At 62.1% G+C, this 114,775-nt stretch carries 101 protein-coding genes and 1 tRNA gene (2 of these 102 running past the window's edge); 74 read left to right on the top strand and 28 right to left on the bottom strand.

The window, feature by feature from the left end:
• The 3 genes in view from B5T_RS21265 to B5T_RS21255 are tightly spaced (at most 8 nt apart) and all read left to right on the top strand, a layout consistent with a single transcriptional unit that may run on beyond the window.
• A protein-coding gene (locus B5T_RS21265) for an ABC transporter ATP-binding protein (RefSeq protein WP_014996592.1) crosses the window boundary here: on the top strand, positions 1–594 show its 3' portion. Its footprint begins 273 nt before the window's first position; 594 of the gene's 867 nt are visible here — the last part of the coding sequence; its start codon lies beyond the left edge, outside the window; the stop codon is at positions 592–594.
• Entirely contained in the window at positions 591–1,418 is an 828-nt protein-coding gene (locus tag B5T_RS21260; RefSeq protein ID WP_014996591.1) for an ABC transporter permease, read from the top strand. The genes B5T_RS21265 and B5T_RS21260 overlap by 4 nt, the downstream gene beginning before the upstream one ends.
• An 8-nt stretch (positions 1,419–1,426) precedes the next feature.
• A complete protein-coding gene (locus B5T_RS21255) occupies positions 1,427–1,930 on the top strand; it encodes a nitrous oxide reductase accessory protein NosL (RefSeq protein WP_014996590.1) in 504 nt (167 codons plus the stop codon).
• A gap of 9 nt (positions 1,931–1,939) precedes the next feature.
• On the opposite strand, the gene B5T_RS21250 is transcribed toward B5T_RS21255, so the two are convergent.
• From B5T_RS21250 to B5T_RS21240, 3 genes are all read right to left on the bottom strand, one after another.
• Complete coding sequence (locus B5T_RS21250; protein ID WP_014996589.1) at positions 1,940–2,257, bottom strand: c-type cytochrome; 318 nt, start codon at positions 2,255–2,257, stop codon at positions 1,940–1,942.
• Positions 2,258–2,430: 173 nt separating this feature from the next.
• Positions 2,431–3,603, bottom strand: coding sequence for a helix-turn-helix transcriptional regulator (locus tag B5T_RS21245; RefSeq protein WP_014996588.1), 1,173 nt, complete (start codon positions 3,601–3,603; stop codon positions 2,431–2,433).
• Positions 3,604–3,813: 210 nt separating this feature from the next.
• Entirely contained in the window at positions 3,814–5,166 is a 1,353-nt protein-coding gene (locus tag B5T_RS21240) for a deoxyguanosinetriphosphate triphosphohydrolase (protein WP_014996587.1), read from the bottom strand.
• A 178-nt stretch (positions 5,167–5,344) separates the two neighbouring features.
• On the opposite strand from B5T_RS21240, the gene B5T_RS21235 reads away from it, so the two are divergent.
• Positions 5,345–6,019, top strand: a complete 675-nt coding sequence (locus B5T_RS21235) for a type 1 glutamine amidotransferase domain-containing protein (RefSeq protein ID WP_014996586.1) — start codon at positions 5,345–5,347, stop codon at positions 6,017–6,019.
• 54 nt (positions 6,020–6,073) lie between these two features.
• Positions 6,074–6,565 carry a glutathione peroxidase gene (locus tag B5T_RS21230; protein WP_014996585.1) on the top strand — a complete coding sequence of 164 codons (492 nt, stop codon included), beginning with the start codon at positions 6,074–6,076 and terminating at the stop codon, positions 6,563–6,565.
• 200 nt (positions 6,566–6,765) lie between these two features.
• Here the strand turns inward: B5T_RS21230 and B5T_RS21225 are convergent, their stop codons facing one another.
• Both B5T_RS21225 and trhA read right to left on the bottom strand, forming a co-directional pair.
• Complete coding sequence (locus B5T_RS21225; protein ID WP_014996584.1) at positions 6,766–8,796, bottom strand: TonB-dependent receptor family protein; 2,031 nt, start codon at positions 8,794–8,796, stop codon at positions 6,766–6,768.
• Positions 8,797–8,967: 171 nt separating this feature from the next.
• Positions 8,968–9,624 carry a PAQR family membrane homeostasis protein TrhA gene (trhA, locus tag B5T_RS21220; RefSeq protein ID WP_014996583.1) on the bottom strand — a complete coding sequence of 219 codons (657 nt, stop codon included), beginning with the start codon at positions 9,622–9,624 and terminating at the stop codon, positions 8,968–8,970.
• Positions 9,625–9,852: 228 nt separating this feature from the next.
• On the opposite strand from trhA, the gene B5T_RS21215 reads away from it, so the two are divergent.
• From B5T_RS21215 to B5T_RS21185, 7 genes are all read left to right on the top strand, one after another.
• Positions 9,853–11,295 carry a catalase gene (locus B5T_RS21215; protein WP_014996582.1) on the top strand — a complete coding sequence of 481 codons (1,443 nt, stop codon included), beginning with the start codon at positions 9,853–9,855 and terminating at the stop codon, positions 11,293–11,295.
• 269 nt (positions 11,296–11,564) lie between these two features.
• Positions 11,565–12,797 (top strand): efflux RND transporter periplasmic adaptor subunit, encoded by a 1,233-nt coding sequence (locus tag B5T_RS21210; RefSeq protein ID WP_014996581.1) that lies wholly within the window; start codon positions 11,565–11,567, stop codon positions 12,795–12,797.
• Positions 12,794–15,874, top strand: coding sequence for a multidrug efflux RND transporter permease subunit (locus tag B5T_RS21205; RefSeq protein WP_014996580.1), 3,081 nt, complete (start codon positions 12,794–12,796; stop codon positions 15,872–15,874). The genes B5T_RS21210 and B5T_RS21205 overlap by 4 nt, the downstream gene beginning before the upstream one ends.
• Positions 15,871–18,960 (top strand): efflux RND transporter permease subunit, encoded by a 3,090-nt coding sequence (locus B5T_RS21200; RefSeq protein ID WP_014996579.1) that lies wholly within the window; start codon positions 15,871–15,873, stop codon positions 18,958–18,960. The genes B5T_RS21205 and B5T_RS21200 overlap by 4 nt, the downstream gene beginning before the upstream one ends.
• 16 nt (positions 18,961–18,976) lie before the next feature.
• Positions 18,977–20,419 carry an efflux transporter outer membrane subunit gene (locus B5T_RS21195; RefSeq protein WP_014996578.1) on the top strand — a complete coding sequence of 481 codons (1,443 nt, stop codon included), beginning with the start codon at positions 18,977–18,979 and terminating at the stop codon, positions 20,417–20,419.
• A gap of 108 nt (positions 20,420–20,527) precedes the next feature.
• Complete coding sequence (locus B5T_RS21190) at positions 20,528–21,271, top strand: glutathione peroxidase (protein WP_014996577.1); 744 nt, start codon at positions 20,528–20,530, stop codon at positions 21,269–21,271.
• Positions 21,272–21,595: 324 nt separating this feature from the next.
• Positions 21,596–22,459 (top strand): metal-dependent hydrolase, encoded by an 864-nt coding sequence (locus B5T_RS21185; RefSeq protein ID WP_014996576.1) that lies wholly within the window; start codon positions 21,596–21,598, stop codon positions 22,457–22,459.
• 44 nt (positions 22,460–22,503) lie between these two features.
• Here B5T_RS21185 and B5T_RS21180 read toward each other — a convergent pair whose 3' ends face one another.
• The 4 genes from B5T_RS21180 to B5T_RS21165 form a co-directional block, all read right to left on the bottom strand.
• Positions 22,504–23,802, bottom strand: a complete 1,299-nt coding sequence (locus tag B5T_RS21180; protein ID WP_041717821.1) for a serine hydrolase domain-containing protein — start codon at positions 23,800–23,802, stop codon at positions 22,504–22,506.
• A gap of 54 nt (positions 23,803–23,856) precedes the next feature.
• Positions 23,857–24,849 carry a helix-turn-helix transcriptional regulator gene (locus tag B5T_RS21175; RefSeq protein WP_014996574.1) on the bottom strand — a complete coding sequence of 331 codons (993 nt, stop codon included), beginning with the start codon at positions 24,847–24,849 and terminating at the stop codon, positions 23,857–23,859.
• Positions 24,850–24,937: 88 nt separating this feature from the next.
• Entirely contained in the window at positions 24,938–25,756 is an 819-nt protein-coding gene (locus B5T_RS21170) for a mechanosensitive ion channel family protein (RefSeq protein ID WP_014996573.1), read from the bottom strand.
• Positions 25,749–28,448, bottom strand: coding sequence for an AAA family ATPase (locus tag B5T_RS21165; RefSeq protein ID WP_014996572.1), 2,700 nt, complete (start codon positions 28,446–28,448; stop codon positions 25,749–25,751). The genes B5T_RS21170 and B5T_RS21165 overlap by 8 nt, the downstream gene beginning before the upstream one ends.
• 240 nt (positions 28,449–28,688) lie before the next feature.
• On the opposite strand from B5T_RS21165, the gene B5T_RS21160 reads away from it, so the two are divergent.
• The 5 genes from B5T_RS21160 to B5T_RS21140 all read left to right on the top strand — a co-directional run bounded on the left by B5T_RS21160 (position 28,689) and on the right by B5T_RS21140 (position 32,730).
• The gene (locus B5T_RS21160) at positions 28,689–29,093 is read left to right on the top strand and encodes a CBS domain-containing protein (RefSeq protein ID WP_014996571.1); all 405 of its coding nucleotides are present in this window, start codon (positions 28,689–28,691) and stop codon (positions 29,091–29,093) included.
• A gap of 116 nt (positions 29,094–29,209) precedes the next feature.
• Complete coding sequence (locus B5T_RS21155; protein ID WP_014996570.1) at positions 29,210–29,710, top strand: Mpo1 family 2-hydroxy fatty acid dioxygenase; 501 nt, start codon at positions 29,210–29,212, stop codon at positions 29,708–29,710.
• A 62-nt stretch (positions 29,711–29,772) separates the two neighbouring features.
• Complete coding sequence (locus tag B5T_RS21150; RefSeq protein WP_014996569.1) at positions 29,773–30,459, top strand: helix-turn-helix domain-containing protein; 687 nt, start codon at positions 29,773–29,775, stop codon at positions 30,457–30,459.
• A 63-nt stretch (positions 30,460–30,522) separates the two neighbouring features.
• The gene (locus B5T_RS21145) at positions 30,523–31,410 is read left to right on the top strand and encodes a crotonase/enoyl-CoA hydratase family protein (RefSeq protein WP_014996568.1); all 888 of its coding nucleotides are present in this window, start codon (positions 30,523–30,525) and stop codon (positions 31,408–31,410) included.
• Between the two features lie 48 nt (positions 31,411–31,458).
• Positions 31,459–32,730, top strand: a complete 1,272-nt coding sequence (locus B5T_RS21140) for an O-acetylhomoserine aminocarboxypropyltransferase/cysteine synthase family protein (RefSeq protein ID WP_014996567.1) — start codon at positions 31,459–31,461, stop codon at positions 32,728–32,730.
• On the opposite strand, the gene B5T_RS21135 is transcribed toward B5T_RS21140, so the two are convergent.
• Positions 32,727–33,701 carry an AraC family transcriptional regulator gene (locus tag B5T_RS21135; protein WP_014996566.1) on the bottom strand — a complete coding sequence of 325 codons (975 nt, stop codon included), beginning with the start codon at positions 33,699–33,701 and terminating at the stop codon, positions 32,727–32,729. The genes B5T_RS21140 and B5T_RS21135 overlap by 4 nt on opposite strands.
• 101 nt (positions 33,702–33,802) lie before the next feature.
• Between B5T_RS21135 and B5T_RS21130 the strand changes: the two genes are divergently transcribed.
• The 7 genes from B5T_RS21130 (at position 33,803) to B5T_RS21100 (ending at position 40,020) form a co-directional block, all read left to right on the top strand.
• On the top strand, positions 33,803–35,083 hold the full coding sequence (locus B5T_RS21130) for a flavin-containing monooxygenase (protein WP_014996565.1): 1,281 nt from the start codon (positions 33,803–33,805) through the stop codon (positions 35,081–35,083).
• A gap of 21 nt (positions 35,084–35,104) precedes the next feature.
• On the top strand, positions 35,105–36,028 hold the full coding sequence (locus tag B5T_RS21125; RefSeq protein WP_014996564.1) for a bile acid:sodium symporter family protein: 924 nt from the start codon (positions 35,105–35,107) through the stop codon (positions 36,026–36,028).
• Complete coding sequence (locus B5T_RS21120) at positions 36,025–36,960, top strand: SDR family oxidoreductase (protein WP_014996563.1); 936 nt, start codon at positions 36,025–36,027, stop codon at positions 36,958–36,960. The genes B5T_RS21125 and B5T_RS21120 overlap by 4 nt, the downstream gene beginning before the upstream one ends.
• On the top strand, positions 36,957–37,763 hold the full coding sequence (locus B5T_RS21115) for an SDR family NAD(P)-dependent oxidoreductase (protein ID WP_014996562.1): 807 nt from the start codon (positions 36,957–36,959) through the stop codon (positions 37,761–37,763). The genes B5T_RS21120 and B5T_RS21115 overlap by 4 nt, the downstream gene beginning before the upstream one ends.
• A gap of 84 nt (positions 37,764–37,847) precedes the next feature.
• The gene (locus B5T_RS21110) at positions 37,848–38,444 is read left to right on the top strand and encodes a GNAT family N-acetyltransferase (protein ID WP_014996561.1); all 597 of its coding nucleotides are present in this window, start codon (positions 37,848–37,850) and stop codon (positions 38,442–38,444) included.
• A 389-nt stretch (positions 38,445–38,833) separates the two neighbouring features.
• Complete coding sequence (locus tag B5T_RS21105) at positions 38,834–39,406, top strand: cytochrome b (RefSeq protein WP_014996559.1); 573 nt, start codon at positions 38,834–38,836, stop codon at positions 39,404–39,406.
• Positions 39,407–39,423: 17 nt separating this feature from the next.
• Positions 39,424–40,020, top strand: a complete 597-nt coding sequence (locus B5T_RS21100) for a YceI family protein (protein WP_014996558.1) — start codon at positions 39,424–39,426, stop codon at positions 40,018–40,020.
• Between the two features lie 32 nt (positions 40,021–40,052).
• On the opposite strand, the gene B5T_RS21095 is transcribed toward B5T_RS21100, so the two are convergent.
• Complete coding sequence (locus tag B5T_RS21095; protein WP_041717168.1) at positions 40,053–40,694, bottom strand: class I SAM-dependent methyltransferase; 642 nt, start codon at positions 40,692–40,694, stop codon at positions 40,053–40,055.
• On the bottom strand, positions 40,691–41,782 hold the full coding sequence (locus B5T_RS21090) for an alpha/beta fold hydrolase (protein ID WP_014996556.1): 1,092 nt from the start codon (positions 41,780–41,782) through the stop codon (positions 40,691–40,693). Before B5T_RS21090 ends, B5T_RS21095 begins: the two co-directional genes overlap by 4 nt.
• 130 nt (positions 41,783–41,912) lie before the next feature.
• Between B5T_RS21090 and B5T_RS21085 the strand changes: the two genes are divergently transcribed.
• The 10 genes from B5T_RS21085 (at position 41,913) to B5T_RS21040 (ending at position 50,502) form a co-directional block, all read left to right on the top strand.
• A complete protein-coding gene (locus B5T_RS21085) occupies positions 41,913–42,986 on the top strand; it encodes an HlyD family secretion protein (protein WP_014996555.1) in 1,074 nt (357 codons plus the stop codon).
• A gap of 11 nt (positions 42,987–42,997) precedes the next feature.
• Positions 42,998–44,029 carry a DUF2955 domain-containing protein gene (locus tag B5T_RS21080; protein WP_014996554.1) on the top strand — a complete coding sequence of 344 codons (1,032 nt, stop codon included), beginning with the start codon at positions 42,998–43,000 and terminating at the stop codon, positions 44,027–44,029.
• A gap of 113 nt (positions 44,030–44,142) precedes the next feature.
• Positions 44,143–44,451, top strand: coding sequence for a hypothetical protein (locus B5T_RS21075; protein WP_014996553.1), 309 nt, complete (start codon positions 44,143–44,145; stop codon positions 44,449–44,451).
• A 263-nt stretch (positions 44,452–44,714) separates the two neighbouring features.
• Positions 44,715–45,311: a hypothetical protein gene (locus tag B5T_RS21070; RefSeq protein WP_014996552.1), complete on the top strand. Its 597-nt coding sequence runs from the start codon at positions 44,715–44,717 to the stop codon at positions 45,309–45,311.
• A complete protein-coding gene (locus B5T_RS21065) occupies positions 45,308–45,856 on the top strand; it encodes a hypothetical protein (protein WP_014996551.1) in 549 nt (182 codons plus the stop codon). The genes B5T_RS21070 and B5T_RS21065 overlap by 4 nt, the downstream gene beginning before the upstream one ends.
• 98 nt (positions 45,857–45,954) lie before the next feature.
• A complete protein-coding gene (locus tag B5T_RS21060; RefSeq protein ID WP_014996550.1) occupies positions 45,955–46,233 on the top strand; it encodes a hypothetical protein in 279 nt (92 codons plus the stop codon).
• Complete coding sequence (locus B5T_RS21055; RefSeq protein ID WP_014996549.1) at positions 46,230–46,487, top strand: hypothetical protein; 258 nt, start codon at positions 46,230–46,232, stop codon at positions 46,485–46,487. The genes B5T_RS21060 and B5T_RS21055 overlap by 4 nt, the downstream gene beginning before the upstream one ends.
• Complete coding sequence (locus B5T_RS21050) at positions 46,484–48,040, top strand: PepSY-associated TM helix domain-containing protein (RefSeq protein WP_014996548.1); 1,557 nt, start codon at positions 46,484–46,486, stop codon at positions 48,038–48,040. Before B5T_RS21055 ends, B5T_RS21050 begins: the two co-directional genes overlap by 4 nt.
• A gap of 79 nt (positions 48,041–48,119) precedes the next feature.
• Positions 48,120–48,803: a deoxyribonuclease V gene (nfi, locus tag B5T_RS21045; RefSeq protein ID WP_014996547.1), complete on the top strand. Its 684-nt coding sequence runs from the start codon at positions 48,120–48,122 to the stop codon at positions 48,801–48,803.
• Between the two features lie 70 nt (positions 48,804–48,873).
• Positions 48,874–50,502, top strand: a complete 1,629-nt coding sequence (locus tag B5T_RS21040; RefSeq protein WP_014996546.1) for an SMP-30/gluconolactonase/LRE family protein — start codon at positions 48,874–48,876, stop codon at positions 50,500–50,502.
• Positions 50,503–50,568: 66 nt separating this feature from the next.
• Here the strand turns inward: B5T_RS21040 and B5T_RS21035 are convergent, their stop codons facing one another.
• From B5T_RS21035 to B5T_RS21025, 3 genes are all read right to left on the bottom strand, one after another.
• Positions 50,569–51,429, bottom strand: coding sequence for a hypothetical protein (locus B5T_RS21035; RefSeq protein ID WP_014996545.1), 861 nt, complete (start codon positions 51,427–51,429; stop codon positions 50,569–50,571).
• A gap of 287 nt (positions 51,430–51,716) precedes the next feature.
• The gene (locus B5T_RS21030) at positions 51,717–53,102 is read right to left on the bottom strand and encodes a hypothetical protein (RefSeq protein WP_014996544.1); all 1,386 of its coding nucleotides are present in this window, start codon (positions 53,100–53,102) and stop codon (positions 51,717–51,719) included.
• A gap of 737 nt (positions 53,103–53,839) precedes the next feature.
• Positions 53,840–55,219, bottom strand: coding sequence for a hypothetical protein (locus B5T_RS21025; protein WP_014996543.1), 1,380 nt, complete (start codon positions 55,217–55,219; stop codon positions 53,840–53,842).
• Positions 55,220–56,053: 834 nt separating this feature from the next.
• Here B5T_RS21025 and B5T_RS21020 point away from each other — a divergent pair.
• The 4 genes from B5T_RS21020 to B5T_RS21005 all read left to right on the top strand — a co-directional run bounded on the left by B5T_RS21020 (position 56,054) and on the right by B5T_RS21005 (position 60,709).
• Positions 56,054–57,667, top strand: coding sequence for a class I adenylate-forming enzyme family protein (locus B5T_RS21020; protein WP_014996542.1), 1,614 nt, complete (start codon positions 56,054–56,056; stop codon positions 57,665–57,667).
• A 94-nt stretch (positions 57,668–57,761) separates the two neighbouring features.
• Positions 57,762–58,841 carry a TRAP transporter substrate-binding protein DctP gene (dctP, locus tag B5T_RS21015; protein WP_014996541.1) on the top strand — a complete coding sequence of 360 codons (1,080 nt, stop codon included), beginning with the start codon at positions 57,762–57,764 and terminating at the stop codon, positions 58,839–58,841.
• Positions 58,842–58,850: 9 nt separating this feature from the next.
• Entirely contained in the window at positions 58,851–60,161 is a 1,311-nt protein-coding gene (locus tag B5T_RS21010; protein ID WP_014996540.1) for a TRAP transporter large permease, read from the top strand.
• 23 nt (positions 60,162–60,184) lie between these two features.
• Positions 60,185–60,709: a TRAP transporter small permease gene (locus B5T_RS21005; RefSeq protein ID WP_014996539.1), complete on the top strand. Its 525-nt coding sequence runs from the start codon at positions 60,185–60,187 to the stop codon at positions 60,707–60,709.
• A 45-nt stretch (positions 60,710–60,754) separates the two neighbouring features.
• Here B5T_RS21005 and B5T_RS21000 read toward each other — a convergent pair whose 3' ends face one another.
• A complete protein-coding gene (locus B5T_RS21000; RefSeq protein WP_014996538.1) occupies positions 60,755–61,387 on the bottom strand; it encodes a LysE family translocator in 633 nt (210 codons plus the stop codon).
• A 135-nt stretch (positions 61,388–61,522) separates the two neighbouring features.
• Between B5T_RS21000 and B5T_RS20995 the strand changes: the two genes are divergently transcribed.
• The gene (locus B5T_RS20995) at positions 61,523–62,014 is read left to right on the top strand and encodes an Lrp/AsnC family transcriptional regulator (protein WP_014996537.1); all 492 of its coding nucleotides are present in this window, start codon (positions 61,523–61,525) and stop codon (positions 62,012–62,014) included.
• 29 nt (positions 62,015–62,043) lie between these two features.
• Here the strand turns inward: B5T_RS20995 and B5T_RS20990 are convergent, their stop codons facing one another.
• From B5T_RS20990 to B5T_RS20980, 3 genes are read right to left on the bottom strand one after another with little or no spacing between them, the layout of a single operon-like run.
• Positions 62,044–62,730, bottom strand: coding sequence for a nitroreductase (locus tag B5T_RS20990; protein WP_014996536.1), 687 nt, complete (start codon positions 62,728–62,730; stop codon positions 62,044–62,046).
• A 13-nt stretch (positions 62,731–62,743) separates the two neighbouring features.
• A complete protein-coding gene (locus B5T_RS20985; protein WP_014996535.1) occupies positions 62,744–63,625 on the bottom strand; it encodes a crotonase/enoyl-CoA hydratase family protein in 882 nt (293 codons plus the stop codon).
• Between the two features lie 49 nt (positions 63,626–63,674).
• Positions 63,675–64,478 carry an SDR family oxidoreductase gene (locus B5T_RS20980; RefSeq protein WP_014996534.1) on the bottom strand — a complete coding sequence of 268 codons (804 nt, stop codon included), beginning with the start codon at positions 64,476–64,478 and terminating at the stop codon, positions 63,675–63,677.
• 164 nt (positions 64,479–64,642) lie between these two features.
• Here B5T_RS20980 and B5T_RS20975 point away from each other — a divergent pair, with 164 nt between their 5' ends.
• The 10 genes from B5T_RS20975 to B5T_RS20930 all read left to right on the top strand — a co-directional run bounded on the left by B5T_RS20975 (position 64,643) and on the right by B5T_RS20930 (position 74,446).
• Positions 64,643–65,410, top strand: a complete 768-nt coding sequence (locus tag B5T_RS20975) for an enoyl-CoA hydratase/isomerase family protein (RefSeq protein WP_014996533.1) — start codon at positions 64,643–64,645, stop codon at positions 65,408–65,410.
• A 181-nt stretch (positions 65,411–65,591) separates the two neighbouring features.
• A complete protein-coding gene (locus B5T_RS20970; protein ID WP_014996532.1) occupies positions 65,592–66,584 on the top strand; it encodes a phosphotransferase family protein in 993 nt (330 codons plus the stop codon).
• Positions 66,585–66,606: 22 nt separating this feature from the next.
• Positions 66,607–66,978, top strand: coding sequence for a DUF6285 domain-containing protein (locus B5T_RS20965; protein WP_014996531.1), 372 nt, complete (start codon positions 66,607–66,609; stop codon positions 66,976–66,978).
• 64 nt (positions 66,979–67,042) lie between these two features.
• Positions 67,043–68,329 carry an acyl-CoA dehydrogenase family protein gene (locus B5T_RS20960; protein WP_014996530.1) on the top strand — a complete coding sequence of 429 codons (1,287 nt, stop codon included), beginning with the start codon at positions 67,043–67,045 and terminating at the stop codon, positions 68,327–68,329.
• Positions 68,330–68,339: 10 nt separating this feature from the next.
• A complete protein-coding gene (locus B5T_RS20955; protein ID WP_014996529.1) occupies positions 68,340–69,131 on the top strand; it encodes an enoyl-CoA hydratase-related protein in 792 nt (263 codons plus the stop codon).
• A gap of 73 nt (positions 69,132–69,204) precedes the next feature.
• The gene (locus B5T_RS20950) at positions 69,205–70,080 is read left to right on the top strand and encodes a thioesterase superfamily protein (protein WP_014996528.1); all 876 of its coding nucleotides are present in this window, start codon (positions 69,205–69,207) and stop codon (positions 70,078–70,080) included.
• A 136-nt stretch (positions 70,081–70,216) separates the two neighbouring features.
• Positions 70,217–71,347, top strand: a complete 1,131-nt coding sequence (locus B5T_RS20945) for a CaiB/BaiF CoA transferase family protein (protein WP_041717815.1) — start codon at positions 70,217–70,219, stop codon at positions 71,345–71,347.
• A 37-nt stretch (positions 71,348–71,384) separates the two neighbouring features.
• The gene (locus B5T_RS20940) at positions 71,385–72,269 is read left to right on the top strand and encodes an SDR family oxidoreductase (RefSeq protein WP_014996526.1); all 885 of its coding nucleotides are present in this window, start codon (positions 71,385–71,387) and stop codon (positions 72,267–72,269) included.
• A gap of 15 nt (positions 72,270–72,284) precedes the next feature.
• A complete protein-coding gene (locus B5T_RS20935) occupies positions 72,285–73,112 on the top strand; it encodes a crotonase/enoyl-CoA hydratase family protein (protein WP_014996525.1) in 828 nt (275 codons plus the stop codon).
• Positions 73,113–73,159: 47 nt separating this feature from the next.
• Positions 73,160–74,446, top strand: coding sequence for a glycerate kinase type-2 family protein (locus tag B5T_RS20930; RefSeq protein WP_229682907.1), 1,287 nt, complete (start codon positions 73,160–73,162; stop codon positions 74,444–74,446).
• Positions 74,447–74,462: 16 nt separating this feature from the next.
• Here the strand turns inward: B5T_RS20930 and B5T_RS20925 are convergent, their stop codons facing one another.
• Positions 74,463–77,195, bottom strand: a complete 2,733-nt coding sequence (locus B5T_RS20925) for a LuxR C-terminal-related transcriptional regulator (protein WP_014996523.1) — start codon at positions 77,193–77,195, stop codon at positions 74,463–74,465.
• A 499-nt stretch (positions 77,196–77,694) separates the two neighbouring features.
• On the opposite strand from B5T_RS20925, the gene B5T_RS20920 reads away from it, so the two are divergent.
• The 11 genes from B5T_RS20920 (at position 77,695) to B5T_RS20870 (ending at position 91,927) form a co-directional block, all read left to right on the top strand.
• Positions 77,695–78,477, top strand: a complete 783-nt coding sequence (locus B5T_RS20920) for an SDR family NAD(P)-dependent oxidoreductase (RefSeq protein ID WP_014996522.1) — start codon at positions 77,695–77,697, stop codon at positions 78,475–78,477.
• Positions 78,478–78,594: 117 nt separating this feature from the next.
• On the top strand, positions 78,595–79,776 hold the full coding sequence (locus B5T_RS20915; protein ID WP_014996521.1) for an acetyl-CoA C-acetyltransferase: 1,182 nt from the start codon (positions 78,595–78,597) through the stop codon (positions 79,774–79,776).
• Positions 79,777–79,872: 96 nt separating this feature from the next.
• Positions 79,873–81,525: a long-chain-fatty-acid--CoA ligase gene (locus B5T_RS20910; protein WP_014996520.1), complete on the top strand. Its 1,653-nt coding sequence runs from the start codon at positions 79,873–79,875 to the stop codon at positions 81,523–81,525.
• Positions 81,526–81,949: 424 nt separating this feature from the next.
• Positions 81,950–82,528: a TRAP transporter small permease gene (locus B5T_RS20905; RefSeq protein ID WP_014996519.1), complete on the top strand. Its 579-nt coding sequence runs from the start codon at positions 81,950–81,952 to the stop codon at positions 82,526–82,528.
• Positions 82,525–83,832, top strand: a complete 1,308-nt coding sequence (locus tag B5T_RS20900; protein ID WP_014996518.1) for a TRAP transporter large permease — start codon at positions 82,525–82,527, stop codon at positions 83,830–83,832. The genes B5T_RS20905 and B5T_RS20900 overlap by 4 nt, the downstream gene beginning before the upstream one ends.
• A gap of 71 nt (positions 83,833–83,903) precedes the next feature.
• Entirely contained in the window at positions 83,904–85,475 is a 1,572-nt protein-coding gene (locus B5T_RS20895; protein WP_014996517.1) for a fatty acyl-CoA synthetase, read from the top strand.
• A 12-nt stretch (positions 85,476–85,487) separates the two neighbouring features.
• On the top strand, positions 85,488–87,041 hold the full coding sequence (locus B5T_RS20890; RefSeq protein WP_014996516.1) for a long-chain-fatty-acid--CoA ligase: 1,554 nt from the start codon (positions 85,488–85,490) through the stop codon (positions 87,039–87,041).
• A gap of 86 nt (positions 87,042–87,127) precedes the next feature.
• Entirely contained in the window at positions 87,128–88,285 is a 1,158-nt protein-coding gene (locus B5T_RS20885; protein ID WP_014996515.1) for a C4-dicarboxylate TRAP transporter substrate-binding protein, read from the top strand.
• 105 nt (positions 88,286–88,390) lie between these two features.
• Entirely contained in the window at positions 88,391–89,545 is a 1,155-nt protein-coding gene (locus tag B5T_RS20880; RefSeq protein ID WP_014996514.1) for a C4-dicarboxylate TRAP transporter substrate-binding protein, read from the top strand.
• A 47-nt stretch (positions 89,546–89,592) separates the two neighbouring features.
• Positions 89,593–90,798 (top strand): acyl-CoA dehydrogenase family protein, encoded by a 1,206-nt coding sequence (locus B5T_RS20875; RefSeq protein ID WP_014996513.1) that lies wholly within the window; start codon positions 89,593–89,595, stop codon positions 90,796–90,798.
• A gap of 10 nt (positions 90,799–90,808) precedes the next feature.
• Positions 90,809–91,927, top strand: a complete 1,119-nt coding sequence (locus tag B5T_RS20870) for an acyl-CoA dehydrogenase family protein (protein ID WP_014996512.1) — start codon at positions 90,809–90,811, stop codon at positions 91,925–91,927.
• 7 nt (positions 91,928–91,934) lie between these two features.
• Here the strand turns inward: B5T_RS20870 and B5T_RS20865 are convergent, their stop codons facing one another.
• Entirely contained in the window at positions 91,935–92,522 is a 588-nt protein-coding gene (locus B5T_RS20865) for a TetR/AcrR family transcriptional regulator (RefSeq protein ID WP_041717810.1), read from the bottom strand.
• Between the two features lie 212 nt (positions 92,523–92,734).
• Here B5T_RS20865 and B5T_RS20860 point away from each other — a divergent pair, with 212 nt between their 5' ends.
• Positions 92,735–93,577, top strand: coding sequence for a phytanoyl-CoA dioxygenase family protein (locus B5T_RS20860; protein ID WP_014996510.1), 843 nt, complete (start codon positions 92,735–92,737; stop codon positions 93,575–93,577).
• A gap of 384 nt (positions 93,578–93,961) precedes the next feature.
• On the opposite strand, the gene B5T_RS20855 is transcribed toward B5T_RS20860, so the two are convergent.
• A tRNA-Arg gene (locus B5T_RS20855) sits at positions 93,962–94,038 on the bottom strand.
• Between the two features lie 324 nt (positions 94,039–94,362).
• On the opposite strand from B5T_RS20855, the gene B5T_RS20850 reads away from it, so the two are divergent.
• The 4 genes from B5T_RS20850 (at position 94,363) to B5T_RS20835 (ending at position 99,534) form a co-directional block, all read left to right on the top strand.
• The gene (locus tag B5T_RS20850; protein ID WP_014996509.1) at positions 94,363–95,052 is read left to right on the top strand and encodes a response regulator transcription factor; all 690 of its coding nucleotides are present in this window, start codon (positions 94,363–94,365) and stop codon (positions 95,050–95,052) included.
• A 6-nt stretch (positions 95,053–95,058) separates the two neighbouring features.
• Positions 95,059–96,126: a FecR domain-containing protein gene (locus B5T_RS20845; RefSeq protein WP_014996508.1), complete on the top strand. Its 1,068-nt coding sequence runs from the start codon at positions 95,059–95,061 to the stop codon at positions 96,124–96,126.
• A 186-nt stretch (positions 96,127–96,312) separates the two neighbouring features.
• Complete coding sequence (locus tag B5T_RS20840) at positions 96,313–98,907, top strand: CHASE2 domain-containing protein (RefSeq protein WP_014996507.1); 2,595 nt, start codon at positions 96,313–96,315, stop codon at positions 98,905–98,907.
• Between the two features lie 174 nt (positions 98,908–99,081).
• Positions 99,082–99,534, top strand: coding sequence for a c-type cytochrome (locus tag B5T_RS20835; protein ID WP_014996506.1), 453 nt, complete (start codon positions 99,082–99,084; stop codon positions 99,532–99,534).
• 195 nt (positions 99,535–99,729) lie between these two features.
• Here the strand turns inward: B5T_RS20835 and rep are convergent, their stop codons facing one another.
• Positions 99,730–101,751, bottom strand: coding sequence for a DNA helicase Rep (gene rep, locus B5T_RS20830; RefSeq protein WP_014996505.1), 2,022 nt, complete (start codon positions 101,749–101,751; stop codon positions 99,730–99,732).
• 49 nt (positions 101,752–101,800) lie between these two features.
• On the opposite strand from rep, the gene B5T_RS20825 reads away from it, so the two are divergent.
• The 3 genes from B5T_RS20825 (at position 101,801) to B5T_RS20815 (ending at position 104,646) form a co-directional block, all read left to right on the top strand.
• Positions 101,801–102,574, top strand: coding sequence for a pseudouridine synthase (locus B5T_RS20825; RefSeq protein WP_014996504.1), 774 nt, complete (start codon positions 101,801–101,803; stop codon positions 102,572–102,574).
• A gap of 109 nt (positions 102,575–102,683) precedes the next feature.
• Positions 102,684–103,718: an AraC family transcriptional regulator gene (locus B5T_RS20820; RefSeq protein ID WP_014996503.1), complete on the top strand. Its 1,035-nt coding sequence runs from the start codon at positions 102,684–102,686 to the stop codon at positions 103,716–103,718.
• A 181-nt stretch (positions 103,719–103,899) separates the two neighbouring features.
• The gene (locus tag B5T_RS20815) at positions 103,900–104,646 is read left to right on the top strand and encodes an SDR family NAD(P)-dependent oxidoreductase (protein WP_014996502.1); all 747 of its coding nucleotides are present in this window, start codon (positions 103,900–103,902) and stop codon (positions 104,644–104,646) included.
• 2 nt (positions 104,647–104,648) lie between these two features.
• Here the strand turns inward: B5T_RS20815 and B5T_RS20810 are convergent, their stop codons facing one another.
• A complete protein-coding gene (locus B5T_RS20810) occupies positions 104,649–105,449 on the bottom strand; it encodes an AraC family transcriptional regulator (protein WP_014996501.1) in 801 nt (266 codons plus the stop codon).
• A gap of 92 nt (positions 105,450–105,541) precedes the next feature.
• Between B5T_RS20810 and B5T_RS20805 the strand changes: the two genes are divergently transcribed.
• Positions 105,542–106,450: a DMT family transporter gene (locus B5T_RS20805; protein ID WP_014996500.1), complete on the top strand. Its 909-nt coding sequence runs from the start codon at positions 105,542–105,544 to the stop codon at positions 106,448–106,450.
• Here the strand turns inward: B5T_RS20805 and B5T_RS20800 are convergent.
• Together B5T_RS20800 and B5T_RS20795 are read right to left on the bottom strand one after the other, a co-directional pair.
• Complete coding sequence (locus tag B5T_RS20800) at positions 106,422–107,909, bottom strand: YifB family Mg chelatase-like AAA ATPase (RefSeq protein ID WP_014996499.1); 1,488 nt, start codon at positions 107,907–107,909, stop codon at positions 106,422–106,424. The genes B5T_RS20805 and B5T_RS20800 overlap by 29 nt on opposite strands.
• A gap of 104 nt (positions 107,910–108,013) precedes the next feature.
• On the bottom strand, positions 108,014–108,913 hold the full coding sequence (locus B5T_RS20795; RefSeq protein ID WP_014996498.1) for a LysR family transcriptional regulator: 900 nt from the start codon (positions 108,911–108,913) through the stop codon (positions 108,014–108,016).
• Between the two features lie 100 nt (positions 108,914–109,013).
• Between B5T_RS20795 and B5T_RS20790 the strand changes: the two genes are divergently transcribed.
• A complete protein-coding gene (locus B5T_RS20790) occupies positions 109,014–110,924 on the top strand; it encodes an alkyl/aryl-sulfatase (protein WP_014996497.1) in 1,911 nt (636 codons plus the stop codon).
• Positions 110,925–110,927: 3 nt separating this feature from the next.
• Here B5T_RS20790 and B5T_RS20785 read toward each other — a convergent pair whose 3' ends face one another.
• Complete coding sequence (locus tag B5T_RS20785) at positions 110,928–111,185, bottom strand: accessory factor UbiK family protein (protein WP_014996496.1); 258 nt, start codon at positions 111,183–111,185, stop codon at positions 110,928–110,930.
• Positions 111,186–111,494: 309 nt separating this feature from the next.
• On the opposite strand from B5T_RS20785, the gene glnK reads away from it, so the two are divergent.
• Together glnK and B5T_RS20775 are read left to right on the top strand one after the other, a co-directional pair.
• On the top strand, positions 111,495–111,833 hold the full coding sequence (gene glnK, locus B5T_RS20780; protein WP_014996495.1) for a P-II family nitrogen regulator: 339 nt from the start codon (positions 111,495–111,497) through the stop codon (positions 111,831–111,833).
• A gap of 76 nt (positions 111,834–111,909) precedes the next feature.
• Positions 111,910–113,169 (top strand): ammonium transporter, encoded by a 1,260-nt coding sequence (locus B5T_RS20775; RefSeq protein WP_014996494.1) that lies wholly within the window; start codon positions 111,910–111,912, stop codon positions 113,167–113,169.
• A 266-nt stretch (positions 113,170–113,435) separates the two neighbouring features.
• Here B5T_RS20775 and B5T_RS20770 read toward each other — a convergent pair whose 3' ends face one another.
• Positions 113,436–113,690: an IS5/IS1182 family transposase gene (locus B5T_RS20770; RefSeq protein WP_014996493.1), complete on the bottom strand. Its 255-nt coding sequence runs from the start codon at positions 113,688–113,690 to the stop codon at positions 113,436–113,438.
• A 73-nt stretch (positions 113,691–113,763) separates the two neighbouring features.
• Here B5T_RS20770 and B5T_RS20765 point away from each other — a divergent pair, with 73 nt between their 5' ends.
• Both B5T_RS20765 and B5T_RS20760 read left to right on the top strand, forming a co-directional pair.
• Entirely contained in the window at positions 113,764–114,462 is a 699-nt protein-coding gene (locus B5T_RS20765) for a response regulator transcription factor (protein WP_237740375.1), read from the top strand.
• A gap of 8 nt (positions 114,463–114,470) precedes the next feature.
• Positions 114,471–114,775, top strand: partial view of a sensor histidine kinase gene (locus B5T_RS20760; RefSeq protein ID WP_014996491.1) — the start only. 1,084 nt of this gene lie beyond the right edge of the window; 305 of the gene's 1,389 nt are visible here — the first part of the coding sequence; its start codon is at positions 114,471–114,473; its stop codon lies off the right edge, out of view.

Genomic DNA, 114,775 nt, shown 5'->3' with positions numbered 1-114,775 from the left:
CGGGAGACCCTGGCCTATTTCGCCCGTTTGAAGGGCGTGCCGGTGTCCGGCATCGCAGCGCTGCTCGATCAGGTGGGCCTGACGGACGCCGCCGATCGCCGGGTCCGCACCTACTCCAAGGGGATGCGTCAGCGCCTGGGGCTGGCCCAGGCGCTGCTCGGTGAACCCCGCCTTTTGCTGCTGGATGAGCCCACGGTGGGGCTGGATCCCATCGCCACCGCGGACCTGTATGCGCTGATCGACGATCTGCGCCGCCGTGGCACGGCGGTGGTGCTGTGCTCCCATGTGCTGGCCGGGGTGGAGAGCTATATCGATCGCGCCGCCATCTTGTGCCAGGGTCGGCTCAGGGCGCTGGGCAGCCTGCCAGAGTTGCAACGGGAAGCGGGATTGCGCTGGCGTTTGACCAGCCTGCAGGTGGATCCGCAGGGGCGCACCCTCCGATGCGAACGAACCGTGGCGGCGAAGGAAAAAATGGCCTGGTTGCGCGCTCTGTCAGGCCAGCCGGAAACCGTGGACGTGGAGGTGCGGGCGCCGTCCCTGGAGGACCTCTATCGTCATTTTCAGGGCGCCGCCGGGCGGAGGGAGCGAGTGTGACCGTGCTGTGGTTCATTGCCATGAAGGAATTGCGGGACGCCCTGCGCAACCGCTGGCTGCTGGCCATCAGTGTTCTGTTCGCCGTTCTCGCCGTGGGTATCGCTTGGTTTGGCGCCGCTGCCTCGGGCGTGGTGGGATTCACCAATGTGCCGGCCACCATGGCCAGCCTCTCCACTCTGGCTACGCTGCTGATTCCTTTGATCGCGCTGATGCTGGCTTATGACGCCATCGTCGGTGAGGACGAGGCCGGCACTTTGCTGTTGCTGTTGTCCTATCCGCTGAGGCGGGAACAGCTGCTGCTCGGCAAATTCGTCGGACATGGCCTGATTCTGGCCCTGGCCACGGTGGCCGGATTCGGCGCCGCCCTGGTGGCCATTCTGATCGGGGTGGACGGCGTGCCAACGGCGGCGCTGGCGGGCGCGTTCGCGCGTTTCGCGGTGTCGTCGATGATGCTCGGCTGGGTGTTCCTGGCCATGGCCTATGTGCTCAGTTGCCGGGTGCGGGAGAAATCCACCGCTGCCGGACTGGCCCTGGCCGTATGGTTCTTCTTTGTGCTGGTGTTCGACTGGCTGCTGCTGGCGTTGCTGGTGCTCAGCGAGGGGCGTTTCAGTCCGGAGTCTCTGCCCTGGGTGCTGCTGTGCAGCCCCACGGATCTGTATCGGCTCATCAACCTGAGCGGGTTCGACGCCGGCGCGGAGGTGACCGGTGTGCTGGCCCTGGGCCGGGAGTTGCCGGTGCCGGTCTGGGGGCTTTGGGGCGCCTTGGGGTTGTGGATGCTGATGCCGTTGATGCTGGCGCTGGTTCTTTTTCGTCGTCGTGTATGAGGTGCGCTATGGGAAAATGGGGAATCGGGTTGGGTCTGCTGATACTGATGTTGCTGGCGGGCTGTGAGGAGACGTCGCCGGCGGCCCTGGAGCCGGTGCCGTTCCATGCCGATGACGAATGCCATGTCTGCGGCATGATCATCGCCGATTTTCCGGGTCCCAAGGGGGAAGCGGTGTCGCCAAGGCAGGTGCGCCGCTTCTGCTCGGTGGCGGAAATGCTGGGCTGGTGGAGTCAGCCGGAGAATCAGGTGGGAGAAAGCCGTCTCTATGTCCATGATATGGCGCGCGGAGACTGGAACCGGCCGGATGACGATCATCTGATCGACGCGGGTCAGGCCTGGTACGTGATTGGTGGTGACTTGCCGGGAGCGATGGGCGTCACCGTGGCGTCCTTCGCCGAAAAAGCGGCGGCCGAGGATTGGGCCGGACGACACGGCGGTCAGGTGTACCGCTTCGAGGAACTGAAACCCTCGCTATGGCGGCAGCCCGCGTCCAGGGCCGGGCATCATTGAACGGTGGCTTTATTTCTGCTGCAGAATCCATTCGGCCAGGGTTTTGGCTTCCTCATCGGTCACCGCGTTCGGTGGCATTGGAATGGCGCCCCAGATGCCCTGGCTGCCTTCCTGGATGTGTTTTGCCAAAGTGGCGGCGGCGCCGTCCTGACCGGCGTATTTGTTCGCCACATCCTGGTAGGACGGGCCGACCATGGGGCCGTCGATCTTGTGGCAGGCCACGCAGGCCTTGGCTTGATACAGGGTCTCGGCGTCCGCCGCCAGGGCCAGACCAGGACTCAGGGAAGCGGCCGCCAGGGCGGCCAGGGAAAAGGCGATTACTTTCATCGGAGACTCCGTCGCGGGACTGCCAATAGGGATCGGAGTCGATTGTAGGGCCGGTCACGGAAGCGGCCTTGATCTGCATCATGCTTGATCCTCTCGGGTTGGCATCGGCATCAACTAACCGAGGCTTTCCGTGCTTCTGGCCCGCCCGCCTTGCCTTCCCGGGCATGGGCTGATCAAGGCAGGGTGATGGGCGGAGGGGCGGGGCTCAAGGCGGGAGACTTGAGGACGCGGGCGGCCAGTTCGTTTTGCCGGGTCGTACCGGTTTTGCGGAACACGGATTTCAGTTGGCTGCGTGCCGTTTGCACCGAAATGCCCTGGCGGTCGGCGAGATCGGCCAGTGTTCCGCCTTCGGCTATGGCGCGGGCCACCTTGGCCTCCGCGGGTGTGAGCCCAAACAGAGTGGCGACGTGCTCCTCATCCACATGAACAGTCTCCTCGGGCAGATGGAAATGCAGCAGCGCCCGTCCTTCCACGGGGAACAGAATCCGGCCGACTTCCGGTGCCAGTGGACTGAGCAGGCACGCCAGTGGCTGATCGCCGAGACGAGGCGCCAGTAGCAGATCCCCGGCATGCCGCCAATCACGGCCAGCGCTGGTCAGAATGCCGTTGACCGAATGCAGGAAGCGTTGCTGTAGTGGGCGGTGCCTGAACATCAAACGCCCGTTCCGGTAGAGCAGGGCATTTTCATTGGCCAATAGGGCCTCCGCCCGTTGGCAGAGGTAGTCGACACGACCGGCGGGGCCCAACAGGATGAAAGGACGATGTGCCGCCAGCTCGCCGGCAAGGGCGCGGCGGCGAAGCCCGGCGGCTTCAAGATTCAGTTGAATGGCGCGGCGTATATGCGGCACCAGCCCGTTGAACCAGGTGGTATCGACGTGATGGTATGGACCGTGATCACGGGTGCGCTGCACCAACAACTGAACGGTATGGTCCCGGTTCTGATAAACGGTGCCGCAAACCCCGTGGTGGATATCCAGCCCCCGGGCCCAGTCGTTGTAAAACTCGGTCTGGTAGAACCGGTTTTGCCGGCAGGAGAAGTCCAAATAGGTGGAATAGAGCTGTCCCGATGGTTTCTGTTTGAGCTCCGGACGCCAGGGGCAGGCGTTAACGAAGTGATCGACGTACTGCTGGTGAGCGCTGTCGTCGATATTGATCTTCATGCTGGATTGCACTTGTTCCGCGACTCGGTCCAATACCAGTAGACGGGCCGAACGAGAGCGGCTCACGCGTACCAGTTTGTCCAGAAACATGGACCAGTAGTTCTGGTCCATGGGGGTTGCGTACAACACATCCAGGAGTTCATCGTACTGCCGTCCCGAAAAGGGAAGTCGACTTGAGCTTTTCATTTCGACTCTCAATGCCTGCTTGTTTGTGAACTATGTCACAAAATAAAAGATGCAACGAGTAAGCCAAAAATGGCCGTGGGGCATTCCCGCACTGTTGGTTTTTCCGGTGGCGGGGGTCTTCGAGGCGGTTCCACTCACCGATTGAAAAGCCTTTCATAGCCTTGCCGCCGTCGCTCCGTTCCGAGACCTCCCGATTGGGGGAGATCGGGTTCAGTAGCGGGTTTCCGCCATCCCCGAGAACTGCTTGGCCAGATAAGTGGCGTAGTTGTCGGTCATGCCGGAGAGGAAATCCAGCGCCCGCATGATGCACTGATAAATGCGCTCCTGTTCCGGCAGGTTGGGCAGGTCATCGGGGAAGCTGTGACGGCCGATCAGGTCGATGATGCGCTCGTGGCGGTAATTGCGCGCGGTGCCACGGGCGTGGGACAACGCCGCGTCGATCAGGCCGTCGAGCAGGGCGCCCATGACCTCGAAGGCGCCGATTTCCAGTTCGATTTTGCGTGGGTGCTCGAACACCTTGCCGCGGGCCAGTTGCTTGGCGTTCTCCACCACATCGTGTACCACCGGCTCACAATGGTGCAGCAGATCCCCGTCCATGCGCCCTTCCAGCAAGCGCTGGTGATTGGCGATGAAGGCCTCGACGCCGGCCTCGATAAAGCGTTCAATGATCTTGCCCCGCAGCAGCGCCGCCTTACGGCCATCGCGCAGTCCGGAGTGCACCAGGCTGCGTACTTCGGCGGTGTCCGGCAGCGCCGGTTGCAGCAAGGCATAGACCTCGTCCCAGTGCAGCAGATCCATCTCCAGACCGTCCTCCAGATCGATGATGGCGTAGCAGAAATCGTCCGCTGCCTCCATCAGGTAGGCCAGGGGATGGCGGCAATAGCGGTCCGCGTCCAGGGGGCGCAGTCCAGTGGCCTGGCAGACTTCCCGGAACGCCCCGGTCTCGGAGACGAAGGCGCTGTACTTGCCCGGTTTGATGCCGCTTTCGCCGGCCTGGGCGGATAACCAGGGATATTTGAGAAAGGTGGCCAGAGTGGCGTAGGTTAGACGCATGCCATCCTGGTATTGGTGGTACTCGCTTTTGGTGAGAATGCGGAAACCCTGGGCATTGCCTTCGAAGTAAATCAGATCGGATTGTTGGGCGGGGCTGAGCAGTTCCAGATAACGCTGGCCCCGCTCCTGGAACCAGGCTCGGATGGCTCGCTCGCCGGTATGGCCGAACGGCGGGTTGCCGATGTCATGGGCCAGGCACGCGGATTGCACGATGTCGCCAAGGTCGGTGGCGTTGGTGCCCGCCGGCAACAGCTTCAGGCGTTCCAAGCGCTCACCCACCTGGATGCCCAAGGTCCGGCCCACGCACGACACCTCCAGGGAATGGGTGAGACGGTTGTGCACGTGGTCGTTGGTGGCCAGCGGGTGTACCTGGGTCTTGCGGGCCAGGCGCCGGAAGGCGCCGGAAAAGATGATCTTGTCGTGGTCGCGCAGAAAGGCGGTGCGCCCGGTTTCATCCTTGGCGTCGCGGTGTCCCAGGCGCTCCTTGTTGAGCAGGTGTTCCCAATGCATGGTCTGGATGCCATTGAAGAGAGGAGCCGGGCTCCCCAACTGCGTTTACATCGGTGAGGCGGGCCACCGATACCGTTGATGTCATCTTGGTGGACCCGGTGCCGGGGTCAAGCCCCTTTTCGCCCCGGCGGCGGGTTCAAGTCATAAATCCTTTGGGTCGTCAGAGTAAGGAGCAGTGATGAATCTGGACAAACCCCTACTGATGTTGGTGACCAGTGCCGGTCAAATGGGACAAGGGCAACAAACCGGCCTGTGGCTTGAGGAATTTGCTGTGCCCTATGGTCTGTTTCGTGATGCCGGTATCCCGCTGCAGGTGGCCAGCCCGCTCGGCGGCAAGGTGCCGGTGGATCCGCGCTCGGTGCCGGATGACGCCGAGAAGGACGCCTGGCAGGACGCGATCATCGCGTTGCAGGATACCCGGGCTTTGGAGGACATCTGGGAAGACGGCTTCGCCGGCGTCTTCGTGCCCGGCGGCCATGGCGCCATGTTCGATATGCCGGATCATCCCATGGTGGCGCGGGTACTTAACCGTACCTGGGAACAGGGCGGGCTGGTCAGCGCCGTGTGCCATGGCCCGGCGGCGCTGGTGGGCGCCCGCGACGGCGCCGGCAAGCCGTTGGTGGAAGGCCGCGTGGTAAGCTGCTTCAGCAACGAGGAAGAACACGAAGTCGGGCTCGACGACGTCATGCCCTTCCTGCTGGAGAACCGGCTGCGCGAACTGGGCGCGGAAATCAGCAACGGTGACATGTTCAAGCCGCGCGTGGTGGAGGACGGCAACCTGATCACCGGTCAGAACCCGCAGTCCAGCACGGTGGTGGCGGAGGCCATCCTCAAACGATTACTGTCCCGGTAAGCCGGATGGCGGGCACGCCCGCCGCATCGGTCGGGGAACCAAGGAGTAATACAAATGAGTATCTACGACTATAACGCCGTCACCCTGGACGGCGAGGAGCGCTCCCTGGCCGATTTCAAAGGCAAGGTGCTTTTGATCGTCAACACCGCCAGCAAATGCGGTTTTACGCCCCAGTACAAAGGGCTGCAGGCGCTGTATCAACGCTACAAGGATCGCGGCCTGGTGGTGTTGGGCTTTCCCTGTAACCAGTTTGGTCACCAGGAGCCCGGCGATGAAGTGGAGATTGGTGCCTTCTGTGAAAAGAACTACGGCGTCGACTTTCCCATGTTCGCCAAAATCGACGTTAACGGCAGCGATGCTCATCCCCTTTATCGCTACCTCAAATCGGAAGCCCCCGGCCTGCTCGGCAGCGAAGGCATCAAATGGAACTTCACCAAGTTCCTGGTCGACCAAAGCGGCCGTGTGGTACGTCGCTACGCCCCCAAGGATAAACCGGAAGCGTTGGCAGCGGACATTGAGAAGGCCTTAAAAGCAGTTGACAGTTGATAGTGGACAGTTGACAGCGGAAAAACAAAAACAGGTGATCTTGAATCACTGTGGGAAGCTTGCTTGCAAGCGAATATTACTAAGCGCCTGAGCGACACCATTCGCTTGCAAGCAAGCTTCCCACAGCGGCTAAAGATCAGACCGTTCCGCGATCTTTTTCTTTTCGCTGTCAACTGTCCACTATCAACTGTCAACTATCTTCAAAGCTTTATTTCCATCCCCGCCACCCAGGTCCGTCCCGGGCCGGGCTCGAAGTAGCCGCGGCTGGCCAGTGGGCGGTCGCTGTTGGCGTTGATGCGGATGTTGGCGTAGTAGTCCCGGTCCAGCAGGTTATGGGCGGCGAGGTAGGTGGTCAGTTGGTTACCGCCGGCGAGCCGCCAGCGGTGGCCGACCCGGCCGTTGACCAGAGCGTAGCCGCCGACCCGGGTATCGTTGCCGTTCTCCGCGTAGACCGAGCTGATCATCAGGGTTTCCAGACTGGTGAAGGTGCCGCCGCGATAGTCCCGCTGCCATTCCAGGTAGAGCTGGTGTTCAGGCAGTCCCGGCAGACGATGGTCCCGCAGGGATTCGCCGCTTTCCTGGAAACGGCGGAACCGGTAATTGCCATAGGTCCAGGCGGCGCTGATCCGGTTCCAATCGTCCGGGTACCAGCTCAGTCCCAGTTCCACACCATCCCGCCGGGTACGGCCGGCGTTTTCATAGAAGGTGCGGCCGTCCTGCTCGAAAGGCACGATCTCGTCGCGGGTGCGGACGGTGAACAGGGTCAGTTCGTACTGCACGGTGCCGGACAGGTCGCCACGGGCACCGATCTCACCATTCACGGCTTTTTGCGGTTCCAGGTCCGGGTTGAAGCCGCCGCCGTCGGGATTGGCGAATTCGGTGAAGGTGGGGCTCTCGAAGGCGGAGCCGATGTTGGCGAACAATTGATGGCGGGGATGGAGCCGCCAGTTCAATCCGGTGCTGTAACTGCGTTCGGTGAAACGGCGATGGCCGTCGTCGTTGCCGTCCGCCAGAAAGCGGTCGTCGATGGACAGCTGCAATCGGTCCAGACGTCCGCCGAAGGTCCAGGACCAGTACTCATTCAGTGGCAGGGTGGCCTGGGCGAACAGTCCGGCGGCGGTGGCGTTCTGCTGTTCATCGGCGGTGCGGCCCTGGCGCTCGCCGCTGGCACTGACCTGATAACGGTCACGATCATCCTCCTGCCGGTTCACTTCGGCGCCGACCACGTAGTTGAGCTTTCCGGCCTGGCCGGCATGGCGCAGGCCGGTGCCGTAGAATTGCCGCTCATAGCCCAGCTCGCTGCTGCCCGGGAAGGGTAACTGCTGTTCGAAATCGCGGTGGGTGTAGTGTAGATAACCCTGCCAGGCGCCTTGCTTCGTGGGCTGATCCCAGACCCAGCCCAGTCGTTGCTGGCGCACCACCTGGCCGGCGTCGAGCAGGTTGGAGAAGCGAGAGGCCTGATCACCATCCTCGTGCGCCTGGGCCCGGGTCAGGCCGCCGGGATCCTCGGCGGTGGGAATGTCCAGCACGTCCAGCAAGGTGGTGATGCGGCCGCCGTTGGCAAGAGCGTGCCGCCATTTGCCGTTAAGTTGATATTTCTCCACCCGGCTTTGTTGCCGCTGGCCATCGAAGGACAGGGCGGAAACGCCCAACGCGTAGTCATTGTTCTCGTCCCGCTGATACAGCGTGGCGCCGAGCTTGCGGTAGTCGTCGCTACCGCCGGCCACACGCAAGTGCGCCCCGGGAGGCTGGCTGCCGCCGTCGTCGCTGTTCAGCAACAGCACGCCGCCGGCGGCGTTGCCGTACAGGGAAGAGGCCGGGCCACGCAGCACCTCCACTTGCCGCAGCCGGTCCAGGTCAATGGCATCCACCTGGGACTGGCCGTCCGGCAGGGTATAGGGCAGGCCGTCCACACGCAGATGCAAGCCACGCACGCCGAAGGGCGCGCGGGCGCCGAAGCCACGGCTGGAGATGCGCAGGTTCTGGGCGAAATTATAGCGGTTCTGAAAGAACAGGCCGGGGACCCGGTTGAGGGTCTCGTCCAGTTGCAGGTTCGGGCGGCCCTCGCCGTGAGCCTGACTGTCCACCACTGTTACCGCCGCTGGCGTGTCCAGCAGCGCCTGGTTCTGACGGGGCGTGGTCACGGTCACCGTCTCCAGGGGAATCGGCTGGGCGCCTTGGCCAAGGCAGGGTAAAAGCAGCACGGGGGACAGCAGAACCGGATATCGCATGAGCACCTCTTGTTTGAATTATGGAATTAGCCGGTTTCGGCGTCCCGGGTCAATGCAACTTCCGTGCTGTTCCCCCAATACCTATGGATCGGGGGCGGGGAGAGGGGAAAGTGACGCGGATTGAAACGGCCGGGTGTTCACAGTGACTTGTTTCGAGACAGGCTCTTAGAATCAGACCGGCAGAACGCCGTAATACACCGCCAGGAAATGACAAACGCTGCCGCCGACCACGAACAGATGCCAGATGGCGTGGTTGTAGGGCAGGCGATCCGCCAGATAAAACACCACTCCACCGGTGTAGGTGAGGCCGCCAGCCAGCACCAGCCAGAAGCCCACGTCGTTGAGCCGGCCCACCAGTTCGCCGGAGGCGAATAATACCAGCCAGCCCATGACCAGATAGATGGCCACGCGGGCCAGTTTGTAGCGGTTGCCGAACACCAGCTTCAAGGCGATGCCGGCCAGCGCCAGCGACCAGATCACCGCGAACAGCACCCAGCCCACGGTGCCGCGCATGTTGACCAGCAGAAACGGCGTATAAGTGCCGGCGATCAGCGCGAAGATGGCGCAATGATCGAGCATCTTGTAGAACGCTTTGAGGGCGGGGCGGCGGGCACCGTGATAGAGGGTGCTGGCGGTATAGAGCAGAATCAGACTGGCGCCGAAGATGCTGAAGCCGACAATCTTCCAGGGATCGCCAAGCAGGCTGGCGGCCACCACCAGGATCACCGTGCCGACGATACTGAGAGCGGCGCCGATACCGTGGGTGAGACTGTTGAGAAACTCTTCCAGCCGGGAATAGGCGGTCGTGGCCACGGTTGTCGAGGTCATGCGGTTCGGAATCTCATGAACGGGTGAAAACACGCATCATGCGATGATTGCCGGCGGACTGTAAAGGCCGGGCATATTTGTCCGCTATGACATAAAGGCCAATGATCGAAAGGATCTATTGAACTCATGCCGCCTCACTGTTCGTTTTGTCACTCCGTTCGTCGTAACCTCGAAGGGTCATCTTAAACAGGCTCTTAACCCCCCAGGTTGAACCCAAGGAGAGGCATCATGAGTAAGAAGAAGCAGACCCTGACCACCAGCGCTGGGATTCCGGTGGCGGACAATCAGAACAGCTTGACGGCCGGTCCCCGTGGGCCGCTGCTGGTGCAGGACTGGCAGCTGTTCGAAAAGCACGCCCATTTCAACCGCGAGCGGATTCCCGAGCGGGTGGTGCACGCCAAGGGGTCGGCGGCATTTGGCACTTTCAAGGTGACCGGTGACATTACTCAGTACAGCAAGGCAAAGGTGTTCCAGCCCGGTGCCGAAACCGACGTGCTGTTGCGCTTTTCCACCGTGGCCGGTGAGCGTGGCGCCGCCGATGCCGAGCGTGATGTGCGGGGCTTCGCCCTCAAGTTCTACACCGAACAGGGCAACTGGGATCTGGTCGGCAACAATACGCCGGTGTTCTTCGTGCGCGATCCCTATAAATTTCCCGACTTCATTCGCACCCAGAAGCGTGACCCACGCAGTAACCTGCGCTCGGCCACGCATATGTGGGACTTCTGGTCGCTGAGTCCGGAATCCCTGCATCAGGTCACCATCCTGATGTCCGACCGGGGCCTGCCGAAAAGCTACCGGCACATGAACGGCTATGGTTCCCACACCTATAGTTTTATCAACGCGAACAACGAACGGTTCTGGGTGAAGTTCCACTTCAAGACCCAGCAGGGCATTGAATGTCTGACCGATGCCGAGGCCGCGGAGATCGTCGGGGGCGACCGCGAATCCCATCAGCGTGATTTGTTCAACGCCATCGAAAACAAGGACTTCCCGACGTGGCGTGTGTGCGTGCAGATCATGCCGGAAGCGGAGGCGGAGAACACGCCCTACAACCCGTTCGATCTGACCAAGGTATGGCCGCACGGCGACTATCCGCTGATTGAAGTCGGAGAGCTGACCCTGAACCGCAATCCGGAAAACTATTTCGCCGAAGTGGAACAGGCCAGTTTCAGCCCCGCCAATGTGGTGCCGGGGATCAGCCACAGCCCCGACAAGATGCTGCAGTTCCGCATCTTCAGTTACGCCGACGCGCACCGTTACCGGCTTGGTGTTAACTACGAGAGCCTGCCGGTGAACCTGCCGCGCTGTCCGGTGCATGGCTATCACCGTGATGGCCGGATGCGTTTCGATGGCAACGGTGGCGGCAGCGTCAACTATGAGCCGAACAGCTTTGGCGGCCCGGTGGAGGATCCGGCATTCAAGGAGCCGCCGCTGAACATCAGCGGTGACGCCGATCGCTATGACCACCGCGAAGGCAATGACGACTACACCCAGGCCGGCGACCTGTTCCGGCTGATGACACCGGAACAGCAGGAGCGCCTGTTCGGTAACATCGCCCGTGCCATGGACGGGGTGCCGGAAGAGATCGTGCGCCGGCAACTTGAGCACTTCGAGAAAGCCGATCCGGCCTATGCCGCAGGAGTGGCCAAGGCGTTGGGGCTGAGTCGCTGATACGCCGGGTGTCAGCCCATCGCGGTCTGTGAGCGAAGTGGCTGCTCACGGGCCGCGAGGCTTGCCGGCGTCATCGCCTTACATTCCTTACGGAACTGTGCATTAAATGTGGATCCCTTCGGGTGCGGTTGCGCCCGGGGGAAGGCGCTCTCTAGAATGCGAGTCGTTATCATCTGATCGCCCTGCCCGGTGAGGTCTCTGGTGCCCGTGCTCGCCCGAGTGCGGCGTCGGCATCGCCGGCGGATTGACCCTGTGCCGGTGCCGACTCCATGTCCGAAACTCGTTCCGTTCCATTGTCCCGTTCTCGCCTGGCCTGGGCGGTGCTGCTCGTCGTCGTGCTCGGCGGGCTCTGGTATCTGTTATCCCGTTCCAGCTCCACGCCCACCGGGCCGATGCCGCGCAACGCCTGGGAGGGCCCGGTGGCGGTGCGGGTGGTGAATGCCGAAGCCGGTGACCTCAATGTTCAGATCAAGGCCATTGGCACGGTGACGCCGCTGAATACCGTCACCGTGCGCAGCCGGGTGGACGGGGAACTGGCCCGCGTGTTGTTCGAGGAAGGCGCGGAAGTCAGCAAGGGCACCCTGCTGGCGGAGATCGATGCGGATCCGTATCAGGTGCAGCTGGCTCAGGCCCAGGGGCAGTATCAGCAGAACAAGGCGGAACTGGCCGGCGCCGAGCAGGATCTGGCGCTGTACCAAACGCTTTATAAACAAGACTCCATCGCCCGGCAGCAATTGACCCAGCAGCAGGCGCTGGTCAATCAGCTGCGGGGCGCGGTGAAGGCGAATCAGGCGCAAGTCGACGATGCCCGCCTGCAGCTGTCCTGGACCCGTATCGAAGCGCCGATCGACGGCCGGCTCGGCCTGCGCAACGTGGATGCCGGAAACCTGGTGAGCAGCGGCGACACCGATGGGCTGGTGACGATCACCCAGATGCGGCCGATTTCGGTGGTGTTCACGGTGCCGGAGACGCAACTGGATGCGGTGCGCAATGCCTTCGCCACGGGCGCGGCAATGCCGGTTCAGGCACTGGATCGCAATGGCGCCACCCTGCTGGCCAGCGGCCGCCTCACCACCCTGGACAATCGCATTGATACCGCCACCGGAACCCTGCGTTTGCGGGCGGAATTCGCCAACGAGAAAAACGAGCTGTTCCCGAATCAGTTCGTCAATGTGCGCTTGCAACTGCGGACCCTGCCGGACGCGGTGACCATTCCCACCGACGCGGTGCAATACGGCTCTCAAGGCACCTATGTTTATGTGATTGAAGAGCAGAAGGCGCAATTGCGGCCCATTACGCTGGGGCCGGTGGACGGTGACCGTATCGCTGTGAGTGAAGGGCTGGCCGACGGCGAGGCGGTGGTGCTGGAAGGCATGGAAAGGCTGCGTGATGGCCGTGACGTGATCCTGGTGGAAGGCGACAGCCAGCCGGTTGCTCCGGCCGGAGCCGGTGAAGGTGCCGCCGGCGGTCGCCGCGGTGGTGGTCAGGGCGGCCGTCCATGAGTCTGTCCCGGCCGTTCATCCTGCGTCCGGTGGCGACTTCGCTGCTGATGGTGGCGCTGCTGGCGGCGGGGCTGCTGGCCTGGCGGCTGTTGCCGGTGGCGGCGTTGCCGCAGGTGGATTACCCGATCATCCAGGTGTTCACCTTCCAGCCGGGGGCCGGGCCGGATATCACCGCGCGTACCATCACCGCGCCGCTGGAGCGCAGCCTGGGGCAGATCCCGGGGCTCAAACAAATGTCGTCCACCAGTTCCGGTGGGGCGTCGGTCATTACCCTGCAGTTTTCCCTGGAGGTGGATCTGGGGGTGGCCGAACAGGAAGTGCAGGCGGCCTTGAACACCGCCGACAACCTGTTGCCCAGCGACCTGCCGACGCCACCGATTTATCGCAAGGTGAATCCCGCCGATGCACCGATCCTGACTCTGGCGATCACTTCGGACACGCTGCCGTTGCCGGGTGTGTACGATCTGGTGGATACGCGCATGGCGCAAAAGCTGGCGCAGTTGGGCGGTGTCGGTATGGTCAGCCTGGCCGGCGGTCAGCGGCCGGCATTGCGTGTGCGGATCAACCCCATGGCCCTGGCCGCCTATGACCTGGATCTGGAGGACGTGCGCAGCGCCATCGCCGCCACCAATACCAACCAGCCCAAGGGCAGTTTCGATGGCCCGCAACGTTCCACCTTGCTGGACGCCAATGACCAGATTCGTTCGGTGGAGGATTACCGGCAACTGATTCTTACCTGGATCGACGGTGCGCCCCTGCGCCTGGGTGACGTGGCCACCATCATCGACGGCGCCGAGGATCGCTTCCTGGCCGCCTGGGCCGATACCCAACCGGCGGTGTTGCTCAATATCCAGCGCCAGCCCGGCGCCAATGTCATCGACGTGGCCGACAGTGTGCGCGAGTTGCTGCCGCAACTGATCAATACCCTGCCGGCCTCGGTGGACGTGACGGTGCTGACCGACCGCACCCAAAGTATCCGTGCCTCGGTGCGGGATGTGCAGAAGGAACTGGTGTTCGCCATCGCTTTGGTGGTGCTGGTGACCTTCGCCTTCCTGCGCAATGTTCCCGCCACCATCATTCCCAGCGTGGCGGTGCCGCTGTCCCTGGTGGGGACTTTCTCGTTCATGTATCTGGCCGGCTTCTCCATCAACAACCTGTCGCTGATGGCGCTGACCATCGCCACCGGCTTCGTTGTCGATGACGCCATCGTCATGCTCGAAAACATCGCCCGGCACCGCGAACAGGGCGCCTCGAAAATGGAGGCGGCCTTGAAGGGGGCCGGGGAAATCGGTTTTACCCTGGTGTCGCTGACCTTCTCCCTGGTGGCGGTGTTGATTCCCCTGCTGTTCATGGGGGATGTGGTTGGGCGGCTGTTTCACGAGTTCGCGGTGACGCTGGCGGTGGCCATCGTTATCTCCCTGGTGGTGTCGCTGACCCTCACACCGATGATGAGCGCGCGCATGCTCGACAAGCCGCCTGGCCATGACGAGCAGTCGCCGGGGTTGATGAACCGCGTCATTCGCCGCTATGGCCAAGCGCTGGACTGGGTGCTGGAAAGACAGCCCCTGGCCATGTTGGTGATGCTCGGCACCATCGCCCTGACCGCGGTGTTGTACCTGCTGGTGCAAAAAGACTTCTTCCCGGTACAGGACAGCGGCGTGATTCAGGTGGTGACGGAGAGTCCGCAAACCTCATCGTTTGCCCGTATGTCGGAACGGCAGCAAGCGTTGGCGGCGGCGTTGCTGGAAGATCCGGGCGTGGCCAGTCTGTCATCGTTCATCGGCGTCGATGGCACCAACACCACGCTCAACAGCGGCCGCATGCTGATCAACCTGCCGGCCCACGGAGAACGCGACGGCTCCGCCTTCGAAGTGATGGACCGGCTGCGAGAGCGGGCGGAAAAGGTCGAAGGGATCACCGCCTGGTTCCAGCCGGTACAGGAACTGAGCATTGAGGACAGAGTCAGCCGCACGCAGTACCAGTTCACGCTGACCACCCCGGACAGCGCCACCCTCAACGAATGGGTGCCGCTGCTGATCGAGGCGCTGCGGCAGCAACCGGAACTGGCGGATGTGGCCTCGGACCTGCAATACGACGGCCTGCAGGCGTATGTGGATATCGACCGCGATGCCGCGGCGCGCCTGGGTGTCAGTGTCTCCGCCATTGCCGGCGCGCTGCAGAACGCCTTTGCCCAGCGCCAGATCGCCACCTTGTTCACCCAGGCCAATCAGTATCGGGTGATTCTGGAAGTGGGCCCGGAGCACGCCGAGGGCCTGTCCGCGTTACAGACCACTTATGTACCCACCGCCTCCGGCCAGCCGGTGCCGTTGTCCAGTGTGGCCCGCGTCACCCAGCGCCCGGCGGCGTTGCTGATCAATCACCAGGGGCAGTTTCCGGCGGCCACCATCTCCTTCAATCTGGGGCCGGACGCGTCCCTGGGCGGGGCGGTGAAAGCGATCGAACGGGTACAACAGGAGATCGGTCTGCCGACGGAAGTGGAAAGCCGCTTCCAGGGCGCGGCGGAGGCCTTTCGTGCTTCGTTGTCGAATACCTTGTGGTTGATCCTGGCGGCGATTCTGACCATGTATATCGTGCTGGGTATTCTGTACGAGAGCACCATTCACCCGATTACCATTCTTTCCACTCTGCCTTCGGCCACCGTCGGCGCCCTGCTGGCATTGCTGCTCACCGGCCGGGCGCTGGATCTGATCGCGGTGATCGGGGTGGTGTTGCTGATCGGCCTGGTGAAGAAGAACGGCATCATGATGGTGGACTTCGCCCTGGAGGCGCAGCGCAATCAGGGGATGCCGCCGCGGCAGGCGATACATCGCGCCGCCATGTTGCGTTTCCGGCCGATTCTGATGACCACGCTGGCGGCGTTGTTCGGTGCCATTCCGCTGATGCTGGCCAGCGGTTCCGGTGCCGAACTGCGGCAACCGCTGGGCCTGGTGATGGTGGGAGGCTTGCTGGTGAGTCAGGTGCTGACGCTGTTCACCACGCCGGTGGTGTACCTGTTCTTTGACCGGCTGACGCGCCGCCGCTCACTGGTGGCGGACCAGGGCGAGGCGGGTCCGTGAACCCGGCGCGGGCGTTCATTCAACGGCCCATCGCCACTGTCCTGATGGCGGTCGCGGTGGTGCTGTCCGGTCTGCTGGCCTGGCGCCTGTTGCCGGTGGCGCCGTTGCCACAGGTGGATTTCCCTATTATCACGGTTTCCGCCAGCCTGCCGGGGGCCAGCCCGGAAAGCATGGCCGCCACCGTGGCGACCCCGCTGGAGCGCGCGCTGGGCAGTATCGACGGTATCACCTCGATCATCTCGTCGAGTAACCAGGGTGCCACGCAGATCATGCTGCAGTTCGAGCTGGGGCGTGATCTCAATGACGCTGCCCGTGATGTGCAGGCGGCGATCAATGCGGCACGCAGTCAGTTGCCTTCGGGCATGCCGGGCAACCCGCAGTATCGCAAGGTGAACCCGTCCCAGGCGCCGGTAATGGGCCTGGCGTTGTCCTCGCCGAATCTGGCGCCGAGCGAACTGTACGATGCCGCCGCTTCGATCCTGGCGCAGAAGCTGTCGCAAATCAGCGGGGTCGGTGAAGTCAGCGTCAGCGGCGCGTCGCTGCCGGCGGTGAGGGTGCAACTGGATCCCGGGGCGTTGCTGCAGTACGGCATTGCGCTGGATGACGTTCGCAACGCCATCAGCGAAGCCAATGCGTTGCAGCCGCTGGGTCTGGTGGAAAACGACGACCATCGCTGGGAGGTGCGCACCAGCGATCCACTGCGCAAGGCCAGCGCCTATCGCGAACTGGTGATTCGTCACCAGGATGGCGCGGTGGTGCGGTTGGAGGACGTGGCCGAGGTGTCGGATTCGGTGGAGAACCGCTACAGCAGCGGTTTTCACAATGATCACCCGGCGGTGATCATGATGATCAGCCGGCAGCCCGGCGCCAATATCGTCGAAACCATCGACGCCATCCGTGAGACCTTGCCGGGGCTGCGCGCGCTGATGCCGGCGGACAGTGAACTGGCGGTGGTGATGGATCGCTCGCCGGGGATCCGCGCCACCTTGCGTGAAGCGCAAATCACCCTGCTGATCGCGGTGGCTCTGGTGGTGATGGTGGTGTGGCTGTTTCTGGGCAGTGCCCGCACCGCGCTGATCCCCACCGTGGCGATCCCGGTGTCGCTGATCGGCAGCTTCGTGGTCATGTATTTCTACGGTTTCTCGGTCAATAACCTGTCGCTGATGGCGTTGATCATCGCCGCCGGACTGGTGGTGGACGATGCCATCGTGGTGCTGGAAAACATCGAGCGGCATATCGAGAACGGACTGTCGCCATTGCAGGCGGCGATCAAGGGGGCTGGCGAAGTGGGCTTCACGCTGCTGGCGATGAATCTGGCGCTGGTGGTGGTGTTCGTGTCGATCCTGTTCATGGGCGGTATCGTCGAGCGCTTGTTTCGCGAGTTTTCCATTACCCTGGCGGCGGCGATGCTGATTTCCCTGGTGGTGTCGCTGACTCTGACACCAAGCCTGTGCGCGCTTTGGTTGCGGGAAAAAGCCACCGGCGCGCCCTCGGCCCTGGCCCGGCGCAGTGAGGCCGCGTTCCATTCCCTGCAACACGCCTATGCCGTCAGTCTGGACTGGGCGTTGCGTCATCGGCTGCTTACCCTGCTTACCTTGCTGGCGGTGGTGGCGGTCAATGTCTGGCTGTATGTGGCGATCCCGAAAACCACGCTACCGCCGCAGGATACCGGACAAATTCGTGGCTTCGTCCGCGGTGACGACGGTTTTTCATTCCAGTTGATGCAGCCGAAGATCGAAGTGTTCCGGCAATTGATCATGGACGATCCGGCGGTGCAGGACGTCACCGGCACCAGCGGCGGCGACGGCGGCATCACCAATGCCCAGCTCACCATCAACCTCAAGCCGCTGGCGCAGCGGGGGGTGTCGGCTCAAGAGGTGGTCAACCGGCTGCGGGCCAAGGCGCCTCATGTCCCCGGTGGCATGATGTTCCTGATAGTGGATCAGGATATCCGGCTGTCGGGAGGATTCAGTCGCAGTGATTATGAGTTGGTGTTGCGTTCGGATTCTCTGGAGTTGCTGGATATCTGGTCGCGTAAAGCATCGGAAGCGATGCAGAAACTGCCAGAGCTGGTGGACGTGGACTCCGCTGGTGACGAGGAAGCGCAACAGGTGGTGCTCGATATTGATCGTGAAGCGGCGCGGCTGCGCGGCGTTGACATGGCGACGGTGGCATCGGTACTGAACAACTCTTTCTCCCAGCGGCAGGTGGCCACGCTCTACGATGAATTGAACCAGTACCGGGTGGTGATGGAGTTATTGCCGCGCTACACCGAGCAGCCTTCGGTACTGGAACAACTGGAAGTGCTGACCGATGACGGCGCGCGCGTGCCGCTGTCCACCTTCGCCACCTGGGAATACGGGCTGACCAACGATCGCATTCGCCACGATTCCCAGTTTGCCGCCACGGGTGTGGGGTATGCGCTGGCCCCCGGCGTCACGCCGGTACAGGCGGAAGAGGCGATCCAGAAGGCGCTCAACGACATCATGCTGCCGCCGAGCGTGTACGCCGGGCCGGGCTCCGACCGGCCCAATTTCGAAGGCAACCTCAGTCAGCCTTTGCTCATTCTGTCGGTACTGCTGGCGGTGTACATGGTGTTGGGCATGTTGTACGAAAGCACCCTGCACCCGCTCACGATTCTTTCCACTTTGCCCTCCGCCGGTATTGGCGCGTTGCTGGCGCTGCGTATCAGCGATACGCCCTTCAGCCTGATCGCGCTGTTGGGATTGTTCCTGCTGATCGGCATCGTGATGAAGAACGCCATTCTGATGATCGACTTTGCCCTGGAAGCGCAGCGCCGGGATGGCCTGGCGCCGCTGGCGGCGATTCGCCAGGCGGCGTTGTTGCGGTTACGGCCGATTCTGATGACCAACCTGGCCGGTCTGCTCGGCGCGGTGCCGCTGGTACTGGGACTCGGCGAGGGATCGGAGCTGCGCCGGCCGCTTGGCATCACCATCATCGGCGGCTTGGCGTTCAGCCAGCTGTTGACGCTGTACACCACGCCGGTGATCTACCTGTATCTGGAAACACTGCGCCAGCGCACCCTGCGCCGCCGGGCGGGCGGCACCCCCCTGGAGTCGGTATGAAGAGAAGAGGCCCGTAATGAAGCGTTTATCCGCCACTTCCCTGCTGTGTTTGCTGGCCCTCGCCGGTTGCACCCTGGGGCCGGACTATCGCACGCCGGAGAGCGCCATTCCGGCGCAATTCCAATACCAGGACGGTTGGCGAACCATGCCGGAGCAGCCCTGGGTGGCCCAGGGTACCTGGTGGGAAGCTTTTGACGATCCGGTGCTGACCGATCTGATCCGGCGCGCGGATCAGGCCAGCCAGACCCTGGCCCAGGCGGAAGCCCGCTTCCGCGCCGCCGAGGCGCAGTGGCGTCTGGCCCGTGGTGAATACAGTCCGCAGCTGGACGCGTCCGTTAACGGTACCCGTAGCGGCGGCAGCGATACCGACCCCGGCAACCTGTTCAGTGGCCGTCTGGATATCAGCTGGGCGCCGGACCTTTGGGGGCGGGTACGGCGCCAGGTCGAAGCGGAACGTGCCGGTCTGGCCGCCAGCGCCGCCGACATCGCCGCCGCCCGATTGACCCTTCAGGTCGCGGTGGTGCAGGGCTATGTTCGCGTCCGCGCGCTGGATCGCCAGCGCGATATTCTCGAACTGACCATGGCGGCTTACGATCGCTCGGCGGAGCTGACCCGCAACCAGTACAACGCCGGCATCGTGTCCCGGTCCGATGTGATCCAGGCGGAAACCCAGCGCCAGTCCCTGCGCACGCAGCTCTATGATCTGCAACAACAACGCGCCCAGGAAGAAAATGCGCTGGCGGCCTTGCTGGGTGTGGCGCCGGTGTCGTTCAGCATTGCCGCCACCGAGGACCTGCCGCTGTTGCCGGCGCTGCCGGCCGCCCTGCCATCGGTGCTGATCGCGCGCCGCCCGGATGTGGTGGTGGCGGAACGGGGCGTGGCCCAGGCCAACGCGCTGATCGGCGTGGCCCAGACCGCCTGGTTGCCGGATCTCACCTTGAGCGCCTATGGCGCTTTGCAGGATGACACCTTCTCTGGCTTGTTCGATGCGCCGCAACGAATCTGGTCGGTGGGGCCATCGCTGGCGCTGACAGTGTTCGACGGCGGCCGTCGGCGCGCCACCCGCGATATTGCGGTGGCGCAGTACGATGAGCAGGTGGCGAACTACAGACAGACCGTCCTGGACAGTCTGCGCGATGTGGAAGACGCCCTGGCGACGATGCAAATTCTTCGCGAGAAAGCGGAACAACAGGATGAGCTGCTGGCCTTGGCGGAACAGAACGAAAGCGTCATTACCAACCGCTACCGCGCCGGCATGGTGTCTTTCCTGGAGGTGGCCACGGCGCAAAATCTCACTCTGGAAGCGCGCCGCTCGCGCCTGGATATCACCAGCCAGCAATTGCAGGCGGCGGCGGAACTGGCCGCCGCCATAGGTGGCGGTTGGGACCTGGATGACCCGGTGATTCAACGTATAGCCCGTCCTGAACCCCGCGAGCAGGGAGTAAAGAGTGATTCATAGTGAAGGGCTATGGTGAATATAGAGGCAAACGTTTTTATTGATTGTGGCTCTTTCCTTATGCTCCTTGTCTATCAGAGACGTAATGAATGAAAGACGAGGAGAGTGTCCATGTTGAGCAATCGGGAAGGCCAGCGTGTTCCGGAAGTCACCTTCCGCACCCGGGTGGGCAATGAATGGCGGGACGTGACCACCACGGACCTGTTCCAGGGCAAGACGGTGGTGGTATTCGCGTTACCGGGAGCCTTCACGCCGACCTGCTCGTCCACTCACCTGCCGCGTTACAACGAGCTGGCGCCGGTGTTCAAAAGCAACGGCGTGGACGACATTCTGTGTCTGTCCGTCAACGACGCCTTTGTCATGGACGCCTGGGCGGGCGACCAGGCGGCGGAGAACATTCGCTTTATTCCCGATGGCAACGCCGAGTTCACCGAGAAAATGGGCATGCTGGTGGGCAAGAAGGAGCTGGGTTTCGGTTCCCGCAGCTGGCGTTACTCGATGCTGGTGAAGGACGGTGTGATCGACAAAATGTTCATCGAACCGGACCAGCCCGGTGACCCGTTCGAGGTGTCCGACGCCGACACCATGCTGGGTTATATCAATGGCGAGGCGGCGCTGCCCAAGCGGGTGACGGTGTTCAGCAAACCGGGTTGCCCACACTGTGCCCGCGCCAAGAACGCGCTGCGTGAAGCGGGCTACAGCTTTGAGGAAATCGAGCTGGGCAGCCGTGGCCTCAGCTACAGCACCCTGGCGGCGGTGACCGGCGCCGGTACCACCCCGCAAGTCTATATTGAAGGCGAACGCATTGGTGGCGCCGATGAATTGGAGCAGTGGCTGGCGGCCGCCGTTTCCTGACTCTTACCCGCGCTCACCGGGTAGCGGCGCACAAGGACGCGCGCCCACTGTTTTTCCCCAAGTGACTTCCCCCTCCTCGGCCGGCTCCCCGCCGGCCTTTTTTTGTGACCACCGTCCAGGGCGGTCACCCTTCGGGGATGCGGCTCCGCTGTCCACGATGGAGGGAATGCCGTTTCTTCTAAACCCTGATCGGCTGGTGCCGGACGTCCGCCAGGCCGTTTTTGGCATTCCGGGCAGGGTAAAATGGCACAAGCGGCACTGGCGTGCCGAATCGCCGTGATCGCATAGTGAGGGTCATTCGAGAAGTTCATCGGGAGACCGGGCATGAACGCCAAAGTGACCGCCATGCGGACCAATGCCAGTGACATCCAGCCGCGCCGCATGGATTTCCAGTTCGATCCGTCCATGTCGCGCTACTGGTTCGCCGACGATCAGTTCAAAACCATGCTGCTGACGGCCTTGTCCTGCACCTTTCCAGAGGGCGAGCGTTTCTTCGTCCGCGCCGTGCGCCACTATCAGAAACAAATCTCCGATCCGGATCTGCGTGAGCGGGTCAAGGGATTTATCGGCCAGGAGGCGCACCACGGCAAGGAGCATGAAGCGTTCAATGACTTCATGGAAGAAAAGGGCGTGCCGACCCGCAAGGTCCATGACTTCGTGCACAACGGTATGAAGTGGATCGCCAAGAATCTGTCTCCGGAGCGGCAATTGGCCAAGACCTGCGCGTTGGAACATTTCACCGCCATGCTGGCGGAGCTGATCCTGGAAAACCCGGAATTCCTCGAAGGCATGGACGAACGCATGCTGCCGCTGTGGCTGTGGCACGCGGTGGAGGAAAGCGAGCATAAGGCAGTGGCCTACGACGTGTACGCGGATCAGGTCGGCAGTTACTGGATTCGCACTTCGGAAATGGCGCTGACCACGGTGGAGTTCATCGGCTTCACCGTTTTTCACTATATCCAGTTGCGTCAGGGCATGGACGACAAACGGGATCTGCGTTCCGTGGGGAACGGGCTTAACTGGTTGCTCGGCCGGCCGGGTTGGCTCCGGCGCCTCGGACGATCCTATGTGGCGTACTACAAGCCGTCTTTCCATCCGGAAAAGAAAGACAGCCGCGCTGTACGTGAACAGGCACTGAAAAAGCTGGCGCGGATGCTCGATCGTCCAGAGTTGCAGGGCGCCGGTTAAAACACCAAAAAATGGCCGGCAGGTTAGTTCGCCGGCCATTGCCGTTAGTGCAGGGCTTCGGTGATGGCGTCGAGGGCCGCCGTGGTGGAGGTATAGGTGAAGCTGGAGCTGGCCACCGGGTGAGAAGAGAACTTCACCACCACCAGTTCCGCTTGCGGATCAATGTGAATCATCTGGCCGTGGATGCCGGCCGCCTGTAAGGCGCCATGGTCGTTGTGGGTCTGGTACCACTGATTGTGGTAGGACTGCCCCTGACGGAAATCCAGCCCGCCACCCTCGAATTTGGACCGCTCGCCCCCCTTGAAGATGTCCTCGATAGCGGCCTTGCTGACCATCTGCTCACCATTGTAATGGCCTTTGCGGCGCACCATTTCGGCGAAGCGGGCGAGGTCGCGCAAAGTGGCGTTCATGCCACCGCCGGCCAGCGGCGTGCCGTGGGGATCCACCAGGACATAGGCATCCCGTTCGGCACCCAGCTTGCTCCAGATACGCTCGGACAGCAGGTCGGTGTAGTCCCGCCCGGAGGCTTTGCTGATGATCCAGGCCACGACTTCCGACTGCACCGTCTGATAGGTGAACTGCTTACCGTGCTCGCCGCTCTTCTCGGTCAGGCTGGTGAGAAATTCATAAAGGGAGGCCGGACCCTGATAGTTTTTCGGCTTCGGCAGAATGCCGGAAGAAAAGGCGTAGCGGTAAACGTCGGAGGTGAAATCCTTGTAGTCCTCGCGGTAACGCACCGCGGCGGTCATATCCAGCACCTGCTGTACGGTGGCGTCACCCCAGGCGCTGTCTTTCAACTCCGGCACGTAATGGGCCACGGTGGCGTCCGGGTCCAGCTCGCCACGCTGGATCATGTCGGCGGCCAGCAAGCCGGTGACCGACTTGGTAACGGACCACAGGATGTGCTGATCCTGATCGTCCATGCCATCGGCGTAGGTCTCGTACACCACCCGCCCCTTGTGCAGCACGATGAAGGCGTCGGTATAGGTGTCGCGAAGCCACTCGGCGACGGTGGTGGTCTGGCCGCTGCCGTCGTCGAAGCGGAGGTCGCCCAGGCCGCGGTCCTTGTGTTTCAGCTTCGACACATCCGCCAGGGGATCGCGGGCGATGCCTCGTGAGGGTTGCAGTTCGCGCATGTGGTGCAGTGCCCAGCGGCCATTGGGGAAACGGTTGAAATTGGCCTGGGTGACCAGCTTGTCCGGCGGTGGGGGGAAGCCCTGCATCAGTTGCAGTTTGGACAAGGTGGTGCTTTCCGGTGACGGAAGTTGCGGTGTTTCGGTATGGCCCTGGGTGGCGATCAACAGAGCAGTGGCCGCCAAGCCGTAACGCAGGCTTTGTAGCATGGTGTTCTCCCGATGGTTGTAATCTTTATTGGTTCCCGGGGTGAACAGGATCACTCAACCGTACAGGGCCACGCGTTTGCGGCCCGGTGATTCACCGAACCAGTCGCGGAAGGCGCGATAAAACTGCGCCGTCTGACGGTAACCGAGCCGCACCGCCAGTTGTTCGGTGGTGAGCTCACGCCAGGGCATCAGTGTCAGCGCCAGTTGCCGGCGGCTGGTGCTGAGCAGGGAACGGAAATCCTGCCCCTCCGCTTCCACCCGCCGTTGCAGGGTGCGTTCGCTCACCGCCAGTAGCGAGGCGCACAGCGCCAGCGGCTTGCCCGGCAGCCCCACCACGGTCGGCAGCAGGCCGCGCACCGAGTCGCTCCAGCCGAGGCCGGGTTGCATGCGCCGCAGCTGCCGTTCACGCTGGCCAAGGACGTCGAGGCTCCCGGCCGTGGCGGAGGGTTGCAACAGGTGGGCGTTGCTGAACACCACGCCGTCCTGCTCTTCCCCGCTGCTCACCGGCACGCCCAGCAGCGCCTCCAGATCCCGGCGGTCCCGCTCGCCATGATGAGCGCGCAGAGTCACGCGCCGTATGCGCAAGGGACTGCCGCGTTCCAGCAGGCGGCAGGTGGAATACAGCAATGCCAGGGCCTGGCCGTCGTAGCCCTCGAAGCCGGGGCGCCGGAACAGCTGCAGGCTGCTTTCCTCGGCACCGATCCGCAGACGGTAGTCACCCAGCTCCGAATGCAGGCACAGGTAGCGCTGGTACTGGTTGACCCGGTCCAGAATGTCGCCGGGGATCGGCGACAGGCCGGGGAACAGCCGGCGCTGTTGTTCCAGCGCCTGAAAACCCCGGGCCAGCAGTACCGGATCCCCCTGTTGATTGGCAAGCCGGGCGGTCAGATCGGCGCAACGCCAATGGTTGATCCGCTCCGCTTCGGTGCAGCGTTCCAGACGGTACTCGTTGAGCGCCTGATCCAGCCTTCCCCCGGGCACATGCGCATCCAGGGCCGCCACCACATGATGGAAGTTCTGACGGGACATGGTGGCATCGATGAGCATGGTCGGGACGGTTCCGGGAACAGACTGGCTCCCATTGTCGGTTTGTCCCGCGGACCGGCAAGTGCAATTCACGTCAACCTCCCCGGTGTCAGCCACGTAAAATCCGCGGACGAGGGATCCCGCGCTCCCTGAACAGGGTGGTGACCCGCGTCACCACGTCGCTGCGGAAGGCGGTCTCGTAGCGCACGTCCAGGACATAGGCCTTGGTGCGGAAACGAATCGCCAGGGCATTGCCGATTTCCACTTCTTCGATGGCGAAGGACACCGGCTTTTTCAGATAAGCGTAGCGGCTGGTGACCACCACTTCGCGAATCAGCGCCTCGATCCGTTCCAGATCCGCGTCCAGGGCGACATGGAAGTCCGACACCACCATCATATCCAGGGCGCCGGCATTGCCGGAGGCGACGGCGTCGGTAATGAACAGGGAGTTGGGGATGGTGACCAGATTGTCGTCCAGGGTTTGCAGCCGCACCGCGCGCAAACCTATGGCCACGATCTCGCCATAGGTATCGCCGAACTGCACCCGGTCGCCCACCTGGAATGGCCGGTCGAACAACAGCAGCAGCCCGGCCACCAGCGATGCCACCACATCCTTGAGAGCAAAACCCAGCGCCACCGCCAGGGAGCCGGCGGCGGCCAGAATGAACTCCCTGGGCGGGTTCAGAACGCCGAGGATGAGGGCGCCGGTACCGAGCGTGTAAATCAGAAAGCTGACCAGCGTGATGAACTGAAGAATCAGGAAGCGGCGGCTGGGCAACCGTTCCATCAGGGAATGGCCGAGCCGGTTCAGCCCCCAATTGAGCGCCCACAGAAACAGCCCGCCGAGAATCAGCAGCAGTATGGCGTAGACGTTGAACAGGTCGATCACCACCGCCAGGTCGCTGACAATGTCGCCGTTCTCATTCATGGAGCAGATTCTTCCTGTTCAGTTGATTGATCACGGTGCGATACCACATCGGCACCACTCGGTAGCGGCTGTCTTCCCCCTTATAGATGAACCCGGCATCCTGGCCCGCTTTGAGCGCGGAGCGCACCACATTCTCGGAGAGATCGGTAACGTCGACGATTTCATCGCTGGACAGGTTTTCGTGGCTGACGATGGCGGCGTAAACGAACATCAGCGAATCGCCGGACTGGCCGGCGGCCAGCGTCGACGACGGCTGTGCCGGCAGGCCCACCAGCACCTGCCGGGAGGTGACCTTGATCGATGTCAGCCACAGTTTCAGCGCGACCATCGGGTTGCCGCCGCAGGCGTCCCACAGCAGACTGAAATAACGCTGCTCCGCATTGCGCATATTGCCGGCCTCCGGACCACGGGAGGACAGCAGCAGATCATCGTAGCGCAGCTTCTGTTTACTGAGGTGGTGGCGTGACAGGATCAGTGAGCGGATCTCGCTTTGATCCCAGCGTTTAACCTTGATGACCCGGCGGAACTGGTAGTCGTGGCCGAACACGTTGGAGAGATAGGACCAGCTCTGGTTGTTGATCAATACCAGCCAGAACAGGTTGTCCAGACGGGCGTTGGTGAGCGTGAGCAAGGTCTGCCAGCCTTCCAGTCCGCCGATGCGGGCGAGAAAGCAGTTTTGTGTCTCGTCCAGGATCAACAAGGTGGGCGGGCGCTGCTCATCGTTCTTCACCAGGCTGGCGGGGCCCTCGTCCAGGGATTCGCCGAGAGCATCGGCGATCATCGAGGTCACCGCTTCCGGTGTGACCGTGCGTGGTGGCACCGATACCGTCACCAGGCGCAGGTCCGGTTGTTCCTTTTCCATTTTGCTGACCAGCTTGCGCATGGCCATGCTTTTGCCGCTGCCCTTCTCGCCGGTCACCAGCAGCGCATTTTCTTCCACACTTTCAGAATGCCACTGCTCCACCGCCTTGATCATCGCATTGAGCAGGCCGGTATCGATAAACGGGGTTTCCTGATCGTCCGGCAACTGACTGGCGAACCACTTTTGATATTCCTTTCCGGCCTCGCTGGTGTCTTCCCGGGCCGGTTCCTCATCCTCGCCGACCCCCTTGGTGCGCAGCCGGAACCAGCGCGCCTTGAGGCGCAGATACCAGTCCAGCTCGCCGAGCAGCATGTCCAGGTAATGAAACAGAAAGTTCACCAGCGCCACCGGTAACAGTACCGGTGCGATCCAACCAAAACGCATGCCCTTGAGCAGGCGCTCCGCCATCGGGTCCAGGGACGATGGCAGAATATTCTGTAAACACAGCAGATAATCGTCACGGCGGAAAACCAATAGCCGCCCGATGGCGATATAAAGACATACCGCCACTAGCACCGCGCAGAGCAAACCGATGAGAGAGTGGCCAAGCAGCCGGTCCACCGCGAACCACAGCGCCCAGGGCAGCATCATCCACAGCGCCTGACGGCGGGCCAGGGCGCTGACTTCGGTGATCTGCGTGTCATTGAGGTAGCTGTGGGCGCTTTGACAAACGCGGAACACCAACCATTCGCCGAACAGCCACAGCAGACCAAACAGGACGTACAGGCGTGCCAGCGGTAACAGCCAGCGCACCACCTGGGTGGACGGGGAATCCAGCAACGGCGCCAACAGATGAATCACCAGCCAGAGCAACAGCCAGGGCACCAGGGGCGCGACGCCGCTGAGCAGCCGGCTGGCGTTCCACAGCCAGCGTTTCTGGCCGGCCCGGGAAACCAGGCGCTCATGCAGGCGCAGCAGGGCACGGCGGCCGCGCCGGCCCAGTTTCATCACCAGCGCCAGGATGGCGAGGCCGAGTATCACCGCCAGGGCGTTGCTGACCAGCGGGGTGTAGTGGCGAATCTCCCGGTTCAGAGTCCATTCCCGGTAGGTCTGCGCCAGACCCTGGTGGAGACGGTCGATGGTCATCCGTGCCTCAAGGCCGAGCAGTGGGAGCCACTCCGCCGGTGCGTAGCTGAGCCACAGTCGCAGCACGCCCTGGCGCTGCCACAGCCCCGAGCGCAGCGCCAGTTGTTGCCGCCGGGTTTCATAGTGGTGACGCCATAGCGCCAGGCGCTGCGGGGCGGGGATATCCGCCTGGATGTCCGCCACCGGCGGCGGCCAGAGAACGTCGAGCTGGCGGGCGGCGTTGGCCGGCTGGTTACGCAAGGGCGGGAGCAGGGCGATCAGCGCGGAGAGATGATCACGCAATGGCCCCGGAGTGACCAGCGGATCGGTTTCCAGGGCCGTCAGGGACTGGTATTCCTCAAGCAACGCCAGTGCGGCGGCGCGTTCCTGACGGGACAGGGAAAACCATTGGTCTCGTTGGTCATCAAGCAGAGCGCGGACGCCGCGGCGTTCGGTAACCGCCTGATTGAGGCGCTCCTCCAGTTGCTCACAGCTCAGCGACGGTGGCGTGATGGGGCCGGGCGGGGGCAGGTTGGCGGCGTCCGCCGGTGCGCCAAGCGCCTGATTCAACGTGTCTGGAGCAATCGGCGTCCCGTCCAGCAAACGCTGCAGGGGCGCCACCTGCCGATCCATGCTGACGGTTTGCTGTTCCCATTGTTCCAACTGCCGCTGTTCCCGGGCGCAGGTGGTCTCGGTGGCCGCGTTGGCCTGGCCGGCGAAAGCCAGCAGCAGCCCGGCCATCGACATAAACCAGCGAAGCCCCATAGTGTCTCCCTTACCTGTTGTCCGCCCTGTCCCTCGTCCGACCCATTGTAGGGAGCCGGGGGAGGGGCGTCATCCGTAAGAGCCCTAAGACCGGCTCTTACGCTTCACTCGGCTGGCCGGGGTGCTATAGTCGAAACAAGGACGATTTTTATCGCCACCGTCCATGGCGGCTACCCTGAAAAGGGTTGGAAAAGGGCCCTGTGAAGGCTTTTTCAGTATCGCGATGTAGGGAGAAGCATTATGGCGGGTCTGTTGGTGAAAGACGTGATGATCAAGCATCCCATGTCCATCCCGGCCGATATGGACCTCACCCTGGTGGTGGACACGCTGCTGCAATATCGCATCACCGGCTTGCCGGTGGTGGATAGCGAAAACCGTGTCATGGGCTTCGTGTCGGAGCAGGACTGCCTGCGGCAACTGCTGGTTTCCAGCTATCACAGTGAAGGCGCGGTGCGTGTGGAACAGGTGATGCACGGTGATCCGCTCACCGTGGACGTGGAGGAATCGCTGGTGGATCTGGCGGAACTGATGCTCAAACAGAAGCCGAAAATCTACCCGGTGGTGGATGAGAAACGCCGGTTGATCGGGATGCTGACCCGCGGTCACGTGTTGCGGGCCCTGCGCGACAGCCGTCGCGGTGGCTGAGCAGCCATTCCATACAATTCCCGGGGGCGGGCACGGGCTAAGCTGTCGTCGATAAAGTCGTGCCGGCCATGGCATCACAACAGCCACGGCATAACAACAACAGGGAGGCGGAAGTCATGCGTGATTTAAGTACTTTTTTGAGCGACTACGGTGAGAGCCACCGTAATCCGGTAAACCAGTGGGTGCACATCGTCTGTGTGCCGCTGATTTTCATTTCCACACTTGGCCTGTTCTGGCTGATTCCGGTGGGCCGCTGGCTTGGCCTGGAAGGTGTCGCCGCCTATTGGGTCAACGGCGGTTTGATACTGGCGGTGCTGTGCATGCCGTTCTATCTGCGCCTGTCCATGGGCGTGTCGCTGCTGATGCTGGGCTGGCTGGCGGTGTCGATCGCGGTGGTCGCCGGCATCGACCGCAGCGGTCTGTCGCTGGGCTGGACGGCGCTGCTGGTGTGGGTGCTGGCCTGGGCCGGTCAGGCCTGGGGGCATAAAGTGGAAGGCAAGAAGCCGTCGTTCTTCGACGATCTGATCTTTCTGCTGGTGGGGCCGATTTTCGTCAGTCTGGAACTGATGCACAAACTCGGTCTGAGCCGCACGCCGGGGCACGGCCGCCCTTCCTGACGGGCCGCGCGAGTGCCGTGACGCCGCTATCACCGCTGTTTATCTGGCAGGGAGGCTGGCTGATGCTGGCCTCCTCTGTGCGTAATCGTCCCCATCGCCATGTGGCCGCCTCATTGCTGGTGGGGCTGGAAGGGCCACTGCGCGTGCAGATCGCCGGGCACTGGGTGCACTCGCCGCTGGTCTGGGTGGCGCCGGACGTGGAGCAGGCCCTGGAAAGCCCCGGCCCGGTGGCGGTACTGCATCTGGATCCCGACGACGGTGCCTGGCGCGGCCTGCCGGTACAGGGGCCGGGGGGCGCCCTGCCGGAGTCGCGTCTGCCGGGCTTTCGGGAGGTCTTGACCGGTCTCAGGGAGCAGCCCGAGGTCGAGGCGGTACGGGCCTTGCGGGAGCGCCTGCGGGCCGCCGCGCCGCCGCTGGATCCGCGTGTCGCCGAGGCCTGCCAGTCCCTGCGCCGGGAAGATTTGGACAGCGCCCGTCTGGCATCGGCGGCCGGGCTCTCCGAATCCCGTTTCCGGCATCTGTTCCGGGAGCAGGTCGGGGTGTCGCTGAAACGCTTCCAACTGCATCTCAAATGCCAGCGCGCGCTGAGGTTATGGCGCGATGGCATGAGCTTCGCCGAATTGGCCGGCGCCGCCGGCTTCTACGATCAACCCCACCTCAATCGCACCCTCCGCGCCATGTTCGACGCGCTGCCTTCCCGTTATGCTAGAGCCTTTCCGGTCCAGGTGGTGCATCTGGACTGTCTCTGACGGCCTTTTTTGTCGGCCGTCCCGGCGGTTTGTTGGCGCCGGCTCAATAACAAGGAGCAGCTTATGGAGTACCAACACATCCATACCGCGTTGGCGGAAGACGGCATCCTCACCGTGACGTTGAATCGTCCCGACCGCCTCAACGCCTTTACTCTGCGGATGAAGGACGAACTGGTGCACGCTTTCGGCGAGGCCAGCAAGGATAACCGGGTGCGCGCGGTGGTGGTCACCGGTGCCGGTCGTGTGTTCTGCGCGGGTATGGAGATGGAACCGGAGGACGGTGGCAACCTGTTCGGTTATGACCGCGCCGATGGCGAGGAGCCGCCGCTGGAGGCCATCCGTGATTCCGGTGGCGAGGTTTCGCTGGCGGTCTTCGAATGCCGCAAGCCGGTGATCGCCGCCATCAATGGCGCCGCCGTCGGCGTCGGTATCACCATGACCTTGCCGATGGACTTCCGGGTGGTGGCGGAAGGCGCCAAGATCGGCTTCGTCTTCAGCCAGCGGGGGATTACTCCGGAGGCTTGCTCCACCTGGTTCCTGCCCCGTCTGGTGGGCATGCAACAGGCGTTCGAATGGGTCTACAGCGGTGATATCTTCCTCGCCGAGGAAGGCCTGAACGCCGGCTTGTTCCGCAGTGTGCACCCCCGTGACGAAGTGCTTGAGGCGGCCTATGGTCTGGCCCGCAAGCTGATCGCCAAGAGTTCACCGGTATCGGTGGCGCTGGCCAAACAGATGTTGTGGCGCAACCCCAACTTCGATCATCCGATGCAGGCCCACGCGGTGGAGTCGCGTCTGATTTACCGGTCCAGTGAATACTGGGACGGCAAGGACGGCTTCAAAGCCTTCCTGGAAAAGCGGGATCCGGTATTCGACACCGACCTGAATTCGGTTCCAACCCAGTTCGATTTCTGGCCGGAACCGCCTTTAGAGACCTTGAACAGGCTCTTGTGAGCGCCGTCGGCGCTTCTTCCATTTTTCAGAGGACTAGGGAAAAAAACAATGAAACGAGAAACCATAGCGATTCACGGCGGCTTCGCCGGCGACCCGGAAACCCATTCCGTGGCGGTGCCGATTTACCAGACCACCAGTTATTACTTCGACAACACCCAGCACGGCGCCGACCTGTTTGATCTGAAAGTGCCGGGCAATATTTATTCGCGCATCATGAACCCCACCAACGGCGTGCTGGAAGAGCGGGTGGCGCAACTGGAAGGCGGCATCGGCGCTCTGGCCATGGCCTCCGGCATGGCCGCCATTACCGCGGCGGTGCAGACCCTGGCCCGTGCCGGCGACAATATCGTTTCCGTCAGCCAGCTCTATGGCGGCACCTATAATCTGTTCGCCCACACTCTGCCGACCATGGGCATCGAAGTCCGCATGGCGGACGGCCGTGATGTGCAGGCCATGGCCGCCGCCATCGATGACAACACCAAGGCGGTGTTCTGTGAATCCATCGGCAACCCGGCGGGCAACATCGTGGACCTGGCCGCGCTCGCCAAAGTGGCCCACGATGCCGGCGTGCCGCTGATCGTCGACAACACGGTGGCGTCCCCGGCGCTGTGCCGGCCGTTCGAGCATGGCGCGGATATCGTGGTGCATTCCCTGACCAAATACATGGGCGGTCATGGCACCACCGTGGGCGGGATCATCGTCGATTCCGGTAATTTCCCCTGGCAGGGCAATGCCCGCTTCCGACAGTTCAACGAGCCGGATCCCAGCTACCACGGGGTGATTTACACCGAGGCCATGGGCCCGGCCGCATTTATCGCACGCGCCCGGGTGGTGCCGTTGCGTAACATGGGTGCGGCGCTGTCGCCGATGAACGCCTTCCTGATTCTGCAGGGTATCGAGACGCTGAATCTGCGCATGGAGCGTCATTGCGAGAACGCCATCAAGGTGGCCCGTTGCCTGAAAGCCCACGACAAAGTGGAATGGGTGAACTATGCCGGGTTGGAAGGCGACCGTGACGCGGAGCTGGCCAAGCGTTACATGGACGGCGGCTTGCCGTCGGCGATTCTCAGCTTTGGCATCAAGGGCGGCCGTGAAGCCGGCGCGCGCTTCATCGACGCTCTGCAAATGATCAAGCGTCTGGTGAATATCGGTGACGCCAAGAGCCTGGCCTGCCATCCCGCCACCACCACCCACCGGCAGCTTAATGAAGACGAACTGAAGACCGCCGGTGTGAGCGCCGATCTGGTGCGCCTGTCCATTGGTATCGAGCACGTGGACGATATTCTCGCCGATATCGAGCAGGCCCTGGACGCCGTTTAGTCACCGCGTTCCGCGCGGAACCGGGCCGGCGTGCTGCCGGTCCAGCGCTTGAACGCCTTGACGAAGGCGCTTTCGTCGGAGAACCCCAGTTCCTCGGCGATCTGGCCGGCGCGCTCGCCGTCGGCCAGCGCCTGTTCCGCCCGTTCCCGCAGCAGGGTGTCGCGCAACAGCTTGAAGCCGGTGCCTTCATCGGCCAGCTTGCGGATCAAATGGCGCCCGCTCATACCCAACTGCCCGGCGATACGTTCCTTGCCCCAGTGCGGGTGATCGCGGATCAGAACACTGACCCGGGCACCCAGGGACGGGTTCTCCAGGCGGGCCAGCAGGTCGTTGGCCAGGCCGCGCAGGTGGCGGCACAGGGCCGGGTTGGCGTGAATCAGCGGCAGCCGCAGTTGCTCGGCATCGAATACCAGAGCGTTGTGCTCGGCGTTGAAGTGCACCGGCAAACCCAACCTGTCATGGTAGCGTGAGGTGTCGGTCTGGGGAGCGTGGCACACCGTCAGACAGGCTGGACGAAAGGCGTTGCCGGTGCTCCAGCGGGTCAGATTCAACATGCTCGCCATTACCGCCTCCACCCGGGTGGCCTGGCGGGTATGGTAAAGCGGCTGGTAGCGGAGCTCGCAGCGGCGGGCCGCGGTCGCCTGAAAATGAAAGGTGCCCCCTTCGCCGACAATGGGGTGGTAGTCGAGCAGCGACTCCACCGCCTCGCCCAGGGTTTCGCAGCTCATCAGGATCATGCCGGCGGTATCCAGGTGCCCCACCTGCAGCGCCAGTCCCAGGTCCACGCCCACCAGCGGGTCACCGGCGGCCTGACAGAACGTTTCCCAGAGCCGGTCCTGGCTCTCCAGATCCACCCGTTCCCGGGTTCCCATCTCCGCCACCAGATCATCGGGCAGACGCAGCCCCAGGCGTTGTGCCGCCTGCAGGATGGCCTGGGAGAAGTGCACCGTCACCGTGGGACTGTGGTTCATGAGCGAAGTCCTGAATTAACCGGGTCCGGGTCGCGAATCAGCCATGCCCGACCGTCTCGGTAGGATTAGCCTGAAAACAATAACAAAAAGGACAGGTATTCATGTACGCAGTCATCGGTGCCGGACCGATGGGCCTGGCCACGGCCAGAAACCTCAGTAAACAGGGTTTGCCCTTCGTCGGCTATGAATTGAATAACGATGTGGGCGGTTTGTGGGATATCGATAACCCGCACAGCACCATGTACGAGACCGCCCACCTGATCTCCTCCAAGCGGATGACCGAGTTCCGCGAATTTCCCATGGACGATCGGGTGGCCACTTACCCGCATCACGCCGAATTGAAACAGTATTTTCAGGATTACGCCCGCCACTTCGACTTGTATCGGCACTACCAGTTCGGCACCCGCGTGGTCTCGGTGGTGCCGGAAGGCGAGGGTTGGCGGGTAACGGTGGAAAAAGACGGCAACCAAAGCGGCCGCTATTTTGACGGCGTGCTGATCGCCAGCGGCACCCTGCACACCCCCAACCGGCCGACGCTGCCCGGGCAATTCGAAGGGGAATTGCTGCACGCATGCGATTACCGCGATCCCGTGCTGTTCAAGGACAAGCGCGTGCTGATCGTCGGTTGCGGTAACTCCGCCTGCGACATGGCGGTGGACGCGGTGCACCAGGCGAAGAGCGTGGATCTGTCGGTGCGCCGGGGCTATTACTTCCTGCCCAAATTCATTGGCGGCCGTCCGTCCGACACCATCGGCGGCAAGCTCAAATTGCCGCGCCGCCTCAAGCAGTGGCTGGATGCCCGGCTGATCCGCATGATCATTGGCCGGCCCGGCGACTACGGTCTGCCGGACCCCGATTACCGCCTGTACGAGGCCCATCCAGTGGTCAACTCCCTGGTGCTTCATCACCTGGGCCATGGCGATATCACACCGCGTTCCGACATCGCCGACATGCGCGGCCGCACCGTCACGTTCACGGACGGGGCTCGTGGCGAATACGACCTGATTCTTCTGGCCACCGGCTACCAGCTGGATTACCCGTTCATCGACAGGGCGCTGCTCAACTGGCGGGGCGATGCGCCGAGCCTTTATCTGAACCTGTTCCATCCGCACTACGACAACCTGTTCATGATGGGCATGATCGAGGCCGCCGGCCTGGGTTGGGAAGGGCGCAACGAACAGGCGGAGCTGGTGGCGCTGTATTTGAAGCGCCGCGCCGAGGGCCATCCGGCGGCACGGGAGCTGGCACGCCTGAAACGCGAACGCGCCGGGCAGCGCCTGGATGGCGGTTACCACTATCTGAAGCTGTCGCGCATGGCCTACTACGTGCATAAGGACAGCTACCGGGCCGAGCTGGCCAAACAGCGCCAGGCGCTGCAATAACAATAACCGGGAGACCGTTTCATGGGCCCTGACACCCCGATTGATTTCAGCACCGGCAATCTGATCGTGCTCAATGTGATTCTCGCGTTGATGATGTTCGGTGTGTCCCTGTCCCTGCGCGTCGAGGACTTCCGCCGTGTGTTGCGCATGCCCCAGGCGCCGGCGGCGGGGCTGCTGGCGCAGTTCCTTCTGTTGCCGGCATTGACCTGCGCGGTGACCTGGCTGCTGGATGTGGAACCGGGTCTGGCGTTGGGCATGATTCTGGTGGCGTCCTGCCCGGGGGGCACCTTTTCCAACATCATGACCTGGCTGGCGCGGGCCAATGTGGCGATGTCGGTGAGTATGACCGCGGTGTCCAGCCTGGCGGCCACGGTGCTCACGCCGCTCAATTTCGCCTTTTACGGCTGGCTCAATCCCCATACCCGGGACCTGGTTACCGAAATCGCCCTGAACCCCTGGAACATCCTGATGCTGGTGGTTCTGGTCCTGGCGGTACCGCTGCTGCTGGGTATGCTGACCGGTCGCCATTTTCCGCGTTTCGCGGTCAGGGCACAGAAACCCATGCGCGTGTTCACCTTGCTGGTGCTGCTGGCCTTTGTTGGTCTGGCTTTCGCCAAGAACCTGGATGTATTCCTGCAAAACGCTCACCGTATCGTCGCCCTGGTGATTGGCCAGAATGCCCTGGCGCTGGCGTTGGGCGCCTTCGCCGGCATGGTGATGCGGCTTGATCGTGCCGACCGGCGGGCGGTCACCCTGGAGGTGGGCATTCAGAACTCCGGGCTGGGACTGGCGATCCTGTTCACGTTCTTTCCGCAGGCGGCGGGCATGATTCTGATCGCCGGTTTCTGGGGCGTGTGGCATCTGGTCAGTGGCCTGATTCTGGCGTTGATCTGGTCACGCAGCGCTGAACCTGAACAGGCTGAACCGAAACAGGAGGCATCATGAGCCGGATTCTGATCACCGGAGCCGGCGGCTACATCGGTCGCCTGCTTGGCGAGCGGCTGGCTGCCGGGCACACCGTGCTGGGGCTGGATTTGCGGGTGCCGGCGGATTTGCCGTTCCAGTGCCGACAGGGCGACATCCGTGATCCGGCCCTGGCGGAGCTGATGCGGGAGTGGCGCATCGACACCGTGGTGCACCTGGCGGCGGTGCTGGAGGACTCCGGCAACCGGGCACGTGACCACGACATCGATGTCAACGGCACCCGCAACGTGCTTGATGCCTGTCTGATCGCCGGCGTTACCCAACTGATCGTCACCAGTTCCGGCGCCGCCTACGGCTACCATCCCGACAATCCGGCCTGGCTGGACGAGCAGGACCCACTGCGCGGCAATCCGGAGTTCGCCTATTCCGACCATAAACGCCTGGTGGAGGAGATGCTGGCGAAGTATCACCACCGCCACCCGGATTTACGGCAACTGATCCTGCGACCGGGCACGGTGCTGGGAGAAAGCACCCGCAACCAGATTACCGCTCTGTTCGAGCGCAAGCGGGTTCTCGCCATCGCCGGGTCCGATTCACCGTTCGTGTTCATCTGGGACCGGGATGTGGTGGGTGCCATTGTCCGTGGTGTGGAGACCGGCGCGGAAGGGGTTTACAACCTGGCCGGCGACGGCGCCCTCACCGTGCGGCAGGTGGCCTCGATACTGGATAAGCCCGTGCTGGAACTGCCCGCTGGCGTGCTGCGCGCGGCGCTGTGGCTGGGGCATCGGTTGGCGCTGACGCCCCACTCGCCGGAGAAAATCAATTTTCTGCGCTACCGGCCGGTGCTCAGTAACCGCCGTTTGAAGGAGGAGTTCGGCTATCGGCCGGAAAAAACCTCCGAACAGACGTTCCGTTTTTTCGTTGAGCGGGCCCGTGCCCGGGGGCAGTTATGACGGTGAACGCGGAAACCACCATGCTGATCACCGGCGCCGCTTCCGGCCTGGGCTGGGCGCTGGCTCAAGCGGCTTTCCAACGCGGCCACCGGCTTATTCTGGTGGACCGCGATGCCGCGGCGCTCGCCGACAAGAGCGCGCAATTGGCCGCCGTCGATCCGCGACGGGTGACGCATTACGCTCTGGACCTCACCGACGGGCCGGGCCGCGACCGTCTGATTGAACAGGTCGCGGCCCGGGGGCGCCTGGATGTGTTGATCAACAACGCCGGCATTACCCATCGTTCGCTGGCGGCGCGCACCGAGTTGAAGGTCCTTCGCCAGGTCATGGCGGTGGACTGGGAGGCGCCGGTGGCCCTGACTCTGGGATGCTTGCCGCTGCTGCGCGATAGCGGCGGCTGCGTGATCAACATTGGCTCCATGGCCGGTTGGATGCCGGTGCTGGGGCGGGCCGGTTACTGCAGCGCCAAAGCCGCGCTGGCGCAGTTCTTCGAGGTATTGCGCGGCGAAGTGGCGGATCAGGGTATCGGCGTGTTGATGGTCTACCCCAGCTTCCTGGCCACGCCGATCGAAAGCAATGCCCTGGGTTTCGACGGTAAACCCGCCGCTCATGCCCGCTCCTCGGTGGGCAGGGTGCGCAGTGCCGAGTGGATGGCCGGGCGCGTTCTGGATGCCTTTGAGCGGGGCGACAAACGACTGTTCCCGGATCGCTTCACTCTCATGGCCAGTTTGCTGTGGCGACTGGCGCCTGATCTTTACCATCGGCTGATGCGCCGCCGCTTCGCCGTGGAACTGAATTCCTGACTGCCTGCCGGTTCAGGGGGTTGCCACTGGCCGGACCGGCTCTGGTGATCTAGCATCGACGGCGGCAATCAGGAGATCAGCAGTATGTCCAGTGTGGAAATTCGTCCGGTGAGCGGGATCGCCGTGGAACCCTGGTTGGATGAGTTGGCCGGATTGCGCATCCGGGTGTTTCGCGATTACCCCTATCTCTACGATGGGGATCCGGACTATGAGCGCCGTTATCTGGATCGCTACGCGAGATCCGACCGCAGCCTGTTCGTATTGGCGCTGGAATACAATCGGGTGGTGGGGGTGGCGTCGGCATTGCCGCTTGAAGACGCGGACGAGGAATTTCTGGTGCCGTTCCGGCAACAGGGGCCCTCGCCGGAGCAGGTCTATTATTTCGGTGAGTCGGTGCTGTTGCCGGACTATCGAGGTCAGGGGATCGGCCATCGCTTTTTCGATTTGCGCGAGTTGTACGCCAGTGACTTCGGTTTCCCCACCACCGCCTTCTGTAGCGTGGTCCGGGCCGTGGATGATCCGCGTCAGCCGCGGGGATACACCGGCTTGGAACCGTTCTGGCGCGGCCGTGGCTACCGTCCGGCAGCGGGGTTGACCACCGGCTTTGGCTGGCGTGACCTGGGGGATCAGGAGGAAACCCGGAAAACCATGCAATTCTGGTTGCGTGATGCCCCGGAATAAATGTAAAACTTTCCATGTGTAGGACACCCTTCTCGCGCCCGTGGCCCGTGGCTGTCTATAGTCCTGGTGGCAACGGAGGAGCCGCTATGGATTGGTCTAACCGGGGAGCCGGAACTCTCAAACGTCTGGCAATCATTATTTCCCTCGCCCTGATCGCCTTGTTCATCGCCATGGTGGTGGCCGGGTGATTTCTCTCTTGTCGATGCCTTCGCCGGGCAAGTTGCGGCAGCCGCTATCACACCAATCTAAATTTTTGATGCAAATGCGTCATTGATTGGATTCCTGTTCGCCCATTTTCTGGGCCAAGATATCCGGCGGTTAAGCGTGATTTGTGTGTCCGCGTTTCGGCTCGGCTATTGGAAATCAGTGAAAACGCCCGGGGATCGAGAATGAAATGGCGCAATGATGATCAGCGTTACGGTGTCGTCACCGTGGGGCTGCATTGGCTGGTGGCCTTGGTGGTGTTCGCCTTGTTCGGCCTTGGGCTGTACATGGTGGAGCTGGGTTATTACCACCCCTGGTATCGCAGCGCGCCGCACTGGCATCGCAGTATCGGATTGCTGCTGTTGGCGACGGTGCTGGTGCGTCTGATCTGGCGGGTGCTGTCGCCGCCGCCGAAGGCTCCCGAGCAGCACCATGCCTGGGAGAGAATCGGTGCCGGACTGGCCCACTGGGCGCTTTATTTGCTGCTGCTGGTGGCGATGATCAGCGGTTATCTGATCAGTACCGCCGATGGCGCGCCGATCCAGGTGTTCAATTGGTTCTCGGTGCCGTCGCTGACCGGTCGCCGCAGTGGTCTCGAGGATCTCGCCGGGGCCGTGCATTACTGGGCTACCTGGGCGGTGATCGTGCTGGCCGCGCTGCATGCGCTGGCGGCGCTCAAACACCACTTCATCGATCGCGACGATACTTTGCGCCGTATTTTCGGCCTGGCGCCCCGCCGGCCTTCATCCCATCGTTAATCCAAGGAGAACAACCCATGTACAAGCTGTTCACCGCTCCCGTGCTGGCTTTGATGTCGGCGTTGATGTTGAGCTCCGCGGCTCTGGCCGCCGATAAGCCCGCCGGTACCTACCACTTCGATACCGAAGGGCAGCACCAGTTCATCATGTTCAAGATTTCCCACCTGGGTTACAGCTGGCTGTACGGCCGCTTCAATGATTTCGACGGCGCTTTCACCGTGGACGCCGACAATCCGGAAAACAGCACCGTGGAAGCCACCATCAAGACCGCCAGCCTGGACAGCAATCATGCCGAGCGTGACAAGCATCTGCGCGGCGCGGATTTCCTCGACGTGGGCAAGTATCCGACCGCTACCTTCAAGAGTACCGGGATCGAAAAAACCGGCGATGAAAGCGCCCGGATCACCGGTGATTTCACTCTGCATGGTGTCACCAAGCCGGTCACTCTGGACGCCAAGCTGATTGGCTATGGCGATGATCCCTGGGGCGGCTATCGCATGGGGCTGGAGGCGACCGCCACTCTGAAATTGGCGGACTTTGGCATCACCACCAATCTGGGACCGGCCTCGGAAACGGTGGACATTATTATCTCCGTGGAAGGCGTGCGGCAGTAATCGCCAGATGCCGGGCGCCTCGGCGTCCGGCGTCAGCCCAACCGCCGCAAGATCACCGCCGGGTTTTCCGCGTACACCACTTCCCAACCGTCCCGCCGCGCCAACCAGGCGAAGGTCTCGGGTTTCCAGAAACAAACGTGGGTCGGATCCCGCCGGTAGTGCCAGCGTGGAAAGTGAGCGTCGTCGGTAAGCCAGCGGGTCATCAGTCCCAGCCAGCCGCCGGGGCGCACCAATTGGGCGAAGCGGGTCCACTCGCGATGGGGCCAGTGCAAATGCTCGATCACCTCGGTGCAAGTGACGAAGTCATATTGCCGTGTCAGCACGTCCGCCTCAGGGTGATATAGCGGGTCGTACAGAGCCATGGCAAAACCGCGTTCGCTCATCAAGCGTGCCAGCGCCGGCCCGGGGCCGCAGCCGTAATCCAGCCCGTTGGCGCCAGCCGGCAACCGTTCGGCCAGTGGCGCCGCCACCTGATCCAGAAAGCGGCGATAGCCGGCGTCTCCGGGATCGTTCTGGTGCAGATCGTATTGGGCTTTTTCCTGATCACGGCCGGGCAACTGGCTCTGATCCAGAAACGTCAGATGGCAGCGGGAGCAGCGCCAATAATCGCGGCCTTCCACACTGGTGAAGAGCCGGGCATCGCTGGCCCGACACAGGCGGCACGTTATCTTCACAGCGCCAGCCAGTCGCTCAGAGCACGGTAGGTGCGGGCGTCACCGAGCATGGCCATGTGGCCCATGCCGTGGAACTGGGCCCGGGTCAGTTGCGGCGCGTCCGGATACAGGCGGCGGGCGAGAGCGCTGTCGACCCCCACCAGCCAGTCGCCCAGCGGTGCGGGAGTACGGTGCTCACTCAGGGTGCCGGCCAGAAACAGATGCTCGATATGGTCGTCCAGCGGCACTTTGCTGCCTGGGCGCGGCGCATCTTCCGGCAGACCTTGCCACTGTTCCTCGACCACATAGCCGAAGCGCAAGTCGCGGATACCGTCGGAGCGCAGATTGCCCAGCCGCATCAGCGGGCGGGAGTAGGGGGTTACCGCCAGCAGCCGGTTGGCCTGGTTGCCCACCTGCTCCAGCAGAGCGCCCTGATGGGGCGCCCCGAGGCAGGCCAGGTGCGACACCCGCTCCACCCAGCGGTGGCCGTGCTGGCGGGCATGATGCACGGCACTGCGGGCGAGCAGGCCGCCCATGCTGTGTCCGATCAGGATCAGCCGCGGTGGCAGAGGCGTGTGTTCAAGCAGCCGGGACAGGCGGGCGCCATTGTCGGAAATGTGACGGCCGGTGTTGTAGCGCAGATAGGCTATATCCGCATTGAAGGTACTTTCGAGACGCTGATTGAAACGCTGCTGCGCGGTGTGCCGCCAGCAGCTTTCATTCATGCACAGGCCGTGCAGATACAGCACCAGGGTGTCGCGCTCCGGCTCCGGCCGTGCCGGATGCAGCGTCATGGGCAGGGCGTAGTGGCTGCGCTGGGCACTGAGCAACTGGCCGAAGACGCCATTGAGGACACTTTGCAGATCGAGATAGCTGACCCGGCGATAGGGATCCGCGGCCAGGGCGCCAAGGGCGGCGACGTCTCCGGCGTGGCGCAGGCCCAGGCGCACGGCTCCGTAGATTCGCGGCGCCGGCACATAGTCGGCGCCGCGCCAGCCCAGCGGATTGGCGATGGCGCCGTGCATGTCTTGTACCACCTGGGTGATTTCACTCCCCATGGCGGTGATCAACTGGGTCAAGCCGCCCAGTTGTCGTCCAATGCGCTTCATTCCTGGCCCTCCGCCAGGAAGCATAGCAAGGGCGCCGCGGGGCTCCCAGCGTACATCTATGACCATGTGGTCACGATGGCCGCCCCTATTGCTATACAATGCGCGGCCTCCCTCTCCAACGGAGCCTTTGATGACCCCCGAACAGCAGTTCAGCCGCTGGGTGCGCCGTGCCCTGGTGGTGTTCGCCCTGGTATTCACTTATGTGGTCTGGATGGACCTGCATGCGCCTTTGACCACCTTGTCGCGAGTGCAGCGTTATGTGGTGCAGGTGGCGCCGCAGGTGGCCGGTGAAGTGACCGGCGTGGCGGTGACCAACGGCGATCAGGTGAATCAAGGGGAGCTGCTGTTCACCGTGGCGGAGCAGGATTACCGGCTGATCATGGATGGCGCGGAACTGCGGGTGGCGGAGGCCGGGCAGGATAACGCAGTGTTGCTGGCGGATCTGGCCGGTGCCCGGGCCCGCGAGGCCAGCGCCCGGGCGACGCTGGAGGAAGCGCGACGGCAGCGGCAGCGGCTGAAGAATCTGTTCGAGGGCGGGGCGGTGTCGCGTCAGGAATGGGAACAGGGCGAACTGGCGGTGGATAACGCCGAGTCCGAACTGGAATCGGCCCGCGCCACCATCCGCAGCCTGGAAACCCGTCTGGGCGAGGACAAGGAGCACAATCTGGCCCTGGCGCAGGCCATGAACGAATTGGAAAAGGCGCGGCTGGATTGGTCGCGGACCCGCATCAGCGCACCGGTGGCCGGGGTGGTGGACAACCTGCAACTGGAGTCGGGGACCTATGCCCGTGCCCGTGAACCCCTGGTCAGTCTGATCGCCGACGCGCCGGTCTGGGTGGCGGCGGATTTCCGCGAAAAGAGCCTGCGCGACGTACACCCCGGTGACCGTGCCGAGATCGTTTTCGATGCCTGGCCCGGGCGGGTATTCGAGGCCCGGGTGCAATCCATGGGAAAAGGGGTGCGTGACGGCCAGGGCGTGCCGGACGGCCAGCTGGCTCAGGTGGAAAATACCGATCGCTGGGTGCGCGATGCGCAAAGGGTACGGGTGCGGCTGGTACTGGAAGACAGCGAGGAAGAACCGCCCTTGCGGGTCGGCGCGCGTACCACCGTGCAGCTTTATCCACGGGATGGACTGGCGTGGCTCAGTCACGGCTTCGGTTGGCTGCAGATCCGCGTTCTCTCCCTGCTGCACTACCTGTACTGAGCGGGGCCGGTATGGCGGCACGTGACGCTCACAGTTTGACTCCGGATCAATTCCGGCAATGCCTGCGTATCAGCCTGGGTTCCCTGATCGGGTTCGGCTTCGCCCACCTGACCCAGTGGAGCACCGGCCTGTTTTTCTGCGTTTACCCGGTGCTGCTGCTGGGCATGGTGCCGCGATTCAGCGCCCATGCCAGCCTGCAGTTCGTGGCCGCGTCGCTGGTCAACGTGGTGGAAGTCTATGTGCTGGCCGGCATGTTCGGTGACCAGCCGCTATTGATGACCCCTCTGGCCTGGTCGCTGTTCGCCATTCGTTTCTATTGCATGGCCAGCGGGCGCTTTTTCCTGTTCGGCGCCAATGGCCTGGTCTCCTCCAGCGTGCTGTTCCATTTCGCCAGTTATCCGGACATGGATTTTGGCGGCATGGCCAAGGCCAATGTGGCGGCCTCACTGCTGACGGTGGCGGTGGCCTGGTTACTGTGCGGTCTGTTTCCATCGAAGCGGGCCGCCGCGCCCCCCTCGCCACCACAAAAGAGTCCGGAGCAGTTGCGGCACCAGGTGTTGCTGGGGTCGACGGTCGCCACCGTCAGTTTCCTGGTCTTCCAGATTTTTGATTTGCGCGATTCGTTGTCCGCCCAGGTCACCACTTTGTTGATGTTGTTCCCGATGACCTATGCCGGTGCGCTGCAGTACGGTCGTGCACGGGCGGTGGGCGTGTTACTGGGTTGCAATGCCGCGCTGTTGATTCAGCTGCTGTTATACGACTGGTATTCAAACTGGCTATTGGTAGGCCCGCTTTATTGGGTGGCACTGATGTTTTTTGCCCGACGGCATGTGCAGGAAGGTGTCAGTGGCGTGGGTTTCGCCGGCGCAACCACTATCGCGGTGATTTTCGGGCAGTATTTATTGCCACAGCAGGATGCCATTTATCAGACGCTGTACCGATTCAGTTCCATTACCGTGGCGGTGGTGGTGGCGCTGACGGTGATATATATCGTCCATAAAATGCTCAATTTATTGCCTGGTACCCGTTATACCGTTTCGTAAAATCATCATGAATATTCGTAAAATCCCCGGAAAACGCCGGACATGTAGCTGACATAAAACGGGGAAAAGCCTAGATTTGCTGCAACGTTCATGGATACGTGCAAGGAGCAGTTATGCGTACGTTCAGCAAAGGTTTTGTCGTTGTGTTGTTTGGTGCCCTGCTGGGGTTGGCGGCCTGCGATCAACAGGAAGGTCCGATGGAGAAAGCGGGTGAGAAAGTGGATCAGGCCGTGGACGATATGACCAACGAAGGGCCCATGGAAAAAGCCGGCGAGAGCGCCGACCAAACCTGGCAGGATACTAAGGAAGCCAGTAAGGAAGCCCTGGATAAGACCAAACAGGCCGGTGAGGATACCTGGGAAAAAACCAAGGAAACCGGTGAAGACGTTAAAGACGCGGTTACCGGTGAAAACCAAAACTGATCTTTTCGTTGCAGTCTGAAAACACGCCGCCACCCCGGCGGTGTGTTGTTTTTCCGGCGGTCCCCCGCGCCGTCGGCGATCTTCTTTTCCCGCCACCGCGGGTGTCATGCCCAACCGATACAATCGGCTACATCCATTCACGCAAACGGCACTGTTTCCCTCTTTGGTGATTCCGGTCGAACTGACTAGAGTTACAACCCGGTTGCCGTGCTTGTGGATGGCCCGGAAACAGCGCTCCGTTTTCCCCAGTGTGAGGTGGACCCATGGGATGCCAGGAACAGATCGATGCCGGGGGTTACCCCGTCGACCTCGCCCTGTGCGCGATTCAGGGGCGTGTGCAAGCCTTGCAGGAGTATCTGGCGGTGTCCCGTTCCCTGGCTCGTAATCGGCATGCCCGCGCCAGGGAACTGCGCCGCGATATTCGGCGGCTGCGGGCCTGGGCGCTGTATCTGAGTGAATCCCGGCGGCGGCCCTGGTGGTGGCGCTGGCTGAGCCATGGGGCTCGCCGTACCTCCGTTGAACCGGGCACATCGGGGACCGGCCGCAGTGGGCTGGGAGTAACAGGGGTGCAGCGGCTCAGTGCCTTCAGCGTGGTGGAACGTGCTTACGCCGCCTTGCAGGAGGAGTACCAGGGGCGGCTGCTGACGTTGCGCCTGGCACAATCGCGCCATCCGTTACCGAACCGTATCGCCGTCATTGACGAAATGCAGCAGCGCGTTCAGCTGTTGACCTCCATGAGGGCTCTGCTGGCCCGGCATCCCGCGGGCGTTGCCCTGGTTTGCTCGGTGATCAGTCCGGCGCTGCGGATTCGCCAGTGGCTGGGATTGCGTGAAGAGTCCGTGTTCACGGTGCGCCAATGATCGAAACGGGTCCGGTGTTCACTCTGGCCGACATCAAGCAAAGCGGCAGCAGCGACGCAGAGGCGATGGCGCTGGTGCTGCGCTGGCTGGAGAGCGGCCGGGTGCGGCAGGTGGCGCCGCCGAGGCCGGTGTTTGTCCGTTGCGCGGTCGGCGAGGTTCTGGCCGATGAGCATCTGGCCACTGCCTTGCGCTTGGCATTTCCCTCCCTGGTGATCATCGGCGGCTCGGCATTATGGCGGCATCAGGTCAGCCATGAACGGGATGCGCGGCTTGACTGCGCGGTCTCCGAAGAGACCGACGGTTGTGTGTTTTCATCCGTGCGCCTGCATCGCCGGCCCGTTGAATGGCTCCGGGAAGTGTCTCAAGCCGGCGGCTTACGCGGACAATGGTTGCGGGTGCCGCTGCTGTCGCCGGAGATGGCGGTGGCGGATGCCGCCGCGTTCACCGACGTGTGGGTGCCCGATCGGGACTCGGTGGATTGGGACCGTCTCGACCCGGAAGCCATCAGCACGGCCCAGCGTATTATGCGTTCCCTGTCCGGGTAACCTGAGTCCGGCCCGTTTCCGGTGCGCCCGCCTTGACCCTGTCCCGCCAGCGGGGTTATAAATGCGAATCGTTATCATAATTTGTTATCTCACTCCTCATGACGCTACTTCTGGTGGCGGTGACCTTGCTGGGCGCCGCCTTGCTTTATTTCTCCGATCGGCAGCAGCGGCTGCTGGCGTTACCGTTGCCACCGGCGGCCCGCCTCGGCGGGCTGCTGATGATCCTGGGCGGGCTGGCGGGCTGGGCCGCGCATTGGGGGGTTGGTGTGGGGCTGTTTACCGGTTTATGGGTGTTTGCCCTGGGGAGCATGGTGTTGCCGATGCTGGTGGGCCATCTGGTGGACGGTTACCGGGCCCAGGGACGGCCCCGTTCATGAGAGCGCTGCTCGGAACCGTGCTGGGACTGCCACTGGCTTTGATGCTGTGCGGCCTGTTGGCGGCGATACTGCCGGTGGACTGGCGGCAATGGCTGGTGCTGTATTTGCTGTTGTCCGTGGTCTTGTGGTCGGCGCTGATCACGCTGGCCGCGCTGCCTGCCAGCCACTGGCGCACCGCGGTCTGGCTGGTGGCCGCCAACGGTGCCGCCTGGATAGTGCTGCAAACCACCGGACTTTATGGGGCGGCGGCATGAAAGCGGATACCCTGCGCAAGCACATTGATCTGCACGGCTGGCTGGGCATGCTGGCCGGGCTGGCGCTGTTCGTGGCGTTCTTCGCCGGTGCCCTGAACATGTTTCATGAGGAGCTGCATCATTGGCAGGAGCCTTATATCGCCGAAAGCGCCGGCGGTGAGGGCGACCTCCAGGCACTGCTGGACCAGGTGCTGGCGGTCACGCCGGAGGCGGCCAAACTGATGTATCTGGTGCCGGGGGACGATCCCGTGGCCCTGTGGCAGGACGCCAATCAGGAATGGCAATTCGACCATGCCAGTGATTTCAGCGCCGCCGGCGAACGGGTCAAAAAGCCGCGCTCGGAACTGGCCGAGTTCATCAATGAGCTGCATTACAAGCTGGCGCTGCCGGTGGTCGGCCTTTATCTGATGGGCATTATCTCGGTGCTGTACGGCGCCGCCCTGATTGGCGGGCTGGTTATCCATTGGCCCAAACTGAAGAAGGAATTCTTCGCTCTGCGCCATCAGGGCAACCTGCGGCGTTACTGGAAGAACCTGCACAATCTGGTCGGTGTCATCAGCTTCCCCTTCCACGCCATCTTCGCCATTACCGGCGCCGCCATGGGCTGTTTCGCATTGCTGGCGTTGGTGGCGGGCACCCTGGTATTCGGGCCGCAATTGCAGCAGGCCATCACCGACGCCACCGAGGCCTGGCCAACACCGCAGGCCAGTGGTGAAGCGGCGGAAATGGCCGGCGTGGAGGCTTACGTGGCCGCCGCCCGCGCCGAGCTGCCGGATTTGCGGGTGGATTGGATCGAGCTCCAGCAATATGGGGACCGCAATGCGGTGGTGGATGTGGCCGGGTCCGTGCCTGGCTGGATCGCCCATCACGCCCACGTGGTGCTGGCCGGTGATGACGCCCGTACCCTGACCGTCACCAGCCCCGGCAACCGGCCGTTCAACCATGCCGCTTTGTCGCCGGTCTACTCCCTGCACTTCGGCGACTATGGCGGATTGCTGGTACGCAGCCTGTACTTTGTTCTCGGGCTGTTGGGATGTCTGCTGTTCTTTTCCGGCAATGTGATGTGGGCGGAGCGGCGTACCGACCGCCAGGGGCCGAGCCGGTCCGCCATCATTATGCTGCGGGTGACGCTGGGGGTGACTTTTGGCGTGATGGCGGGGCTCGCGGTGAGTTGTATCGCCAACAAGGTGGTCAGCCATTCACCATGGGCCGGTGCCGTGGCCTGGTCGGAAAAGGGTTCTTTCCTGGCAGTGCTGGTGCTGACCCTGCTGCTCGCCCTGCGGGCAGCGCCACTGGCCATGTGCCGGTGGGGGCTGCGTGGCTGTATCGCGCTGTACCTGCTGGTTCCTTTGGTGCAGGGCGGCTTGGAAGGGTTCGCTTCCTGGGGCGAGCCACACATCTATCTGGTCAACACCGCCTTGTGGGCGGTGGCGGCCAGCCTGGCGGCGGTGGAGTGGCTGCGGGTGCGGCGTTTGCGACGGGCCGGACCGCATCCGCTGTGGGTGCCCGCTCCGCCGGCTCCAGCCGGTGAGGCCGGTCTGGCCAGCTCCTGATACTAACCGACTCTGGCATCATCGCCGGGACTGGCGCATCCTGCCTCCTCTGTCGATGGCGAGCGAGGATCGAACGCGGATGAGTCTGGAACAGGAGTGGGCGGGTTTGACGCCCCGGGATGCCGTCGCCTTGCAGCGGAAAACCGCCACCGCCGTGATCACCGAGGATCAGCTTCCCGTGGTGCGCACTGTCGCCGGAGTGGATGTGGGCTTCGAGGACAAACACACTGCCCGCGCCGCGGTGGTGGTGCTGGATGCCGCCACCCTGGAACCGGTGGACCACGCTCTGGCCCGTTTGCCGGTTTCTTTCCCCTATGTGCCCGGTTTGTTGTCCTTCCGCGAATGTCCCGTGGTCATGCGGGCCCTGGCGTCGCTGAAAGTCACGCCGGATCTGCTGCTGTGTGATGGGCAGGGCATCGCCCACCCTCGTCGCCTGGGGGTGGCGTCCCACCTTGGTGTATTGACCGGCCTGCCCAGTATCGGCGTGGCGAAAAGCCGTCTGCTCGGCACCCATGACCCGGTGTCGGACCGGCGCGGTGCCTGGGTGCCGCTGCGTGATGGCAATGAGGTGATCGGCGCGGTGCTGCGAACCCGGCAAGGGGTCAAGCCGTTGTTCATCTCGCCGGGCCATCGTCTTTCCCTGGCCACGGCGCTGGAGTGGGTGATGGCCTGTGTCACCCGCTACCGTCTGCCGGAAACCACCCGCTGGGCCGATGGGCTGGCCTCCAATCGCGGCCAGCGTTGGCTGGATCGCCTGAAATAGCCCGGCCTGCTAATCTGCGACTTTGTCCGGCGAAGTGCCGGTATGACCAGGACACGGAATGGAGAGTTGTATGTATTGTCGACCCCGCACTCAATGGCGCTGGATGACGCTGGTGTTGTGTCTGTCATTCGGGAGTGCCGTTCAGGCCCAGGAGGCGCGCTACGACGTGCCCAGGGCCGTGGTCGGCCCCCTGCCATATCTGGGTGTGCACGGACTGGGTGTGGACGCTGAAGGACGTTTGTACGCTGGCAGCGTGGTGGGGCAATCGCTTAATCGCGTGGACATCAACAGTGGCAAGGTGACGGTGTTTGAAGGGCCGGATGAGGGCATGGCCGACGATGTCGCCTTCGGGCCCGACGGCGAAATGGCATGGACCTCTTATCTCAGCGGTATCCTGCGCATTCGCGATGCCGATGGCGAAGTGCGTGACGCCGCCCTTGGCCTGCCGGGCATCAACTCCCTGGCCTATAACAAGGAAGGCCGGTTATTCGCCACCCAGGTGTTCATGGGGGATGCGCTCTACGAAATCGACCGCCAGGGTGAAGCGCCGGTGCGTAAGATCAAGGAAGACATGGGCGGCCTCAATGGTTTTGAATTCGGCGCCGACGGCAAGTTGTACGGGCCGTTGTGGTTCAAGGGCAAAGTGGTCCGCGTGGACGTGGACAGCGGCGAGATGGAAACCGTGGCGCGGGGTTTTCAGATCCCGGCGGCGGTGAATTTCGATGCCGAAGGGCGGCTCTACGTGGTGGATACCAAAACTGGTGAGCTGGTGCGCGTGGATGTGGACAGTGGTGCCAAAACCACGTTGGCGACTCTGAAACCGGCCCTGGATAACCTGGCCGTGGACCACAAGCGCAAGCGTATCTATGTCTCCAACATGGCGGATAACTCGATCCAGGAAGTGGACCCGGAAAACGGCAAGGTCCGCACCCTGGTGCGTTCGGATCTGGCCGCGCCGGCGGGGCTTTCGGTGGTCGGCGATGACATCTACATCGCCGATGTGTTCGCTTTGCGCCGCTATGCGGTGGGCGAAGGCAAGGTGCATGAGCTGGCGCGGGTATGGGGCTCGGACCTGGAATACCCGATGAACATCTGGGCGGATCAGGACACCGTAGTCACCGCCAGCTGGGCCGCTGGCGTGGTGCAGGAGTTCGACCGGCACAGTGGTGAATTGAAACGCTCCCTGCATGAGTTCAAGGCGCCCCACGATGTGGTCCGCCTTAACGATGGCAGCCTGCTGGTGGCGGAACTGGCCAACGGCAATCTGGTGCGGGTGTCAGGCAAGGAAGGCAAAAAACGGGATGTGGTGGTGGAGGACCTGGAAGGGCCGGCCGGCTTGTCCCTGAGTAAGGAGGGCTCGACGCTGTATGTCGCCGATGCCGGCGGCAATCTGTGGGCGTTTGATACCGAGGACTGGTCCCGCCGTCTGATCCGCGACGACCTGGTCTTGCCGGAAGGCATCGATCTGACCCGGGAAGGCAAGCTGTTGGTGATGGAAGTGGGCAAGCGCCGTCTGCTGGAAGTGGACCCGATCCGGGGCGATCAGCGCGTGCTGGCGGAGGAACTGCCGGTGGGGCTGCCCCAGCTTCAGGGCTTGCCGCCCACCGGCGTGTTCAATGATGTGGTGGAAGCCGCCAACGGCGATCTCTACTTCAGTGCTGACCGCAAGGGCGGCCTGTATCGAATGAAGCGGCGCTGAGGCACGGAATGGGAGAGAGGATCGCGGCCCTTATGAAGAAGGCCGCGATCCTGGTTCCCGTCCGGATCAGTTTTTCTTACGGGGCAGGGTGAGCCAGTCATTGGGGCTGGGAGCACTGCCCGAGGTGGTCTCGACCACAGCCAGACCCTCGCCAACCCACTGCGTCACCTTCACCTTGCCGGCGACGGCGCCGGGGCGCCAGCCGATCACCTGACCGGACGGCGCCTGGATCGCCTGTCCCGGCTGCCGTACTTCCAGTTCGGTGCCCAGTGCCAGCCCGTTGCGCCGGCCGACGGGGATATAGATATGGCCATCACCACCGTCGAAAGCGCGAACCGACCAGCGGGCGCTGTCGGCGCGGGCGGCCAGCTCATCCAGCAGCGCGTCGGCACCGCCATTGCTGTCCGTGCCCAGGGTCACCGTGGAGACGCCTTCACGGGTGGTATCGCGCAGGGAAACCTGTAATTGATTCTGGCCGGCGGGAACCACTTCCACCAACAGACGAACGCCCGGGTAGGTGGTCAGGCCGTCAAGGCAGCTCTCGCTTTGCAGCGGGGCGTTGCCGCAACCCCGGGTATTGCTCAGGGCGTCACGCAGGGTGCCGGTGGGGACAATCACGAAACCGTGTTCCGGAGCGCCTTCGGTGAGCGTGCTCCAGAAGGCATCGGCATTGCCGAGCTGCCCCTGTACCAGTACGCCGACATTATTGAGGGGTTCGTCGCGACGTTGGAATGCGGTGACGGCACCTTGTTCACTGGCGCCACGCTCCCAGAACGGCGTCTTCCATTCCGGTTTGGGCGTGTTCAGCCCGGCCGGAGAGTCGACCATTTCCAGTGCGTTTTCAGTGTCCAGGTTCTGGCTGGCGCAACCGCTGACAAAGGCGGCCGCCAGGAGACCAAGCAGGGCTCGACGGGGGCTGTTATTCATGGATGTTTCCGTTTCTACCGCATTGAGGGGGCGGGTCGGAGCAGGCCGGCCCGGACGTCCCTTGGAGTTTGCGCAACTGAAGGGGGAGTGTCCAGTGTCAGGCTCTCCGGCCCGCATGAAAAAGCGCCGCGTACCAGCGGAAATGGCACGATCCGCAGGTGACGCGACGAGAGGCGGACAACAGGGCGAAGGGACCCTCATGCCGCGCGGTATGGTGCAGTGAATCCAAGTGGATTCCACGGAGGGCGGTCCATCCTGGACTGCCCTCACCACACGGAACTGGGAACTTAGAAGTTGACGGTCATATTCAGGCTGGCGGCCTTCACATCGTCATCGGCGAACGCCGCCGAGGGCAGAGGACCGACCAGGCCGTTGCTGGACAACATGCCGGCTTTGTTTTCCTCCAGCATGCCCACGGACAGCCAGGTTTTCAGGGTCTTGTTGACCTGATAGCTGAACTGCAGATCGTAGAACATGCTGTCGTCATCGGCGTTGATGGTCGGGTTGTCGACGGACAACTGACCCACGGCGCCGGTAACGGCGAACTTGTCGGTGAGGTTCCATGTCAGCTTACCGGCGATCACTTCCTCATCGTAGCCTTTGACCCCGAGTGTGCCACCCATGCGATACATGCTGGTGGGGCTTTGGGTGGAATCGGGATTGTTGTTGATCAGGCTGGAGTAGGTGTCGAAGCCGGGGGAGATCAAACCGCCGTCCTTGGACATGATGTACTGCAGTCCCCAGTCCACGACACCGGCGTCGCCTTCAAGGCGCAGGTAGGCCGAGGGGGCGTGATCGGTAAAGTACTGGTCGTCGGCGGCACCTTCCACATTCCCATTGGAAAAGTAGTTGAAGCCGAGGGTGGCTTTGGCGGCGTCACCGAGGCCGCCGCTGACGTAGCCCGAGAACAGGGTGACATTGGACAGTACGTAGGGCGTGGCAGCGCCGGGGTAGGCGATGCTGCCGTCGTAGTTGTTCATCCATTGCACGTAGACCAGGCCGGCATTCACGTTGTCAGTGATTTTGCTGGTGATGCCCAGCGTGGTCATATCACCATTGTCCTGGTTGGCAAAAGGTGTGGAATCCTGGCGGCGATCGTATAGAGCCACCAGCGTGGTCTTCTTGCTCAGGGGCTGAATCATCAACACCCGGTCACGACGGTCGTCACACACCAGGAAGCAGTTGTTGTAACTGGTGGCCTGCCGGCCCACGCGGAAGATGGTGTGGCCTACCGGAATCTGCACGTAGCCCAGGTCCAGGCGCACGTTGTCGCCGCGGCTGCCGGTGTTGAAAGCCTGATCGTTGGCGGGAGAGGCGGCGCCATGGCTGTCACCCACCCAGCGGTCACCGGCCAGCTCCACACTGGTGTAGACAGAGATGCCGGTGTCCTCATCCAGGAAGTTGCCTTTTACCCGGATCAGATGGCCGAAGCCGGTATCAGTGTCTGATGTCCCAGCGGCGCCCGTGTCAAAAGCGTCGGAGGTCACGCCGAAGGCGGTGGCGCGGTATTCCATGCCGAAGTCGGTTTTCAGAGCCATGGCGGAGGACGACATCAGAGTGCCGAGGCCGATGGCGGAGCCGATCGCGGCGGCTTTAATACTTTTTCGGAGTTGATTTGAAGGGGTGCTGGTGGTCAGCGGTGTGTTTTGTTTATCGGTCCACTTAAATGCCATTGTTGTTGCCCTTTATTGTTCGAAGTTTATTGGTATTTGGGAACTTCGGACGGCGCCGATGCGCCATGGCGACCACACCCGGTGTTGATTTGTACCCGTGTGCCAATCCCCGATGTCCCTCGTGCCTTTCCGAAGGCAGTTTCTCCCGAGTGAGCCTGCCTTATTTTGGAAGGCTCTTAATTGCCGAAGTGTATTTATGCATAAGCGTATTAATACGCCCCGGTCAGCTTATCTTTCCCTTCATGGAGAAACGGTAACAATCGTCGTTTCCGACGAGATGTGAAATTTATACTGCTGGGAATGTTTCTAATCTTAAATAGAGATAGAAAGGCTGAGTTACGGGTTAATAAAATCATTATTTAAAGTGTGGGACGGTTGTTCTATTAATACAAAAATGAAAAGGGAAAATGTGAAAATATATAAACCTGGTTGAATTAAATAATCATGGCGTGATGAAGGGTGTTTCGAGAGCGGTCAGGAATGGAAATGTTGGCTCTTCCCGGCGAGGACGAATCGTGTGCTGACAGCGGGGCATTCCCCGTGGAAAGCGGCTGAGAGGTGTGGGGATCGGCGCGGAGGCGTGTGCTGATGTCCTGAGGCGGCAGAGATGGGCGGTAGCCGGAAGAGCCTCCGTGGTTATCGTCGGCGGGGCAATATCAGCGTGGACGGGGAGCGGACAAAAGAAAAGGGGCGGCTTGAGCCGCCCCTTTCCGGAGGGTTACTGATTCAGAAAACAATCAGAAGTTCACGGTCATGTTCAGGCTGGCGGCTTTCACGTCGTCGTCGGCGAAGGTGTTCATCCCCGCCAGAGAGCCAACCAGGCCGTTGCCGGCCAGCAAGCCAGCCTTGTTTTTTTCCAGCATGCCCACGGACAACCAGGTGCGCAGCGCCTTGTTGACCTGATAGGCGAACTGCAGATCGTAGACCATGCTGTCGTCGTCCACGGTGCCGGTATCCACGGACAATTGGCCCACGGCGCCGGTAACAGCGAACTTGTCGGTGACATTCCAGGTCAGCTTACCGATCACCAGATCCTCGTCCATGTCCTTGAGGCCCAGAGTCCGGCCCATGGTGTACATGCTGTTGGCACTCTGGGTGGCGTCCGGATTGTTGTTGATCAGGCTGGAATAGGTATCGAAGCCGGGAGCAATCAGACCGCCATCGCGGGACAGGACGTATTGGACGCCCCAGCCAACGGCACCGACATCGCCCTCAAGGCGCAGATAGCCGGACGGAGACTGATCGGTGAAGTATTGATCGTCCGCAGCGGTTTCGACGTTACCGTTGCTGAAGTAGTTGAAGCCCAGGGTACCCTTCACGGCATCGCCGAGACCGCCTGTCACATAACCGGAAAACAGGGTCACGTTGTTGAGTGCGTAGGGATTTGCGCCGCCGCCCGGATGCGGGGTGACCCCGTCGTAGTTGTTCATCCACTGCACGTAGAGCAGCCCGGCATTCCAGCTATCGCTCAGTTTGCCAGTGACACCCAGCAGAGCCATGTCGCCGTTGTCCTGGTTGGCGAATGGGGTGGTATCGGAGCGGCGGTCGTAACCCAGCACCATGGAGGTGGTTTTGTTCAGGGGCTGGATCATCAGGAGCCGGTCACGGCGGTCGTCACAGACCAGGAAGCAGTTGTTGTAGCTGGTGGCCTGACGGCCCACGCGGAAGATGGTGTGGCCCACCGGAATCTGCACATAGCCGAGATCCAGGCGAACATTGTCGCCGCGGCTGCCGGTATTGAACCCTTGTGAGTTGGCGGTGTTATAGCCGCGGTTATCACCGGTCCAGCGGTCGCCAGCCAGTTCCACGCTGGTGTAGACGGAGATGCCGGTGTCTTCATCCAGGAAGTTGGCTTTGACGCGGATCAAATGGCCGAAACCGGTATCCGTTTCGGAAGTGCCGGCGGCACCGGTATCGAAGGCATCGGAGCTGGCCGCGAAGGCGGTAGCACGATATTCCATGCCGAAATCGGTTTTCAGCGCCATGGCCGGAGCCGACATCAGGGTGCCGAGGCCGATGGCCGAGCCGATAGCGGCGGCTTTGATGCTGGTACGGAGTTGGGAACGGGCAGGAGTAGCCTGACCCCCTTCGTGATTGCTGGTCCACTTAAGTGCCATTGTTATTCGTCCTGTGTTCTTCGAAGTTTATTGATAGAAGGGGCCGCTGTTTTGAATTATGCCCCTATGCCTCCCTTCGCCCTTCCGAAGGTAGTTTCTCCCGAGAGAGGACCTCCATCCCGGAGGCACCCTAGAAGACGTGCAAGTATACCCGTTTCGCGGGCCTTAATGGGGAACGGGCGTACTCCCTGTCGACGTTATGGTTGTCTCTGTGACCGAATGGTAACAATCGTCGGTTTCGACGAAATGCCTGGAGCGCCCGAAGCCCCTTGTCTTCGCGCTTTTCCCCCGCGCGTGAAGAAGGGCGATATACCGATGGTAAGCACCTTTCAAGGGCTTCGCGAACCCCTCCTTAAGTCGTATGACCATGTGAATAATTCTTTTAAAACAATGGGTTGCATGCGGAAGTCGATGAGCTGAAATGTTTTTCGCCATTTGTCGGCGGTGCCGGCCTTTGCCGCGAGCGGGTGTTCACTACCTGGATGCGTTCATGGGAAAAGTGAAATGAGAAGAGGAGGGGGCGACGAAAATAATTTCCAAATATGTCATTCGGGAGTGAAATCGATCGCAAATTGAGCAGTAATGAGCTCCTCTAACATATTAGACGGAATAAAAAATCGTCCATACCGATAGGAATTATTTCAAAATGAGACAAAGAGTTTGGTGGGTAAGCGCACACACTTTAAGAAGACCTCCGGAAAGAGGATAGATTCCCCGCCCAATGGGCAAATCGTCGCTTCGGACGACGAGTCTTCCCGGGCCACCCCCTAACAATGGAATGAGAAGAACAACATGGAGCCGGCAGTTCGGGAGAGATCTATATGGGTGACCTGTATGGGTGATAAGGCCCCCTTCGCTGTTCGCCATGAGTATCACTTTGGCGATCGCCTGGTGCGTTGCTACGCCGCCAGACCGGCCAACCTGTTGGCCTCCTTTCGTCGCGCCGTGAGTCGGGCGCCGGACAATGAGTGCCTGGTTTGTGATGGCCAGCGGCTGACCTACCGGGAGGCCAACCGGCGCATGCAACATATCGCGGCTCAGTTGGCGCGGCGCGGTGTGGCGGCCGGTGACCGGATCGCCTTGCTGATGGCCAACCGCAACGAGTTCGTGCTGGCGCTGCTGGGGGCGCTGCGGCTCGGTGCCATCGTGGTGCCGGTCAATATCCGCGAATCCAAATCCGGGCTGGCCTATATCCTTTATCACTGCCAGGCCAAGGTGCTGATTCATGACGATGTTCAGGGCGATAAAGTCAGCGGTCGGGAAACCTTGCCGGCGCTGGCGTTCCGCTTCGCGGTGGGTGGCGAGGTCGCCGGCGCCGAACCGTTCGAGGCCCTGCTGAAGGAAGGCGCCCCGCGCCTGCCTCTGCCCACCCCTCAGGAGGATGATACCGCCATCCTGCTGTACACCTCGGGCACCACCGGACGCCCCAAGGGGGTGCGCCTGACCCACCTGAATCTGCTGCACAGCCTGCTGCACTTTGAGCAGTCCATGGCGCTGGGTGAAAACGAGCGCTCGTTGCTGGTGGTGCCGGCAAGTCATGTCACCGGTGTGGTGGCGGTGATTCTGACCCTGTTCCATGTGGGCGGCTGCGTGGTGATTCAGCGGGAATTCGATGCCCAGCGCTTCCTGGCTCTGGCCGATCGGGAGCGGATCACGCACACGGTGATGGTGCCCGCCATGTATAACCTTTGCCTGCTGCGGGCGGACTTTGATCACTATGACCTGTCCGCCTGGCGTCTCGGCGGTTTCGGCGGCGCGCCCATGCCGGAAGCCACCATCGAGCGATTGGCGGAACGGTTGCCGAACCTGCAACTGGTCAACGCCTACGGGGCCACCGAGACCTGTTCACCGGCGACCATCCTGCCGTTGGGTGAGGCCGCCCGGCACGCCGATAGTGTCGGCCGGGTGGTCACCTGCGGTGATATCAAGGTGATGGACTCCAATGGTCGCGAACGGCCACCGGGCGAGGCCGGCGAGTTGTGGATCGCCGGCCCCATGGTGACGCCGGGATATTGGAACAACGCGGAGGCGGACCGTGCCGAATTTGCCGGCGGCTACTGGCGTTCCGGGGACATCGGCTCGGTGGACGAAAACGGTTACGTGCGTGTGCTGGACCGCAAGAAGGACATGATCAACCGTGCCGGCTACAACATTTACAGCGCCGAACTGGAAGGGTTGCTGCAGGGACTCGACGGCGTGATCGAGTGTGCCGCGGTGGCCCGGCCTGATCCGGTGCTGGGAGAGAAAATCCAACTGTTCGTGGTCCGCGACGACCCGGGGATCAGCGCCGCCCGTCTCAAGGCCTACTGCGCCGAACATCTGGCCGATTACAAAATCCCTGATTTCATCGATTTTCTTGAAGAGCCGCTGCCTCGCAACGCCAATGGCAAGGTGTTGAAGGCGCGGTTGCGGCTCCGTATCAGCGAAACTCAAACAGCGTCCGGCTAGGTCGCGGCGGTTCACCGCAACCGCCGCGGGATGGTTCCTGCGCTCCCAACATCAGCACGGATAAGCCGGTTGCGTTGCCGGGGAGGACATCTTTATGCGCATGGTACGTTTGCTTCTGGTTATGACACTCACGGTGATGGCGGCGGTGTCCGCCGCCGCGCCTTTGAGGATTTCCGCGGGCATGGGGCAGCAGCATTTCTGGGTCGGGCAGCACATGGACCCGTTCGTGGACGCCATGGAAAAGGAAACGGACCTTTCCTTCGTGCGTTTCTACTCCGGCTCCCTGGTGACACCGGGGCGGGAATGGGATGCGCTGAAGACCGGCACCATTTCCGTGGCCGCGCCGCTGCTGGCACCCTACCACGAAGGCAGTTTCCCGCTGTCCGACGTGACCCAGCTGCCAACACTGAGTACCACTTCGGTGATGGTCACCAAGGCGCTTCAGACACTGATGGACTCCGACCAGGAACTGGCCGACGGCAAGACTTTTTACCAGTATGAATTGGGCAGCAAGGGGTTGCGCGGCTGGCCGCTGGGAGCCACTTCCGCTTATTCGTTATCCACCATAGGCAGGGTGCTGGATTCTCCGGACGACCTGGAAGGCGCGCCGATCCGCGCCGGCTCCGCGCTGCACACCATACTGCTGCAGGAACTGGGCGCGACGCCGGTGACCATGACCAGCGCCGACTCCTATGAAGCGTTGTCCCGCAAGACGGTGATTGGCACCATCCTGTCGGTGGCGGATTGGCCATCGTACTCGTTCGAGGACCTGCTCAAGTACTCCATCACCGGCATTTCCATGGGGCACTGGGAAAGCTACCTGGCGGTCACCGATGAGACCTGGAACGGGTTGACTGAACAACAGCGCGCCACCTGGGACCGGGTGGCCCGTCAGGTAGCCCTGGATAACGCCGCTCATATTGACCAGCAGGAAGAGGCGGTGCGGGCCAGGACCCAGAAGGCGGGCGCCACCTTCGTGGAACTGAACGAGCTGTCCGACGACATGGCCGGGCATTTGCAGGATGCCGCCAGCCGTACCTGGATTCGCTGGATCGAACAGATGGAGGAGGCCGGGCATCCGGGCAAGGCCACCGCGCGCCTGTGGGCGGAGTTGATTGAGGAGCAGGGCGGGACCATTCCGCCGAGTGCCGCGGACTACCTCGAACAGGACTGAGCCGGCGCCATGTCGAATACGCAGATTATCTGGATGGTGCTGGCCTGGTTCGCCGCTTTCCTGGTGCTCGGCCAGAACGTGGCCACGGTGCTGTTTGGCGCCGGCATGTTGGGCATCGTGCTGGTGGTCGGTGTGGACGTGCTCGGTGGGATTCTTGGTTCCGATACGTTCTACACCGCGTCGATTTACTCCCTGTCCATCGTGCCGCTGTATCTGTTGATGGCGCAGCTGTTGTTGCGTGGCGGCGTGATACGGGACCTGTTCGCCGTGGGGCACCGGTTGTCCGGTTATCGGCGCTTCCCATTGGGGGTGGCGACCATCGTCACTGGCTCGTTGCTGGGCGCGGTGTCGGGTTCCGGCGCCGCCAGCTCCGCCTCCCTGGCATCACTGGCGTCGCCGGAGCTGGAAAAACTGGGTTACACCCGGCGCTTCTCGTTGAGCCTGTCGGCGGTGGCCGGCTCTCTGTCGGCGATCATTCCGCCGAGTCTGATCATGATCATCTATGGTTCGCTGGCATCGGTGCCCATCGGCCATCTGTTCATCGGCGCGATCGGGCCGGGGCTGCTGTGTATCGCGATCTATATCGTCTGCCTGCGCTTGTTTGGTGAATTGCGCGAGGGCGCGGTGGACGGTCAGGCGCCGGAACAAGCCCCGCCCTCCGGGGAGGCCCGTCGCAGCATGACCGCCTTTCTGTTCGTGGTGGCGCTGATGTTGATCGTGTTTGGCGGCATCTACGGTGGTGTGGTCACGGTGGCGGAGGCCGGCGCCCTCGGCGCCTTCACTGCCATGGCCGGCATGATGCTGATGAGGCGGGTCAATCTGCGCGGATTGTTCGAGGCGTTGGCGGAGTCGGTGAAGGTCACCGCCACGCTGATGATGTTGGTGCTCGGTGCCAAGATTTTCGCCCGCTTCCTGACCTTTTCCCGTTTGCCCAATGAGCTGCTGTCGCTGATGGAACCGATACTGGGACACCCCAATGTGGTGGCGGCGATTCTGATGGCGGTGTTCTTCCTCGGCGGCATGTTTCTGGAATCGGCGGCGGTGATCGTGTTGCTGGTACCGATCATCCTGCCGCTGCTGCAAAGCGCCGGAATCGACCTGCTGTGGTTCGGGGTGATGGCCTCCCTGATGATCGCACTGGGACTGCTCACGCCACCGGTGGGGCTGGCCACTTTCGCCGCCGCCAGCGCCGGCAACTATCCGGTGGCGCGGGTGTTTCGTTCCGCCAGTCTGTTCGCACTGGTGGCCGGTGTGGTGCTGACCGTTCTGCTGATCAGCTATCCCGCTCTGATTACCTGGCTGCCGGAGCAAATTCGCTGAGCCGCGAGAGAGGAGGAGTCGCCATGGCGTTTTGGAAAGCCATTGATCGATTGGAGGGCGGACTGGCCTCGGTGGGCGCGGGACTCTGTCTGTTCCTGATCATGATGATCACGGTAATCGGGGTGCTGGGCCGCTATCTGTTGGGAATGGACCTGATTCCCGGTGGCTACAATATGATCGAGCGTATGCTGTTCCCTTTGTTGGTGTTCTGGGCAGTGCCGCTGGGGCATCGGCAGGGCACCTTTCCCCGCTTCGATATTCTGGCCGACAGGATGTCGCCGGGATGGGCGCGAGCGGTGGCGGTGTTGGTGCTGACCGTGGAGATCGTGATCTTTGCCGTATTGCTCTGGTACCTGTGGCGGTTTGCCTGGGATGCCGCGCAAAGCGCTCGGCAGATGCAGATCGGTACCCGGCTGTGGCCGGTATGGCCGGTGATGTTGATGATGCCGCTGGCGTTCGCGCTGATGCTGCTGGAGATGCTGCGGCTGTGGTGGGAGGCACTGGCCGGCCGCCAAGCCGGAAACGGTGATGTTCAGGAAAGTGGATAGACGGTCTCGCCAGCTTCGGGGCGGGTCCGCCGATCCACAATGTGTTCAGAATGGACGACTCATCGCCAGGCGCAGGGCGAATCCGATCAACAACGTAGCGAACAGGCTCCGTTGCAGCCGCTGTGCCCAGGGGCGATGTTGCATCCACAGGCCAAGCGCGCGGCCGCCGACGATGTAGAGCAGGTCAAACAGTACGCCCAGGCCCACCAGAATAGTGCCCAGCAATAGAAACTGAGAGGCCACCGAACCGTTGCCGATGTCGATGAACTGGGGCAGCAACACGGAGCAGAACAGCAGCGATTTGGGATTGGTGAAATTGGTCAGCAGGCCGCGCCAGGCCGCCGAACGATAGGCTCGGGGCGGGCTGCCCAGCGCCACCGCCGAATCCTCCAGCGACCAGGATGAGGAACGGCCGATCCTGACGCCGAGCCAGACCAGATAGAGCACCCCGATCCAGCGGACCAGCTCGAATACCCAAGGTGAGGTTTTCAGCAACGCGGCCAGACCGGCGGCTGCCATGACCACATGCGCCCCACGGGCCACCGCCAGCCCCGCCGCTGTTGCCAGGCCCTGGGCGCGCCCCCTGACACTGGCGGTCTCCAGCACCAGAACCAGGTCCGGACCGGGTACCAGATAGGCCACCACCAGGGCGCCAATGAAGGTTTCAAGATGAGCCATGCCAGCGGGGTTCCGATTGCCTTTCCATAGCGCTAAAGAGTACGGTTTGGATCGGTGGGCCGGATTGCGTTTTGGCGGGTGATAACGTCATATATTGGCATTTAATGCCAATGATGAGCCTGAAAGGATCCATTTATGCCAGAAGTGGAATTGGACAATCTGGACCGGCGGATTCTGGCCGCGTTGCAGCGGGACGGCAGATTGAGCAACGTTCAGCTGTCCGAGGAAGTGGGGCTTTCGCCGTCACCCTGCCTGCGCCGGGTTCGTCTGCTGGAGCAAAGCGGGATCATTCGCGGCTATCACGCCGAGCTTGATCGCGGCGGAGTGGGTTTGGGGTTGACGGTTTTCGTCGGTATCAAAGTAGGGCAGCACGATGATGAGGTGGACAGCGCCTTCCGCGATGCCGTGGCGGATCTGCCGGAGGTGGTATCCTGTTATCTGCTTTCCGGAGAGTCGGACTTTCTGCTGCAAGTGGTCGTGCCGGACTTGCCCGCCTATGAGCGGTTTTTGCGTGGCACTTTACTGAAACTTCCCGGTATCACGGATATCCGCAGTAACTTCGCCATCTCCACGGTCAAGCGGGAAACCGGGTTGTCGCTGGCGCATCTGCCAGGGGCGGCGGGATGATGGGAAGGAGGGGCGTGGGCCCCTCCTGATCAGAAGCCGTGGAATTCCGCGATCTCATCCAGTGGCGCCCGTTTGGCGCGCAGCTGATTCACTTCCGCGTTCTCCTCCCGATAACCAATGGACATGCCGGTGAACAGCATCCACTCGTCCGGCGCCTGAAGGAATTCGCCCAGGGTTTGCGGGTACAGCGACCAGCACTCCTGCGGGCAACTGTCCAGACCGGCCTCGCGCAGCAGCAGCATCACCGATTGCAGATACATGCCCAGATCCGACCATTGCGGCGGCCCCATGGTGCGGTGCACATAGCAAAACAGAGCCACCGGCGCACCGAAGAACTGGAAGTTGTTGGCGAACCAGCGTAACCGTGCCGCCTTGTCGTCGCGGGGAATGCCGAGCAGGCCATACATGTCCTCGCCGACCTGAAAACGCCGGTCCCGGTAGGGGGCGATCAGGTTCGGGGGATAGACGTCGTACTCCCTGTTTTCCCCGCCGGGCGAGTCTTGCAGGCGCTCACGCATGATCGCCTTGAACTGGTCCAGGCGCTCGCCCCCCACCACATAAAGATGCCAGGGTTGCAGATTGCCTCCGGACGGGGCCCGGCTGGCTTTTTCCAGAATGGCGCGCAACAGGGCGCCGTCCACCGGACGATCCTGAAAAGCGCGGATCGAGCGCCGGGATTCCAGCGCCTCACTGACGGTCTTGGCGGCATCGGTCATCGGGCCTCCCTCCTTAAATGGCCTTAAACGGCGGTTCGCTCTGCCATTCGAAGCAGTCCGGCATGTCGGTGGAGACGCGGTCGGGGAACTGCGCCGGGCGTTTCTCCAGGAACGAATTGACCCCTTCGCGCACGTCGTTGGAACCGCCCCGGGATTTCATCGTCGCGCTGTCCAGGCGGTGGGCTTCCATGGGGTGGGAAGCACCGGCCATGCGCCAGATCATTTGCCGCATGGCGGCGATGGAGACGGCGGAGGTCTGGTCGGCGAACTCGCGAGCCAGTTTTACCGCCTCGTCGTACAGTTCGTCAGCGGGATGCACGGAACGTACGAGGCCACGTTCCTTGGCCTCCTGAGCGTTGAAAACCCGGCCGGTGAAGCACCATTCCAGCGCCGAGGAAATACCCACCACCCGGCTCAGGAACCAGGAAGACGCCGCCTCGTTGACGATGCCTCGTTTGGAGAAGACAAAGCCAAAACGGGCGTTTTCGGCGGCGAGCCGCACGTCCATGGGCAGTTGCATGGTAATCCTGACCCCCACCGCGGCGCCGTTAACGGCGGCGATCACCGGCTTGAGACTGCGGTAGATGCGCAGGGCCACCTGGCCACCGCCGTCACGGTGAGCGTCGTCCGGGTTGGCGCCTTCGCCGCCGCGTTTCTTGTAGTCGAAGGTGTCGCCGCCGGAGGCCAGATCCGCGCCGGCGCAAAAGGCGCGGCCTTTGCCGGTGACGATCACCGCGCGCACCTCGTCAGTGGCGTCGGTGAAATCAAAGGCGGCGATCAGCTCGTCCTTCATCTCCCGGGTGAAGGCGTTCATGCGGTCCGGGCGATTGAGATAAAGGGTGGCGATACCGTCGTCGACGGTCAGTTCCAGAGTTTGAAAGGAAGGAATGTCCATGGTGACTCCCGAGTACTCAATAAAAAAATAAGAAATAAAGAAAAGACGGTCAGCCCGCGATCATCGCGGAAGCGCCGCCGTCCACCAGCAAAAACTGGCCGGTAGTGTGCTTGCCGGCGTCCGAAGCAAACAACAGTGCCACGCCTTTGAGCCCTTCCTCGTCACCGATCTGGTTGAGGGGAACCCGCCGTGCCAGGCCTTCGTCGCCGTGCCGCTCACTAAGGTAGCGGGACATCTTGCTCGGGAACACCCCCGGGCCGATGGCATTGACGGTAATATTGTAAGCACCCCATTCCGCCGCCAGCGCCCGGGTGAAGGTGACCACCGCGCCTTTGCTGGTGCTGTAGCCCACCGCCTGCATCAGATCGCGGTTGCCGCCGAGGGCGGCATTGGAGGCAATATTGACGATGCGGCCGTAACGGCGCGGGATCATGCTCAGACGGCCGATTTCCCGGGTCAGCAGGAACAGGTTGCGCACGTTTAGGGTCATCACCTTGTCCCAGCCGTCCATGGGGTAGTCCTCCGCCGGGGCGCCCCAGGTAGCGCCGGCATTGTTGACCAGGATGTCCACCTGGCCGAGTTCCTTGACCGCCTGTTCCGCCAGGTTCAGCACATGCGCCTCTTGGGAAAGATCAGCCGGCAACAGCAGCACTTCGACGCCGCGTTGGCGCAGATGCTCGGCGGCTTCCTCCAGTTCCTTCACCTTGCGGGCACTGATCGCCACGCGGGCCCCGGCTTCGCCCAGTGCCTCCGCCATCTGCAGGCCGAGACCGCGCGAACCGCCGGTGACCAGGGCGGTTTTGCCGGTGAGATCGAAAAGGGCTTGGACGGTACGTACGGGCTGTTCGCTCATGACTGGGCCTCCGCTGCTCTGCTGTGCATGGGAGATACAGATTCACGACCCGGGTGAAAAGCGGCAATCGTCGATTAGGACGAATCGTCTTTTCGGACGACGCCCGTCAAGGGGGTTCCCACCGATCATGCGGAGCCACCTCATTTGGCCTGTAAGGAGTCACCATGACCAGCGAAGCGCTTGTCGATTATCGGGTGAACGGGGCCGTGGCGATGGTCAAGATGAACCGCCCGGACGCCCTTAACGCCTTCAATATCCCTCTGCGCGAAGCCCTGTTGGCCGCTCTCAACGAGGCGGAACAGGACGACCGCGTCAAAGTGGTGGTGCTCGGTTCCACCGGCCGCGCCTTTTCCGCTGGCGCCGATTTGATGGAGTCGCCGGAGAACAAGCCGAGTGTGATTGAGACCCTGCTGGACGGCTATCGGCCGTTACTGGAGAAAATCTCCACCATGCCATTGCCGATCATCGGCATGACGCCCGGTGTTGCCGCCGGCGTCGGCGCGGCGGTGCTGATGGCCTGCGATCTGGTGCTGATGGCGGAGGAAGCCCGGATTTACATGGCTTTCAGCCACATCGGGCTGGTCCCTGACGGCGGTGCCACCTGGTTCCTCTATCAGCATCTGGGCTATCAGCGTGCTTTCCAACTGATCGTCGAGGGCGGCAGTCTGGATTCACAGCGTTGCCTGGCGCTGGGTATTGCCAACCAGGTTCTGCCGGTGGACCAACTGGAAGAGCGGGCATTGGAATGGGGCGGCCAACTGGCGCAACGCTCCCCGCTGGCCACCGCCGAAGCCAAGCGATTGCTGCGCGCGGCGGCCACCAGCAGCTACGCGGAAACCTACCAGCAGGAAGCGGTGGCGCAACACCGTTGCATCGCCAGCCCGGAATCGAAAGCCGCGGTGGAAGCCTTTAAAGCGAAGTCGAAGAAATAAGGGTTACTAAGCAAATCGTCTGATTCGACGACGTTAATCCGGCTGGCGGGTTCCTAGAATTTTTACGCAACGTTAAAAATTGCTCCCGGCAATTTTTTAAGCTTTCCGCCGCCGGAGCCTGAGTCCCGGTGGCGGCTGAACCGGGGTCGCGGACCCAATGAGCAGCCAGCATGGGGATCTCATGGAGTTAAACCAAGAAAACGTGGGTAAGGCGTTGCAGGCGTTGTCCTCGCGTCTGCTACCCGGTGCCGCGATTGACAAACTGACCCGTCTGACCGGCGGCGCCAGCCAGCAGATGTGGTCGTTCAATCTGGTCAGCGACGATGATGTGGAGCCGCTGATTCTGAGAATCGCCAGTCCCATGAACGGCTCCGATTCCACCACGCTGACCATGGATCAGGAAGCGCGCCTGTTGCGGGAAGTGCTGCGTCACGATGTGCCGGTTCCCATCGTGCGTTACGAGTTGAAGGAAGAGGATGACCTGGGTGTGGGGTACATCATGCGCCGGGTCGATGGGGAAACCCTGCCGCAACGGATTCTGCGCGACGAAGCCTATAGCAATGCCCGCTCGGTGCTGGCGCGGCAATGCGGACAAGTGATGGCTGGCATTCATCAGGTGCCGCTGGACAAAGTCTCGTTCCTGCGCAAGCGCACCACCGAACAGTTGATCGAGGCCTATTACCAACGTTACCAGGGCTGTGGCGAGCCGCGTCCGGTATTCGAGCTGGCGTTCCGGTGGTTGCGTGACAATCTGCCCGCCGAGCCGGCGGAACCCTGCCTGGTGCACGGGGATTTCCGTAACGGCAATCTGATGGTGGACCGCAACGGCCTGCGTGTCGTGCTGGATTGGGAACTTTCCTATCTCGGTGATCCGATGGCGGATCTGGGCTGGATATGCGTCAACTCCTGGCGCTTCGGTAACAGCGCTCTGCCGGTGGGTGGCTTTGGCACCCGGGAGGAACTGTTCCAGGGCTACCAGGAAGCCAGTGGCCGCCGGGTGGATCCGCGCCGGGTGGCGTTCTGGGAAGTGTTCGGTGTTCTTAAATGGGGTGTGATCTGCCAGAAGATGGCCCAGGCCTTCATCAGTGGCACCGACCGCACCGTGGAGCGGGGCGCCATTGGCCGTCGCGCTTCGGAAGCCGAAATAGATCTGTTGACCATGTTGGCGCGGTGAGCGCCTGTTCGAGGAGCGACCGATGCAAGATTTGCCCAAGGACCCCGATCTGCTGGCCGTGGTGGCGGAGTTTCTGCGCCGTGAAGTGATGCCGGCGGTCAGTAACGGCCTGGCGTTCCGGGTGCGGGTGGCCGCCAATGTGGTGGATATGGTCCAGCGGCAACTGACGCAGCCGGAGAGCATCGCCGAAGAGGAGCAGCAACGGCTGCGTGACCTGCTCGGCGAGGACGGCGATACCCGGCTGTTGACCGAACGGCTTTGCGAGGGCATCGCCAACGGCGAATTCACTTTGGATACCCCGGGGCTGGCCGATTTTCTCTGGTTCGTCACCTTGCACAAGGTGGCGGTGGACCAGCCCCGTTACTCCGGCTACCTCAACGCGCTGGACAGTTGATGCGCGCTGATGGCGGCGGGCCCGTACAGGAGCCACCCCACAAACCCCACATAAGGAGGGTGCGATGGATTTCAATCTGCCGGCGGAATTGACCGCCTACCTGGAAGAGCTGGACACGTTCATCGAAGCGGAAATCAAACCGCTGGAGAATCAGGACGACAACATTCGTTTCTTTGACCACCGCCGGGAATGGGCGCGCACCGACTTTGACAATGGCGGTCTGCCCAGGGAAGAGTGGGAAGCGCTGCTGATGGAAGCCCGTCGGCGTGCGGACAAAGCCGGCCATTGGCGTTTCCCTTTGCCGAAACAATACGGCGGCCAGGATGGTTCCCATCTGGCGATGACGGTCATTCGCGAGCATCTGGCGGCAAAAGGTCTCGGTCTGCACAACGATCTGCAGAACGAGCACTCCATCGTCGCCAACAACCCCTTCGTTCTGATGTTCCGGGATTTCGGCACCGCCGAGCAAAGCGACACTTTTATCCACGGCATGCTCAGCGGGGAATTGAAGCTGTCCTTCGGTCTTACCGAACCCAATCACGGCTCCGACGCCACCCATATGGAAACCCGGGCGGTGAGACAACAGCGGGACGGCGTCGACGGCTGGCTGATCAATGGCGAGAAGATGTGGATCACCGGCATGCACACGTCCACTCACTGCCTGACGTTCGCCCGTACAAGTGGCAAGGACGGCGACGCCAAAGGCATCACCGCCCTGCTGGTGCCCTCGGACACCCCAGGGTTGAAGGTGGAGGAGTACCTGTGGACCTTCAACATGCCCACCGACCATCCGCGCATCAGTTTCACCGATGTCTGGGTGCCGGCGGACACGCTGTTCGGCGAAGAGGGCAACGGCCTGGCGCTGGCCCAGCATTTCGTTCACGAAAACCGCATCCGGCAGGCCGCTTCCAGTCTCGGCGCGGCAGTGTTCTGCATTCAGGAAAGTGTGCGGTATGCTCGCGACCGCAAACCGTTCGGGGAAGCACTGGCGAAGAATCAGGGCATTCAATTCCCGATGGTGGAACTGCATACCCAGACGGAAATGCTGCGGTTGCTGATTCGCCATACCGCCTGGCAGATGGACCAGTTGCCAAAGGTGGAAGTGGAGAAGCAACTCTCCGACAAAGTGTCGATGTGTAATTTCTGGGCCAATCGCCTGTGTTGCGAGGCGGCGGATCGTGCCATGCAGGTCCACGGCGGCATGGGCTATTCCCGGCATAAGCCGTTCGAACATATTTACCGGCACCACCGCCGCTATCGGATCACCGAAGGAGCGGAGGAAATCCAGATGCGCAAGATCGCCGCTTATCTGTTCGGCTATCTGGGACCGAACCGCTGGCGGGACGAATAAGGAAACAGCCATGGAATACAACTCGATCCAACTGCAACGGGACGGCGCCATCGCGGTGCTGAGTCTGCATCGCCCGAAAACCATGAATGCGCTGGCGACGGAACTGCAAAAGGAAATGCTCCACGCCCTGGCGGCCATTGAACAGGACGACAGCGTGCGCGCCCTGATTGTCACCGGTAGCGGCCGTGCCTTCTGCTCCGGCGCCGATCTGGGCACCATGGCGCCGGCCAGTGACGAGTCGGTGGGCACGCGAGTGGCGCGAATGATGCGGGAAACCTCGGTGCCCCTGATTCAGGCACTGCGCCGCTGCCGGGTACCGGTGGTGTCCGCGGTGAATGGCGCGGCGGCGGGGGCGGGGGCCAGCCTGGCGCTGGCCGGAGACGTGGTGGTGGCGGCGCGTTCCGCTTATTTCCTGTTCCCTTTCATTCCCACCCTGGGCATCCTGCCGGACCTGGGTGCCACCTGGCACCTGCCGCGTCTGGCCGGCTCCGCCCGCGCCATGGGGGCCACTCTGCTGGGAGAGCGCATCCCTTCGGAGCAGGCGGAGCGCTGGGGTATGATCTGGGGCTGCTGTGACGACGAGGCACTGGAACAGACCAGCCGCGAGCTGGCCACGCGCCTGGCGGCCTTGCCCCGGGGCGCCGCCCTGGAGGCCCGCCGCGCCCTGGACGCCGCCCAGCACAACACCCTGGATCAGCAAATGGAGTTGGAAACCCAGGGACAACAGCGATTGATCGACAGCGATGCCTTCCAGGAAGGCGTGAAGGCCTTTCTGGAAAAGCGCAGGCCGAACTTCGATTGATTCGCCGCCGGTGACGATGTCGGCACGGCCGGCATCGTTCCTCTCTCCCTTTCTCCGGTTGGAGTCACACCACGTGAAAACACAACCCTGGCAACGGGACCCCGAAGCCTACGATTTTCAATTCACCATCACACCGCTTTTTTTCCATCTGGATGTGGAGCGGCACGTCAATAACGTGGCGGTGCAGAGTTTCCATACCGAGGGCCGCCTGCGTTATCTGATGGAGGTACTGGGTGCCGAGGGCATCTGGTGTTCCGATCAGGTGCTGTTGCGTCCGCGCCGTACCGTCACCCAGTTTCTCGAGGAAACCCACTACCTCACCGACGTGCAGTGCGCGGTGAAGCTGGTGGCGGTGGACAAGGCCACCTGCCGTTTCGCCATCGCCCTGTTCCAGAACGGGGAATGCACCAGCGTACAGGACTGCCTGATGGGCGCCTGGCGCGATGGTCAATGGCAGGCCCTGCCGGCCTCCATGTTCGACACCTTGAGCACCCGGCTCGGGGACGTGCCGGAATTGGCGCCCTGGCCGGATTTCGACGCTGGTCCCGAGACGGATCAGGGGTATCCGTGCCGGACACCGCTGGAGCCGCGCTTTATCGATCAGGACACCGACCGCCGTCTGGGGGAGCTGACCATTGCCCGTTATCTGGAACAGTCCCGGGTCAGTTCCCTGGATGCCATGCGCTTGCCGGGCCTGGGCTTGCTGGTGGCGCGCATTGATATCCACTACCTGGACTGGCCGGCGCCCCTGCACAGCGCCTCGCTGGCCACCGGGATCGCCGGTTTCGGTAACAGCTCGTTCCGGGTGCGCAGCGGCGCCCGCGTCAACGATGTTCTGGTTGGCCTCTGCGAAAGCGTGATGGTGTTGATGAACCGCGAACAGCGGCGGCCCACCCCGATTGATGCCGCCATGCGGGAAGCCATGGCGGCATCGCTCGTGAGGGGGTGACGCCCAGGGTATTCCACTTGCTCGCGAATAAGGCGTGCCGGCGTGCCAATCAGTCGTCCTTTTCGACGATGCGCGCCTGTTCAACCGGCCGCACCATGAATGTCCTTTGATGATGGCGGTTGGTGAGGAGGACAGCATGTCGGGACCCCTGAAAGGTTTGAAGATCATCGAGATGGTGGGCATCGGGCCGGGCCCGTTTTGCTCGATGATGTTCGCGGACATGGGGGCGGAGGTGATCCGTATCGACCGCCCCGGCCGCGGCGAGCCCGGGTCCGCCCGGTTTGATGTGCTGGCCCGGGGGCGGCGCTCCCTGGCGCTGGATCTGAAGAAGCCCGGTGCCGCCGATCTGGTACTGGACCTGGTGGAACAGGCCGACGTGCTGATCGAGGGGTTCCGCCCCGGCGTGATGGAAAAAATGGGGCTGGGGCCGGAAGTCTGCCTGCGCCGGCGGCCTTCCCTGGTATTCGGCCGCATGACCGGGTGGGGCCAGTTCGGTCCGCTCTCCAGCGCCGCCGGCCACGACCTGAATTACATCGCACTGACCGGTGCGCTGCATGGCATCGGTCGTGCTGACGGCCCGCCGCCGCCGCTCAACTATGTCGGTGATTTTGGTGGCGGTGCCATGATGCTCGCCTTCGGTATCCTCGCCGCCGTCTACGAATCCCGCGCTTCCGGTCAGGGGCAGGTGGTGGATGCCGCCATGACCGATGGCGCCGCGCTGCTCTCGGCGATGATGTACGGCATGAAAGCCGCCGGCGCCTGGCGTAACGAACGCAGCGCCAACCTGCTGGATGGCGCCGCGCCTTACTACGACACCTATCAGTGCGCCGACGGTAAGTTCGTGGCGGTGGGCGCCATCGAGCCGCAGTTCTATGCCGAGTTGTTGAAGCGCGCGGAAATCGACGATCCGGAATTCGAAGCGCAAAACGATCGCCAGCGATGGCCGTCTCTGAAAACCAAACTGACCCGGCTGTTCGCCAGCCAGCCCCGGGATTACTGGTGCGAAAGGTTGGAAGGCAGCGATGCCTGTTTCGCGCCGGTGCTGGACTGGGAAGAAGCGCCGCAACATCCGCACAACCGCGCCCGCCACACCTTTATCACCGTGGACGGCGTGGTACAGCCGGCGCCGGCGCCGCGTTTCAGCCGTACTCCGCCACCGGCGCCACGGGCCCCTTCCGCCCGTGGGCAGGACAGTGAAGCAGTGTTGTCGGACTGGGGCATCGACGAGACCCGTCAGGCCGGCCTGCGGGAAAGCGGCATTCTTTGACAGCGATGAGTGAGTTCCTGATCCGGAGGAAATAACCGTGCAAGCCAGTGATTTGATGTTTCGCCCCGATCTGCTCAAGGACCACCGCATTCTGGTGACCGGCGGGGGTACCGGCCTGGGCCGGGAAATGGCCGAGGCCTTGCTGATCCTCGGTGCCCGCGTCTATATCTGCGGCCGCCGTGGCGCGGTCCTGGAAGAGACCGCGAAAGCCTTGATGGACGCCCATGGCGGCACCGTGGTGCCGGTTACCTGTGATATTCGTGACGCCGACGCCATCGAGGCGATGGTCGATACCATCTGGAAGGACGGTGGCGCCCTGACCGGATTGCTCAACAATGCCGCCGGCAACTTCATCAGCCGCACCGAGGACCTGTCCAGCCGCGGCTTCGATGCCATTTCCAGCATTGTGTTTCGTGGCAGCTTCCTGGTCACCCAGGCCTGTGGCAAGCGCTGGCTGGCGGAAGGCGTCAGTGCGTCGGTAGTGTCCATCCTTACCACCTGGGTATGGAATGGTTCCCCGTTCGTGGTGCCTTCCGCCATGTCCAAGGCCGGCCTTCACGCCATGACTCAGTCGCTGGCGGTGGAATGGGGTAACCGGGGGTTGCGCTTCAACGCCATCGCGCCGGGCCTGTTCCCCACCGAGGGCATGAGTAAGCGGTTGGGGCCGCTCGGCGGCATGCAGGTGCGGGGGTGTCCCATGGGACGTCCGGGCAAGATGCCGGAGTTGGCCAACCTGGCGGCCTATCTGCTGGCGCCGGGTTCCGAGTATGTGAACGGCCAGACCATCGCCATCGACGGCGGGCGTTATCAGGCGGACGGTGGTAACTTTGCCGAACTCGCGGCCTGGGGCGATGACGAATGGCAACAGGCCCGGGACGCCATTACCCGCCAGAACGAAAAGGACAAGCAGCAGCGGTCCTAGCTCCGAGGAGAGACCATGAGTGACGTGATCCGTGTGATCGAAACCGAGACGCCCGGGGTGGTGGAGGTTCGCCTCAACCGGCCGGACAAGCACAATGCGCTGAGCAGCGAGCTGTTTGCCGCTCTGGCCGGGATGGCGGAGCGGCTTTCCGCTTGGCAGGGGCTGCGCGCCGTGGTGCTCAGCGGTGAGGGCAAGAGCTTTTGCGCCGGGCTGGACATGGAAAATTTCTCGCGCATGGCGCAAGGCAGCGGCGCTGGTGTCGGCGGCCGTAAGACCCTGGCCGAACGCACCCACGGCGACAGCAATCAGGCCCAGTACGCCGCCATGGTCTGGCGCGATGTGCCGGTTCCGGTGATTGCCGCGGTCCACGGTGTCGCCTTTGGCGGTGGCCTGCAAGTCGCCCTGGGCGCGGACCTGCGTCTGGCCCGTGCCGATTCCCGCTGGTCGGTGATGGAGATTCAGTGGGGGCTGGTGCCGGATATGGCCGGCATGGTGTTGATCAGTGAGCTGGTACGGCCGGATCGGGTGCGCGAGCTGTGCTATTCCGGCCGTATTTTCGATGGTGAAGAGGCGGCGGACCTGGGACTGGTGACGCGGGTATGTGAATCTCCCCGCGAGGAAGCCCTGGCCATGGCCCGGGACATCGCCGGTCGCAACCCCCATGCGGTGCGCGCCATGAAGCGCCTGCTCAATCAATCCGCCATGCCGCGGGAGCAGGCGGCCCGGGTGCTGCTGGCGGAATCAGTGGAACAGGATGCGATCATCGGCCAGCCCAACCAGGTCGAAGCGGTTTATGCCAGAATGGAGAAGCGCGCGCCGGTGTTCCGTGATCCGGAGCATTGAGCGTTCTTTCGTGATTGTCCCGTGAATTGTCCCGTGAGGTGATACGGGTGGACCTAGTGCAGGATCCGGAGGCGCCCCAGCGCCTTCTGCGTGAATTGTTCGACGCGGCGGTCCTTGCCGCGCAACCGGAACACTGTGTTCCGCCCTGGTTGCCGGAAGACGACGGCGGTCCGTTGCTGGTGCTCGGTGCCGGTAAAGCGGCGGCGGCCATGGCGCGGGCGGTGGAAGCGCATTGGTCCGGCCCGCTGTCCGGCCTGGTGGTGACCCGTTACGGTCATGGTCTGCCCACCCGCCATATCGAAGTGGTGGAAGCCGCGCATCCGGTACCGGACGAGGCCGGAGAACGGGCCGCCCGGCGTATTCTGGAACTGGCCCGGGCGGCGGGGCCCGCAGACCGGGTGCTGTGCCTGATCTCCGGCGGTGGCTCGTCACTACTGAGTCTGCCCGCTGAAGGCCTGTCCCTGGCCTGCAAACAGGCGCTCACCGGTGAGCTGTTACGCTGCGGCGCCGCCATCGATGAGATCAATACGGTGCGCAAGCACCTGTCGGCGATCAAGGGCGGGCGCCTGGCCGAGGCGCTGGCGCCCGCCGAATCCCACACGCTGGTGATTTCCGATGTGCCCGGCGATGACCCCAGCGTCATCGCGTCCGGCCCCACGGTGCCGGACGCTTCCACGTCGGATCAGGCGCTGGCGGTGCTGGAACGCTACGGTATCGATGTGCCGGAGGCGGTGCGCCGTCATCTGAAGGACCCGGCGTCGGAAACCCCGAAACCCGGCGCGCCCTGTTTTCAGTCCACCCGTCTCAACTGCATCGCCACGCCGGCGCTGAGCCTGCGTGCCGCTGCCCGACGGGCGCGGGAGCAGGGAGTGGTGGCGGCGGTGTTGTCCGACCGTCTCGAAGGCGAGGCCCGGGACCTTGGTGCCTTGCACGCGGAGTTGGCCCATCAGGCCCGGCGTGGCGGTGGTTTTGGCGGTTTGCGATTGCCTCTGGTGCTGTTATCGGGCGGCGAAACCACGGTGACCGTGACCGGCAAGGGGCGAGGCGGCCGCAATGCGGAGTTTCTGCTCGGGGCGGCGTTGAGTCTTGACGATGTGCCGGGTATTCATGCCCTGGCCTGTGACACCGATGGCATCGACGGTACCGAGGATAACGCCGGCGCGGTCTACCACCCGGGTCTGATGGCCGAGGCCCGGGCGCGTCAGGTGGATGGCCGGCAGGCGCTGGCCGACCACGATGCCTACGGGTTCTTCCAGGCGCTGGACGGCCTGGTGGTTACTGGCCCCACCCATACCAACGTGAATGATTTCCGCGCTTTCCTGATCCTGCGCTAGCCGGCGTTTGGTGGTTCTAAACCACTCCGGCCTTGCGGGCAATGGCCACCGCTTCGGTGCGGTTGCTGGCGTTGAGCTTGGCGTTGATGTTGCGTAAATGGGTACGGATGGTGCTGTCGGAGACAAACAGCTTTTCCGCCATGGCGCTGTTGGAGTGCCCTTCCGCGAGCAGCTTGAGCACGCGGATTTCCTTGCGCGTCAGCGGTTCGGGCAAGAGCAGCGCCTGGGCGTCTTCCACCGGTGGATAAGCATTGAACACAGTGGGGCCGAACCCTTGCAGCAACTGTTGCAGGTATTCGGCGAACAGCGGCTCACGGCGATCCTGTTTCCGCTCAAGGGTATCGGATTGCAGATGCACCACCAGCGCGCCCACTCGCGGGCCTTCATCCAGGATCAGGCGGAAGTAACCTTCGCGGCAGGCTTCCTTGAGCACTTTCTCCATTTCTTCCAGGGCGCCGCGCAACTGCCCCTTGCGCTGCAGCGCCACCGCCAGGAACAGACGCAGCTTGCAGGCGCGGCGGTAGCGGGAATCGTCCACCGCTTCCGCGATCGCTTCGCGCAGCTTCTCCACCGCCCGGCCGGCGTCGCCGACCAGACTCTCCCAGCGTAACCGGCCGATTTGCGCGGTTTCCAGGTCGTTGGCCAGCAGCCGCAGTTTCTTCACCCGGTCCCATACTTGCGGATCATCGGCCCGGTCCAGCTCGGCCAGGGAGGCCTCTTCGTCACCCTGCAGCAGCATCAGGTGAGCCCGCTCCAGGCGCGCCGTGGCAACCACCCGGGGCTGTTGGCGCCGGTGTCCGGTCAGTTCCAGGGAGGCCAGAATCTGGAACGCCTTATCCAGATCGCCCTCGTGGAAGGCGATGCGGGAGAGCATGACATCGCCAAGGATCATGTGATCCGGCAGGCCGATGTCGCGCACCAGCGGTACATAGACATTGAGCAGCCGCGCCGCTTGCGGCAGGTCATTGGACTCGTAGACGGCACTGGCATGCAGTACGCCGGCCCAGGCATTACCGGTGGTGCCGCTGAAGGAAAAGGCGCCGCGCGCCCGGGTCATACCCACCGCGAGACGGAAGCGGGCGGCGGCCTGGCGCTGGCGGCCTTCCTGCAAGTCGATGATGCCTTCCACCGACTCGGAATACATGGCGTTGAAGGCGCTTTCGTAGACCCCCTGGACATCGCGGGCGCCGTCCAGCAGCTGCCGGGCTTCCTGGTACTCGCCCATCACCGAATAGGCATTGGCCACGGTATTGACCAGCGCGGTGTCGGCGAAGGGGTCGCCGTTGGGCAGTTGCTTCAGGGCTTCGCGGCCGATCCGGTAGGCTTCCTCGAAGTCGTCCATGATCGCCAGGATCGAAGGACGCAGCGCCAGCACATGGGGACGGATTTGCGGATCGCGGGAGTTTTCCAGGCCGGTGCGCTGCAGCAGATCCATGGCCTTGCGCGGGCTGGCGGTGAAACACAGCGCCCAGACATGAATCGCCTGTAGCAGAGGATAGTCTTCCAGACGCTCCGCCGGGATGGTCTCGAACCAGCGCGCCAACAGACGCATGCGCCCCTGGGCCAGCAGCTCCTCACCGTGCACCGACAGTAACTCCAGAGCGCGGCGGTAATCCTTGCCCTCCAGGGCATGATCGATGGCCGGTACCGGGCGGTGCTGATCCTCGAACCAGTGCGAGGCGGCGCGGTGCAGATAGGGGACTTCCTGGGGCAGGTGCTGCTCCAACTGGGCGCGCAGGAAATCGGCGAACAGGCTGTGGTAGCGGTACAGCCGCTCCTGCCCTTCGATCGGCACCAGGAAAATATTGGCCTCGTTGAGCAGGTTGATCAGCGATTCGCTGTCGGTGTCCGGCAACAGGGCATTGCACAGCGGCACGCTCATGTAGCGCAGGATGCTGGTGCGCAGCAGGAAATTCCTCACCCGCGGCGGTTGCTGGGAGAGCACATCCTCGGCCAGATAATGGGCCACCGCGCGATTTTCGCCGGAGAAGCTGGCAATGAACTCCGCCGGCGCCGGGTGGTGCTCCAATGCCAGGGAAGCGAGCCAGAGCGCCGCCACCCAGCCTTCGGTTTTGTCGTGGATATGGCCGAGATCGTCCAGCGACAGCGACAGCTGGCGGCAGCCATTGAGAAACTGATGGGTTTCCTCCTTGGAGAAACGCATCAGTTCGGAGTCGATTTCCAGTAGCCTCCCACGCGCCCGCAGCCGCCCCAGGCCCAGCTCCGGCACGCTGCGCGAGCCGATCACCAGACGGCAGTTGTGCGGCAGGTGATCGATGATTTCACGCACCAGTCCCAGCACGGTGGGTTCGTGGATGCGTTCGAAATCATCCAGGAACAGGGCAAAGGCGGCGTGTTCGGCGGCCAGGCTGGTGACCAGTTCCAGCGCGGTGTCGCCGGGCGACTTGCTGGAATGCAGGCCGCGTTCCGGTTCCTGGGGCAGTTCCATCATCGAGGAGATGGCCGCCTCGACGCAGGAGAGGAAGCGTTGGATGTCGTTGTCGGCGTCGTCCAGGGTCAACCAGGCGGTGGCCACGCCCTCGGATTCAAAGCGTTCCAGGCATTGCGCCATCAGGGTGGATTTACCGAAGCCCGCCGGCGCCTGGAACAACACCAGCTTGGCGGCGCTGGCCCCCACCGCGGAGTCACGGATGCGGGTGCGGGTAACCTGTGAAGAATGCGACGTGGGCGGGCTCAGCTTGCTGTTGAGCAGCGTCCTCGTGGAAAGCAGATAGCTCGACGTCTTCATGGAAGCCTACCTCAGGGGTGAACCGAGCCGATGCAACCATCGGTTCTTGTTGTTATGGCCTTACGCCAGGGCAAAATGCAGGCGCCAATTCCCGAACCTACCAAACGGTATCCTGAAAACTACAGCCGTGGGGGCTTATGTTCAAGCCGGTGCGGTGACTTGTAGGGAGGTGGCGAGGTTTTGCCAACGGAACCGGCAGTTTTCGCCAGGGATCAGACGAGAAATCCAGGGCCTTGTTTCTGTTTATTCCATAAATATCAAAGGGCTTGCACTGTTTCGTCCATTTAGACGATATCCAGTATCCGCGCACTCTCCTAGCCTTTTTAGAGCCTAAGCAGGCAGGCAGCGGCGCGGTCTCACCGTGGCATTAAAAGAGAACGAACGTACACCGTCAGAACCTGGATACTTCCTGGAATTTCAGTGCTCATTGCGATGCAGTGTTCTCGGAGCCGCCCCAGCGCCGCTGTCATCCCTTTATGAGTTAATTGAAGGATTTCCTATGAAACTGGATTCTTCCGTGAGCGCAGTGATTACCGGTGGGGCTTCCGGCCTGGGAGCGGCCACCGCCCGGCGGCTGGCCGCCCACGGGGTGCGAGTGGCGCTGTTCGACGTCAATGAAGAGCAGGGTGAAGCCCTGGCGGCCGAGCTGGGTGGCGTGTTCTGCAAAGTGGACGTCACCGATGATGCCTCCGTGGATCAAGGCTTCGAAAAGGCCCGTGCCGCCATCGGCCAGGAGCGCATCCTGGTGAACTGTGCCGGCATCGGAGGCTCCGCCAAGACCGCTGGCCGGGACAAAAAGGACGGCACCACCAATCATTATCCGATCGATCAGTTCAATCGCATTGTGCAGATCAACCTGGTTGGCTCCTTCCGCTGCTCCGCCAAGGCGGCCAAGGGCATGCTGTCCCTGGATCCGCTGGAGCACGGCGAGCGTGGGGTGATGATCAACACCGCCTCGGTGGCCGCTCAGGATGGCCAGATCGGGCAGACCGCCTACTCCGCCTCGAAGGCCGCCCTGGTGGGCATGACGCTGCCCATGGCCCGTGACCTGATGAGCGAGGGCATCCGTGTCAACACCATCATGCCGGGTATCTTCGAAACCCCGCTGCTGGCCCGTTTGCCGGAAAACGTGAAACAGTCCCTGTCGGCCTCGGTGCCGTTCCCGAAGCGGCTGGGCAGTCCGGATGAATTCGCCCAACTGGCGGAAACCATGATCGTCAATGGCTACTTCAACGGCGAAAGCGTGCGCCTGGACGGCGCCATCCGCATGGCGCCGCGGTGATCCGGCAATGGCGGGAAAATCGTCGCTTCGGACGGTGCTCCCGCCCTGTCACGCTTTGAGAATTCAATCAATCGGTGCCGTCCGTGTCGGGCGGCACGCCGCAGGAAGGATCGAAACATGAGTGAAGCCTATATCGTTGCCGCGGCCCGCACCGCGGGTGGCCGCCGTGGCGGCCGTCTCTCCGGCTGGCACCCCGCCGATCTGGCCGGCCAGGTACTCAATGCCCTGCTGGATCGCGCCGATGCGGACCCGGCTTTGATCGAGGATGTGATCATGGGCTGCGTCGGCCAGGCCGGTGAACAGTCCAATAACGTGGCCCGCAACGCGGTACTGGCCTCGCGCCTGCCGGAATCGGTGCCGGCCACCTCGGTGGACCGCCAGTGCGGGTCTTCCCAGCAGGCGTTGCATTTCGCCGCCCAGGCGGTGATGTCCGGCACCCAGGACATCGTTATCGCCGCCGGCGTGGAATCCATGAGCCGGGTACCCATGGGGTCGCCGTCCTCTCTGGCGCGTCAGCAGGGATTGGGGCACTACTTCAGCCCGGCGATGAAGGAACGCTACCCGGATATACCGGATTTCAGCCAGTTCATGGGCGCTGAGATGATGGCGGAGAAATACGACCTGACCAAGGACGAGCTGGATCGCTTTGCCCTGCTCAGTCATGAACGCGCCAGGCGCGCTACCGAAGCGGGTGACTTCAAGGACGAAATCGTGCCGCTGCCGGTTCGCGGTGTCGATGGCGCTGGTGACGGTGAAACCCACGATGTGGATGAAGGCATTCGTTTCGACGCCACTCTGGAGGGCATTCAGAGCGTCAAATTGCTGAAGGAAGGGGGCCGTATCTCCGCCGCCACCGCCAGCCAGATCTGTGACGGCGCGTCCGGCGTCATGGTGGTCAACGAACGTGGTCTGAAGGCCCTGGGGCTGGAGCCGATGGCTCGTATTCATCATTTGACCGTGATCGGTCACGATCCGGTGATCATGCTGGAGGCGCCGATTCCGGCCACCGAGCGGGCACTGAAAAAAGCGGGCATGAGCATTGATGACATCGATCTTTTCGAAGTCAACGAAGCTTTTGCTCCGGTACCGCTGGCCTGGCTGAAAACACTGGGCGCCGACGCCGAGCGCCTGAACGTGAACGGCGGTGCTATTTCCCTGGGGCACCCGCTGGGCGGCTCCGGCACCAAGCTGATGACCACGCTGTTGCACGCTCTGAAAAAGCGCGACAAACGCTATGGTCTGCAGACCATGTGCGAAGGCGGCGGTCTGGCCAACGTGACCATTGTCGAACGCCTCTGATCCCGGGCGTCCTGATCACCTCGCGGGTCGTGGATATCGGCTTGCGGGGTCCGTTCGGTGAACGAACGGCATAACGAAGAACAAAAGGAGGTATCCATGCAGGGTCTGATGCAAGACAAGCCGCTGTTGATCTCTTCGCTCATTGAGCACGCGGCCACTTTCCACCCTGAACAGGAAATTGTCTCGCGCAGCATTGAAGGGCCTATTCATCGTACCAATTACCGGCGGATCGCCCATCGTGCCAAGCAGGTCGCTAACGTCCTGAACGAGCTGGGCGTCGAATTCGGTGATCGGGTTGGCACTCTGGCATGGAACACCTGGCGTCACATGGAGCTTTATTTCGGGGTTTCCGGATCCGGTGCGGTACTGCATACGGTGAATCCCCGTTTGTTCCCGGAACAAGTGGAATACATTCTCAATCACGCTGAGGACAAGGTGCTGTTTTTTGATATCAGCTTCGCGCCGCTGGTGGAGAAGCTGGTACCGAAACTGAAAAGTATCGAGCATTTCGTGGCGCTGACCGATCGCGCCCACATGCCCCAGGCCGATATTCCCGGTCTGCTTTGTTACGAAGACCTGGTGGAAGGCGCCAGCGCTGAATTCGCCTGGCCGGAATTCGACGAGCGCACCGCGTCCAGTCTGTGCTACACCTCCGGTACCACCGGCAACCCGAAAGGGGTGTTGTACTCCCATCGTTCCACCGTATTGCACTCGCTGATGGCGATGGCGCCGGACGCGTTCAATGTCAGTGTCCGTTCCACCTTATTACTGGTGGTACCGATGTTCCATGCCAATGCCTGGGGCATGCCCTACGTGGCGGCCATGGTCGGCGCGAAAATGGTTCTGCCCGGCGAACATCTGGACGGTGAGCATCTCTATCCGCTGATGCGTGACGAGCGGGTAACGTTTTCCCAGGCGGTGCCCACGGTGTGGCTGATGTTCTTCCAGTACCTGGATGCCCATCCGGAACTGGATCTGGATAAGGAACTGTGTATCGACACCATCGGTATCGGTGGCAGCGCGCCGCCGCGGGCCATGGTGCGACGGCTGGAGACTCAGCTGGGAGCTCAGGTGATTCAGGGCTGGGGTATGACGGAAACCAGTCCGTTGGGTGTGGTCAACCGGCCTCTGCCGAAACACGATGACCTGGATCGCGACGGCCTGGATGAGCTCAAGGTGAAGCAGGGACGTGGTATCTGGGGCGTGCACATCAAGATCGTCAACGATGAAGGGGGGCCACAGCCCTGGGATGGCGTGCATTCCGGTCATCTCTATATTCGTGGTCCCTGGATCGCCAACGGCTACTTCCGGGCTGAAGGCGGCAATGTGCTCGATGACGAGGGTTACTTCCCCACCGGCGACATCGCCACCATGGATCCGGACGGCTATCTGCAACTGGTGGACCGGGCCAAGGACGTGATCAAGTCCGGGGGGGAGTGGATTTCCTCCATGGATCTGGAAAACGCCGCCTTCTCCCATCCCGGCGTGGCGGAGGCCGCGGTGATTGCCATTCCCCATGAAAAATGGCAGGAACGCCCGCTGATGGTGGTGGTGAAACGCGCCGGCGCGCAAGTCGATGAGGACGAGATCATGGCGCACCTGGCGGAGCGGGTGGTGAAGTGGTGGCTGCCGGACGACATCGTGTTCGTGGACGAGCTGCCGCATACCGCCACCGGGAAGCTGCTGAAGACCAAACTGCGTGAGCAGTTCGCCGGTTATCGTCCCCGGCGTGAAGCGGTGCGGTCCTGATTTAACATTTACCTTGAATTCCGCGTCTGTATTGCAGGCCAGCCGTCCCATCGGCGTCTCTCAGGAGACCGGGCGCGGGGTTCCTTTTTAATCTCTTCCCTGGTGCTTGCTCCGGCTCTGTGTTCCGGGAAGCGAGACTTCGTCGGAACCGACGATGATACCCGGACAAACCGCCTCTTACACTCGAAGCGCCGATGGATGAAGCGTTGTCGTTTATCCCCTCCAAACCCGAAATGGCAATGAATCAATTGGCTTTACTTAAATAGGTCCCTGTTTCAGAGCCCTCTGGTTCGTCATGAAAAAGACTTAAAACAATAACGCCGTGTCCGTTGATAACGGCGCGGTAACGCACGGGAGTCGTAATATGGCCTGGATAACAACAACAGTAAAAATCGACCTGCTTTTCCGCTAAGGAGCGTTATTTATGTATGCATTGGGTCGTTGGCTATCCAAAATCACCAATCTCATGACCGTCATCGGTGGCCTCGCCATCGCGTTGATGATGCTCCATGTCACCTTCGACGTGATCGGTCGCTATGTTTTCGGTACCCCGATACCGGGAACCATCACCATTGTCTCGCACTATTACATGATCGTCGCGGCCTTCGTGCCCCTGGCCTATGCCGAGCAGAAGAACGGTCACATTACCGTGGAAGTGGTGACCGAGCGGCTGCCCAAAATCGTGCAGAAACACCTGGAAGGGTGGGCGTTGGCATTTTCCGGCGTGGTGTTCTCTTTCCTGGCGGTGCGCACCTGGGGCGAAGCCCTCTCCAAACACGCCATTAACGCCTCCGTGGTGCAAGGGGATGCCAGTATCGCTGTCTGGCAGACCTATTTTGTCCTGCCGGTGGGCATCGGTCTGATGACCCTGGTTCTTTTCTATAAATTCATTGTCTATTTGTTTGGCTTGAAATCCGGTTTGGATGAAGGGCGCGCGCAGCCGGATGAAATGCCATTGGCCGCGAGTCATCACGCCGACCTGGACCAGGAGGACGTGAAATGACGGACGTTCAAATCGGCCTGACTGGCCTGGCAATGCTGCTGGTGCTGATCGGCTTGCGGGTACCCATCGGCATGGCGCTGATCGGCGTATCCTTCGGTGGCCTCTGGTATTTGATGGGCTGGGGCGTGGCGTGGGGCTCTCTGGGGCTGATTCCCTATCAATTCGCCGCCAACTGGGTGCTCAGTTCCGTTCCCATGTTCCTGCTGCTGGGATTCATCTGCTTTCATGCTCAGTTGACCCAGGGCCTGTTCCGCGCGGCGCGGCTGTGGCTGGCATCGATTCCCGGTGGTCTGGCGGTGGCATCGATCTTTGGTTCCGCCGGCTTTGCCGCCGTATCCGGCTCTTCCGTGGCGTGCTCCGCGGCCATGGGGCGCATCGCGGTGCCGGAGATGATTCGCCATAAGTATCACCCGGAGCTGGCCACCGGCACGGTGGCGGTGGCCGGTACCATCGGTGCGCTGATTCCGCCGTCCATCATCATGATCCTGTACGGCATCATTGCCCAGGTACCGATCACCGGCTTGTTTCTGGGCGGCATCAGTGCCGGCATCCTGACCACGGTGGGTTACATCCTGGTAGTAATGATAAGAGTGAAGCTGAACCCGTCTCTCGCCCCGGACGTCAAGGAGGAGGTTTCCAGACGGGAAAAGATCGCGGCGCTCAAGGAAACCTGGCCGGTGATTCTGATCATGGTCGGTATTTTCGGCGGTCTGTTTGGCGGTATTTTCACGCCCACGGAAGCGGGCGCGGTCGGTGCGTTCCTGGCTTGCATCGTTGCCTTGATGCGCAAGGCTTTGACGTGGGAGCGATTCCGTAACGCGATTCTGGAAACCCTGCTGACTACTGGTGCCCTGATGGTGATCGCCGTCGGCGCCAGCCTGCTGACGCGCTTCCTTGCGTTGTCCGGCGCCGGTGATTATCTGTCGTCCCTGGTTATTGGCGGCGGCGCCAGCACCTTCATGGTGCTGTTAATGATCGTGGTGATTTATCTGCTGCTGGGTATGTTCCTGGAGCCGATTGGCGCCATGCTGCTGACCTTGCCCATCGTGCTGCCGATCATCGGCGCCGCCGATCTGAGCCTGCTGTGGTTTGGCGTGGTGCTTACCAAGCTGCTGGAGATCGGCATGATCACCCCGCCGATTGGCATGAACGTGTTCGTGATCAAAGGGGTGGTGGGTAATCTGGCTTCCACCACCTCGATTTTCAAAGGTATCTTCTGGTTCCTGGTCATGGACCTGTTCGTACTGATCTTCCTGATGACCGTGCCGGACTTCATTTTGTTTCTGCCTCGTATGATGGGGTAGGCCTGCGCGCGGCGTGCCTGCATGGGCGCGCCGCTGTTCATTGAAAACGGATAACAACAGGGAAGAACCCGATGACAAAACAAAACGACCTTGCCGACTCGGTTCAGGTGGCCATTCGCAATACCATTGGCGATGCCCTGCGCCGTTCCGCCGGCCGCCACCCCACGGCGCCGGCCCTGCAATTCGAGGATCGTCTCTGGTCCTATCAGGAACTGGATCTTGCCGCCAACCGGATCGCCAATGGCTTGCTGGCGTTGGGATTGCAAAGAGGGGATCGTGTCGCCGCCTACGGCAAGAACTCCGATGCCTATGTCCTGCTCTGGCTGGCTTGCGCCCGGGCCGGTTTGATTCATGTGCCGGTGAACTACGGGCTGGTTCAGCGTGAATTGACCTACATCTGTAATCAGTCCGGCGCCCGTGCCCTGTTTTGCGACCAGAGCCTGGCGGCCAATGTGGCGGCGGTGCGCGAAGAGCTTGGCGTTGAACTGCACGGTTCCTTGCGCCGTGGAGAAGCCGGTGAAGAAACGGATATTCTGGCCCTGGCCCAGGGCGACGGCAGCGCGGAGGCGCCGGACATAGCGCTCAGCGATGACGATGTGGTGCAGATTCTTTATACCTCCGGCACCACCTCCGATCCCAAGGGGGCCATGCATACCCATCGGTCTCTCATGGCGGAATACCAATCCTGCCTGTTACATCTGGATATCAGTGGAAAGGACCGCAGTCTGGCGGCATTGCCCCTGTATCACTCGGCGCAGATGCACGTGTTTTTGATGCCGGGCCTGTTGTGCGGATCGTTCAATTATCTCATCGACGCGCCGGTGGCGGACCAGGTTCTGGCGCTGATCGAAGAACAGAAGATTACCTCGTTCTTCTCCCCGCCAACGGTGTGGATTGGTCTGTTACGCCACGCGGATTTCGACCGCCGAGACCTGAGCACATTGGAAAACCTGTACTACGGCGCCTCCATTATGCCGGAGCCGATCGTCCATGAGTTGGCCGAGCGGTTGCCACAGGGGCGCCTGTTCAATTGTTACGGACAAAGCGAGATCGCCCCCATGGCGACGGTGCTGTTGCCCCATGAGCACGCCGATCGGCCCAGCTCCTGCGGCCGCCCGCTGACCTCGGTGGAGACCCGGGTGGTCAAGCCCGGCACCCTGGAGGACTGCAAGCCGGGAGAACAAGGCGAGATCGTGCATCGTTCGCCCCATTTGATGGTGGCCTACTGGGACAAGCCGGAGGAGACCGCGGAAGCCTTCAAGGGCGGCTGGTTTCACTCCGGTGATCTGGCTTACCAGGATGAGCAGGGTTACCTGTATATCGTCGATCGTATCAAGGACGTGGTGAATACCGGCGGCGTACTGGTGGCCAGCCGCGATGTCGAGGAGGCCTTGTACGGCCACGAATCGGTGGCGGAGGTGGCGGTGATCGGTGTGCCCCACGAGAAGTGGATCGAATCGATTGTCGCCGTGGTGGTGGTGAAGGAAGGCAAAACCGCTGATGCCGCCGCTCTGATTGACCATGCGCGTCAGCATCTGGCGCCGTTCAAGGTGCCCAAGGCGGTGCACTTTGTCGAGGCTTTGCCGAAGAACACCGCGGGGAAACTACTCAAACGCACGCTTCGTGAACAGTACGCAAGCTGAAGTGGAGATGTCATGTATCTGACGCAGCCGTTACACAAGGCTCTGCGCGAGTGCCCCGAGCGGGAGGCTCTAGTCTTCGCCGATCGCCGTTCAACGTACCGGGATCTGGCGCGCCAGGTAGCGACGCTGGCGTCGGTATTGAAAGGGCTGGGTCTGGAAGAAGGGGAACGGGCCGGCATCCTGGCCCTGAACTCGGACCGTTACGTGACATTCGTGTTCGGCGTGCTTTGGGCAGGCGGAGTATTCAACACCGTCAATATTCGCTGGAGCCCTGTCGAAATCGCCTATTCGCTGGATGATTGCGATACCCGGGTTCTGTTCGTCGATGATGAGTTCGTGCCATTGATCAAGGAAGTGCGTGCTCTGTCAAAATCGCTTGAGATTGTCGTGTACATCGGCGAGAAGGGCTGCCCCGATGGCATGTTGAATCTTGCCGAATTGATGGCCGGCGCGGATCCGGTGGACGATGTCGGACGTAGCGGTGACCAATTGGCCTGCATTCTTTATACCGGCGGCACCACCGGGGCACCGAAAGGGGTGATGCTCAGTCACGCCAATCTGTACACCTGCTCCATCGGCGCGGTGATGCCCGCTTGCCGTGGTGACGGTGTGGTGGGTCTACATTCGGCACCCTTTTTTCATGTGGCCGGAGTGGGGCTGATTCTGCAGCTGACACTGCGGCTGGGTACTCACGTGATCGTGCCCCGGTTCGAAGAGGTGGCGGTCATGAGTGCCATTCAACGGGAACGGGTGGTGGAAACCTTCCTGGTGCCGACCATGATGCGCGCCGTGCTTGCTCATCCGCGATTCCCGGAATTCGATCTCTCGTCCTTGCGCTGCATGATGTACGGCGCGTCGCCCATCGACAGTACTTTGTTGAAGAAGGCCATGACCGCCTGGCCGGAGGCCTCCTTTCTGCAGCTCTATGGCATGACTGAACTTTCACCCGTGGTCTGCATCCTCCCGGATTATTGCCATAGCGATGATGCCTACGCCGATAAGCTAATGGCGGCCGGGCTGCCGGCGCATATGGCGGAGGTTCGCGTGGTCGACAGCGAGGATAACGAGGTGCCGCGCGGCCAGGTGGGGGAGATCGTCGCCCGTGGCCCGATGGTGATGCAGGGTTACTGGAATAAACCGGAGCAAACCGAGGAAGCATTGCGTCAAGGGTGGATGCACACCGGCGACGCCGGTTACATGGATGACGCCGGCTACATCTTCCTGGTGGACCGAATCAAGGACATGGTGGTGACCGGCGGTGAGAACGTTTATTCGGTGGAGGTGGAAGACGCCCTGCTGCGCATGCCCGCCATTGCCCAATGCGCGGTGATCGGTGTGCCGGATGAGAAGTGGGGCGAGCGGGTTCACGCGGTCATCGTTCTGGCCGCGGGAGCGGAGGTCGCCGAAGCGGATATCGTGGCTCACTGCAAGACACTGATCGCCAACTATAAGTGCCCTCGCAGTTTCGAATTGGTGGATCAGATGCCGCTGTCCGGCGCCGGCAAGATCCTGAAGTACAAACTCAAGGAGGCTCACTGGGGTGGCCAGGGGCGTCGTATCGGCTGACGCCAAGGGTGTCCGCCATGGACAGCGCAATACAAACAACCGGGGGAGGGCGACTTCAGGCCCGCCGCCATACGGAGAACTACATCATGGCACCATGCGCTTTACTGCAACGTATTGTTATTGCCACGCTCTTCATGGTTGGTGTGCTTGCTGGCACGTCGGCGTTCGCCCGCACTATCAGTTACGCCACCGGCTATCCACCCAACTCCATCGGCTCCGACTCGGCGCTGGCCTATGCCGACGCACTTAAAGAGCTTTCTGGCGGTGATCTCAGCGTCAAGGTCTTTCCGATGTCCTTGCTGAGTTTCAGTGAGGCCTCACCTGGTATCCGCGACGGCATGGCGGATTCCGGATTCGTGCTGTTTTCCTATTTTCCCTCGGAGTTTCCCAACACCAATCTGATCGCGGAACTGACCATGTTGCTGGAGTTGGACGACGTGGCGCCGAGTCATGCCGGTCTGGCCTATGTCGGTGCCATGTCCGAGTATCTGTTCCACCACTGCCCGGAATGTGTCGAGGAATTCGCCGCGCAAAACCAGGTGTTCACCGGTGCTTCCGCCAGTGCGCCCTACATGATGTTGTGTAACGAGGAAGTGACCAGCCTTGCCGATATCAAAGGAAAGCGGTTACGCAGTGCCGGCCCTCAATGGGCGCGTTGGGCACAAGCGGTGGGTGGAACGCCGGTGACCATCTCCGTCAGCGATGCTTATGAAGCGCTCAATCAGGGCGTTCTGGATTGCTCCATCAGCTCCAGTGTGGATCTGGATATCTTTCGTCTTTCCGAAGTAGTGAGTGATGTCACCGCCGGTGTCCCCGGTGGCGTTTTTGGAGGCACTGGCGTCAACAACTTCAATCAGAAAGTCTGGCAGGATTTGAGTGAAGCGCAACGCGAGCAGGTACTTCGCGCTTCGGCCACTTTCGGAGCGATCATCAGCTGGGACTACCAGGTAGGAGCCACTCGGGAACTCGAGGCCGCGCCGAAGCAAGAGATCAAAGTGCATGAACCGGCCGAGGATCTGCAACAGGCATCACACCGCTTCATCGTCGAGGACATGAAAACCATCGCCCGCAATTATCAGTCCCGTTCAGGAGTAGATAACGCCGAACAGAGCATCAAGGCGTTCCAGCCGATCCTGTCGAAATGGGTCAAGCTGGTAAAAGACGTCAGCAGCCCGGAGGAACTGGCGGAGATCTACTGGCGGGAGACCTATTCCAAAGTGAACGTGAGCGAATACGGCTTGTGAGAGCCTGTTTAAACAGGCTCCAAGCCGCATCGGCCTGGTCTGTTGGCCGGGCCGCCATGACCGGAGCTGGCCTGCTTCGGATTTGAAAATGCTAGGAGAATAATAATGACGATACAGCCACGACGCGCGGTCATCGCCGCGCTGACCCTGTGCGCGGGAGCCATCACCTTCGGCGTCGCCGAAGCTCGAACCCTGACCTATGCCATGGGGTATCCCCCCAAATCGATTGGCGCCAACGCCGGTGAAGCCTACGCCAAGCGGCTCGAGGAACTGTCCGGCGGTGATCTCAAGGCGCGTGTGTTTCCCATGTCCCTGCTCAGTTTCAAGGAAACGTCCGCGGGGGTGCGCGATGGCATGGCGGATTCGGGGTTCCTGCTGATTTCCTATTTCCCCTCCGAATTTCCCTATACCAATCTGATTACCGAACTGACCATGGTGGATGAGCTGCAGGGCGTTCCCGACAGCCACGTGGGGCCTGCTTACGTGGGGGCTATGTCCGAGTATGTGTTCCATCATTGTGACGGCTGTCAGAAGGAAATGGCGGACCAGAATCAGGTTTTCAACGGCAGCATGTCGACACCGCCTTATGCCTTGCTGTGCACCAAGCCGATCGCCACCGAGGAACAGCTGAAGGGAGCACGCCTGCGCAGTGCCGGTGCCTTGTGGGCTCGTTGGGCGGAGACCATGAACGCCACTCCCGTGACGCTGTCCATCAGCGACGCTTACGAAGGGCTCAGTCAAGGGGTAATCGATTGCACCATGAGTTCCACCGTGGAACTGGATATCTTCAACCTGCGCGAGGTGGTGAAAGATGTCACCGTGGGTGTGCCCGGCGGGATGTACGCGGCCGTGGGCGTGAACAACGTCAACAAATCGGTTTGGAAATCGCTCAGTGAAGAGCAGCGTGCCCAGGTTCTGAAGGCGTCCACGGTTATTTCCGCCAAGGGCAGCTGGGACTACCAGCTCGGCGCGGAGCAGGAAGTGCGGGATGCGAGTGATAACGGTATTACCGTGCACCAACCGAGCGAGGCGCTGGTGGCCGCCAGCCGTGCCTTCGTGCGCAAGGATGTCGATACCATCGTCAAGAATTACGTGGAACGCCACAATATCGGCAACGCCCAGGACATGGTCGATGAGTTCCGTCCGCTGCTGGCCAAGTGGGTCAAGCTGGTGGACGGCGTGGACAACGCCGAGGCACTGGCCGATCTGTATTGGCGGGAAACGTTCTCCAAGGTGGACGTCAGCACCTACGGTCTTTGATCAAGCCGGGGCGCGCCCGCGGGTGGTGCCCCTTGCCGGAGCAAACCATGGAAACCAAGTCAGTGGATCTTCAGGCCTTTCGTCAGGAAATCCGCGCCTTCATAGAACAGGAGGCGGATGAATCGATTCGCGAAGCCGGACGCAAGATGACCAGTTTCTTTCCACCGTTCGAACAGTGCATGCGCTGGCATCGCAAACTGCACGCGCGCGGCTGGTCGGCGGCGTCCTGGCCGGAGCAGTACGGTGGGGCCGGATGGAGCCGCGAACAGAAGCGTATCTTCGAGGAGGAATGCCGGATTGCCGGTGTGCCGAGGCTGTTGCCCCAGGGACTGGGCATGGTCGGCCCGGCGATCATGAAGTTCGGCACCGACGAACAGAAAAGCCGTTTTCTGCCGGGTATCGCCGCCGGTGAGGACTTCTGGGCCCAGGGCTATTCCGAACCCAATGCCGGCTCCGATCTGGCCTCGCTCGCTTGTCGTGCCGAGCGCCGTGGCGACCACTACGTTATCAACGGCAGCAAGACCTGGACCACCTACGCTCACCATGCCAATCGCATGTTTCTGTTGGTGCGCACCAGCAATGAAGGGAAGTCACAACAGGGCATCAGTTTTTTCCTGATTGACCGTCTCGATCGTCCGGGCCTGGAGATCCGGCCGATCATTGGTCTGGACGGTTTTCCCGAACAGTGCGACGTATTCTTCGATAACGTCGAGGTGCCGCTGGATTGCTGTCTGGGAGAGGAGAACCAGGGCTGGACGGTGGCCAAGTATCTGCTTGAGCACGAACGGGGCGGCAGCGCCTCTTTTGCCGCCCAGTTCGATATGGAACTGAATCGGATCAGAGAGCGGGCCGCCGAACTCGGCGACGGTTTTGGCGGTGTGCTGGCTGACGACCCGGTGTTTCAGCAGCGCTTTACCCGCCTTTATCTGGAAGTCGCTGCTCTTGATGCCACCGAGAGTCGCTTCGCCGCGATGGAAAAGGGCTCGCCTGAGTCGGGGCCGATGAGTTCGATGATCAAGATCACTGCCATGGAAACACTGCAACGCATTACCGAACTGGCGGTGGAAGTGGAAGGAAGCCCAACACTGACTCTGCAACTGGCGGCGTTGACCGTCGGCGCCGGGGTGGCGCCTGAAGGGCCGGAACAGGCACTCACCGTGATGCCCAAATATCTCAACAACCGGGCCGCCACTATCTTTGGCGGCAGTAACGAAATTCAACGCAACATCATTGCCAAGATGTTGTTGGGCTGAGGGGCGCACCATGGCTTTTCTTAACGACGAAACCCGCGTCATGCTGGAAGACAGCGTCGACAAATTTCTCAATGCCCATTACGACTTTCACCAGCGCCGCACCTGGGTGGAACAGGAACCGGGATACAACCGGGAACACTGGCAACAGTTCGCCGAGCTGGGTTGGCTTGGCCTGCCCTTCGCCGAGCGTCATGGTGGTCTCGGCGGGGATATCACCGATACGCTCGGCCTGATGCGGCGCTTCGGCGACGCGCTGGTGGTGGAGCCTTATCTGAGCGTGGTGGGGTTGGGTGGTCAGGCCATCGCACTGGTGGATAATCAAGATGTCGCCGACAGCCTGCTGCCCGAGCTGGTCGCCGGCAAGGCCATGCCAGTGCTGGCCTGGGAGGAAAGTATCAGCCGTGGCAATCCTGAGCATCTGGCCACCAGCGCCCGCCGCATCGACGGTGGCTGGCGTCTGGAAGGTGAAAAGGTGGCGGTGATCGGCGGTGATCTGGCATCCCATTTCGTGGTGTCGGCGCAAGCCTTCGAGGACGATGCCGGGCCGACGGTGGAGCTGTTTCTGGTCCACGCCGATGAACTCCAGGTGACCGGCTTCCCCACCATGGATGGTCACCGTGGCGCCCGTCTGACTCTGGCGGCCGTTGACGTTGATGAAGCGCGGCGTTTGACCCGGGACGGGCGTGGCGCCGAGGTGCTGCGCCAGGTGCTGGAGCAGGGGACCATGATGATGGCGGCGGAAGCGGTGGGAGCGATGCAGGCGCTGTTGCGCCGCACCCTGGACTATACCCGGACTCGCCGACAGTTCGGGGTGCCGATCGCCTCTTTCCAGGTGCTGCAGCACCGTATGGTCGATATGTACATCGCCATGAAGAATCTGGAGCATCTTCTGGATGCCGTCGCGGGCCGCTGGGAGCAGGCCCCGTCGCACGCCCGGGACAGTGCGCTACTGAAGGCGCAGCTATGTCAGTCCGGTCGTTATGTGGGGCAGCAGGCGGTGCAACTGCACGGTGGGATCGGCATGACCGACGAGCTGGATGTGGGCCACTATTTCAAGCGGTTGACCGCGCTTGGGTTGCTGTTTGGGGATGAAAACTATCATCTCAAGCGGGCCTGGGCGGCGCTGTAAATCGCGGCTATGAGCCCTCGCCGCGGGTTGCCTGGCGGATCAGATTCCAGATCTGTTCGCTCAGGGCCTGTTCCGTGGGGCGCTGGCCGGGCGGCAAGGCCAGTGCCCGGGCAATCAGCGCCCGCGAGCCCGCCAGAGTAAAGGTGGCGGCGGCGGCGGGATCCAGCTCCGCCGAGACGCTCCCCTGTTTTTGTCCCTGAAGCATGTTGCCGACACCGGCTTCGATTTGCCGTTCGAGCCGCTGTTGCTCGATCGCCATCACCGACGGCTCGCGGCGCAGACGCTGCAGGATAATGGCGGCCAGAGGATGACGATAATGGAACGCCACACTGTACTGGATGCGTAACCGTTCCCGGTCGAGCCAGTCGGAAACCGGCAAGCGGGCCATCATGACCTCGTTGTCGAGGGCTTCGTAGAAGTGTTCGACGACGGCGGCGATCAATCCGGCCTTGGAGCCGAAGTAATGATAGGCCAGCCCCACCGAGACGCCGGCGGTGCGGGCAATGGTGCTCATTTCGAAATCCCCGTCCCCTTTTTGCAAGGCCCGGGTTGCCGCGGCGATCAGCCGATCCGGTGAGGTCTTTTTCTCTGCCACCTGTGCCTTCTCCCAATTTTGCTGCCGGCGGCGGTTACTGGCGCCTGACCAGGGCATTCAATGGGATTCAGGGGTAAAGATCAATCAGGGTTGTAGGGATGAGGTGGTGTTGAATCCAGTTCAATTTCCGGTTGACGGCTGCCTTGGATCGGCATTGAATTGAATTCAAATCAATGCCGAAAGGCCATCACAATGACAAAAGGGAGATGCTCATGCCACGCAAAATCGCCAATCTGAGCGTGCTGGACAGCGATCTGGCCGCTCGCCACAAGGCCTTGCGGCCATCCGTCGAGCGCAGCTCGCCGGAGATCGACCGGGACTTCGACACCCTGATGCGTGAGGGCTACGTCATCATCGAGGGCGTGCTGGACCGGGACACATTAAGCGATATCCGTTCGCGGATAACCCCGTTATTGGACAAGACCGGCAGGAATACCTTCGAAGGGGCCCTTACACAACGGGTCTATGACGTTTTCTCCAAGACCCGGGTTCTGGATCATCTGGCGGATCACCCGCGTATCTTGGGTTTGATGGACAAGCTGTTCCTGCCCAACTACCTCATCAGTCAGGCCCAGATCATCAACATTCTGCCCGGGGAGGCACCGCAGCTTCTGCATGCGGATGACAGTTTCTACAAAGTGCCGCGGCCACGGCCGCCGTTGGGCGCGGCGACGATCTGGGCTATGGACGATTTCACCGAAGAGAACGGGGCCACGGTGGTGATCCCGCGCAGTCACACCTGGGGACAGGACCGCAGGGGGAGGTGGGAAGAAGCGATACCCGCGGTCATGCCGGCTGGCTCGGTGCTGTTTTTCCTGGGGACCACCTGGCACGGCGGTGGAGAGAATCGCTCCGACAAGCCCCGTCTTGCGGTGACCTGCCAGTATTGCGAGGCCTATTTGCGGCAACAGGAGAACTTCCTGCTGGAGCTGTCCAGGGAGGTGGTGCGTGAATTGTCGCCGGAGCTTCGGTCGCTGATCGGCTATTCCATCATGCCGCCGTTCATGGGCATGGTGGATGGCAAGCATCCGCTGCGGTTGCTGGGGGAGGAGTGATGAGCCTCGTTTTCCTGGAGGTATGAACTTGGAGGTCGCTACAAGGTCGCTGTAGGAGCCAGCCCTGCTGGCGAATCTGTTTGGCCTTGTGCTCTTTCGCCAGCAAGGCTAGCTCCTACAGCGGCTTCGTAGTTCGGTCTGTGGGAAGCTGTCTTGGCAGCGAATGGCCCTCGAGCAGACCCGATAAACCGAAGGGATCACGCGTACTGGATAGGCTGGCCCGAGAGGATTGATACGCTCCGTTGGAGCGTCCCCTTCGGGCGCCCGTTGGGCGTCCACTCGACGGTGAGGCTGTCGAGTGTCGAACGGAGGTTCGAATCAAGGCCCTCGAGCAGACCCGATAAAACACAAAAGCCCGCGCAGGGCGGGCTTTTGTGTTTTATATGGCCCGCCCGAGAGGATTCGAACCTCTGACCTCTGCCTCCGGAGGGCAGCGCTCTATCCAGCTGAGCTACGGGCGGAAAACGATTTTCATGGCACTTTCGATGGCACCCTGGGGGCGCGGACGCGCATGATAGCGGTTCAGCGTCGGTGAGTCCACGATTGGGAATGAACGACAAGGCGCGTATAATCATCCGGCTTGTGGACGGGGCCGCGATCCCGTCCCTTCAGGGTTCCGCGTCAGGGGGTGATGCGGACATCGGCTATGCCCGGGGGGAGAGGCGTGAAAAGCACGTTTTTCCTGGGTTTCAGCGAGGCTCGGCGGGTCGGCATTTTACAATCTTTTCCCGCGATACCGGAGTGGATTCGGTAACCTCTTGCGACATTAGGATGGAGAAAAAACGGTGCGTATCGCCTACCTAGAAGACGACCAGGCCCAGGCCGAGCTGGTGACACACTGGCTGCGCGAAGCAGGCCACACGTGTATGCACCTGTCCAGCGGTCGCGAGTTCATGAGCTTGCTGCGACGGGACACCTTCGACCTCCTGGTACTCGATTGGGAAGTGCCTGATATGAGTGGTTACGCCGTTCTCGAGGAAGTGCGTGCCAGTGGCAATCGCACGCCTGTCCTGTTCGCCACTCAACGCGATGACGAGTCTTCCATCGTGGGCGCGCTGACCCAGGGAGCCGACGACTATATGGTTAAGCCAGTTAAACAAGCGGAGCTGCTGGCCCGACTCACTGCCCTGGGGCGGCGAGCGGGTGTTGCCGACATGGACGATCAAGGAACCCTCAACGTTGGACCCTGGACCATTGACCGGGCCCGGCGACAGATCTTTCTCGACGACGAAGCCGTCAAACTCACCGACAAGGACTACGAGCTGGCGTGTTACCTGTTCCAGAACGTGGGTAAATTGATGTCCCGGGCGCACCTGCTGGAAAAGGTGTGGGGCATCATGACGCCGATTGAGTCCCGTACGGTGGACGTCCATATCAGCCGCATCCGCCGCAGCCTGCAAATCCGTCCCGAACGCGGTTATCGCATCAAGACGGTGTACCAGCACGGTTACCGGCTGGAACCAATGGAAGAATAAACGCCTATGTTTTCCCGCTGGTTGGCCGCCGTGGTGCTGTGCGTGATCGCCGCCACGGCGCAAGCCGATGCCACTGCCGATCACTGGCAATACACCGTTCGTCCTGGCGATACTCTGTGGAATCTGTGTGAGCGCTTCGCTCAGGACCCGGTGTTTTGCTGGCGCCAACTGGCGGCGAACAGTGCGGTGGATGACCCCTATCGCATGTCTCCGGGCAAGGTCATTCTGATCCCGCTCGCCTGGCTCAAGGAACAGCCGATGCCCGCCCGTGCCGAACGGGTCAATGGCGAGGTCTGGCTGTTGGTTGGCGATAACGCCCCGGAGCCGGTGGAAAATGGCGCGGAGATCGCCTTCGGTGACACCATCGAGACCGGCGAGGCCGGCAGCGTGGTGGTGCGTTTCGCCGACAATTCCGAGGTGGCGGTGAAACCCGATACGGTGCTCAAGGTGAATCATTACCGGCGTTTCGTCGATGTCGGCAACGAGCCCACGGAGCTGCAACTGGAGCGGGGCGCCATCCGTAACACCGTCACGCCCCGCGATACCGATGCCCGGGTGTTTCGTGTCTACACGCCCGGCGTGATGACCGCGGTTCGCGGTACCGAGTATCACGTTCGCGTCACCGATGACGCCGCCACCCTCAGCGAGGTGGTGAAAGGCGAAGTGGAAGTCGCGGCCGCCCGCGGCACCACGCCGGTACCCGCCGGTTACGGCACGGTGGCGCGGGATGGCCAGGCGCCGGCCAAACCGGTCAAGTTGCTGCCGGCCCCGGATGTGACGTTGAAGGCCGGCGCTCGCGGCCTGCGCGCGGAATGGTCGCCGGTGGAAGGCGCCGAAGCCTATTCAGTGGAATTGTTCGATGCCGATGGCGTTCTGCGACAGAGTGAGCAGATCAGCGAGTCGCGATGGCGCGCCAAACCCCAGGCCGGCGAGTATCAGCTACTGGTAAGGGCGATTGATGCGCGGGGACTGCGTGGACAGGAACGTTTGCTGGATGCCACGGTATCCAAAGGCGCCTGGCCCTGGGATGCCCTTCTGTTCATCGGCGGTGCCGGCTTGCTGCTCGCGCTTTGACCCTCCATGCCTCGGTGGCCACCGTCCATGGCGGCCACCTTCGTTCGTCATGCGCTGCTTCTTTTTGCCACCTTCGTGGCGTAAAAAACATTGGAAATGAAAGGCATAGATCGGGATAGTGAGAACTCCGGTTTGATGCCATAACAAAGGCGCCCGGCGGTATCCAAGGGAAGAGGTTCGGGGTTCATGAGTAGAGGGTTCGATAGCCACCAGCGCCGTTATCTGGTTGAGCACATGTCCGTGCTGTTGGTGGTGGCGAGCCTGTGCACCCTGCTGTCCATCAGCGGCGGTTTGTCTTTCCTCAATCGTTACGTCTACGACACCCTGCTGCCGCGGCTGCCGATGGAGCCCTCCGGCGACATTCTTGTTGTCGGCATCGATGAGTACAGCCTGCGGGAAGTGGGGCGCTGGCCCTGGGATCGCAGTATCCATGCCCGTCTGATTGACCAGCTCTCCAAACAGGGTGCCCGTGGGGTGCTGATGGATCTGATCCTGTCGGAACCGGATCGGTCTCGTCCGGCGGCGGACCAGGCGCTGGTTAGGGCGTTGTCCGAAAATGGCAATGTCTATCTGCCGGTGCACGTGGAGCAGCTGCGCGCCGGCGGGCAACTGATCGAGGTGCTGCCGGCGGGGCCCTTCGCCCGCGCCGCCCGGGGGCTCGGCCATGTGGATCTGGAACTGGATGGCGACGGGGTGGCCCGTTCGGTCTATTTGCGCTCCGGGATCGGGCAACCCTGGTGGCCGCACATTACCCAGGCGATGCTGGAAGGCGAAGGGCTGATCCCCGAGGACCGCTTCCCCGCCGGCGAAAACGACGATTTCGTCGGCCTGGCCAACGTTCGCAAATACCCCCGTTTCATTCCGTTCGCTGGCGGCGCGGGAACCTATCCGCACGTCTCCGCGGTGGATGTGCTGGAGGGCCGGGTTCCGGACCAATTGATCAAGGACCAGTTCGTGTTCATCGGCGCAACGGCCGCGGGTCTGGGCGATATGCTGCCGACACCCATGGCCGGGCAGGGGGACCTGATGGCGGGGGTCGAAATCAACGCCAATATCTTCGATGGTCTGCGCCATGAGCGCATGATTTCAGGCATGAGTCGGCCCTGGGCCATAGCCCTTGGTGTGGTGCTGGCCTTGCTGGCACCGCTGCTGCTGCCGTTCTTCCTGCCGCGCTGGAGTATTCCGCTGATTCTGGGCTCTCTGCTGTTCACGCTGGGAATCTGTTACGCGCTTTTGGCGGTCTGGCAGATCTGGTTCCCGCCGGCGGCGGCGGCCATCGCCGCGGTGGTGGCTTACCCGCTGTGGACCTGGCGGCGCCTGGAATACTCCATGGCGTATATGCGCAACGCTCTGGAGCGCCTGGCGGAATACAGTGATCTGAACCGCCGCCTCACCGAGCCGGCGCCGCTGTCGCGGATGCTGCGCATGCTGGATCAGGTGCTGCCGGTGCGGTCCTGGCGGTTGCAGGCTCAGGCCGGTGCTCCGGTGTCCGGCGGCGAGCAACTGGAAGCCACCGCCTGGCGGGGGCAGCTGTCCCGTCGTTATCCGTTCCGTCATGACGGCAAGCGTTATGAACTGACCGTGGTCTGGCGCCAGGCCGTGGATGCGGACACCTATGATTACTGGATTCGCGCCATGCTGGCGCGTACCGAAACCCATCAGGCTGGTATCGGGCCCCGCTACGAGGTGCTGGAGAAGCATATTGAGCGATTGCGCCGGGAGGAGCACCGCCAGCAGGCGTTGACCCGCTTCTTCCAGGTCGGTCTGGCGCAGATGAGTGAAGGGGTTCTGATCACCGACGCCTGTGGTGGTGCGGTGTTCATGAATCCGCAGGCGTCCTATCTGCTCAGTATCGAGGGCGTGGCCCAGGACACCCTGGGGTTGGCGGATATTGGCCGTGAACTGGAGTTCAGCGGCGATCGCGGTTGGCGCACGCTGCTTCAGGAAGCGTTGGCGGACGGCCGGGTGCAGAAAGAATGCCGCAACCGCCGTGGCATGGATCTTTATCTGGACATGATTCTGGTACACGCCGGCGACCAGCCGGGGCGCATGCTGATCATCAGCCTCAAGGACATTTCCGACGTCAAGCAGGCCATGCGCACCCGTACCGAGATGCTGGATTTCCTGTCCCATGATCTGCGTTCGCCGATGGTGTCGGTGTTGGCGCTGGTGGGCAAGATGCGGCATGGCCCGGATGGCGAGCGGTTGTCGGACTTCCTGGATAACGTGGAGCACTACGCCGAACGTAACCTGAACATCGCCGAGCAGTTCCTGCAACTGGCCAGGGTCGAGGGGGTGGATTCGGTGGAAATGATGGAACTGGACATGCTCGATGTGGTGGAATCCGCCATCGATCAGGTGCAGATCCAGGCGCAGACCCGGGATATCACCCTGCGGTTCGCCTACGACGAGACCGAGGAGGTCTGGGTAAAGGGCAATAACGAGTTACTGGAACGGCTGATAGTGAATCTGCTCACCAACGCGGTCAAATACAGCTACGAAGGCAATTCGGTGGATGTGCGCCTGTTTACCCAGGGTGGGCAGGTGACCTGTGAGGTGCGGGATCGCGGCGTGGGCATTCCGGAGGCGTTCCAGGATAAGCTGTTCGACCGTTTCAGCCGTGCCAGCACCAGCGGCGGGGCCCGTACTCGCGGGGCCGGCCTGGGGCTGCGCTTCGTCAAGGTAGTGACGGAACGTCATGGTGGCGATATCAAGGTGGTCAGCGCGCCTGGAGAAGGTAGCCGTTTTACCCTGTTGTTGCCGCGAGTCCAGTTATCCTGAGCTACTCCCAAGGTACTGATTTTATCCCCGCGATTTCTGAGGGTATAATCGCGCCCGCAATAACAAACAGAGCCGGCACGTCTCTGAATGAGTCCCGGTCCCGAGGGGGAGCCGGGCGTTATTCAAAGCTGTGTTTCGGGACATACCAATAACCGAGGTGGAACCGTGAAAAAAATGCTGACTGCTGGCCTGATTGTACTGGCCACCCTGTTCGCCGGCGCCGTAATGGCCGCCAGCACCAAGGACATTTCCCCGTATCCTCTGGGCGAGCGCTCGGTTCTGGGTGACCGCGCCACCGCCGAGCGGATCAAACCGGTGGGGTCCGTGTGCGTGGAAGGCGAAGAGTGCGGCAGCGCGGTGGCCGCCGCGGAAGGGGGCGGTGAACCGCGTTCCGGCCAGGCCGTGTACGATACCGGCTGTGCCGCCTGCCATGCCACCGGTGCCGCCGGCGCACCCAAGTTCGGTGATGCCGGTCAGTGGGCCAGCCATATCGAAAAGGGCATGGACACCCTGGTCAAGCACGCTTTCGAAGGCTTCAACGCCATGCCGCCCAAGGGCATGTGCATGGATTGTTCCGAAGAAGAAATCCGCAACGCGGTGGAATACATCGTCGAGAACAGCCAGTAGTTTCGGCGGATACGGAGTCCGCTTACGCCATTCGCTGCCAAGGCAGCTCCCACAGCGGCTCCGTAGCAGAGCCTGTGGGAAGCTGGCTTGCCAGCGAATGGGCCTTGGCGGCAAAGGATTCGCTTGCAGCGGTCCGCCGCCCGGGCAAAGCTCCTGCGGTTTCATAGCCCGGTCCGTGGGCTTTCCAGAACCCGCTTACTCCAGCAACGCCTTGAGATTGGCCAGGCTGGCTTCGGCCACCTCGCTGTCCCGTTCCTCGTTGCGGGGGGCGCCTTCACCGATATATTCCAGATCATCCTGCGGCAGTTCGTCGATGAAACGGCTCGGTGTGGTATCCACCTTCTCACCGTATTGTTTGCGGGTGCGTGCCTGGGTCAGGGTGAGCGTTTCCCGTGCCCGGGTGATGCCCACGTACATCAGGCGGCGCTCCTCGACGATATTGTCCTCCTCGATGCTGGTACGGTGAGGCAGTAGCTCTTCCTCCACGCCCATCATGTAGACGTGGGGAAATTCCAGCCCTTTTGAGGCGTGCAGGGTCATCAGCTGGACCCGGTCGGAGTCGTCTTCCTCGTCCTGCTGCTCCAGCATGTCCATCAGCACCAGTTTGCCGATCACTGCTTCCAGGTCGCTGGAGCCGTCGTCTTCTTCTTCCTGCTTTTCCAGCATGCGCTGAATGTTGCGCACCAATTGCCAGACGTTTTCGATGCGCTTTTCGCCGATGCGCGGGCTGGAGGCGTTTTGCATCACCCAGCCTTCGTAGTCCATTTCGGTGATCAGTTCCTTCACCGCCTGCAGGCTGTTGTGGCGGAAGCAGTGTTCACGTTTGCCATCCAGCCACTGCTTGAACTCCCGCAGTTTCTCCGCCGCCTTCGGCGGCATGGCCTCGCTCAGGCCGAGGTCGCCGCAGACATGATACAGGCCCTGATCGCGCCGGCCCGCCCAGGCCGCCAGCTTTTCCAGGGTGGCGGGGCCCACTTCCCGGCGCGGCGTATTGATGATGCGCAAAAAGGCGTTGTCGTCGTCCGGATTCACCAGCAAACGCAAATAGCACATCAGGTCCTTGATCTCGCTGCGCGAGAAGAAACTGGTGCCGCCGGAGACCTTGTAGGGAATCGACAGCGATTGCAGCTTCATTTCCAGGATGCGGGACTGGAAGTTGCCGCGGTAGAGAATGGCGAAGTCCTTCCAGTGCAGCCCCCGTTGCAGACGGCGGTGAAACAGGTCGCCGGCGATCCAGTCGGTTTCCCCGTCCTCGTCGCGCAGTGCCGCCACCCGCACCGGTTCGCCATAACCGTAGTCCGACCACAGGCGCTTCTCGAACACATGGGGATTGTTGGCGATCACCGTGTTGGCGGCCTTGAGGATGCGGCCGGTGGAGCGGTAATTCTGTTCCAGTTTCACCACTTTCAGGGCCGGCCAGTCCTGCTGCAGCTGATCCAGGTTTTCCGGGCGGGCGCCGCGCCAGGCGTAGATCGACTGGTCGTCATCGCCAACCACGGTGAAGCGGCCTTCCGGCAGGGTCAGCATGCGCACCAGTTCGTACTGGGCGCCGTTGGTGTCCTGGTATTCGTCCACCAGCAGGTATTGCAGCCGATGGCGCCACTTCTCCAGGATTCGTGGTTGTTCGCGGAACAACAGCACCGGCATCATGATCAGGTCATCGAAGTCCACCGCGTTGCAGGCGCGCAGCATGCGGTTGTAGCCGCTGTAGGCCATGGCCGCGCGCACTTCTTCCTCGGTCTGGGCCTGGCTCACCGCTTCCTCGGGGGATACCAGCTCGTTTTTCCAGTCCGAAAGGCACTTATGTACCGCCTCCACCGCGTTCAGGTCCCGCTCGGATTCCCCTTGAAGCAGGATTTCCTTGAGGATTTCACGGCTATCGATCTGGTCGAGAATGGAGAAGCCGGAACGCAGGCCGCAGGCCTTGAGTTCGCTCTTGAGAATGCGCAGACCCAGGTTGTGGAAAGTGGAGACGATCAGGCCCCGGCTCTGGCCGCCGTGGACCAGGCTTTGCACCCGCTCCTTCATTTCCCGTGCCGCCTTGTTGGTGAAGGTCACCGCGGCGATGCGCCGGGCCGGCACGCCCCGCTCCTGGATCAGCCAGGCGATCTTGCGGGTGATCACACTGGTCTTGCCAGACCCCGCCCCGGCCAGCACCAGCAGTGGGCCGTCGGCGTAATGGACCGCTTCCCGTTGGCGAGGGTTCAACGAGGTCATGATGGCTCCAGGGGTAAACGAAGGCGCGTATCATAGCAGCCACGGCGGTATGAAACAGTGTCCGCCGACGCCTGATGACGAAGGCGCTATACTGCCCGCCATGCGTCTCGACTACTTCGTTGCCCACGCCACCGGGCTCACCCGCAAACAAGTCAAAATCCTGATCCGCTCCGGCGCTATCCAGGTGTTCGACGGTGCCGGCGGCGAGGTGCCCGCCAAGCCGGAGCGGCGTCTGGAAACGGACATGCGGGTGGTCTGGGAGGGGCGGCCGCTGAGACTGGAAGGGCACCGTTATTTGATGCTGCACAAGCCGGTGGGCGTGGTCTGTTCCACCGACGATCCGGGGCACCGCACCGTTCTGGATCTGCTGCCCGGTGACCAGCGCGCCGGGTTGCATGCCGCCGGCCGGCTGGATCTGGACACCACCGGGCTGGTGTTGCTCACCAGTGATGGCCACTGGTCCCACCGCATCACCTCGCCGCAACATCATTGCGCCAAGCGTTATCGGGTCACCACCGCCGAGCCGGTGACCCGGACCCAGGTTGATGCCCTGTCGGCGGGCGTGGTGTTACGCGATGACCCCCGCCCCACCCGCGAGGCGCAAGTGGAAGTGGTGGACGCCCTGTGTCTGCGCCTGACCATCAGTGAAGGGCGTTATCATCAGGTCAAACGGATGCTGGCGGCGGTGGGTAACAGGGTGGTGGCATTGCACCGGGAGGCGGTGGGGGACGTGGTATTGGACCCGGCGCTGGCGCCGGGAGAATGGCGCCCGCTCACCGACGCGGAACAGAGATCGGGGGCGGGTTTGGGTTTCCCGCGGTAACGGCGCATAGTGCAGGGGGAGTCCGGGTTACGGTTGCCGTCGAGGGGGTGGCCTGGGCTGCGACTTGTCATTTTCGGACACGGTTGAACACAGGTGTATGCTTGAGGTTATGAACAGGACGCCACACAACGACCCTGCACTGGCCAGTGATCGTTCGCCGATCCCGGTCAACTATGTACGCAATCTGGTGGAGCTGGCCCGTGAAGCCGGGCTCGACCCGTCCCGTTTATTGGCGGATGCCGGCTTGTCGGAGCCCCAGGTGTACAGTGCCGAGCCGGCGTTGAGATTCGATCAGTTCCGCCGCGTCATGGCCAGCGCCCGGGAGCTGTCCGGCGATCCCGCCATCGCTCTTAGCCTGGGGCAGCAACTTACCGTTACCGCTCATGGCTTGCTGGGCTACGCCGCCATCAGCAGCCGTGATCTGGGGGATGCGCTGCAGTTGCTGGAGCGCTATTTCCGCACCCGTACCCGCCTGTGTCTGCCGCGCCTCGATGTGGACGAGCCGTGGGTGCGTTTCGCCCTGATGGAAAGCTACGACCTGGGTGAGATCCGCCGCCCTTATCTGGAGGTGGTCACCGCCGCGCTGGTGGCCGGGTTGCGTTATTTGCTTGGCGACCGTTTTCAGGGCGCGGTTCTGACCCTGCCGTATGCTTCGCCGGACTACGCCGGGCGGTATCAGGAATTGCTGGGCATGACCGTCCGCTTCGGCGCCGATACCGCCGTGCTCAGTTTCCCGGCGACCCTGTTGAGGGAAGCTCTGCCGATGGCGGACGCGTCCTCCCGGCAGATGGCCGCCCAGCGCTGCGAGGAGGAACTGCAACGGTTGGAAGCGGATCAGGACTGGGCTTCCCGGGTGCGCGCCCGTCTGATGCAGGCGGAAGGCGCCTTGCCGAGCCTCGAGCAACTGGCCACCGGTTTCCACCTGACCTCACGCACCCTGCGTCGCTATCTCGCCGCGCTGGGCGTCAGCTACCGCTATCTGCTGGAAGAAGTGCGCATGGCCCGCGCGGTACGTTATCTCCAGGCCAATCTCACCGTGCAGCAAGTAGCACAGAAGCTGGGCTACGCCGAACCCAGCAACTTCACCCGGGCTTTCCGCCGCTGGACCGGCCGTCCGCCCAGCGACTATCTGGGCAATCTGTAACGCATCCGCCATCGCCTCATCACCGGTCAAGATGTAACAGGCCGCGACAGACTTCACTCCAGACGCTGGAAAGCGGCACAATCAATGCCCTCTTTCGTCGGGCCCTTACTCCATCCTCCGCGATCGGGTTCCCGCGGTCCGTTTTTGCTTGGTTTTTTATAGACAGGTTTGGGAGACAGCCATGTTCGATATCACTAACAAACGCGTTCTTATCACCGGCGCTTCCAGTGGTTTTGGCGCCCGTTTCGCCGAAGTGCTGGCCGAGCACGGTGCCGATCTGGTGCTGGCGGCGCGCCGGGTGGACAAACTCGAAGCCACCGCGGAAAAAGTCCGCGCCCTGGGGCGTGACGCCCGGGTGGTGGAAATGGACGTGTCCGATCACGCCAACGTGGAGCGGGCTTTCGAGAGCATGCCGGCCCTGGATGTGGTGGTGAACAACGCCGGGATCACCCGGGAAGGCGCCACCGACACCCTGTCCGAGGAAGATTGGAACGCGGTGGTGGACACCAACCTCAACGGTGTCTGGGCGGTGAGCAAGTTCGCCATTCAGCAATGGCGCCGGGACGAGCGCCCCGGCAATATCATCAATATCGCTTCCATCCTCGGCTTGCGGGTGGGCGCCTTGCTGTCACCGTACACCGTGTCCAAGGCCGGCGTGGTGCAACTGACCAAGTCCATTGCTCTGGATTACGCCCGCTACAACATTCGCTGCAACGCCATCTGCCCGGGCTACATTGAAACCGACATCAACCGGGAGTTTTTCCAGGGGCCCCATGGCGGCAAGCTGATCAAGCGCATCCCCTACCATCGCCTGGGCCAGATCGACGAGTTGGCCGGCCCGTTGCTGCTGCTGGCCTCCGACGCGTCCTCCTATATGAGCGGCGCGGCGATTCCGGTGGACGGCGGCCATCTCTGCAACACGCTTTGAGATCAGGCACCGCTCGCGATCCCGGCTTGCCGCCGGTATTGCTCCGGGGTGGTGCCGGCCAGACGCCGGAACATGGCGATGAACGCGGAGGGGTTGCTGTAGCCCAGATCATAGGCGATGGCATGGACGCTGTGTTCCTCCTCCAGGGCCTCCAGCGCCAGCAGGTAACGCAACCGCTGGCGCCATTCCCCCAGCGGCATGCCCAATTCCCGGTGGCACAGGCGGGCCAGGGTGCGTTCGGTCATGTTGGCCTGCCGCGCCCATTGCACCTGAGTGCGATTGTCCGCGGGGTTTTCCCGCAGGGCTTCCAGGACACCGCTGAGCACCGGGTGATCGGTGTAGGGCAGGAAGTAAGGGACGCCTTGGGTACTGCGGCTTAGCTGGTCCAGCATCACCTGGGCCAGTCTGCGGTCAGCCTCCTGTTCCGGTTCATGCACGCCGCGCCGGGCGAAATCCACCAGAATGGCTTTGAGAATGTCGCTGATCGCCACGGTGCAGGCCTGGCGTGGCAGGGATTCGCACAAGGCGGTGTCGATGTACACGGAACGATAAGTCACCGCGCTGGGGTTGTAACAGCCATGGGTAGCGCCGGGCGGAATCCACACGGCGTATTGGGGTGGCGACAGAAACCGCTTTCCTTCCACCCACAAACGCATGATGCCCTGGGTGGTGTAGTTGAGCTGGCCCCAATCATGGCGGTGTTCCAGCGATTCGCTGCCGGCCGGAAACTCGTCGTAACGGAAGTACACCGGCGACGGCAGCGTGGTGAAATCCGGCAGTGGCAGATAATAGGGCGCTGTCATGTCCGAAATCCCCTGTGGGTTGTCTGAATGGGAGTATAAGGCTTGTTTCAGACAGCGCCATAATGGCGCCTCGAGAAATGGAGGCCCGTGGTATGGCGTATTTGCTCCCGTTGGCGGCGGTACTGATCTGGTCCGGCAACAACGTGGTCAACAAGTTGGCGGTGGGCGTGCTGTTCCCGGCGGAAATCGGCTTTTACCGCTGGGTACTGGCGGGGGCGTTGCTGACGCCGCTGATGGCGCCGCGACTGTGGCGTTTCCGTCACCAGGTGAAGCCGCTGATTCCCCGTATCATCGTGCTCGGTTTGCTGGGCATGGCGGTGTACCAGACCCTGGCCTACTACGCCGCCACCATGACCAGCGCCACCAACATGGGCATTATCCTGTCGCTGATGCCGTTGATGGCATTGGCTTTATCCTCGACCTTGCTGGGCATGCCTCTGACCCTGGGGGCATTGGTGGGCGCGGTGATCTCCCTGTGCGGCGTGGTGTTGGTGGTCTCATCCGGCGACCTCGCCGCTCTGGTCGCCCGGGGCATTAATCAGGGCGACGCTCTGATGGTGCTGGCGACCTTCGCCTACGCGGTCTATGGCGTGTTGCTGAAACGCTGGCAGCCGCCCTTGCCGGCCATGCTGCTGTTGTATCTGCAGGTGCTGGTGGCGCTGGTGGCCCTGTTTCCGCTGCTGTTGCTGTCACCCCAACAGGGCGCCAGTGTCGAGGCGGTGCCGCTGGTGATCTATGCCGGAGTGCTGGCCTCCATGGTGGCGCCCTTGTTGTGGATGCAGGGGATTGCCCGGCTCGATCCCAGCCGCATGAGCCTGTTCTTCAACCTGATGCCCCTGCTCACCGCGGTGATCGCTTCAGTGTTGTTGCGCGAACAACTGACCTGGGCGCATCTGATCGGCGGCGGGCTGACACTGGCCGGCGTGATCCTGGCGGAAACCTGGCGGCGGCCGTTGCGCCGCGCCGCCGGCGTCAGCCTTCCTGGTTCCGCCGATAGCTGAGCGCCTCACTCAGATGGGCGCGGTCCACCCGGTCCGTGCCCGCCAGATCGGCGATGGTGCGGGCCACCCGCAGGCTACGGTGCAGCGCGCGGGCGGACAGGCCAAGCCGCTCCATGGTCTCGATCAACCAGGCGCGGTGCGGCGCCAGTATCGCTTCCAGCGTATCGGTGGGCAGATCCCGGTTGAGCCGGTTCTGGCGTTGCTGTTGCCGCTGGCGGGCGGCGATCACGCGCTGGCGTACCCGTTCACTGCTTTCCCCGGGCTGGCCTGCCAGCAGCTCCGCCGCCGGCAGTGGGGGCAGATCCAGATGCAGATCAATACGATCCAGCAGCGGCCCGGACAGGCGTGCCTGATAGCGGCGGGCTTTTTCACAGCGGTAGCCGCAGCCGCGCTCGGGGTCGCCAAGATAGCCACAGGGGCAGGGGTTCATCGCCGCCACTAGCTGGAAGCGGGCGGGGAACGTCAATTGCTGGGCGGTGCGGGCGATGTGCACCTCGCCGGTCTCCAGCGGTTCACGCAGTACCTCCAGCACGCGCCGTTCGAATTCCGGCAACTCATCAAGGAACAGCACGCCATGATGGGCCAGGGAAATTTCTCCCGGCCGTGGGCGGCCGCCGCCGCCCACCAGGGCGGTGGCGGAGGTGGTGTGATGGGGGCTGCGGTAGGGGCGTTGCAGAAAGTGCGCCGCCGGCCGGCTGGCGCGCAGCGAGTAGACGGCCGCCACTTCCAGGGCCTGAGCCTGGTCCAGTGGTGGCAGCAGGCCCGGCAGTCGTGACGCCAGCAGGCTTTTGCCGGCCCCCGGAGGGCCGCACAGCAGCAGGGAGTGGCCGCCGGCGGCGGCGATTTCCAGCACGCGCTTGCCACTGATCTGACCCCGCACATCGGCCAGGCAGGGATGGTGCGGGGCCGCTTGCCGGTCGATGTCCGGGGCGGGGTGGCAGGGCAAGGGCGTGGCGCCGCGCAGATGGGCGCAGAGATCATTGAGGCAGGTCACCGCCAGGGTGTGGGCGCCGGCCAGGGCCGCCTCGTCGGCATTCTCCGCCGGCACCACCAGGGTATGGCCAGCGTCGGCGCAGGCCAGCGCGGCGGGCAACAGCGCCGGCACCGGATTGAGACGGCCGGACAGCGCCAGCTCGCCAATGAATTCGTGGCCGTCGATGTCCACCCGCCCCAACTGGCCGCTGGCCAACAGGATGCCCAGGGCGATGGGCAAATCGAAACGGCCGCCGTCCTTGGGCAGGTCCGCCGGTGCCAGATTGACGGTGATGCGCCGTTGCGGAAACTCGAAGCCGCTGGTGACCAGCGCCGAGCGGACCCGGTCGCGGCTCTCGCGTACCGCGGTGTCCGGCAGGCCGACGATGGTGAAACCGGGCAATCCCGGTGCCAGATGGGTTTCCACCGTTACCGGAACGGCATCGATACCCTGACTGGCGCGGCTGAGCAGGCTGGTAATGTTCATGCGGTTCAGGGTAGGGCAATGGGGCCGGGATGGCTGTCAGCCAGGGCGGTGACGGTGGGTGCGATATTGTCGTCGGCGCGCGTAGGAAAAAGACCCGGAGCGGGTCAGTGCTGGTCCGCCCAGGCCTGGATCAGTGACAGCGCCTTGTGCGCCGCCGGCGACAGGGTGCGGTTGGCCAGGCGCGCCACCGCCAGTTCCACTTCCTGATGACTGTCCTGAATGTTCAGTCTTACCAGCCGCCCCGCTGCCACCTGAGCGCGGCAGACCGAGGGTGTGGCGCTGAGCACGGCATCGGTACGGGTCACCACCTCGCGCAGGGTCACCAGGTCGTTGCATTCGAGGCTGAGTGCCAGTGCTTCTCCGGGGGACTGGCCCAGCCGCCGTTTCAGACGGTTGCGGGCGGTTTCCGGCAACGGCACGGACACCAGCGGATAGTCGCCGAGATCGCGTGTGGCTACCGCTCTCCCATCCGCCAGGGGATGCCCCCGGCGTACATACCAGCCGGCGGCCTCCTTCGACAGGGGCTGGCTTTCCAGGGCGGAGTCGTGGGGCACGGTGCGCCGTTCCACCACGGCGAAATCCAGTTCCTCCATTTCCACTTTACGCAGCAGGGTGGCCCAGTCGTTCACTTCCACTTTGATCTGCAGGTGCGGGAATTCGCTCATCAGGGTGCCGAGCACGTCCGGCAGCAGGATGGCGGAAGGGTAGGAGCCGGCGCCGAAGCGGACCTCGCCCATCTCGTGATTGCGGATCAGGTCGGCGTCCCGGCGCAGCCCGCGGGCTTCGAACAGCACCCGCCGGGCACGGTTGATCAACTGCTGGCCGGCGGCGGTGGGGACCACGCCTTGGGAGGTGCGGTCGAACAGGCGGATGCCCAGCTCGTGTTCCAGGTTCTGGATGCCACGGGTCAGGGCAGGTTGGCTCAGGTGAGTGCGTTCCGCGGCTTTGACGAAGGAGCGTTCCTCGGCCAGGGCCACCAGTTGTTCCAGCCGGCGCAGATTCATGAATGCGATAAATGCATTGATTTAATAAATGTTATGCATTTGTAACATTGCGGACGCCGGCGTACAACAGGGCGCACCCTGCCCAGCCCGGAGAATCCCCATGTGTGATCAATCCAAGCCCGCCCAGCCCGCTACTATTGCCTGCAATCATGGTTGGCGGGATCGCCTGCCGTTCGAGAACAGAACCGATTTCGAGAATGCCCGGCGCGGTTTTATCGCCACTTTCGATGGCGACGAGGTGCGTCGCGAGGATGGCCGGGTGGTGTGGGATTTCCGCGCCTATGATTTCCAGGAAAGCGAGGAAGCGCCGGATACGGTAAACCCCAGCCTGTGGCGGCTGGCGCGTCTGAATAACCACACCGGCCTGTTCCAGGTGTGCGAGCGCATCTATCAGGTGCGTGGTTTCGATCTTTCCAACATGAACATCATCGAAGGTGATAGCGGCCTGATCATCATGGATCCGCTGGTCAGCGCCGAGGTCGCCAAGGCGGGGCTGGAACTGTATTACCAGCACCGTCCGCATCGTCCGGTGGTGGCGGTGATTTACACCCACAGCCATGTGGATCACTTCGGTGGCGTGAAAGGGGTGATCAGCGAAGAGGAGGTGCACTCCGGCAAGGTACGGGTATACGCCCCGGAAGGGTTCATGGAAGAGACCGTCAGCGAAAACGTCTACGCCGGCCCGGCCATGCGCCGCCGTGCACAATACATGTATGGCGGGTTGCTGCCGAAGGGGCCGCGCGGTCAGGTGGACGCGGGTCTGGGCAAGGGCACATCCCGGGGTACCGTGACCCTGATCGCGCCCACCGATGAAATCAGCGAGGCGTTTGAAACCCACACCATCGACGGTGTGGAAATCGAATTCCAACTGACCCCGGGCACCGAAGCCCCGGCCGAAATGAACCTGTATTTTCCGCAATGGCGGGCACTGTGCGTGGCCGAGAACGCCTGCCAGTGCATGCACAACATCCTCACTATCCGTGGCGCGCTGGTCCGTGATCCGCGCATCTGGTCCTACTATCTCGGCCAGACCCTGGCCCGCTATGGGGATCGCAGTGATGTGCTGTTTGCCCAGCACCATTGGCCCACCTGGGGCGCGGACAATATCCGTGAGTACCTGGCTGATCAGCGTGATATGTACGCTTTCCTCAACGACGAAACCCTGCGCCTGCTCAACCACGGCCTGACGCCGATGGACATCGCCGAGCACATCAAAAGTCTGCCGCAACCGTTGGCGCAACGCTGGCATGCCCGCGATTATTACGGCTCGGTAAGCCACAACGTGCGCGCCGTTTACCAACGCTACATGGGTTTCTACGACGCCAATCCGGCCCACCTGAATCCGCTGCCGCCGGTGGCAAGCGCCCGCCGTACCATCGAGTGGATGGGCGGTGCCGAAGCGGTACTGGAAAAAGCCAGAGCGGAATTCGAACGCGGTGAATATCGCTGGGTGGCGGAGATCGTCAACCAGGTGGTGTTCGCTGATCCGGACAACGCCGCCGCCAGGGAATTGCAGGCGGATACCCTGGAACAACTGGGGTATCAGTGCGAGAACACTACCTGGCGCAACGCCTACCTCACCGGTGCCCAGGAACTGCGCAAGGGCGTCAAGCGGGTGCCGGGCGGGCAAGCACCGGATCTGGTGCGGGCGCTGACCCCGGCGTTTTTCTTTTCCTTGCTGGCGATCCGGCTGGACAGCGAAAAGGCCGCGTCACAACCGATGACCCTGAACTGGCACTTCCCGGATCTGGATCAGGACTTCGCCCTGACCGTGCGCAATGGCGTGCTCACCTATCTGGAAGGGCACCGCCATGATAACGCCGACGCCAGCGTCACCATGGGCAAGGCCGACCTGGATCAAGTCGGTCTGGGTAAACTGACGTTGCCGCAGTGCATGCAGGACGGTCGGCTGGCGGTGGCCGGGGACCAGGCCAAGGTGGCGGCTCTGTTCAGCATGCTCGATCAGTTCCAGTCTTCCTTCAATATCGTTACCCCGGCGACGCTGGGGTAACCGCTATTGTTCGTCTGATTGCGCGGCGCGCTCCAGCGCCGCCACCTGCTTTTCCAGCGTTTCCAGCTTCTCGCGGGTGCGTTCCAGCACCCGCTGTTGCACATCGAATTCCTCCCGGCTGATCAAATCCAGCCGCGCCAGCGCTTCGCCCAGCACTGCCCTTATACTGTGTTCCACATCGTCGCGCAGCTGCCCCGGATCCCCGGGCAGGCGCCGCTGAATGTCGGCCATTAGTCGATCGATAAAGGGTTGGCTTTGCATGGCCGTAGGCTCCACTATGCGTTCAGTCGGCGTGATGGTATCACTCCAGGTCGGGGTTGTGCGGCACTGACTGCCGTGCCCCAAAATGGAACGCGCTCCAAGTCGGTGCACTATTATACCGCAGCGGAGTCGGAGCGTGGCCCGCGTCGGCGATGTAACCCTTTGAGAAAGCGTGACTTTTTAAAACTGGCATGGGTCGTGCACAAGATGGGTCAGAGCGTTCGCGCAAGTGGATGGATCGGGAACCAAAGAGGGGCCTGAAACGAAACGGACGTTACCGGACGCGTTAAGAGCGTTGAGGAGATAGCAATGAAACTGGTTACAGCCATTATCAAGCCGTTCAAATTGGATGATGTGCGTGAAGCACTGTCCGAGATCGGCGTTCAGGGCATCACCGTTACCGAGGTCAAGGGTTTCGGCCGCCAAAAGGGGCACACCGAGCTCTATCGTGGTGCGGAATACGTCGTCGACTTCCTCCCCAAGGTGAAGATCGAAGTGGCCATTGCCGATGGCAGCCTGGACCAGGTGATCGAAGCAGTCACCAAGGCCGCCAACACCGGCAAGATCGGTGACGGCAAGATCTTCGTCACCAATCTCGAGCAGGCCATTCGCATTCGTACCGGCGAAACCGGTGAGGATGCCATTTAAGAAGTTTTAGAACGTGTGCTGAATCGACCCATGCCAAGGCTTTTGGACACGTTTTTATTTCTCGGAGGGTTGCAACGTGGAAAACCAAATCTTTGAATTGCAGTACGCCATCGACACTTTTTATTTCGTGATCTGTGGCGCACTGGTGATGTGGATGGCCGCGGGCTTCGCCATGCTGGAGGCGGGCCTGGTACGCGCCAAGAACACCACTGAAATTCTGACCAAGAACGTGGCGCTGTTCGCCATCGCTTGCACCATGTACATGGTGTGCGGCTACGCCATCATGTACGACGGTGGCATCTTTCTGAAAGGCATTACCGACTTCGATCTGGGTGGCGTGTTGTCCGCTTCCGCGGAGAACGGCTTCGATGGTGATTCCGTTTACTCTGGTGCGTCCGACTTCTTCTTCCAGGTGGTGTTCGTGGCCACCGCCATGTCCATCGTTTCCGGTGCCGTGGCTGAGCGGATGAAGTTGTGGGCGTTCCTGCTGTTCGCCGTGGTCATGACCGGCCTGATCTATCCGCTGGAAGGCGCCTGGACCTGGGGTGGTGCCGACGTCTTCGGTATGTATAACCTGGGCGACCTGGGCTTCTCCGACTTCGCCGGTTCCGGCATCGTGCACATGGCCGGCGCCGCCGCCGCTCTGGCTGGGGTGCTGCTGCTCGGTCCGCGTAAAGGCAAGTACGGCGCCAACGGGCAGATCAACGCCATTCCCGGCGCCAACCTGCCGCTGGCGACCCTGGGTACCTTCATCCTGTGGATGGGCTGGTTCGGCTTTAACGGCGGTTCCGTGCTGAAACTGGGTGACGCCGCCAACGCGCACTCCGTGGCCGTGGTGTTCATGAACACCAACGCCGCCGCCGCCGGTGGCGCCATCGCCGCCCTGATCGTGGCCCGTATCCTGTTCGGCAAGTCCGACCTGACCATGCTGCTCAACGGCGCTCTGGCCGGGCTGGTGGCGATCACCGCCGAGCCGTCCACGCCGACACCGCTGCTGGCGACCCTGTTTGGTGCGCTCGGTGGTGTGCTAGTGGTGTTCAGCATCGTCACCCTGGACAAGCTGAAAGTCGACGACCCGGTGGGCGCCATCTCGGTGCACGGCGTGGTGGGTCTGCTGGGCCTGCTGCTGGTGCCGATCACCAACAGTGACTCGTCCTTCTCCGGTCAGATCATCGGCGCCCTGACCATCTTCATCTGGGTGTTCGTGGCCAGCCTGATCGTCTGGGGCATCCTCAAGGCGGTGATGGGGGTTCGTGTCACCGAGGAAGAAGAGTACGAAGGCATGGATCTGGTGGACTGCGGTATGGAAGCCTACCCGGAGTTCGTGAAGAGCTGATCGACAACCTTCCCGACGAAAAAAGGGCGCCTGCGAGGCGCCCTTTTTTGTGGCCACCCGTCCTGAATAGAGTTGACACGCTCAATTCGATTTTCCAGGGAGTCTTCATCCAATTGGCGGCGCTTACCTGGGCGCATCGCGATGTGCCCCTGAATAAGGTTTTCAGCACAAATATAGGCGGAAATTCGGGGAGGCTATCATTAACAAAATTTAATGTGTCAGCAACCCCGAGAAAAGCCGGAAGCCTTTATCCTTTGATTTTCTGTTCAAATCAAACAAAAGGAAAATCGATGTGATACCCAATCGCTCAGGTTGTAGAACAGTTGCATACAATGTATACGCAGCATGACTTCCAACGGATAGGGTTGGCGGCCATTCCCTGACTTGGGATAATAGCGTCGAATATGGTTTTCCAGGCGCTTCCAGGGGATCAGCTTGTCCATCTGCTCGAGAAACTTCTCGCGCCGGATTTTCTTCTTTTTGTAGTTGTACTCGGCTTCGGCAAAGCTGATTTGATTCATGGTCGGGTGCTCTCGGGAAATTTTGGATATTATGACAAAATCGGGAAATTATTCAGAGGTTTCCTGGATTAAAATGAAAGAACGCGAGGTTCTGTTGCGCATTTTAGTTGTAGAAGATGATGAAACGGTTCGGTCTTATATCCTGAAAGGATTAAGCGAACATGGCCATACGACAGAGCAGACGGACTCTGGCCGTGATGGTCTATTTATGGCTACAACGGAAGAATTTGACGCCATTGTTCTGGATCGCATGCTTCCTGCACCGGATGGCATGACGATTCTAAAAACACTACGCGCCAGTGGAATCCAAACCCCTGTGTTGATTTTAAGCGCATTGGGGGATGTTGATGATCGGGTAGACGGGTTAAAGGCCGGCGGAGATGATTACCTGGTTAAACCGTTTCAATTTTCCGAATTGATGGCACGACTTGAGGTTATTGCCAAACGCCATAACCCTAGACAGTCAGCAGATACCATACTTAAGGTCGCGGATCTGGAATTGGACTTGCTGAAACATAAAGTCACAAAGAACGGCCAGGCCATAGAAGTTCAACCACGTGAATTTCGTTTGCTGGAATATATCATGCGGAATAGAGGTAAATTGGTGACACGCACAATGCTGCTGGAACAGGTTTGGGATTATCATTTCGATCCGGAAACCAACGTGATAGATGTACATATCAGCCGCATCCGCAGCAAGATTGATGATAAGGGAAAAGCATCCTTTATAAAAACGGTGCGCGGCTCTGGCTATATTTTTAGAGAAAATTAGGATTTTTTATGCAGCTCGGCGCATGGATTAGCAATGTTCGCAATCTGGCCATTCTTTATACAGGCGTATTGATCATTGCGGCTTGTGTGGCGGGCAGCTTTTTGTATATCGCTTATCACGGCAATACTTATACGGAAACACAAGCCGCGTTAGAGGTCGATATTCACGGTTTTAGTGATGTTTATGACTTCTCCGAAAATCCAGAGGCGACACTTCGTAAGGCCGTTGAGCAGCGCCTGGAAAGCCCAGATATCGGCAGTTTTTATTTGCTGAGTGATAAAAATGGAAACCGCATAACAGGCAACCTGTATAC

The sequence above is a fragment of the Alloalcanivorax dieselolei B5 genome (assembly GCF_000300005.1).
Lineage (GTDB): Bacteria > Pseudomonadota > Gammaproteobacteria > Pseudomonadales > Alcanivoracaceae > Alloalcanivorax > Alloalcanivorax dieselolei.
Note: the sequence above shows the minus strand (reverse complement) of the source record. Positions and strands in the feature narration are given on the sequence as shown.

Excerpts from the sequence above, each read along its gene's own strand:
- B5T_RS21255 (WP_014996590.1), top strand. The coding sequence starts at position 1,427 with ATGGGAAAATGGGGAATCGGGTTGGGTCTGCTGATACTGATGTTGCTG.
- B5T_RS21250 (WP_014996589.1), bottom strand. The coding sequence starts at position 2,257 with ATGAAAGTAATCGCCTTTTCCCTGGCCGCCCTGGCGGCCGCTTCCCTG.
- B5T_RS21245 (WP_014996588.1), bottom strand. The coding sequence starts at position 3,603 with ATGAAAAGCTCAAGTCGACTTCCCTTTTCGGGACGGCAGTACGATGAA.
- B5T_RS21240 (WP_014996587.1), bottom strand. The coding sequence starts at position 5,166 with ATGCATTGGGAACACCTGCTCAACAAGGAGCGCCTGGGACACCGCGAC.
- B5T_RS21235 (WP_014996586.1), top strand. The coding sequence starts at position 5,345 with ATGAATCTGGACAAACCCCTACTGATGTTGGTGACCAGTGCCGGTCAA.
- B5T_RS21230 (WP_014996585.1), top strand. The coding sequence starts at position 6,074 with ATGAGTATCTACGACTATAACGCCGTCACCCTGGACGGCGAGGAGCGC.
- B5T_RS21225 (WP_014996584.1), bottom strand. The coding sequence starts at position 8,796 with ATGCGATATCCGGTTCTGCTGTCCCCCGTGCTGCTTTTACCCTGCCTT.
- trhA (WP_014996583.1), bottom strand. The coding sequence starts at position 9,624 with ATGACCTCGACAACCGTGGCCACGACCGCCTATTCCCGGCTGGAAGAG.
- B5T_RS21215 (WP_014996582.1), top strand. The coding sequence starts at position 9,853 with ATGAGTAAGAAGAAGCAGACCCTGACCACCAGCGCTGGGATTCCGGTG.
- B5T_RS21210 (WP_014996581.1), top strand. The coding sequence starts at position 11,565 with ATGTCCGAAACTCGTTCCGTTCCATTGTCCCGTTCTCGCCTGGCCTGG.
- B5T_RS21205 (WP_014996580.1), top strand. The coding sequence starts at position 12,794 with ATGAGTCTGTCCCGGCCGTTCATCCTGCGTCCGGTGGCGACTTCGCTG.
- B5T_RS21195 (WP_014996578.1), top strand. The coding sequence starts at position 18,977 with ATGAAGCGTTTATCCGCCACTTCCCTGCTGTGTTTGCTGGCCCTCGCC.
- B5T_RS21190 (WP_014996577.1), top strand. The coding sequence starts at position 20,528 with ATGTTGAGCAATCGGGAAGGCCAGCGTGTTCCGGAAGTCACCTTCCGC.
- B5T_RS21185 (WP_014996576.1), top strand. The coding sequence starts at position 21,596 with ATGAACGCCAAAGTGACCGCCATGCGGACCAATGCCAGTGACATCCAG.
- B5T_RS21180 (WP_041717821.1), bottom strand. The coding sequence starts at position 23,802 with ATGCTACAAAGCCTGCGTTACGGCTTGGCGGCCACTGCTCTGTTGATC.
- B5T_RS21175 (WP_014996574.1), bottom strand. The coding sequence starts at position 24,849 with ATGCTCATCGATGCCACCATGTCCCGTCAGAACTTCCATCATGTGGTG.
- B5T_RS21170 (WP_014996573.1), bottom strand. The coding sequence starts at position 25,756 with ATGAATGAGAACGGCGACATTGTCAGCGACCTGGCGGTGGTGATCGAC.
- B5T_RS21165 (WP_014996572.1), bottom strand. The coding sequence starts at position 28,448 with ATGGGGCTTCGCTGGTTTATGTCGATGGCCGGGCTGCTGCTGGCTTTC.
- B5T_RS21160 (WP_014996571.1), top strand. The coding sequence starts at position 28,689 with ATGGCGGGTCTGTTGGTGAAAGACGTGATGATCAAGCATCCCATGTCC.
- B5T_RS21155 (WP_014996570.1), top strand. The coding sequence starts at position 29,210 with ATGCGTGATTTAAGTACTTTTTTGAGCGACTACGGTGAGAGCCACCGT.
- B5T_RS21150 (WP_014996569.1), top strand. The coding sequence starts at position 29,773 with ATGCTGGCCTCCTCTGTGCGTAATCGTCCCCATCGCCATGTGGCCGCC.
- B5T_RS21145 (WP_014996568.1), top strand. The coding sequence starts at position 30,523 with ATGGAGTACCAACACATCCATACCGCGTTGGCGGAAGACGGCATCCTC.
- B5T_RS21140 (WP_014996567.1), top strand. The coding sequence starts at position 31,459 with ATGAAACGAGAAACCATAGCGATTCACGGCGGCTTCGCCGGCGACCCG.
- B5T_RS21135 (WP_014996566.1), bottom strand. The coding sequence starts at position 33,701 with ATGAACCACAGTCCCACGGTGACGGTGCACTTCTCCCAGGCCATCCTG.
- B5T_RS21130 (WP_014996565.1), top strand. The coding sequence starts at position 33,803 with ATGTACGCAGTCATCGGTGCCGGACCGATGGGCCTGGCCACGGCCAGA.
- B5T_RS21125 (WP_014996564.1), top strand. The coding sequence starts at position 35,105 with ATGGGCCCTGACACCCCGATTGATTTCAGCACCGGCAATCTGATCGTG.
- B5T_RS21120 (WP_014996563.1), top strand. The coding sequence starts at position 36,025 with ATGAGCCGGATTCTGATCACCGGAGCCGGCGGCTACATCGGTCGCCTG.
- B5T_RS21115 (WP_014996562.1), top strand. The coding sequence starts at position 36,957 with ATGACGGTGAACGCGGAAACCACCATGCTGATCACCGGCGCCGCTTCC.
- B5T_RS21110 (WP_014996561.1), top strand. The coding sequence starts at position 37,848 with ATGTCCAGTGTGGAAATTCGTCCGGTGAGCGGGATCGCCGTGGAACCC.
- B5T_RS21105 (WP_014996559.1), top strand. The coding sequence starts at position 38,834 with ATGAAATGGCGCAATGATGATCAGCGTTACGGTGTCGTCACCGTGGGG.
- B5T_RS21100 (WP_014996558.1), top strand. The coding sequence starts at position 39,424 with ATGTACAAGCTGTTCACCGCTCCCGTGCTGGCTTTGATGTCGGCGTTG.
- B5T_RS21090 (WP_014996556.1), bottom strand. The coding sequence starts at position 41,782 with ATGAAGCGCATTGGACGACAACTGGGCGGCTTGACCCAGTTGATCACC.
- B5T_RS21085 (WP_014996555.1), top strand. The coding sequence starts at position 41,913 with ATGACCCCCGAACAGCAGTTCAGCCGCTGGGTGCGCCGTGCCCTGGTG.
- B5T_RS21080 (WP_014996554.1), top strand. The coding sequence starts at position 42,998 with ATGGCGGCACGTGACGCTCACAGTTTGACTCCGGATCAATTCCGGCAA.
- B5T_RS21075 (WP_014996553.1), top strand. The coding sequence starts at position 44,143 with ATGCGTACGTTCAGCAAAGGTTTTGTCGTTGTGTTGTTTGGTGCCCTG.
- B5T_RS21070 (WP_014996552.1), top strand. The coding sequence starts at position 44,715 with ATGGGATGCCAGGAACAGATCGATGCCGGGGGTTACCCCGTCGACCTC.
- B5T_RS21065 (WP_014996551.1), top strand. The coding sequence starts at position 45,308 with ATGATCGAAACGGGTCCGGTGTTCACTCTGGCCGACATCAAGCAAAGC.
- B5T_RS21060 (WP_014996550.1), top strand. The coding sequence starts at position 45,955 with ATGACGCTACTTCTGGTGGCGGTGACCTTGCTGGGCGCCGCCTTGCTT.
- B5T_RS21055 (WP_014996549.1), top strand. The coding sequence starts at position 46,230 with ATGAGAGCGCTGCTCGGAACCGTGCTGGGACTGCCACTGGCTTTGATG.
- B5T_RS21050 (WP_014996548.1), top strand. The coding sequence starts at position 46,484 with ATGAAAGCGGATACCCTGCGCAAGCACATTGATCTGCACGGCTGGCTG.
- nfi (WP_014996547.1), top strand. The coding sequence starts at position 48,120 with ATGAGTCTGGAACAGGAGTGGGCGGGTTTGACGCCCCGGGATGCCGTC.
- B5T_RS21040 (WP_014996546.1), top strand. The coding sequence starts at position 48,874 with ATGTATTGTCGACCCCGCACTCAATGGCGCTGGATGACGCTGGTGTTG.
- B5T_RS21035 (WP_014996545.1), bottom strand. The coding sequence starts at position 51,429 with ATGAATAACAGCCCCCGTCGAGCCCTGCTTGGTCTCCTGGCGGCCGCC.
- B5T_RS21030 (WP_014996544.1), bottom strand. The coding sequence starts at position 53,102 with ATGGCATTTAAGTGGACCGATAAACAAAACACACCGCTGACCACCAGC.
- B5T_RS21025 (WP_014996543.1), bottom strand. The coding sequence starts at position 55,219 with ATGGCACTTAAGTGGACCAGCAATCACGAAGGGGGTCAGGCTACTCCT.
- B5T_RS21020 (WP_014996542.1), top strand. The coding sequence starts at position 56,054 with ATGGGTGATAAGGCCCCCTTCGCTGTTCGCCATGAGTATCACTTTGGC.
- dctP (WP_014996541.1), top strand. The coding sequence starts at position 57,762 with ATGCGCATGGTACGTTTGCTTCTGGTTATGACACTCACGGTGATGGCG.
- B5T_RS21010 (WP_014996540.1), top strand. The coding sequence starts at position 58,851 with ATGTCGAATACGCAGATTATCTGGATGGTGCTGGCCTGGTTCGCCGCT.
- B5T_RS21005 (WP_014996539.1), top strand. The coding sequence starts at position 60,185 with ATGGCGTTTTGGAAAGCCATTGATCGATTGGAGGGCGGACTGGCCTCG.
- B5T_RS21000 (WP_014996538.1), bottom strand. The coding sequence starts at position 61,387 with ATGGCTCATCTTGAAACCTTCATTGGCGCCCTGGTGGTGGCCTATCTG.
- B5T_RS20995 (WP_014996537.1), top strand. The coding sequence starts at position 61,523 with ATGCCAGAAGTGGAATTGGACAATCTGGACCGGCGGATTCTGGCCGCG.
- B5T_RS20990 (WP_014996536.1), bottom strand. The coding sequence starts at position 62,730 with ATGACCGATGCCGCCAAGACCGTCAGTGAGGCGCTGGAATCCCGGCGC.
- B5T_RS20985 (WP_014996535.1), bottom strand. The coding sequence starts at position 63,625 with ATGGACATTCCTTCCTTTCAAACTCTGGAACTGACCGTCGACGACGGT.
- B5T_RS20980 (WP_014996534.1), bottom strand. The coding sequence starts at position 64,478 with ATGAGCGAACAGCCCGTACGTACCGTCCAAGCCCTTTTCGATCTCACC.
- B5T_RS20975 (WP_014996533.1), top strand. The coding sequence starts at position 64,643 with ATGACCAGCGAAGCGCTTGTCGATTATCGGGTGAACGGGGCCGTGGCG.
- B5T_RS20970 (WP_014996532.1), top strand. The coding sequence starts at position 65,592 with ATGGAGTTAAACCAAGAAAACGTGGGTAAGGCGTTGCAGGCGTTGTCC.
- B5T_RS20965 (WP_014996531.1), top strand. The coding sequence starts at position 66,607 with ATGCAAGATTTGCCCAAGGACCCCGATCTGCTGGCCGTGGTGGCGGAG.
- B5T_RS20960 (WP_014996530.1), top strand. The coding sequence starts at position 67,043 with ATGGATTTCAATCTGCCGGCGGAATTGACCGCCTACCTGGAAGAGCTG.
- B5T_RS20955 (WP_014996529.1), top strand. The coding sequence starts at position 68,340 with ATGGAATACAACTCGATCCAACTGCAACGGGACGGCGCCATCGCGGTG.
- B5T_RS20945 (WP_041717815.1), top strand. The coding sequence starts at position 70,217 with ATGTCGGGACCCCTGAAAGGTTTGAAGATCATCGAGATGGTGGGCATC.
- B5T_RS20935 (WP_014996525.1), top strand. The coding sequence starts at position 72,285 with ATGAGTGACGTGATCCGTGTGATCGAAACCGAGACGCCCGGGGTGGTG.
- B5T_RS20925 (WP_014996523.1), bottom strand. The coding sequence starts at position 77,195 with ATGAAGACGTCGAGCTATCTGCTTTCCACGAGGACGCTGCTCAACAGC.
- B5T_RS20920 (WP_014996522.1), top strand. The coding sequence starts at position 77,695 with ATGAAACTGGATTCTTCCGTGAGCGCAGTGATTACCGGTGGGGCTTCC.
- B5T_RS20915 (WP_014996521.1), top strand. The coding sequence starts at position 78,595 with ATGAGTGAAGCCTATATCGTTGCCGCGGCCCGCACCGCGGGTGGCCGC.
- B5T_RS20910 (WP_014996520.1), top strand. The coding sequence starts at position 79,873 with ATGCAGGGTCTGATGCAAGACAAGCCGCTGTTGATCTCTTCGCTCATT.
- B5T_RS20905 (WP_014996519.1), top strand. The coding sequence starts at position 81,950 with ATGTATGCATTGGGTCGTTGGCTATCCAAAATCACCAATCTCATGACC.
- B5T_RS20900 (WP_014996518.1), top strand. The coding sequence starts at position 82,525 with ATGACGGACGTTCAAATCGGCCTGACTGGCCTGGCAATGCTGCTGGTG.
- B5T_RS20895 (WP_014996517.1), top strand. The coding sequence starts at position 83,904 with ATGACAAAACAAAACGACCTTGCCGACTCGGTTCAGGTGGCCATTCGC.
- B5T_RS20890 (WP_014996516.1), top strand. The coding sequence starts at position 85,488 with ATGTATCTGACGCAGCCGTTACACAAGGCTCTGCGCGAGTGCCCCGAG.
- B5T_RS20885 (WP_014996515.1), top strand. The coding sequence starts at position 87,128 with ATGGCACCATGCGCTTTACTGCAACGTATTGTTATTGCCACGCTCTTC.
- B5T_RS20880 (WP_014996514.1), top strand. The coding sequence starts at position 88,391 with ATGACGATACAGCCACGACGCGCGGTCATCGCCGCGCTGACCCTGTGC.
- B5T_RS20875 (WP_014996513.1), top strand. The coding sequence starts at position 89,593 with ATGGAAACCAAGTCAGTGGATCTTCAGGCCTTTCGTCAGGAAATCCGC.
- B5T_RS20870 (WP_014996512.1), top strand. The coding sequence starts at position 90,809 with ATGGCTTTTCTTAACGACGAAACCCGCGTCATGCTGGAAGACAGCGTC.
- B5T_RS20860 (WP_014996510.1), top strand. The coding sequence starts at position 92,735 with ATGCCACGCAAAATCGCCAATCTGAGCGTGCTGGACAGCGATCTGGCC.
- B5T_RS20845 (WP_014996508.1), top strand. The coding sequence starts at position 95,059 with ATGTTTTCCCGCTGGTTGGCCGCCGTGGTGCTGTGCGTGATCGCCGCC.
- B5T_RS20840 (WP_014996507.1), top strand. The coding sequence starts at position 96,313 with ATGAGTAGAGGGTTCGATAGCCACCAGCGCCGTTATCTGGTTGAGCAC.
- B5T_RS20835 (WP_014996506.1), top strand. The coding sequence starts at position 99,082 with ATGCTGACTGCTGGCCTGATTGTACTGGCCACCCTGTTCGCCGGCGCC.
- rep (WP_014996505.1), bottom strand. The coding sequence starts at position 101,751 with ATGACCTCGTTGAACCCTCGCCAACGGGAAGCGGTCCATTACGCCGAC.
- B5T_RS20825 (WP_014996504.1), top strand. The coding sequence starts at position 101,801 with ATGAAACAGTGTCCGCCGACGCCTGATGACGAAGGCGCTATACTGCCC.
- B5T_RS20820 (WP_014996503.1), top strand. The coding sequence starts at position 102,684 with ATGAACAGGACGCCACACAACGACCCTGCACTGGCCAGTGATCGTTCG.
- B5T_RS20815 (WP_014996502.1), top strand. The coding sequence starts at position 103,900 with ATGTTCGATATCACTAACAAACGCGTTCTTATCACCGGCGCTTCCAGT.
- B5T_RS20810 (WP_014996501.1), bottom strand. The coding sequence starts at position 105,449 with ATGACAGCGCCCTATTATCTGCCACTGCCGGATTTCACCACGCTGCCG.
- B5T_RS20805 (WP_014996500.1), top strand. The coding sequence starts at position 105,542 with ATGGCGTATTTGCTCCCGTTGGCGGCGGTACTGATCTGGTCCGGCAAC.
- B5T_RS20800 (WP_014996499.1), bottom strand. The coding sequence starts at position 107,909 with ATGAACATTACCAGCCTGCTCAGCCGCGCCAGTCAGGGTATCGATGCC.
- B5T_RS20795 (WP_014996498.1), bottom strand. The coding sequence starts at position 108,913 with ATGAATCTGCGCCGGCTGGAACAACTGGTGGCCCTGGCCGAGGAACGC.
- B5T_RS20790 (WP_014996497.1), top strand. The coding sequence starts at position 109,014 with ATGTGTGATCAATCCAAGCCCGCCCAGCCCGCTACTATTGCCTGCAAT.
- B5T_RS20785 (WP_014996496.1), bottom strand. The coding sequence starts at position 111,185 with ATGCAAAGCCAACCCTTTATCGATCGACTAATGGCCGACATTCAGCGG.
- glnK (WP_014996495.1), top strand. The coding sequence starts at position 111,495 with ATGAAACTGGTTACAGCCATTATCAAGCCGTTCAAATTGGATGATGTG.
- B5T_RS20770 (WP_014996493.1), bottom strand. The coding sequence starts at position 113,690 with ATGAATCAAATCAGCTTTGCCGAAGCCGAGTACAACTACAAAAAGAAG.
- B5T_RS20765 (WP_237740375.1), top strand. The coding sequence starts at position 113,764 with ATGAAAGAACGCGAGGTTCTGTTGCGCATTTTAGTTGTAGAAGATGAT.